The following is a 115,343-nucleotide window of genomic DNA, read 5'->3' as shown; positions in this document are numbered from 1 at the left end:
CGGGGTCCGCCACGCGGGCATCCATCCAGTCGACCACGCCGCGCACGCTGTCCCCGGCGACCATCACCTGGTGCTCACCCAGGTCCCCGTGCACCACGGTGGGCTCGAACCGCCACCAGGCGACGTTCTCGAGTTGCTGCTCCCAGCGGTCCGCGAGGCGCGGCGGAACCTTGCCGGTCTGCATGCCGGTGTCCAGCTCCGAGAGCCGGCGCTGGCGGTACTCGTCCGCGTCGTACGTGGGAAGGCCCTCGTCCTCGACGAGCGACGGGGGGAGCTCATGAATCTCGGCGATCGCGCGGCCCACCGCAGCCGTGAGTCCGGGGCCCGGCTCCAGGCGCGACAGCACCAAGGGCGCCCCGGCGACCTCCGAGTAGACGATCGCTCGCCCATCGGTCACGGGTTCCATCTGCACCGAGCCGCGCGGGCGGGGCACATCGAAGGACAGCAGTCCCGTGTCGTGCGCGCGGCCCAGGGCCTTGAGAAGCGAACTTTCGGCCTCGAGGGCGGCGCCCGCGGCGGCGCGGCGCGGCGCCCGCACAATCCAGCGCGTCCCGGTGGCGTCCTTCACCACGACCACGTCGAAGTCCGCGTCCGAGTGCGGGCTACGCAACACGTCGTAGACGTCGAGGCCGGGAACGGCGGCCGACGCGAGCGCGGCGAGCGCGAGCGGAGAACGAGGCACGCCCTCACGCTAGAGCCAAAACCTGGCCCTCGCCACGCTCCACGCCGCTCGGGTGGCACCGCGCGGTGCCGTAGCGTGGACCGAGTGAGCGCCCCGACCTACCTGATCGATCCCCTGGTCGTCGACCGTCAGGCGCATCGCCGCGACGAGGTGGACCTGTTGACGGCCGATGCCGTGGTCGCCTCTCGAGGGGCCGTCCTGGCTCGCGGTGGCCGGCTCGTGGCGGTGCCGGGCGCCGCCGTCGAGCAGCCCGCGTTGCGTGCATTCCTTGGGTCATACGAGGGGCGCGACGTGGGGCTCGCGGTGCCCGCGGACGTCGAGGACGCCCGCGCGGCGTTAGCCGCGATGAAGGACGGTGCCGAGTGGGTGCCGCTGCGTGCCTTCATCGCCCAGGTGGAGTCGGGCCCGGTGGGCCAGGCTCACCGCGAGCTCGCGACCACGGCTGTCGCACTGGCCGCGTGGCACGACTCGCACGGCTGCTGTGCGCGCTGCGGCGCGCCCACGGTTGCCGCTCAGGGTGGCTGGGTGCGCCACTGCGAGGTGGATGGCCGCGACCACTATCCGCGCACCGATCCGGCGATCATCGTCGCCGTCACCGACGCCGAGGACCGGCTGCTGCTGGGGCACGCCGCGCACTGGTCCGAAGGCCGTTACTCGCACCTGGCGGGATACGTCGAGCCCGGCGAGAGTTTCGAGCAGGCCGTCCATCGTGAGGTGGCGGAGGAGGTCGGCGTCGAGGTCGCCGACGTCACGTACGTGGCCTCCCAGCCGTGGCCGTTCCCCGCCTCCGTGATGGTGGGCTTCCGCGCTCGCGCGACGACGACGGAACTGTCTCCCGACGGCATCGAGATCACCGACGCCCGCTGGGTCTCGCGCGCCGAGTTCGACGAGGAGGTGCACGCGCAGCGGATCGTGCCGCCGCCCGTCGGCTCGATCGCGCGCAGCCTGCTGGAGGACTGGCTGGGTGGGTCCGCCGCAAGCGGCGCCGCCGACGATGTCACCGACAACTGACACCATGGCCTCGATGTCCGCAGACGAAATCCTCGAAGCCCTCGATCCCGAACAGCGCCAGGTCGCGACCGCGCTGCACGGTCCCGTGTGCGTGCTGGCCGGTGCCGGCACCGGCAAGACCCGTGCCATCACGCACCGCATCGCCTACGGCGTGCGGGTGAACGCCTACAACCCGCAGTCCGTCCTCGCGGTGACGTTCACCGCCCGGGCGGCGGGGGAGATGCGCCAGCGGCTGCGCGCGCTCGGAGCTCCCGGTGTCCAGGCGCGCACCTTTCACGCCGCCGCGCTGCGGCAACTGAGCTACTTCTGGCCACAGGTCATCGGAGGGCAGATCCCGCAACTGGTCGAGCACAAGGCTCCCCTCGTGGGCCGCGCCGCGCGGGTCGCGGGCCTGCAGCCCGACCGGCTCACGGTGCGCGACCTCGCGAGCGAGATCGAGTGGGCGAAGGTCTCCCTCGTCGCGCCGGACGACTACGTCCGAGTCACCAGTGACGCCGGCAGGCCCGCCCCCGCCGGGGTGGAACGCCGCCAGGTCGTCGACGTGATGCGCGCCTACGAAGAGGCGAAGACCGAGGCGGTCGTGCTCGACTTCGAGGACATCCTCCTGTTGCTCGCGGACATCATCGGTCGCCACGGCGAGGTGGGCGACCAGATTCGCCGGCAGTATCGCCACTTTGTGGTCGACGAGTACCAGGACGTGTCCCCGCTGCAGCAGTTCCTGCTGGAACAGTGGATGGGCGAGCGCAACGAGCTCTGCGTGGTGGGAGACCCCGCCCAGACCATCTATTCCTTCGCCGGCGCGAGCCCTCAGCACCTGCTCGGGTTCACCCGCACGCACCCTGGCGCGACCGTGGTCCGCCTGGTGCGTGACTACCGGTCCACGCCGCAGGTGGTGAACCTTGCGAACGGCCTGATGGCGCAGCGCGGCTCGGCCGGGATGGGGGTCGAGCTCGTGTCTCAACGACCCTCGGGACCGGATCCCCACTACACGGCGTATGAGGACGATGGCGCGGAGGCGGCGGGGGTGGCCGAACGCATCGGCCGGCTCGTCTCGGCAGGCGTCCCCGCCTCCCAGATCGCCGTGCTGTACCGCATGAACACCCAATCGGAGGCCTTGGAGGAGGCGCTCAGCGCTCGCGGCATCGGCTATCTGGTCCGCGGCGGGCAGCGCTTCTTCGACCGCGAGGAGGTGCGCAGGGCCATGGTGCTCCTGCGCGGCGCCGCCGTGGCGCCCTCGGACGAGCCCCTCGGGTCACAGGTGAGGTCGGCGCTCAGTGACGCCGGATGGAGCGAAGAGCCCCCTGCAGCTCGTGGAGCGGTGCGCGAGCGATGGGATTCGTTGCAGAGCCTGGTGCAGCTCGCCGACGACCTGGACGAGGACGCGGGCAGCGTCATGACCATGCGGGAGTTTGTCGAGCACATGGTCGAGCGGGCACAGGCTCAGCACGCGCCGGCCGTCGACGGCGTGACCCTCACCACCATGCACGCCGCCAAGGGCCTCGAATGGGACGCGGTGTTCGTGATCGGATGCTCCGAGGGGCTGCTGCCCATCAAGATGGCTGAGACCCCCGAGGCGATCGAGGAGGAACGCCGCCTCCTCTACGTCGCGATCACCCGCGCCCGCGAGCACCTGCACCTGAGCTTCGCGCGCGCCCGCAAGGAGGGCGGGCGGGCCACCCGCAAACGCACGCGCTTCCTCGACCGCTGGTGGCCGGATGCAGTCCGGCCTCAGCAGCGGCGAGCGTCGGCCAAGGAGTCCCTGGGCGCCCTCGATGCCGAGCAACTGCGGCTATACGAGTCCCTCAAGGCGTGGCGGCTCGCGGTCGCGCAGGCGGCCTCAAAGCCCGCGTTCACGGTCTTGGTGGATTCCACGCTGGTGGAGATCGCCAAGAAGCGGCCCGGGACGCGCGCGGCGCTCGCGGCCATCCACGGCATCGGCGCATCGAAGCTCGACGCGTATGGCCAGCAGGTGCTCGAGGTGGTCGCCGAGCACTGACTCGTAGGCGGGAGTTGACGGTTCGACGAGCACTGACCGCTCTGCGATCGTCCGGTGCTCACACCCGCGCCCTATCGCGAATGAAACCGCGCTCGCCTGGCCGCGAGGGCGTCGCCGGGTTCGCCGGCGGCCCCGCAGCGGCAGTCGGGGTGGGGCGACGCCGCGAGGATGGTGACGGCGCCGGCGTGGGAAATCCGCCAGCCGTGATGCGGCTGGTCGTCTGACTCGTCCTTGGGTTCCTGCGGCGCGCCCGCGCCGTGCAGGCATGCGTGCGCGGCGAGCGCCGCGGCCGTGATGACGGAGCGGCCAGGGGCGGACGGGGCGGTGGTGGCGAGCTGGGCGGCAAGCCACGGCAGCGCCGGATCGTCGGGCACGGCGGCGAGGGCCAGGCACGTCCCGCAGGCCGTGGTGCCTGGAATCACCACATGGCTGACCTCGATGCCGTGCTCGTCGGTCGTGACGATGAGGTGGCGCTGATCGCGGGCCATCAGCACGGCTGCGTGCGGTGGAGCGCAGCCCACGGCGACGAGCACATCGACGTCGCACGGCCCCTCTGCCGGCAGCACGCGGGCGGGGGCGTGGGCCGCGCGCAGGGCGCGCAGGGCCCACCACGAACGCGTGGTGCCGTCCGGCATCGGCGTGGTGTCTCCAGCGAAGCCGACGGTCATCCCCAGACGGGCGGCCGATGCGGCGATGGCCACCCCCAGCGTGCCCGTGTGATGAACGCGAACGCGGGGTAGGGGTGGGACCTCGTCGCGGGCCAGCAGCCCCGCGGTGCGAAGTCGCTCCACGATCCGGTGGTCCGCGTCGTTGGCGGCGCCGCCCGCGCCGCTCAGGCGGCCCAGGAGTGCGCGGTCGGCGCGGGAGACGTCATGGAACAGCACAGGTCGGCGCCACCCGACCTGGAGGGCCCCATCGGGGCGCTCCAGTACCGGCACACCGGGACGCAGTCGGGGGCCTTCCATGCGATCAGCATGGCGGCCGCTGTCACGGCGTGGGGGTTTTCCACAGGGGCGACCACGGTCGGTGGTGGGGACGGCACACCGACGCTGCAGGCCGTGAAGACGACGACGGCCCGCCCCCACAAGGGGCGGGCCGTCGTGAAACCTGTGCGGTGAGGCGAATTACGCCTTGCCGAGGATGCGGTTGAGCTTGGTGCCGCACTCGGGGCACACAGCCTTCGCCATGCGGCGGCCGTTCTCCGAAACAACAACGTCACCCTCGGTGGTGCGCTTGTCCTTGCACTTCACGCAGTAGAACTCGCCCTGGTACTTGTCGGCCATTCGGCTTCTCCTTCTCTTCTTCGCGCGCCATGAACTGAGCGCGCACGGTGGTGGCCACGGGGGCCGATCAGGACCCAGCGTAGACGGGGACGGGGCATTTGCCGCACAGGCGGCCCGTTCCGTGTCGCCGCTGGGCCACGTTCAGGGGCGGTCGGCGCCGCCTTCGCTGGGGCTGTCGCCATCGTCACGAGTGGGAGGCGCGGTGTCATCGCCGGAGGCGCCGCTCAGGAACGCTTCCAGTTCACGGTCCATGTCGTCGGTCTCCGTGCCGCCCGAGACCCACCGCTGCACCCACGCCGCCCGGTCGTCGAGGTCGGCGCCCGTGGGCAGCAGGTCGGGGTGCGACCAGATGCGATCGCGGGACTCGGGGCCGGCGGCTAGCGACACCTCGCGCCACAAGGCCGCCGCCTCGCGCATGCGGCGTGGGCGCAGTTCGAGGCCCAAGAGGGTCTTGAACGCGTCCTCGGCAGGGCCGCCCGCGGCGCGCCTACGCCGGAGCATCTCGCTCAGTTGTCCGATGGAGGACAGGTGCGGGGCTGCAGCGCGCATGGTGATGTCGTCGACCCAGCCCTCGATGAGCGCGAGGAGCGTCTCGATCGACGCGAGGGTCTCCTCCTGGAGCTCCGAGTGCCGCGGGCTGAAGATGCCCTGGGTGAGTGCGGCCTGCAGCTTGGCGGGGTCGGCCACGCCGATCTCCGAGACGGCCTGGTCGAGGGCCTCGAGGTCGATCGTGATCCCGGACGCGTAGCGCTCGATGAGGTTGTGAAGGTGGCCGGGCAGCCAAGCCGCCGCGGCGAACAGCCGCACGTGGGCGGCCTCCCGCAGCGCGAGAAAGGTCAGCACCTCGTCGTCGGGAATGTCGAGCCCCGCCGAGAATTCGGCGATCACGCTCGGCACGAGCGTCACGCGGGGCTCCGCGAGCAGCGGGAAACCGAGGTCGGTGACCCCGAACGTCTCCCGTGCGGCCTGGCCGGCGGCCTGACCCATGTGCATGCCACACACCGTGGGGCTGATCGACTGCACGAGCGCGCCGGCATCGGCCCCCTGCAGACCCATCGCCTCGATGGCAGAACCCGAGCCGTCCTCGCCGCGCAGGATCGCGCTCAGCGCGCGCGACACACTGACGGCCACCGGGCCGGCGATCACGCGCCACGTGGGCAGGGTTGCCTCGACCCATTCGGCGCGCGAGACCACCTGAGGCTCGCGGCCCGTCGGATCGAAGTCGGTGGCGGCGTCGAGCCAGAGCTGTGCCCGGGAGATCGCGGAGCGATGAGCCTGCGCCACCTGCGCGCTCACCGTCGGGTCGCCACCCTGCGCCGCCACTCCTCGGGCGACATCGTGCGCCAGGGTCCAGTTCACGTCCTGACCCTGTGACTGCGTCACGAGCGAGCGGATCTGCGACAGGACGTGATCCATCATCGCGGGGTTGCCGAGCATGCCGGAAGCCTGCGCGAGCGCACTGGGATCCATGCCCATGCGTTCAAGCTCGGCCAGCGCCGCCTCGGCGTCGTCTCCGAACAGTTCGCGCAGCAGGCGCATCCACGGGGTGTTGTCGTCGCTCACGCACGCTCCTGAGGTCGCGACGCTCGCGCGCATCGCGAGTGTCGGGTCCACGGTAACCCGCACGGGGGCGAGTTAGGCGAGGCGTTCGCTATGAGCAATGATGGGTCGCGTGACGACCGATCCGGACCCCCTCGCGCCCGCAGAGCCGGACCCCTTCACGCCCATCGAGACGGAGCCCGGTCCCGGAGCGCGCCGAGACTTCACCCTCGCCCTCACCGGCTTGGGGGCGGCCCTACTTCTCGCGGTGCTGTCGATCCTGCCCGCGCGTTTCGCGATCGGCATGCCAGGCCCCACGTTCGACACGCTCGGCACGGATGAAGACGGCGCCGCGCTCGTGGAGATCTCGGGCGCCCCGACGTATGACGCCTCGGGCGAGTTGAGGCTCACGACCGTGTCGGTGGCGCGAGGCTCGTCGACATGGTTCTCCCTGGGCCAGGTCCTGCGCGGCTGGGTGGCGGACGACCGCTACGTGCAGCCCGAGGAGGCGGTGCTCGGTGACCCCGAGGACAGCGAGCAGGTGGAGCAGGAAAGCCAGCAGCAGTGGGTGACGTCCCAGGAGTCCGCGACGGTTGCCGCGCTCACCGCGCTGGGTCAGGAGGTGCCCGCCACGATCGAGGTTGCGGCGCTCACCGACACCACGAACGCCGACGGGTTGCTCGAGCCCGGCGACGTCATCACCGCCGTCGACGGTGAGCCCATCGACTCCTACACGGACCTGTTCGACTATCTCGAGCGTGTCACTCCCGGCGATGACGTCATGGTGACCGTGGACCGCGAAGGCACGAGCACCGACGCGACCTTCGCGACTCTTGACGACGGTGCCGGCAACGCCGTCATGGGCATCTACGTGGAGCCCCACTTCGAGATGCCCATCGACGTCACGGTGCAGATCGACAAGGTGGGCGGACCGTCCGCGGGGCTCATGTTCTCGCTGGCGATCATGGACAAGTTGACCGAGAAGGACGAACTCGGCGGCGCGCTGGTGGCCGGCACCGGCGCGATCAGCGCCGACGGCGACGTGGAGCCCATTGGTGGCATCCGGATGAAGATGCACGGTGCCAGGGATGCCGGCGCCGACTGGTTTCTCGCGCCCGTAGAAAACTGTGACGAGGTGGTCGGGAACATCCCCGACGGCCTGAACGTCTTTGCGGTGGACGATCTCGACGATGGCTATGCCGCCATCGAGGCCATCGGCGCGGGGGATACCTCCGGGCTGGCCACCTGCACCGCTGCCTGATTACGCTGGACCCCACCCGCCGCTGCTGACGACCAAGGACACCATCCGTGACGTTCGACGACCGACCTGACCGCCCGCAACGCCCCGCGTCGCCGGTCCCACCCAGGCGCCGCTCGCCGCTGCTTGTCGCCGGCATCGCCGTCGCGATCCTCGTGGTGGCGACCGTGATCGCCGCCAACGTGTGGACCGAGATCGCCTGGTACCAGCAGTTGGGCTTCGAGGGCATCCTGTGGACCCAGTGGGTCGCGCGCATTGTGCTGTTCGTGATCTTCGCCGTGCTTGCCGGCGGCGCCGTGTTCCTGTCCCTGTGGGTGGCCAAGCGGGTCAGGCCCGCCGCGGGTACGCGCCGCGGCGCGCTCGACCAGTACCGCGAGCAGATCGAGCCCATCGAGCGCGGCATCATGATCGCGCTGCCCATCTTCGTCGGGCTGATCGCCGGCTTCGCGATGGCGGCCCGCTGGCAGGACGTCCTCGCGTGGTTCAACCACGTGCCCTTCGGCGAGGTCGACCCGGAGTTCGGGCTCGACCTGTCGTTCTACGTGTTCACGCTTCCCGTGCTGCAGGCCTTCGTCGGCTTCTGGCTCGTCATCACGATCCTGTGCACGCTGCTGGCAGCGTTCGTCCACCTCCTGTACGGAGGCATCTCCGGCGGCGGACGCGAGTTCGTGGCCTCGGGAGGCGCCCGCATTCAGCTCGCCGTGTCCGGCCTGCTCGTGATGATCGGCATCGCCGCGAACTACTGGCTCGACCGCTACGCGCTGCTGAACGACAATTCGGGGGAGTACTACGGCGCGCTCTACACCGACGTCAACGCGATCCTGCCGGCCAAGGGCATCCTGTTCGGCATCGCGCTGCTGGTCGGACTGCTGTTCCTCGTGGTCATCTGGCGCGGCGACTGGCGTATTCCCGCTGTGGGAGTGTCGCTCATGGTGCTGTCGGCGCTGGTGATCGGCGGGGTCTACCCGGCCATCGTCCAGAACTTCCAGGTCAACCCCAACGCGCAGGACCTCGAGGCCGAATACATTCAGCGCAACATCGACGCGACCCTCGCCGCCTATGGGCTCGAGGACGTCGAGACCACGCCTTACGACGCGACCACCGAGGCGGAGGCCGACGCGCTGCGTGCCGACGCCGAGACGACCGCGCAGATTCGCCTGCTCGACCCCAACATCGTCTCGCCGGCGTTCCAGCAGCTGCAGCAGAACAAGCAGTACTACAACTTCACCGAGGAGTTGGCGGTCGACCGCTACGACATCGACGGCACCATGAACGACACGGTGATCGCGGTGCGCGAACTCGACCTCGACGGCCTGGGAGCGGAGAACCGCAACTGGGTGAACGACCACACGGTCTACACGCACGGCTTCGGCGTGGTCGCCGCCTACGGCAACCGCACCACCTCCGACGGACAGCCCGCCTTCTTCCAGGGCGGCATCCCCTCGACCGGAGAGCTCGGCGAATACGAGCCGCGCATCTACTTCGGTCAGACGCTGCCCGACTACTCGATCGTGGGCGCCCCCGAGGGCACCAGCCCGTGGGAGCTCGACTACCCGGACGACGACTCGAACACCGGCCAGGTCAACACGACCTACGACGGCGAGGGTGGCCCGAGCATCGGCAACATCGCGGAGAAGATCCTCTACGCCATCAAGTTTGGCGAGGAGCAGATCCTGTTCTCCGACCGCGTCACCAGCGAGTCGCAGATCCTCTACCACCGCGACCCGCTCGACCGCGTCGCGCGCGTGGCGCCGTACCTCGAGCTCGACTCGACCACCTACCCGGCGGTCGTCGACGGCGAGGTCGTGTGGGTCGTCGACGGATACACCACGACCGACAGCTACCCGTACGCGTCGCCGCTGCAGTCGAGCACCCTGTTTGCGGGCTCGGACAGCTCGCCGCTTCCGAGTGTGCTGAACTACATGCGCAACTCCGTCAAGGCCACCGTCAACGCGTACGACGGTTCCGTGACGCTGTACGCGTGGGACGAGAACGATCCGCTGCTGCAGACCTGGCAGAACGTCTACCCGACGAACCTTCAGCCCATCTCGGAGATCTCCGGTGACCTCATGAGCCACCTGCGCTACCCCGAGGAGCTGTTCCAGGTGCAGCGCCACCAGCTGCAGCGCTACCACGTGACCGATGCTTCGGCCTTCTACTCCGGCCAGGACACGTGGACGCTGCCCAACGACCCGACGGTCGGCGAGACCACGCTGCAGCCGCCGTACTACCTGACGCTGCAGATGCCCGAGCAGGACGAGCCGACGTTCTCGCTGTACAGCTCGTACATCCCCGGTGGTGAGACCAACCGCAACATCCTCACGGGCTACCTCGCGGTGGACTCGGAGACCGGCAACGCCGAGGGCGAGGTCGCGGACGGCTACGGCACGCTGAGGCTGCTTGAGCTTCCGCGCGACACCACCATCCCCGGCCCCGGTCAGGTGCAGAACAACTTCAACGCGGACTCCGACGCGCAAACCACGCTGAACCTGCTGCGTCAGGGTGACTCGGACGTGGTCAACGGCAACCTGTTGACGCTGCCGGTCGGTGGCGGCCTGCTGTACGTGCAGCCCGTCTACGTCCAGTCCTCCGAGGGCACGCGTGTGCCGCTGCTGCGCAAGGTCTTCGTGTCCTTCGGTGAGGAGATCGGCTTCGCCGACACCCTCCAGGAGGCCCTCGACCAGGTGTTCGGCCCCGGCGCCGCCCCCGAGGTGGACGAGGCCGACACCATCACCGCCGAAGGTGAGGTGACCGACGAGGCCGATGTCGACACTGGCGTGACCCCCACGCCCGAGCCGTCCGCGACCGCCGAGCCGACCCCGACCGAGACCGCCACCTCGGAGCCCGAGCCCACCGCGACCAGCGGCACCGACGACCGCGACATCGCGACGGCACAGGCCGACCTCGAGGCCGCCCTCGCCGACGCCCAGCAGGCGCTGCAGGACGGCGAGGCGGCGCTGGCCGACGGCGACTTCGCGGCCTACGGCGAGGCGCAGGACGACCTCGCCGCCGCGCTCGAGGCGGCCATTGCCGCAGACGACCGCATCACGGAAATCCAGTCCGCCGAGTAGGCGATTTGGTGCATCACCCCGCGTCGGGTAGAGTAATCAAGCCGACGCGGGGTGGAGCAGTTCGGTAGCTCGCCGGGCTCATAACCCGGAGGTCGCAGGTTCAAATCCTGTCCCCGCTACGAGATACGAAGGCCCGGACCACATGGTCCGGGCCTTCGTCGTTCCCCGTGAGTCAGAACCCGCTAGGTTCGCTGCGTGAGTACTGAACGGCGCATCGGCCTGCTGTCCGCGACCGGCATCGGCGTCGGCTCGATGCTCGGCGCCGGAGTCTTCTCCGACATGTGGGTCGACGTCCTCGCGGCGGGATCGTGGGCGCTCGCGGCGGTACTTGCGGCCGCGGCGGTCGCGCTCATGAATGCGCTCTCGACCGCGCAGCTCGCGGCCAGGTATCCCGTGGCGGGCGGGGCCTACGCCTATGGCCGTGCCGAGTTGGGTGCCTTCGCCGGGCACGTGGCCGGCGCCGCGTTCGTGGTGGGCAAGACCGTGTCGGTCGCGGCGGGGGCGACCGTGCTGGGCGCCTATGTCTTGCCAGGGCATGCACAAGGCATCGCGACCGCTGCGGTCGTGGCGGCGTGGGCGCTCAACGCGCGGGGAATCACGCGCACCGCCCGCGGGGCGACCGTGATCGCCGTCGTCGTCGTGGTTGCCTTGGTCGCGATCGTGGCCCTGGCGTGGGCGGGGGAGCCGGCCGATGCCGGGCCTCCCGTCCCTGTTCTTGCGGCCGATGCCGGACCTGCCGTGACCTTCTTGGTCGCCGTGGCGGCGTGTTTCTTTGCGTTCGCGGGGTACGCGAGGATCGCGACCCTGGGCGAGGAGGTCCGCGACCCGTCGCGCACCATCGGGCGCGCCATCCTGCTGGCGCTCGCCGTGGTGGTGGCGTTGTACCTGGCGGTTGCGGCGGCGCTGGTACGCCTGGGTGCAGATCGCCTCACTGCCGCCGTTGTCCGCGACGGCGACGCGATCATGACGACCGGCGAGGTCGCCCCCATCGAGCAGCTGGCCCGCGTGGGCGGCGTCCCGGTGTGGGTCGTGACGCTGGTCGCCTCGCTGAGTGTAGGCGGAGCGATGCTCGCGGTGATGGCAGGAGCGGGGCGCACCGCGATGGCCATGGCTCGCGAAGGGGACCTGCCACGGGCGCTCGCGCACACCGGGGCGTCGGGTGCGCCGTGGCGGGCGGAGGGCGTGGTCGCGCTCGCGGCGGTCGCACTGGTGTGGACGCAGGGCGCGAGCCTGGTGCTCGTGTCGGCGTCGAGCGTGCTGCTGTATTACGCGGTGGCCAACCTCGCGGCGGCGCGCCAGCGCAGGGCCGGACGCACGGTGGGGCTCGCCATCCCCGCCGTCGTGTCACTGCTGGGGCTCGCCTGCTCATTGGTCCTCGCAGCCGTGGCGATCGTGGGTGCCGGGGAGGCCTCCTGGCCGGTTTTCGCCATCGGAGGCGCCGTCATCGGCTGGCCCGCGGTGGCGCTCGTGGTCCGGCGCCGGCCACGCGTAACCTTCTAGCCCGCTAGCGAGTGAGGCTCCACCCCGCCCACGCGGCCGCGACGCCGAGGACGCCGGTGACGGCCAGGTACAGCAGCGCACGCCGGCGCTCGCTGGCCTCCCACAGGTGGGCGGCATCGACGGCAAGCGTCGAGAACGTCGACAGGCCGCCACCCAGACCGGATCCGAGCACGAGCATCACGCCGGCAGGGGCGTCGGTGAGTCCAGCAAGCGCGCCCACGAGTGCAGAGGCGACCGTATTCGCGGTGATGGTGTGCCACGCGAGGGTGCCTGCGGTGACGCGCTGGGCCAGAAGGTAGCGCAGCACTGCACCGAGGCCGCAGCCGACCATCGCGCCGGCGTACAGGGCGACGCTCATGCGGGGGCCTTCGCACGGGCGACCGCCCACCGGCGGCCTGCGACGGCCGCGACGACCGCAACCGTCATGGTCGCGATCAGCAGCGCCAACGACGCCGTGGGGCCCGCATCGGACGTCCATTCGAGCGCGGCGATCGAGGAGAAGGTCGTGAAGCCGCCCAGCATGCCGGTGCCCACGAGCGGCCACCACCACCGCGCGCCGCGCACGGCGATGTAGCCGTCGATCGCGCCCAGCGCCGCAGAGCCCACCACGTTGATGACGACGAGGTCCCACGGCAGGGCGCCCAATGGCGGCACGGCGGCGTCGAGCGCGAGCCTCACCCCACCGCCCAGCATGCCTCCCACGAAGACGAGGAAGACGGGGTGGCGCAGGGTCACCGAGCGGCCAGCCAGGCGTCGGCGTCGGCGAGTTCCGCCTTGATGCCCTCCAGCACAGCGTTGTGGACGGCCTTCGCGATGATGGCGCCGAAGAGCGGCACCTTGACGGACACGGAGCCGTCGACGGCGAAGATCGATCCGTCGCCGTCCGGCGCGACGTCGAGGCGGCCCGAGGCGTGCCCCGGCGCACCCATGATCTCGACGGCGAACGTCGCGTGCCTGCTGTCTCCGCCGGGGGCCTGCCATGCCTCCGTGTATTTCACGGTGAGCGTCGAGCCCACGAACCCGCGAAACTCTTGCGGAATGGTCGTGGACGGGATGGTGCGCCTGATCGACACGGAAAAGGCCTCGTCCGGGCCTCCCGTGACAATCGCGCCACCGTCGTGAGCGCCGCCGGTGGCTCCGCGCAGGTGCGCGAATGACTCGTCCGCCAACATCGCGATGACCTCGTCGACGCTCGCGTCGAACCGGTGCCTGTGTGTGATGTCCATGCGTGCCCTTCGACGGTGTGACCCAGGCTACCGCGACCGTCGGCGCCGCCTAGGCTAGGGGAGTGGCGACGCTCAGAGAGACGGCAGAAAAGTACGGCCCCCTGTCCGAGGCCGAGGCGGAGTGGCTTGCGCTGCTCACCGCCGACTGGCAAATCATCGCGGACCTGTCGTTCGCGGATCTCGTGATGTGGCGCAAGGTCGAGGACGGCTTTGTCGCCGTCGCCCAGTGTCGACCGTCCACCGGCCCCACGGTGCACCAGGACGACGTGGTGGGCACCATGGCCGCCGCCGGGCGAGTCGCTCACTTGCAGCGCGCCCTCGACGAGGGTGGCATCACCGCCTCTCGCGAGCCGCGCTGGGACGAGACCTACGCCGTGCGCGAGGACGCCCTGCCGATCGTCATGGACGGCAAGCCCGTAGGCGTCCTCACCCGTGAGGTCTCGCAGGCGGTGTCGCGCTCCTCGAGCAGGCTCGAGCTGAACTACAAGGGGGCGGCGGACGACCTCCTTCACATGATTACCAGGGGAGAGTTCCCCAGGCAGATGTCGGTGACCGGCTCGCGACGCGGCGCTCCGCGTGTGGGCGACGGCGTGCTGCGGCTCGATGCCGCCGGCCACGTCACCTACGCGAGCCCCAATGCGCTGTCGTGCTTTCACCGGCTGGGTGTGACGGGTTCGCTGATGAACAGGTCGCTGCCGCGAGTGACGAGCGAACTGGTCACCGACAAGGGTCACATCGACGAGACCCTTGCGATGGTCGTGATGGGCCGCGCGCCCTGGCGCGCCGATGTCGAGGCCAACGGCGCAACGCTGTCGCTTCGCGCCATTCCGGTCACCGAATACGGCGAGCGCATCGGCGCCGTGCTGCTGTGCCGCGACGTGTCCGAACTTCGCCGGCGTGAGCGTGAGCTCATCACCAAGGACGCGACCATTCGCGAGATTCACCACCGCGTGAAGAACAACCTGCAGACCGTCGCCGCGTTGTTGAGGCTACAGTCGCGCCGCGTCCAGGCCCCCGAGGCCAAGGAGGCACTCGCGGAGGCCATGCGCCGCGTGTCCACCATCGCGCTAGTGCACGAGACGCTGTCGGGCACCCTCGACGAGCTCGTCAACTTCGACGACCTCGCCGGACGGTCCATGAGGATGGCGGCCGAGGTTGCCTCGCCCGGCGTGCAGGTGAAGCTCTTGCGCGAGGGTGACTTTGGGCTGATTCCGGCCCAGTACGCGTCGTCCCTGGCGCTCGTGATGACCGAACTTGTCACCAACGCGGTCGAGCACGGCTTCGAGGGGCGCGAGCACGGGATCATCACCGTGACGGCGGAGCGCACCGACGAGTCGCGGCTGAGGGTGGTCATCGCGGATGACGGCAAGGGCCTCAGCGCGGAACCATCGGGCCTGGGGTCCCAGATTGTGCGCACGCTCGTCGAGAACGAACTGGGAGGCGAGATCGTGTGGCGCCGTACCGAGACGGGATCCGCGGTCGACGTCCACGTCCAGGTGGGCGAGTAGTCGGCCGGACATACGACGAGGGCCCGCAGCGTCTGCTGCGGGCCCTCGTCGTAGAAGTGCTGGGTTACTTGGCTGCGCGGCGCGCGCGGGCGGCGCGGCGCTTGAGCGAGCGGCGCTCGTCCTCGGACAGACCGCCCCACACGCCGGAGTCCTGGTTGTGTTCCATGGCCCATTGCAGGCAGGTGTCACGGACCTCACACGTGGTGCAGACCGTCTTGGCCTTCTCGATCTGCACGAGTGCGGGTCCGGTGTTGCCGACCGGGAAGAACAGCTCCGGGTCGTCGACGTCAAGGCATGCTGCGCGGTCGCGCCAGTCCATCAGGACCTCCTAGGGTTGTGGAGGCGCGACAAAACCCCGGAAGGGTGAGGGGGTTCATGCCGCTGCCATCGCGAAATGTCACTGTTTCAAGTTTCCCATTGTTAACAACAGATGACAAGACCCCATTTTGTGTGATGGGTCACGTGTGTTGCGGTAGCTAGGGTAGGCGCCATGATCTCCCGCAGCACCGTTAACCGTGTCGCCCCGCGGGCCGTAGCGGCCGCCTTGGTGGCGCTCGAGGCGCTCGCGCTCGTCGTCGGTGCTCTCGCGTACGCGTGGCACGGTGTCGCTGGCTCGGACGATCCGGCGTTGACGTGGTCCCTCGTGGCGATGCTCGCGGTCCTCGCGGCACCCCTTGCTGCTGCGGCAGCCGCCGTCGCGCGAGGGCGCAGGTGGGGCCGAAGCTACGGGATCATGTGGCAGGTGCTGCAGGTGGCCGCCGGCTGGTACTTGCTTGAGGTGTCATCGGCCGGGGGCATCGCCACCGTGGCCGTGGCCCTTGCGGCGGGAGCCGCCCTGGTGATCGACACCAGGCGCGACCCCCAGCTCTAGGTTCAGTTGCACCGCTGCCGCATGGCGCGCGGCAATCACCACCACCCGGCCCGGCACGGGCGACGGGTCCACGGTCCCGGCGTGGTCGAGCGCGGCCAGCAGGCGCACCGCGCGCGGCGTGGGCTCGGTGAGCACCACCACGTCTGCCCCAGCCGCGAGTGTGGGGGAGTCGGCCTCGTGGGCATGTGCACCGATGGAGCTGGCGACGGCCCGGCGGACGGCGCCCGGTGGGCCCACCACGCACACCGTGCCGCCCGGCGCCGCCCAAGGACTCGCCGCGTCCCCTCCCACACCCCAAGCGTCACGCGGCGCCCTCGTGGGGAGCGGCTGCGCGAGCGCCTTCCCCTCGACCCGCCCCGGCGAGAACGCGAGTTGGGCCTCGCTCGCGATGTCGTCACGCATCACCCACGCGCGCCCGGGGGCGGCGCCGGACGGCTCGTCGCGCGGGACTGACCAGGCGGCCGCCTGGGCGGGCGAGCACTGCATCATGACCGCGATCAGCCGAGCGCCGCGCGCGAGGCGTGTGGGGGCATGCGGGGACAGCGCGAGCACCGTGGGCCGGCCGGCTGCGATGCGCTCCAGGAGTGCCTCAGCGGCCGCGCCGTCGTCGACCGTCGACAGGAGAGCGAGCGCCGGGCCGGCGTCCTCGACGATCAGCAGATGGCGAGGGTCGGTGGCCAGATGCAGCGTGCGGGCCGCTTCGCGAGGGTCTGCGGGTAGCGTCACCGGGCGAAAGCCGAGAGTGGTGGCGCCGATCGCGGCCGCCCGCATGGCTCCGGCGCGCGCGGCGCCAGGCGGACCCACCACGACGAAGGCACCCTCATGGGGGTGCCAGCGCACCGGCGCCACGCGGCGCTCGCGCGGGTGGTCGGCCAGAGCGATCACCACGCCCGCGCGAGGGTCGGCAGCATGGACGGCGGCGACATCCGGGGCAAACGATGATGGCAGCGGCGGCTGCCACAGGGCCATCGGAGGCGGGTGTCCCCTCCACCGGCGACTCGCGGCGTCGGCGAGTGAGGCTCCGGGATCGGGGGTGTGACCGACTGCGACGACCGCGGGAGATGGCGTGGCGAGCGCCCTGGCAGTCTGCAGCGGCGTCAGTGCCTGCCCGCGTGCCAGGATCGCCCGCCCAGGGCGATCCCGCGGCAAGGACGCCGCGTCCGCGCGGCCCAGGAGGTCGCGCGATTCGGCGTCCGACGCGACGCGCAGGGCGAGCGTGGCCCCGACGTTGGCTCGTACCGCAGGTGTGACGGCACCCGAGGGGCGCTGGGTCGCCATGACGAGGTGGAGACCCAGCGAGCGGCCCTGCGCGGCGAGCCGTGCCATGTCGGCGACGAAGTCGGGCGCCAGCGAGGCGATCTCCTGATACTCGTCGACGACCACGAGGAGGCGAGGGGGAGCGTCGCCGAGGGCCTCCCACTGCTGCCACGACGTGACGTCGCGTTCCGCCAGCGCGCGCTTGCGCGAGTGCAGTTCCTCCGCGAGCCCCGTCAGGGCCCGGTGCGCGAGTGCGCCGTCAAGGTCGGTCAGGGTCGCGCAGACGTGAGGCAAGCCCAGGCATCCGGCGAGGCCTGCTCCGCCCTTGAAGTCGATCAACGCGATCGCGAGGTCGGCGGGCGGATGCGCGACCGCGAGCCCCGTCACCAGAGTCTCGAGCGCGACCGACTTGCCCGAGCCCGTGGTGCCTGCGACGAGCACGTGAGGGCCGTCACGGTCCAGATCGAGCTCGACGGGGCCGTCCGCACCTGTGCCGAGCGTCACGGTGAGTGCGCGCGCAGCGCCGCGTGTGAGTGGCCGGTCGCCGTCCGGCAGTGCGTCGACGTCTCCCCAGCGCACCGCCGCAGGCAGGCCGTCCGTCGGGGCCGTCGCAGCGAGGCGCCGCGCGGCGGCCTCCGCGGCGTCCCGATGCACCGCCAGCGGAAGGCGGTGGCGCGACGAAGTCCCCACGCGTTCGGTAACGCCGCGGGATCCGACGTCCACGGTGGCATCGGCCCATGACGGCGGCTCCTCTCCTGGACCGAGCAGAGCCACACGATCGTCCGCGCTGCCCGGGGAAAGCCATCGCATCCACGGCTCCCGCGTGACGCCCGCGAGCACACGGCCGCGGTCGAGCGCGACGGCCCTCGCGTACGCGGCCGGCCACCCTCCCGTGCCCCGGATGGCGATCCGGCCGGCCGGGGTGCGGGCCGCATCCGCACCGGGCTCGCGTTCCGCACGGGCCCGCCCCTGCCGGGCGCTCGCGACAAGCGCGGGAACCGACGTGGCCACTGCCACGGCCAGGACGCACGCGGCGATCCACCATCGCCCCGTCACGGATCCCAGCACGATGGCACTCATCACTGCCCCCGCCGCCATCGTGAGCGGCACTCGGGGGCGTGTGGGCGAGGCGGGAGTGCGCGGTGGCGCCCCATGAATAGTCAGCTCGGAGCGGCCCAGCCTCAGCCGAGGAGGATCGGCTCTGAGCGCGCGGCGCGGGCCGGGGCCATTGGTGGAGCCTAGGTCGCTCACCCTGGCGCGTGACTCGTAGGTGAGCCGCGCGTGCGCGGCGGACAGCGCGGGGTCGGACACCACGAGGTCTGCGGGGTGCGCACGGCCCACCACCACGCCGTCGTCGGCCAGGCGCACGGTCGCCCCCGCGTCGGGGCCACGGGTGACCTCGACATAGACGTCCCCTGGACGCACGGTCGACCCCGCGGCGTCCCGGATGAGCTTCGCGCCGTGAAGGAGCGGCGCGATGCCTGCGGGGTGGTCGGGGGCGAGCCGCACGTCGCCGCACCACAGCGACTCGACGCCCCACGCCTCAGCGATGGAGCGTGCCGGGGTGCCCGGGCGCACCTCGAAGTCCGCGTCGTGGCTGTCGGAAATCCTCACCGGGCCAGGGTGGGTGCACGCCCGCTCGCGCGGGCTCACGAAGGCGCAGCCTGGGGAAAACCTCGCTATGGAGCAGTGGCTGTGGGAACTGCGGACATGGGCGCGACCTCGCCCGACTCCTCGCCCACTCCCGCGTACCAGGTGTAGGTCCGCACGGACACCGTGCGAGGAACCCCCTCGAGCGTGTACGTCGAGTGGCGCACCTGCGAGGACAGTACGGGCGTGGGGGTTTCGGTCCACGGGACGTCGTCGATCGCCCGGGTGAGCACGACCGGCTGCTCGCCCCACGCATCGGCCATCTCGGAGATCTGCGCCGCCGTGGGAGGCGCGAGCGCCAACACCACCGGGGTGTCACAGACGGTGCGGAGCCCCCCGAAGAGTTCTGAGGTGCCGACGAGGACCACGGGGCGGTCCTCCACCCGCGCGCACAGGTCGTCGATCATGTCGCGCGCGCCGATCATCTCGCGCGTGGTGACGTTGACGGCGGTCGACAGCGGGAACTCGGCGGTGGTCTGCACGGACACCCAGGTCGTCAGCGGCAGCCCGATCATCGCGACGGCCGCCACGCGGCGCGCGATCACCCGGGCCTGCCGAGCGCGCAGGAGCGACGCCAGCCACCAGGCGGCAGCGGCGGCGAGCAGCAGGAGCCCTGGAAGAGTGACGGGCTCGAAGCGTCGAATCGCCCAGATCTGGTCGGGCACGATGTTGGGCTTCCACAGGTACAGCACCGTGGGCGCGATGACGGATCCCACCATCACCGCCCACGGGGCATCGCGGCGCACCATGCGCATGGTCGCCCAGCCCAGCCCGACGATCCCGAGGATCACCAGGGGCCACGTGAGGTAGTACGACAGCCACGTGACGGTGGACTCCGCGTAGGTGCGGGTGCCGTCGACCGGTAGGCCCTGGGCCCGTTGAAAGCTCTCGACCACGCCGTTGACGAAGTCTTGGGACGACGTGGAGGTGCCGCGGCGCACCGTGGTCCACAGGGGACGCGAGGCGAATAGCGCCATGACGGCGATCACGGCGCCCCCGAGCACCCACGCCCCGCGTGCCCCCAGGCGATCCGAGAGTCCTACGAGCCACGCGTCGCCGCGGGCGCGCTCGGTCCACGACAGCGACCACAGCAGCACCGCGACGGTGAGGACGAGGTAGGCGGCGAGGAGGGCCACGGCCTCCTCGGCCAGGCGCATGAAGTAGGCGTTGCTCCAGATCGCGACGGAGGCGTAGCCGGCCATCAGTGCCACAGCCGCGGCGACAGTGAACACCCTGAGTGCCCGCCGGCGCCACAGCCGCGGCGCGTCGAGGACCGCGAGCGCGATCGCCACGCCCGCCACCGTTCCCATCGCCCCCGAGCCGCCGTCGATACGCACGAAGGTCGTGGCGCCCGCGGCGATGCCTCCCACTGCCATGAGCGCCGTGGAGCGTTCGGTGAGCCCCCGCCACGCGTAGAGGATGCCGGCGATCGCGAGCAGGAGTGCCAGGGGCTCGGTATAGGCCGGGCGCGACAGGCCGATGTGCGACACCGTGAGCGCGAGCGCGCCGGCGGGGGCGAGCGCGGCAACGGGCGACAGGAACCGCCTGGCGAGGGCGAAGGTCGCGAGGATGCCCGCCGCTCCGATCACCACGTTGGCGGCAAGCACCCCCGTGTCGCCCGCGAACCACCCGCCCACGGCGATGGTGGCCGGCAGCATCTTGGCGCCTTGCGGCTGGATCATGTCGCCGTTCAGGTTCCACGCCTCGGACGCATCCGCGAGGAAGCTGGAACTCACCGCGGCGGCCTCGGCCGCTCCGGCCACAGGAATGTCCGTCGAGGGGTGGTCCACGAGCCACAGCCCCGACAGGGTCAGGAAGCCGGGGTCGCGCACCACGAGCATGTACTCGGCGGCCATCGCGATGTTCCACACGGTCCACGCGGCCGTGCCCGCCACGGCCACCAGCCCGGCGAGGGCGTCGCGGGGGTGCTCCAGCCGGGGCGCGAGCGGCCGCCACGCCACCGCCGCAAGCGCCGCTGCCAGCGGCAGGACGGTCCACCATTCGTGCAGGCCCAGCGTGACCATCGTGCCCGCCGTGAGCGCGACGGCGACAACAATGAGAACGAGGCGTTCGGGGGCTGCGGCGAGGGCGGCGCCCAGGCGACCGTCGAGACGGCCCGGCGCGACGGTCGTGGTCACGATTGCCCAGCGTACCGGCGGCCCCGAGCCCCGCGGCAAGGCGCCGCCGAGGCAACGCCGAGGCCGTGGCGAGTTGCTGCCAAGCCCGCGACGCCGCCAACCCAGCCACGGCATCGGCCACCCGCCCGCGGGTGTCGTTGCGTCCACGCGCGCGCCGGGTATCGTGTCCTCATGACGCGAATTGTCTTGGTCGAAGATGACCCGACCATTTCAGAACCCTTGACCCGCGCTTTGGGTCGCGAGGGGTACGACGTGGAATGGCACGGGACGGGTATGGGAGGAGTAGGTGCGGCGGATGACGCGGACCTGGTGATCCTTGACCTGGGGCTGCCCGACATCGACGGTGTCGACGTCGCACGCCGCATCCGTGACAAGGGGCTGCAGGTGCCCATCCTCATGCTGACCGCGCGCGCGGACGAGGTGGACCTGGTGGTCGGGCTTGACGCGGGCGCGGACGACTACGTCACCAAGCCGTTCCGCCTGGCCGAGCTCCTCGCGCGCGTGCGCGCGCTGCTGCGCCGCCGCCTGGTGGGTGACGCCAACGGCGAGCTGGCCGTGGCCGGCGTCCGCGTGGACGTCGCGGGTCACCGTGCGTTCCTCGACGACAAGGAGCTGCAGCTGTCGGGCAAGGAATTCGACCTGCTGCACCTGCTGGTGGCGAATGCGGGCTCGGTGGTCTCGCGCGACACCCTCATGCGCGAGGTGTGGGACGCGGACTCCTCGGCCCCGTCGAAGACGCTCGACATGCACGTGTCGTGGCTGCGCCGCAAGCTGGGCGATGACGCCGCCTCGCCGCGCTTCATCACGACGGTGCGTGGCATGGGCTTCCGCTTCGAGAACGACGAGTAGTCCCGCATGCGCCGCCGCGTGCTGCGCGCCACCATCGCGGCCCTGACGGTCGCGGTCATCTTGCTGGGCATCCCCCTCGCGGTGGTCGCCGCGCAGATCGTGAAAGAGGACGCCCTGCGCGACCTCGACCTGCGCACCACCACGGCCGCGCGGGCACTCGAGGTGCGCTTCCGTGCGGGCGAGACCATCACCGAGGACGTGCTGGGCTCGTACGTGTCGGATGCGACGAACGCTCCCAGCTACATCTACGTCCAGCTGCCCGACGGCTCCGAGATGACCGCGGGCGTCGAGCCCACGCGGTCCTTCTCGGACAGCCATGTCACGGACGACGGCCTGGTGGTCGTCATGTACATGGACTGGTGGGACGTGTTCTGGATCACGGCGCAGTTCGTCGCGCTCGTGCTGGGTCTGGGCGTGATCGCCGTGGCGGCAGGGCTCGCGATGGCGCGATGGCAGGCCAACCGGCTCACGGCTCCGCTGGTGTACCTCGCGGCCTCGGCCGAGCAGCTGGGCACGGGTCAGGTGCGCCCCCGGCTCGAGAAGACCGGCATCGAGGAGATCGACCTCGTGGCCGAGGAACTCTCACGCAGCGCCGACCGCATGGCGGCTCGCCTGGCGACGGAACGACAGTTTGCGGCCGATGCGTCACATCAGCTCCGTACTCCGCTGACCGCCCTCACCATGCGGCTTGAGGAGATCGCGGCCCTGTCGACCCAGGACGAGGTGCGCGAGGAGGCCGAGAAGTCGCTCGAGCAGGTGGAGCGGCTGGTGGGCGTGGTGGACGAACTGCTGGGCCGCTCGCGCCGCGCGCTCGGATCGGGCACGGAGCTGGTGGTGTTGGAGCAGGTCTTCGAACAGCAGCGCGAGGAGTGGACCCAGGCGTTTCGCGCCGCGGGGCGCGGCCTGGAGATTCACGAGACGGGTGCGACCGTCTTCGCGACCCCCGGCGGCCTCGCGCAGGTGCTCGCGACGCTCATCGAGAACTCGTTGCATCACGGCGGCGGCACCACCACCGTGGCGGCCCGCGAATCGGGCGCGAACCACGCGATCGTCATCGAGGTGCGCGACGAGGGCGCCGGCGTTCCCGAGGAGTTGGCTCCTCGGATCTTCGAGCGCGAGGTGACCTCGGGCCGGGGCACGGGCCTGGGTCTCGCACTTGCGCGCGATCTGGTGACCGCCGATGGTGGCCGCCTGGAGCTCGCGCAGCGCGTGCCCGCGGCGTTTGCGGTCTTCCTGCAGGGCGTGCCGCCCATGGTCGATCTCGAGACCGTCATCCCGCACGGTCGTACGGGCGGGGCGCGGCGGCGCCGCTAGCGCCGGCCGTCCTTACTGTTCCGGCGGCCCGTCGAGGCCGGCCGCGGGGTCGAGTGCAGCATCGGCCGCCGACACCTCCGACGAGAACACGAAGAGCGAGAAGCCCGCGTAGCGGGCGATCGTGCCCAGGCCGATTCCCAGGATCGAGGCGATGTTGTCGGCGAGCGCGGAGGTGAAGCCGAGCCCGTGGTGGCTGACCGCGACCACACCGGCCTCGAGGAGGAGGGCGACGCCGTTGATCGCCGCGAACAGCGTCAGCTCGGCCCACGGGCGGTGACGGCTGGGTCCGCGGAACGTCCACCCGCGGTGCGCAACCCACGCGAACAGGATCGACACCAGGGTCGCGACGATCTTCGCGGTCACCACGCGGTCGTCGTCGCCGGCCACCTCGCTGTCGGGCGCGAGGGGACCCAGGCGCAGCAGGTTGAAGACGCCGAGGTTCACCACGATGCCCGCGATCCCGACCGCGCCAAAGCGCAGGATCTCGGCGCCCCTGGCGCGGATACGGGAGAGCAGCGTCACGAGCGTCGAGCCTAGCGCCGGGTAGGGTGCAGCCATGACTTCCCCCATCGTCGCCGTGATCGGCGGAGGCCAGCTCGCGCGCATGATGGCGCCTGCCGCGACGGCCCTCGGCGTGACCCTGAGGGTCCTCGTCGAATCGGACTCCGCCGCGGCCGCGGCGCCCGCCCACGAGACCGTCGTGGGCCTGCCCGCCGACCCCGATGCCATCGCGCGGCTGCTCGCCGCTCCGACCCCCGCAGTCGTGACGTTTGAGCACGAGCACATCCCCGCCGAGGTCTTCGAGGCCTGTGAGGCCGCGGGCGTGCCCGTGCGTCCTGGTCTCGACGCGCTGCACTTCGCGCAGGACAAGATCGCGATGCGCGAGCGCATGGACCAGTTGGGACTTCCCAACCCCGCGTGGGCCGAGGCGCGCAGTGACGAGGACGTCGCCGCCTTCCTCGATGCTCACGGCGGGGAAGCGATCCTCAAGACCGCTCGTGGCGGCTACGACGGCAAGGGCGTGATGGTGGTGCGCTCGGTAGCCGACGCTCACGCGTGGCTCGAGGCCGCCGCCGAGGGAGGGCCGCGCCTGCTGCTCGAGGCCAAGGTGCCGTTCACGCGCGAGCTCGCGATCCAGATCGCGCGGCGCCCCTCGGGCGAGGCCCGCACGTGGCCCGTGGTCGAGTCGATTCAGCGCGACGGCGTGTGCTCCGAGGTGACGGCGCCCGCGCCGGGCCTCGATCCCGCGCTTGCGGTCGAGGCCGAACGCATCGCCACGGTGATTGCGACCGAGCTGGACGTCACGGGCGCGCTCGCCGTCGAGCTGTTCGAGACCGCCGAGGGAATCCTCATCAACGAACTCGCCATGCGCCCGCACAACTCTGGCCACTGGAGCATGGACGGCGCGGTCACTGGACAGTTCGAGCAGCACCTGCGCGCGGTGCTCGACCTGCCCTTGGGCGACACGCGCCCCACCCAGCCGTGGACCGTGATGGCGAACGTGTTGGGTGGTCGCCGCGGCGACCTGGAGTCGGCGTTGGCCGAGGTGTCCGACCCCGCCGCCAAGATTCACCTGTATGGCAAGGACGTGCGCCCGGGCCGCAAGGTGGGACACGTGAATCTCTCGGGCGCCGAGCGCGCCGAGACCTATGAGCGGGCGGTGGCAGCGGCGGCCGTCGTGCGGGACGGAGCACCAGCATGAGTGACCCCATCGTCGGCATCGTCATGGGATCCGACTCGGACTGGCCCACCATGGTGGCCGCGGCCGAGGCTCTCGACGAGTTCGCGATTCCCTATGAGAAGGACGTGGTCTCCGCGCACCGCATGCCGGAGGAGATGATCGCGTACGGCCGTGACGCCGAGTCGCGCGGGCTGCGCGCCATCATCGCGGGCGCGGGAGGAGCGGCGCACCTGCCGGGCATGCTCGCATCGGTGACCACCCTGCCGGTCATCGGCGTGCCGGTGGCGCTCAAGCACCTGGACGGCATGGACTCGCTCCTCAGCATCGTCCAGATGCCCGCCGGCGTCCCCGTCGCGACCGTCTCGATCGGCGGCGCGCGCAACGCTGGTCTCTTGGCCGCGCGAATCCTTGGCGCCGCGCCCGGGCCCGAGGGGGAGGCCCTGCGTGCGCGCATGCGTGATTTCCAGGCGAACCTGCGCGACGTCGCCTATGCCAAGGGCGAGGCGCTGCGCCGCCAGTAGGACGGCGACAGACGAGGAGGGCCCCGGACGCTCGGCGGCGTGCGGGGCCCTCCTCATGTCCTGGACTGCCGGGACCTACTCCGGGATCACGCAGCCCTCGAGGATCTCCTCCTGCGTCTCGCGCAGGGGAGAGGGGCTCACGGACGGCGTGGGGGTGGTGGCGGTCTCGGACGGGGTCGCGCTGGGCTCGGCCGAGGCGGTGGCGTCCGGCGAGGCCGTGACGGACGGTTCGGCCGACGGCTCCGCGGTCGGGTTCTCGACCGTGGGGTCGGTCGACTCGATCGGGACGTCGTCGATGATGGCTTGCCACATCGCCGTCGCCTCCGGCTCTGTCCACACCACGTCGCCCTGACCGTCGCCGGGGTAGTGCCACGGCACGGTGTAGAAGTTCAGGTTGCTCGTCTCGAAGTTCCGCAGCGAGTACGCGAGGCCGATGATGTTGTTCAGCGAGCCCATCTCGGAGTCCATGGACAGCGACTCGGCGCCGGCACGCACAAACTGCGTGAGCTCGGACACGTCGGTGAGGTAGTTCATGCCGAGCACCTTGCGGGCGGTGTTGGTCAGCAGCTCCTGCTGGCGCTCGATGCGCGCAAGATCCGTACCGTCGCCGCCCAGGCCAGTGCCGGTGCGGGCGCGGGCGAACGCGAGGGCCGTCTCTCCGTCGAGGACCTGCGCGCCGGCCTCGAGGTCGAGTTTGGCCTTCTTGGACGTCATGTCTTGGGTGATGCACATGGGCACGCCCTTGATGGCGTCGACCATGTCCTCGAAGCCGGAGAAGTCGACCATGACGAAGTGGCCGCCCAGGTCGACGCCCGTGAGGTCCATGATGGTCTGCATCACGCATGCGGCGCCCTCGCCGCGGTCGCCGTTCTTGCCGCCGTTGGCCAGAGCGACATTGAACTTCGCGGTCCAGCCCTTCACGACGGAGCCGTCGTACATCTTGCAGTCGGAGATCTTCACGCGCGAGTCGCGGGGGATCGACACGACGTCTATACGTGAGCGGTCGGCGCTGATGTGCATGACCATGGTGGTGTCGCCGCGCATGCCGCCCGCAACGTCGCCGCCGATCTCGGCGTTCTCGCCGTTGCGCTCGTCGGTGCCGATCAGCACGATGTTGAGCGGCTCGCCCGCGGCGAAGTCGTTGGGGGAGTCGCCGACGACGGCGGTCTCTCCCTCGCCGCTGGCCAGCAGCGAGCTGGTGTCGTGCGTCTCGAAGGAGCCCTGCAGTAGGAGGGCGGAGGTGCCGCCGTAGACGAGGGCGAATCCCGCGAGGGCCGCGACGCCGCTCGCGAGGCCGACCAATACGCGCCGATGCGCGGTGCGGGCGCCGTGGCGCGCGCGTGACCTCGTGGGTGCTGGGCTCACGGGGTAGTCCTCCTCGGATGCTGGTGGCGCGGTGGCGGCACGCGACGCTAACGCGCGGGACCGGCCTCGGGTTCCGCGCACGCTTCGCATGCCGCAGCGCCGGTGCTACGCCACCATTATCGGCATAGACAACGACTCACATGAACATCCGGCTACTCGGGGATCACGCACGAGTCCAGAATGTCCTGCTCGCTCTCGCGCACGGGCGACGCACTGGGGTCGGGCTCGGCGGGCTCGGACGCCTCGGGCGAGGCCGTGGCGGAGGCCGACGGCGACGCGGATCCGGACGCCGTGGGGGACGGGGAAGCGGTGACGGCGGGCTCGTCGGCAAGCGACGAAATGGGCACGTCGTCGACGAGGGCCTGCCACATCTCGGACGCGTCCGGCTCGGTCCACAGGACGTCCGAGGTGCCATCCTCGGGATAGTGCCAGGGAACGGTGTAAAAGTTCAGATTCGCCGTGTCGAAGGAGCGCAGGCTATAGGCCAGCCCCACCGCATTGCGAGCGTTGGCCAGCTCCGTGTCGAGCGTGAGGGAGTCGAGCGCGGCGCGCAGGAACGCGTTGAGGTCGGTGGCGTTGGTGAGGAGGTTCATGCCGAGCACCTTGCGGGCCATGTTGGTGAGCAGCTCCTGTTGACGTTCGATGCGCGCGAGGTCGGTGCCGTCGCCGCCCAAGCCGGTGCCGGTGCGGGCGCGGGCGAAGGCGAGGGCCGTCTCGCCGTCGAGGACCTGGGCGCCCGCCTCGAGGTCGAGGTTGGCCTTGTCCGAGCTCATGTCCTGGGAGATGCACATGGGGATCCCGCCGATCGCGTCCACCATGTCCTCGAAGCCCACGAAGTCGACGAGCGCGAAGTGGCCGTTGAATTGCACCCCCGTGAGCTCCGTGATGGTCTTCATCACGCACGCCGCACCCTCACCCCGATCGCCGTAGCGGCCTCCCGAGCTCAGCGCCTCGTTGAACTTCCCCGTCCAGCCGGGCTTTGAGGTGCCGTCGTAGTACTCGCAGTCGGCGATGCGGACGCGAGAGTCGCGCGGGATGGAGACGACATCGATGAAGGACCGATCGGCGCTGATGTGCATGACCATGGTGGTGTCGCCGCGCATGCCCGAGACGTCGTCCGATGCCACGGAGGAGTTGTCGCCCTCGCGCGAGTCGATGCCGATGAGCGCGATGTTGATGGCCTGGCCACCGGCGAAGTCCGTGGGGATGTCGGCGGCATCGGGGTCGTCGCCGCCGCCGGCGATGTCGCGCACATCCGCGGTGTCGGTCGAGCTCAATGCGAGCGCCGTATACGACAGCGGGCCCACGATCGCGAGGGCCAGGACGACCGCGACCGCGGTGACGACCCACGTGGCCGTGCCGTACCGGGACGCCGAGGCGCCGTGCTGGGCCACGCCCTGTTGGTCGTGGGGCATCGGTGCCTCCGCTCGCGCTCGCTGTGATGAATTGCCAGGTGCTTCGCACCAGGTGCTTCGCACCAGGTGCTTCGCACTCTATCTCGCCGCGCCCTGCTCCGGCCGGTTGGCGTCGCCGATGGCGGGCTACGCTTCACGGTGTGATCGACCTGCCTCCCCTCACCGCCGCCCCTCCCGTCAGCGTGGTGATGCCGGTGCGCGACGAAGCCGCGCATCTGCGAGATAGCGTGCGAGCCATCCTCGCCAGTGGTTATCGGGGCGAGGTCGAGGTGGTGATTGCCGTGGCGCCCTCCACCGATGCGACGGCCCAGGTGGCGACCGCGCTCGCGGACGACCCGCGCATCACCGTCGTGGACAACCCGAGCGGGCGCACCCCTGATGGCCTCAACGCCGCGATCGCCGCCGCTCGTCATGACGTGATCGTCCGCATGGACGGCCACGCTCACATGCCACGCGGCTACATCGACCTCGCGGTCGACGCCCTGCGCACCACGCGAGCGGCGAACGTGGGCGGGCGCATGGTGCCGCAGGGCGAGGGGGCGTTCCAGCGGGCGGTCGCGGTCGCGATGTCCTCGGTCTGGGGTCTCGGCGGAGCGGGTCACCGCCAGGGCGGCACCTCGGGCCGTGCCGACTCTGTCTACCTGGGCTCGTTCAGGCGCGCGGCACTCGACGACGTGGGCGGATACGACTCCCACTACGTCCGCGCGCAGGACTGGGAACTGAATTACCGTCTGCGTGACGCGGGCTACACGGTGTGGTTTGTGCCGCAGATGCAGGTGCCGTACTTCCCGCGCGCGTCGTGGCGGGACCTCGCGCGCCAGTTCTGGCGCACCGGCCAGTGGCGCCGGGAAGTGGTGCGCCGTCACCCACAGACGCGCTCGGCCCGCTACCTCGCCGCACCGGCGGTCGTTGTGGCGGTCGGAGGTGGGCTCGTGGTGGGACTCGTGGGGTGGGCAGCCTCCCTTGCCGCACTGACCTGGTTCCTCGCGCTTCCCCTCGCCTACCTTGTCGGGGTGCTCGGGGCATCGGCCCTCCTCGCGCCGCGCGCCGGCACGGACGCCGCGCTCCGCATGCCGTTGGTGCTCGCTACCATGCATCTGGCCTGGGGCGGCGGATTCTTGCGCGGTGTTCGCTAAGTTCGACTTGACGCATGAGGATTACACGGGTGTAATTCCTACAACGCAGATTCACTTTCTGCGTTGAAATCGGAGGGAAGCCTATGTGGAATATCTACGAAGGCGCAGTGCCCTCGGACGCGGGCAAGCCGTCGCCGACCCTCGCGTCGGTGGTGGACATCTTCGACGGTGTCGAGGATGACGGCCCCCTGGCATGGCAAGAGCGCGCGCTGTGCGCCCAGACGGATCCCGAGGCTTTCTTCCCCGAAAAGGGCGGATCGACTCGCGAGGCCAAGAAGGTGTGTGCGTCGTGCGACGTGCGCTCCGAGTGCCTCGACTATGCGCTTGAGCACGACGAGCGCTTTGGAATCTGGGGCGGGCTGTCGGAGCGTGAGCGGCGCAAACTCAAGCGCCGCGCCGTCTAGCAGGCCGGTCCGCGTGGGAAGGGTATGAGCCTGGCGCGCCTCACGGTGCGTGCGGTGGTGGTGAGCGACGGCCAATCGGGCCGCCTCGCCGCGGTGCTCGACGCCCTAGCCGCCCAGGATCCCGCTCCCGACCACGTCGACGTGGTCCTTGCTCCCGACGCCCCCGACGTCGTCGCCCCAGCGTCGCTGCGCGCGACCCTCATCCGCGCGGACATCACGAACTTTTCCCACGGTGTCGACACCGCCGTCGCCGCCTCCCCTGGTCAGGCCGGAGAGATGTTGTGGCTGCTCCACGACGACTCCGCGCCCCTGCCGGGCGCGCTGGCCGCGCTCACCGCGACCGCACGCAAGCGCCACCGCGCCGAGGTCATCGGAGCGGCGCAGGTGCGCTGGGACGACCCCAGCCGCCTGGTGAGCCTGGGCACCACGACCACCCGCACGGGCGCTCGCCGCGTCACCTTGGTCGACGAGGATGACGTCAATCAGGGCCAGTACGACGCGCGTGACGACGTGCTCGCCGTCTCGATGGCGGGGGCGCTCGTCAGGCGCGAGACCTGGCACCGGCTCGAGGGGCTCGACCCCGCGTATCGCGGTTGGGGCGACAGCCTCGACTTCTGCCGCCGGGTGTGGCGCTCGGGCGGCGACGTGGTCGTGGTGCCGCGCGCCCGTATCCGTCATGCACAAGAGAGCCTCTACGCGATGAGGGGCGGGCGCGAGGGGTCGCGGCGCGACACCTACGTCGAGCGCCGCGGCGCCGAGTGGTTCCACGCGCTCGTCTACGCCCCGTGGTGGGCGGTGCCGTTCTTGGTGATCGCCGCGCTCGCGTCCTCGCTGTGGCGTGCCGTGACCCGTGTGGTCCGCAACGACGCGCGGATGACGGCGGCGGAGCTCGCCGTGCCCGCGCGTGTGGTGGCGTCGTTGGGGCGGTTGTTCGGAGCGCGGCGCAGGCTCACGTCGAGTGCCGGCAGGGGCCGGCGCGCCCGCGCCGCCGAGGCGGCGCTGCTGGCCACCCCGCGCCAGGTCCGCCATGACGTCAGAGTGCGCCAGTGGGGCGAGTACGACACGTGGCGGGCGGCATCGGCCCCCTCGGACGTGGTGCGCGGCGAACTCGAACTGTCGCGGCGCCGTATGCGTCGCGCGCTCGCGGCCACCGCGGTGCTGCTCGCGGCGGCCGCCGCCGTCCTCCATGGTGACTGGATCCTGGGGATTCTGCGTGGCCAGATGCTCGTGGGAGATGCCCTTGGAGTGACCGATGCCGCCCTGGGAGACCTCTGGGATCGCGGCGTGGGCGGCTGGAGTGAGCAGGGGCTGGGAGCGCCCGCGATCGACGGGGGCCTCACTGCGCTGCTCGTCCCGCTGGCTCTGGTGCCGGGCGGCCTCGCCGTGGGGCTCGGCCTGCTGCTGGCCCTCGCGCCGCTGTGGGCGGGCCTCGCCGCGTGGGCCACCGCGGGCGCCGTCACCCGATCGGTGACCTTCCGTGTGCTCGCGGCGCTCGTCTACGGCCTGCTGCCACCCTTCATCGTCGCCGTGGGAGACGGCCGGCTCGGCGGGGTCCTTGTCCACATCCTGCTCCCGCTTGCCCTGCTGGGGATTCTCCGCGCGGGCGGCTGGCACCGCGGCGAACGGGTGGGAGCGGGGGAGCACTTCCCCGCGCACCCTCCGCGCTCGTCGAGCGCCGGCATGGCCGGAGCGGTCGCCCTCGCACTGTGCGTGATCGCGTCGCCACTCCTCATGATTTCCGCCCTGGTCGGTCTCGCCGTCCTTGCCGGCGTCTCTCCCGGCCGCCGCGGGACCTTCGTGGCTATCGGCGTGCCGACCCTCGTCGTGGGTCTGCCCGGGGTGATCGCCGCGGTGTCGCAGGGCGTCGCCACCGCGGACGCGTGGTCCGTGATCGCCCGCGAGCCGGGCCCCTCGGCGCCGTCCGATCGCTCCGTGTTCGACCTCGTGCTGAGCCCATGGGACGGCATCGACGGGGTGCCCTCCCTCATCGCGACCGTGGCGGCAGCGCTGGTGCCGGTGGTGCTGGTGGCGGCCGCGCTCGCCGTGCTGGGCGGGCGTCGCTGGAAACTCTCGCTCGCCGGCATCGCGATGGTCGCCACCGGTGTGGCCGTGGCCGTGGCGCAGGCGGCCACGGTGCTATCGCCCGATGCAGGCGCTGGCACCGGCGCGGCCAACGGCTGGGCGGGACCCGGGCTGACAGTGGCCGCGTTGGGTGTACTTCTCGCGACCGGGGCAGGGCTTGACGGTGCCTGGCTCGTGGGGCGCGGTGCGACGCGCGTCGCGGTCCGCGTGGGAGCCGCATCCATGACCCTCGCCGTGGCGGTCGGCGTGGTCGGCTACGGCGCTGCGCTTGCCTGGCCCGGCCGCGAGGATGCCGCCACCGTCGCGCTGTCCTCCCGCGATGTCGTCCCCCTCGTCGCGGCGCTCGAGCAGGAGCCGCCCGCCAGGCAGCGCGTCCTGGTGCTCGAAGAAGGCGGCGAGCAGGACGGCGACGCCCCAGGCGAGGTGACCGCGGCGGTGCTCGCGTACGACGGCACCGACATCGTCTCGACTGCGGGAGAGCTGGTCTCGGGAGACCGCGCTGCCGCCCGCACGTCTGGCGACGCGGTCGTGGGCCTCGCCACGCTCGACGACGCCGTGGCCAGGCTCCTGGGCGGCGAGTCCGGAGCCGGACAGGAACTCGCCCAGTGGGGCATCGGCGTCGTGGTCGCGGTGCCCGGATCGGCCTCCCTCGAGGACTCCCTCGCGCAGGCCGGCGACCTCGCCCTCTTGGGCTCGTCGGACCGCGGCACCTCGTGGCGGATCCTGAGCGACACCGGAACCGTCGCGCGGGCATGGCTCGACACCGACGGCGGCGCCGAGCCTCTCGCGATGGGGCGCTCGGGCGGCGGCGTGGACGTGGGCTCGGGCGGGACCGCCATCGTCGCGGTCGCCGACGACGAGGCGTGGACGGCGACGCTCGACGGTGAGCCCTTGGTCAGTGTCGAGGACGAGCTCGGCCGGGTCGCCTTCGAGGTCCCCCGCGCCGGCTACCTGCACGTCGAGTACGACGACACCACGCACCGTGTGTGGTGGTGGCTCGGTGCCGCCACCCTCGTCTGGGCCGCGCTGGGCGCGGTGCCCCTACGAGCGCGCGGCTTCAAGGAGGCGCGCGCATGAGGCTGACCCGCCTGATTCCCGCCGCTGCCACCGCGGCCCTCGTCGCCGCCGTGAGCGTGGCCAGCCTCCCCGGCCCGGCCGCCGAGGTGCCGGCCGTGACCCGAGACATCTCGGTCGCCCCCACCCCGCTACCGCTGGCGTGCCCGGGCCCGCTCGAGGTGCCCGTGGGTGACATCGACACCGGCGACTCCGACCTGGACGCGGGATCCGACGACCGGACGTTCTGGTCCGCACCCGAGGGCGACGCGCTCGGTGAGGGCAACGCGGTCGCGGGCGCGTGGGGCACTCAGGTGGAGCGCGTGGGTGGCGGCGACATCGCGGGCCTCGCCGGCACAGCCTGTAGCGCGCCGTCCCAGGACCAGTGGCTGGTGGCCGGCGCCACGTCGCTGGGTGCGAGCGCGCGGCTCGTGCTGTCGAATACCTCCGACGCGTCGGTGCGAGCCCACGTGACCCTGCACGGCCCCGTCGGCGTGATCGACGAGGCGATCGTGGTGTCCGTCGCTCCCCACTCCCAGCAGTCGCTGCTGCTCGAGGGCATCGAGGCCGAGATCCCCGCGCTCGCCGTCCACGTCGTCGCCGGGGGAGTGGGAGTCGGCGCCGCGCTTCAAGATTCGCGCCTCAACGGCTTTGTCGCCGCAGGCACCGAGTGGGCCGCGCCCACGCATACCGGCACGGACCTCATCGTGCCCATTGCCGGTCCCGTGACGGCCGATGCGCCCGGCACCCTCCGTCTCGTGGCGCCTGACGGCGCCGACGTCACGCTGAGCCTGTGGGGCTCCGACGGCGAACGCGGATGGCTGGGCGAGGACGTCGTGACGGTGGAGGCCGGCGCCGTCACGGACCTCGCTCTACCCGCCGGCGACCTTCAGGCGGTCCGCATTGAGGCCGATGCGCCCGTTGCCGCCGCGGCGTCCGTCACCGTCGCGCGTGACGCCCCCGCCGACACGGGCGTCGCCTACGCGCTCGACCAGGCCTGGACCGAGGCGCAGGCGGCAACCTCGGACGAGCGCGCCGTCGTGGTCCCTGGCGGAGAGCTCAGCATCGTCGCGGCGGCGACCGAGTCCACCCGGCTGACACTGACCGACGCCGACGGAGCGGTGGTGGTCGACGAGCCGCTGAGCGCGGGCACCGTCCGGCGTGTCGAGGTGGAGGCGGAGCCCGGCTCGGTACTCATCGGAACGGGCCCCGCGGCGTGGGCCCTCACCGTGGCCGACGGCGAGGCGGGGTTCCTCACGACCCTGTCGCCGACCCCCACGTCCGTCCCGGACAGGCTCGTGACGATCGCGCCGGGAACCTACGTCGGCAGCCCGTAATCGGGGTCGATGTCGTCGGGGGAGCGTCCCACCAGGTGCGCCACGTGCTCTGCGATAAGGTCGCGCACCAGCGCCGCTCGCTCCGCACCGTCGGCCCTCAGCTCCACCGGCCGGCGATACAGCACGATGCGCGCCGGCTGGCCGAGGTCTGCGGGGAAGAGCCGGCCCAGCGGTACCCCCGTCTCCCACGGCGTGGGCTCCGATGCGGGGACATCCTCGGTGCCGAACTCGACGCGTCCCCACTCGCGCGCCCACCGGCCCTCGAGCCGCTCGACGGCATCGCGCACGAGGTCGTCGAACTGCTCGGCGCGCGTGGTCCACGCCGGGACGTCGTACGGCAGCAGCGGCGAACGCAAACCCCGATCATGACGGTCGCGACGTCCCATGGGGCCGAGGCTACCGGCAGCCACGGCGTGGCAGGAACCGGCGGGCCCGATGCGGGGGTAGCGTCCCGTCTGTGAAGTCCACTCGTCAGTGCACGCGTCCCTCGTGCGACCGCGCCGCGGCCGCGACCCTGACCTACGTGTACGCCGACTCGACGGTGGTGGTGGGACAGTTGTCCGCGCAGGCGGAGCCGCACAGCTACGACCTGTGCGCCCTTCACGCCGACCGCTTCACCGCGCCGCGCGGGTGGGACGTGGTGCACATCCACCAGGAGTTCACCGACGCCGGCCCCTCGCCCGATGACCTCGACGCGCTGGCCCGTGCGGTGCGAGAGGCGGGACGCCCCGCGCCCGCCCCCGTCGCGCCCGTGGCCGCCCCCGTGGCCTCCGAGCCGCGTCGCGGACACCTTCGCGTCGTGTCCTCCGACGCCTGAGGCACTAGCCTGGTGCGCGTGAGCGACGCACCCGACCTTTCCGGCCTCATCAAGTCCTACGACGTCCGCGGCGTCGTGGGCGACGACCTCACCGAGGACGTTGCCCGAGCGATCGGCGCGGCCTTTGCCGATGCCGTGGTGCTGCCCGAGGGCGGCTCCCGCGTGGTCATCGGCCACGACATGCGCGACTCCGGTCCCGCGCTCGTCCAGGCCGTCGGCGACGGCCTGCGCGAGCGCGGCCTCGACGTCACCGAGATCGGTCTGTGCTCGACCGACGGGCTCTACCACGCCTCGGGCGTCTTGGAGCTGCCGGGCATCATGGTGACGGCCTCGCACAACCCGGCCAAGTACAACGGCATGAAGATGTGCCGCCCGCTCGCCCGCGCGGTGGGGGAGACCACGGGACTGGGCCGCGTGCGTGAGCTCACGGCGCAGTACCTCGTCGACGGCATCCCCGCCGTCGAGCACCCCGGCACCCGCACCGACAAGGAGATGCTGGGCGACTACGGCGTGTTCCTGCGCGAGCTCGTCGACCTGTCCGGCATTCGCCCCCTCAAGGTGGTCGTGGACGCCGCCAACGCCATGGCCGGACTCACCGTCCCCGCGGTGCTTGGCACCGCCGCGGACCTCGCGGAACTGCCGCTCGAGATCATCCCGCTGTACTTCGAGCTCGACGGCACGTTCCCCAACCACGAGGCCAACCCCCTCGACCCCGCCAACCTGGTCGACCTCCAGGCCGCCGTCGTCGAGCATGGCGCCGACCTCGGCCTTGCCTTCGACGGCGACGCCGACCGCTGCTTCGTGGTGGACGAGCGCGGTCAGGTGGTCCCCGCATCGGCCATCACCACGCTCGTGGGCCTCGCGGAGGCGGCGCGGGAGCGCGCGAACGGTGGCGAGCCGACCGTGATCCACAACCTCATCTCCTCGCGTGCCGTGCCCGAACAGCTCGCGGCCGCGGGCGCGACGCCCATGCGTTCGAAGGTGGGGCACTCGAACATCAAGGCGCTGATGGCGGAACTCAATGCCGTTTTTGGCGGCGAGCACTCCGCACACTTCTACTTCCGCGACTTCTTCTATGCCGACACCGGCATGCTCGCCGCGATGCACGTGATGGCGGCTCTCGGGCGTCAGGACGGGCCGCTCAGCGAGATGATCGCGCCGTGCGACCCCTACATCGCGTCGGGTGAGATCAACTCGACCGTCGCGGATGCGGACGGCGCGCGCGCCCGCGTGCGCGAGGCCTTCGCCGCCGAGGGTGCCGTCGAGGACGACCTGGACGGCATGACGCTGTCGCATTGGGACGCCGAACCGCGCTGGTGGCTCAATGTGCGCGCCTCCAACACCGAGCCGCTGCTGCGCCTGAACGTCGAGGCGGCCGACCAGGAGACCATGGAGAGCGTGCGCGACCGCGCCCTCGCCCTCATCCGGCAGGCCTGACGTGTCCACGGAGGGTGGCACCAAGGCCATCGTGGCGGCGCTCGCCGCCAACCTCGGCATCGGCGTCACGAAGTTCGCCGCCTGGGCGCTGACGGGTGCCTCGTCGATGCTCGCCGAGGCGATCCACTCGGTGGCCGACTCGGGCAACCAGGTGCTCCTTCTCGTGGGCGGCAAGCGCGCCAAGAGGGTCGCGACCGCCGACCATCCGTTCGGCTATGCGCGCGCCCGGTATTACTACGCGTTCCTCGTCGCCGTCGTGCTGTTCACGCTCGGCGGCCTGTTCGCGCTGTATGAGGCATGGCACAAGTGGAGCCACCCCGAACCGATCGAGTCGTGGCAGTGGGTGCCCGTCACGGTCTTGGTGGTGGCGATTGCGCTCGAGAGCGCGTCGCTCAGGACCGCCGTGCGTGAGTCGCGACCAGCCAAGGGCGACCTCACGTGGCCGCAGTTCATCCGCCGCTCGCGCTCGCCCGAACTGCCCGTGGTGCTGCTCGAGGACACCGGCGCCCTCGCCGGCCTGGTCTTCGCGCTGTTCGGCGTCTCGATGACGCTCGTCACGGGCGACGGCCGCTGGGACGCCGCCGGCACCGCGATGATCGGCCTCCTGCTCGTCGTCATCGCCGTGGTGCTCGCCCGCGAGACCAGTTCGCTCATCATGGGAGAGTCCGCCACCTCCAAGGACCTCGCGGGCATCCGCGGGGCCTTCGAGGCATCGGGCCTCACCGACGTCATCCACCTGCGCACCATGCACCTGGGACCCGACGACGTGCTGGTGGCCGCCAAGGTTGCCGTGCGCGCCGGCGCGACCATGGGCGACGTCGCTGCCGATATCGACGACGCCGAGCGTCGCATCCGCGAGGCCGTCCCCGCCGCCCGCCTCATCTTCATCGAACCCGACCTGCGCCGCGCGCTCGCCGAGCCCGCCGCCTCCAAGGAGAACTCCCCGTGACCCACGAGTACGTCGTTGCCGACCTGGCCCTCGCCGAGGCCGGCCGTCACCAGATCCGCCTCGCCGAGCAGGAGATGCCCGGCCTCACGAGCCTGCGCGCCCAGTACGGCGACGCGCGTCCGCTCGCGGGCGCCCGCATCGCCGGCTCCCTGCACATGACCACCCAGACCGCGGTGCTCATCGAGACCCTCACGGCGCTCGGGGCCGAGGTGCGCTGGGCCTCGTGCAACATCTACTCGACTCAGGACGACGCAGCGGCGGCCGTGGTCGTCGGCACCGGCACCTACTCGGCCCCCGCCGGCCCGCCCGTGTTCGCCGTCAAGGGCGAGACCCTCGACGAGTACTGGGAGTACACCGACAAGATCCTCACGTGGGACGGCGTCGACGGCCCCACCATGATCTTGGACGACGGCGGCGACGCCACCCTGCTGGTCCACGAGGGCGTGCGCTTCGAGGCCGCCGGCGAGGTGCCCGCGCCGCTCGACGAGGAGGACCCCTCGTACAACGAGGAGGTCGAGTCGATGCGCAAGGTGCTGCGACGCTCCCTCGCGGCCGACCCCACGCGCTTCACCCGCATGGCCGCAGGCATCCTCGGCACGAGCGAGGAGACCACCACCGGCGTGCACCGCCTGGACCAGATGCATGCGCGTGGCGAGCTGCTGTTCCCCGCGATCAACGTCAATGACTCGGTGACGAAGTCCAAGTTCGATAACCGCTACGGCATCCGTCACTCGCTTCCCGACGGCCTCATGCGCGCCACCGACGTCCTCATCGGCGGCAAGCTCGTGTTCGTCGCGGGCTACGGCGACGTCGGCAAGGGCGCGGCGGAGGCGCTGCGCGGCCAGGGCGCGCGCGTCGTCGTCGCCGAGGTCGACCCCATCTGTGCGCTGCAGGCCGCGATGGACGGCTACGAGGTGGCTCGCATCGAGGACGTCGTCGAGCGCGCCGACTTCTTCATCACGACCACGGGCAACAAGGACATCATCCGCGTCGAGCACATGGCTGCGATGAAGGACAAGGCCATCGTCGGCAACGTGGGTCACTTCGATAACGAGATCGACATGGCGGGGCTCGCCCGCTCGGGCGCCAAGCACCAGCCCATCAAGCCCCAGGTCGACGAGTGGACGTTTGCCGACGGGCACAGCGTCATCATCCTGTCCGCCGGCCGCCTGCTCAACCTTGGTAACGCCACGGGCCACCCCAGCTTCGTGATGAGCACCTCGTTCGCCAACCAGGTGCTCGCGCAAATCGAGCTGTGGGTGAACCTCGACGAGTACCCGCTGGGTGTGCACCGCCTGCCCAAGGTCCTCGACGAGAAGGTCGCCCGTGACCACCTCGACGCGCTCGGTGTGCGCCTCACAGAACTGTCCGAGGAGCAGGCCGACTACCTAGGCGTGCCGCAGCACGGCCCGTTCAAGCCGGACCACTACCGCTACTGACGGCCGCGTACGAGGCCCCGCCGTCGCATCGGCCATTCCTCAGGGGCCGATGCCGCGGCTCAGTTATCGACGTCGATGACGCCGTACGGGAGCGCGCCCACGCGGCGCTCCTCGAGCGCGCCGCGACGCTGGCGATCCATCTCGATCGCGTACTCGCGGCGCCCGCGCTCGACGAGCACGGCGGCGATCGCGTACTCGGGGTGAGTGCCTTCGGGAGGCGGGGGCGAGACGTGGGCGAAGACGCGCTCGCCCAGGTCGTTGCCCAAACGCGCCCGTGAGTCCGGCCGCAGGGCGGCGGCGCGGGCGAGGAACATGCGGCTGGTCAGCGCGAGCCCGTCAGGAAGCCTGCGGATGTCGGCCGCACTCGCCCACGCCTCGAGGTGAGGCGGCATCGCGAGGGGAGGCAGCGCTTTCGCGCCGCCGCGCACGCGCATCGCGTACGTGCCGGCGAGCATGTCGCCCAGGCGCTTGCCGCGGGCCGAGAGCATCGACGTGGTGATGGCAATCATGCCGAACGAGAGATACACCTCGGCGAGGCCCACGAAGGCGCGGATAAACGCGTGGCGGAAGGCGATGGGGCCGCTGTCGTCGCGGACCACCCGCAGCCCCAGGGCGAGCCGGCCGGGGGAGAGCCCGCGCGTCAGCGTCTCGACGAGCGTGGGCAGCAGCACGAGGGTGACGACGATGGCGCCGATGACGACGGCGCGCCACAGGGCGCCGTTGAGGTAGGGCCCCAAGGTGTTGGCGATTGCCAGGAAGGACGCGAGGGCCGTGCCGCCGTAGACGAGGACGTCGATGGCGCCGGAGAGCATGCGCATGGTCACGGGCGCCGCGCCCGTGGACAGCGCGACACCCTCGCCGATCAGGATCTCGTCGTCCTGCATGGTGCCTCCGCGCGTGGTCGCCGTTGTGTGGCATCGTAGCGGCGTGGATGTCGACGCCCTGACCCGAGCGCGCGCGTCGCGCTGGGACCGCCTCAAGGAGCTCACGCGCCGGCGCAGGCTCACGGGCGCCGAGGCTGACGAGCTGGCGCGGCTGTACCGCTCAACCGCAGGGGACCTGTCGACGGTGCGTTCGGCGGCGCCCGAGCCGGCGCTCGTGACGCGGCTGTCGATCCTGCTCGCGAGCGCTCGCGTGTGGCTGACCGGCGCGCACGAGGCCTCGACCCATCCCGTGCGACGGTTCCTTCTGTATGGGCTCGCCGCCGCGCTGTACCGGGTGCGCTGGTGGGGCGTGACCGTGTCGCTCGCGGTGGTCGCGCTCGCGGCCCTGTCGGCATGGTGGACCGTCTCGCACCCCGAGTCGCTCGACCTCATCGGCGACCCCGAGACCCGCGCGGCGATCGCGAACTACGAGTTCGCCAACTACTACGTCGAGTACGACTCGAGCTCGTTCGCGGCCTCGGTGTGGTCCAACAACTGGTTCATCGCCGCACAGTGCATCGCGCTCGGGATCACCGGCATCTATCCGCTGTTCCTGCTGTACAACACGGTCGTGCAGTTGGGGGTGGCGGGCGCCGTCATGGCGGAGGCGGACTTGCTGGACGTGTACTTTCAGCTGCTCGCGCCCCACGGGCTGCTTGAGTTGTCCGCGGTGTTCGTGGCCGCGGCGGCGGGGCTCAGACTGTTCTGGACCATGCTGGTGCCCGGCCCGCGCACGCGCGGCCAGGCGCTCGCCGAGGAGGGGCGCACGGCCTTCGGCGTCGCGATCGGGCTGGCCGGCGTGTTGCTGATCTCAGGCCTCATTGAGGGCTTCATCACGGGCGCCGCGATCCCATGGGCCATCAAGGACGCGATCGGTATCGTCGCGTGCGCGGCGTTCTGGGTCTACGTCTTCGCCTTCGGGCGTGCCGCCGTCGCGGCGCAGGCCACCGGCGACGTCGAGGGTGACTTCGCGGTCGACACGGTGGCGGTCAGCGCGTAGGCGGCGCCACCGCGCGCGCCGCGCCCTGTGCGCCGGGTCGTCACCGACGCTCTCCCCCCCCCCGGCCTGCTTCCTGTGAGCCACTGGGGAGCGTCGAGCCGGGCGCCTACAGCCGTCCGGCGGCCTTCAGCGCAAGGTAGCGGTCCGCGACCGCAGGAGCGAGGTCGTCGGGGCCGGCCTGGACCACCTCGGCGCCCAGTTGACGCAGCCGCATCGCGACGGTGTCGCGCTCGAGGGCGGAGCGGGCCGCGGCCGCCGCACCGTACACGGCGGTCACGTCCTCGCGGCCGGCGAGCATGGCGGCCTCCTCGGGATCCTCGACCGAGGCGACGACAACCACGTGCTCGCGCGTCAGCGCCCTCACCGTGTCGAGCAGCCCCGAGTCGACCGCGGAGACGTCCACGGTGGTCAGGATCACCACGAGCGCGCGCTGGCTGAGCCGCCCCTGGACCAGGCGGGCGACCGCGGGCCAGTCGGGTTCGATGAGCGCGGGCTGGACGGTCGCGAGGGCGTCGGCGAGCGCGGGCATCATGGCGGGGCCCGTCATGCCCGCGACGCGTGCCCGCTCGGAGCGGTCAAAGGCCGTGACCTGCACCCGGTCACCGGCGCGGGCGGCGAGTGCGCTCAGCAGGAGCGTGGCCTCGATGCCCGCGTCGAGGCGGGGAGCGTCACCCACGCGCGCGGCGGACAGGCGCGAGGTGTCGAGCACGGTGAGCACCCGGCGGTCGCGTTCGGGCCTGTAGGTCCGCACCAGCACCTCGCCGCGGCGGGCCGAAGCCCGCCAGTCGAGCGAGCGCACGTCGTCGCCGATGACGTACTCGCGTAGCGAGTCGAACTCGGCGCCCGCGCCCTTCAGCTGGACGGCGCTTTGACCGTCGATCTCTCGTAGCCGGGCCAGACGCGACGGCAGGTGCCGGCGCGAGGCAAACTCGGGCAGGACCCGCACCACGCCCGGGGCCTCGATCGACCGCTGACGGCCCGCGAGCCTCATGGGCCCGGAGATTCTGACGGTGACGCGGTCCGCCACGCGGTCGCCGCGCCGGGTGGGCGTGAGCGTCGTGTGCAGCACGGCCGCCTCGCCGGCGGCAAGGCGCAAGCGATGCCTGGTGTCCCCGGCGCCGGCCGAGGGCTGCCACGCGTCGCGCAGGCTCAGGCGCATGCGCCGACGCGAGAGGTTGGCGATCTCGAGGCCCGCCGTGGTGGACTCGGTCAGGCGCACCGCGCGTGGAGCGTTGCGGCGCACCCCCACGTCCGTTGCTCGTGGTGCGATCCAGGCGTCGATGGCCGCGAGCGCGAGCACGCCGAGGACCCAGGCCCACGCGAACGAGCGGCCCGTGGACCACATCGCCGGGACGGCGCCGAGGGCCGCGAGGAGCGCCGTCCAGCCGGTGAGGTACATGGGTCAGCGGGGGACCGGCACGGACGCGAGGACAGATCCGAGCACGGCCCGCGCGGTGACGGCCTCGAGTTCGGCCTCGGCACGGAGTTGGATGCGGTGCGACAGTGTCCACTCCACGAGGGTCTTCACGTCGTCAGGGGTGACGAAGGTCGAGCCGCGCATCCATGCCCAGGCGCGAGCGGTCGACATGAGCGCGGCCGCGCCACGCGGCGACACGCCCACCGCGACCGACGCGGCCTCACGCGTCGCGCGGCAGATGTCGACGATGTAGCCGGCGACCTCGGTCGACAGCGACACCTGGGCGACCTCGCCGCGCGCGGCGGCGAGGTCCTCGATCGAGGCCACGGTGGCGACCCCGGCCTCGTCGAGGTCACGTGGGTCGAAGCCCGCGGCGTGACGGCGCACCACCTCGATCTCTGCCTCACGCGCGGGCAGGGGGACGGGCAGTTTCAGCAAGAAGCGGTCCAGCTGGGCCTCGGGCAGTGGGTAGGTGCCCTCGTACTCGATGGGGTTCTGCGTCGCGATCACGAGGAACGGGTCCGGCAACACGCGAGAGTCTCCGTCGACGGTGACCTGGCGCTCCTCCATGGCCTCCAGGAGCGACGCCTGAGTCTTCGGCGGCGTGCGGTTGATCTCGTCGGCGAGCATGAGGTTCGTGAACACGGGCCCCTCGCGGAAGGAGAACGCGGCGGTGCGCGCGTCGTAGACGAGCGACCCGGTCACGTCTCCCGGCATGAGGTCGGGGGTGAACTGCACGCGCGACGTGTCGACGCCGAGCGTGCGCGACAGCGTGCGCACCAGCAAGGTCTTGGCGGTACCGGGCACGCCCTCGAGCAGCACGTGGCCGCGGCACAGCAGCGCAATCACCAGTCCCGTGACGACCTGGTCCTGTCCCACGACGGCCTTCGACACCTCGGTGCGAATGCGTCCCAAGGCGTCCCGGGCGGCCGATGCCGTGGCAGGGTTCGCGGGCGCCCCACCCTGGCGCGCCTCCCCTTCGGGGGAGGCGGGCTGCGGGGCCTCGGGCTGCGGGGCGGGGGGCTGCTCCGCAGCGCGCTGCGCGGCGGACGCCTGCGCGTCAGCGGCGCCGTCGGTGGGGTACTCGGGGGTGTCGGTCACGGTCGGTGAACCTCGCTTTCCAGGCGGTCGAGCTCGGTGGTCAGTGTCATCAGGTCGGCGTCGCTCGCGGGGGGCGGGCCATACAGCAGGTCGGTCACGTCGGCACGGTTGCGGCCGGTGGCGCGGCAGATCGCGTCGACCAGAGCATCGGCCCCTGCCGTGCGCGGAACTCCCAGGCGCGGGCCGATGTTCCTCGCGGCGTGTGCTCGCATGGCCGCTCCCGCTCGGCCCGCGGCACGGGCGCGTCGGTACAGGCGTGCTCGGCCGCGCGTCGCCTCGGAGGCGCGCACCACCACGGGCAGCGGCTCGCGGACGAGCGGCCCGAAGCGGCGTGCGCGCCACATCGCGGTGACGAGGACGGCGAGCCCGAGCGCGAAGGCCGCGGGAAGCGTGCCAGGCGGGAGGAAGTCGGGGCTGACGGGCACGGCCTCAGGCGGCGCGATGCCGTCGCCACCCTCCCAGGTCGGCACCGAGGAATCGAACCCGTCGGCGACGTACCAGACCACGGACGGGTGGCGCCCGAGTGTGCGCAGCGTGAGGGCGGCGTTGCCCTCTTGGGCGAGACGATCGTTCGTCACGATCTCGGGCGAGGCGAGGATGGTGAGGCGCCCCGCGTCGCGCTCGAGGTCGACGTAGGTGGCCGCCCCCCTGTCGGTGGGGAAACACGTCGTCACCCCCTGGGCGGGTGTGCCGCTGACCCCCCAGGGGCCGGCCTCGACCTGCTGGGCCGCGAGGGCGTCTTCTGCGCGGCAGCTCGCGAGGGACACCGTGGTGGCGTCGGCATAGGTCGACACGAGCCCCGTGTTCGCCAGGCGCAACGTGGCGTCGTCCACCCCGAGGGTGACGAGGTCGCCGGGGTAGTCCAGGAGCGCCTCGACCTGGAACTCCTGCAGCAGGTGAGGCTCGGCGATGACCAGGGTCGTCGTGGCCGGGTCGCCGATGCGCGTCGAGCCCAGGGATTCGGCCTTGCGTACCTCGACGCCCTGGGTGCGAAGGATCTCGGCGGCCGCGCGGGCGCCGTCGCCCGCGGTGTTCTCGGGGGAAAAGGCGGTGTAATCCTGCGGCTTGGACGACCACACCAGCAGCACGATGACGACGACGAACAGCACGGCGACCACCACCAGGGCGGGGCGGCGGCGCGCGCGGCGCGCGAGCGAGGGGCGAGCCTCGGCCCGTGCGTAGTCGACGCTCATGCGACCACTCCAGCGTTCGTCACACCGGCACCGGCACCGGCACCGGCACCGGCATCCGAGCCCGCCGCGGTCCTGCGTGCACGCCCCAGCGCCGTATGCGTGTCACGGGCGCGCTGCCAGGACGACTCGGGTAGCCCGCCGCGTCCGTAGCGGGCGACGTCAAAATCGCGCGCCGTGGCGTCGATCGCGCGGCCCACGGACGGTACGCCGGCCGCGATCGCGCGGGCGGCCTCGTCGGCCGTCATGCCATCGCTGATGGCGACCACGCCGCGGTCGTCGAGCATCCGCACGCTCGCGCGGTAGATCTCGCACACCGCCGTGTCCCAGTCCCCACTCGCGGCGGCGCGCTCGGCCGCGCGTTCCATCTCCGAGACGGAGCGACGGTCGTCGTCGAGCACTCCGGTTCCGGTGCGGGCACGGCGTGAGCGGCGCACGGGTCCCACGGCGAGCCACACGACGAGGCCGATCAGCGCCGCCGCGACCACCATGATGAGAATGGTGCCCGCGGGGCCCAGCCCCGTGCCGAACCCGTCGAAGCCCTCGAACAGCCCGCGCAGCCAGTCACCCAGGCGTGCCATCCACGTCGCAGGCTCGGTGCGGTACTCGGACTTGGAGAGCTCCTCGACGGCCCAGCGCCGCGCCTCGTCGGCCTCCGGGTCGACGGGAATCGAGACCCTCACGCGTCAGGCCCGCCCCGCCGCGGCGGCCGCGCGCGCCTCGGCGGCCCGCGCGAGGTCGATGTCGAAACCCTCGTGGCGCATGCGCAGATCCACATACAGCAGCGCGAAGATCGCTCCGATGTACGCGTACACCAGCACCATCGACACCACGTAGGCGATGCCGTAGACCACGAAGAACGCCACGGCGAGGGCGACGACGGACTCCGGGGCGACGAACGACACCGCAAGCCCGCCAAACTGGCCCACGTACTGGAACACCGAGGCCGCGATATTGATCAGCACCATCGCGACGAACACGATGAGGAGCGACCACCAGAAACGCCCCTTGATGAGGCCGAGCGCGCGGCGCACACCCGCGGCCATCGACACGTCCTCGAGCACGATCAGGGCGCGGGTGACTCCCTGCACCACGGTGATCGCAAGGAACACAGGAATGGCCGAGAGGAACAGCAGCGCCGTGAGGACGATGCCCCCGGCAATCGCGGCGCCGTCGCCGAATGCCGCGAGTAGCAGCGGCGCGCACGCGATCGCTATCACCGCGATCATCGCGACGAACGACACCAGATACAGCAGCAAGAGCGAGCCCAAGCGGTGCTGGACCTGCTTCCAGGCTGTGGCGATGGTGATGCGCTCGCCGAGCACCGCACGCGCCACGCCGGGCGCGATGATCGAGCTGGAAAACACGTCGGCGAGCAGCGCGGCCGCGATGGCGATCACGATGAGGGCGACCGTCTCGCCAGAGATACCGGACAGTGTGGGTGCGGCAGACATGAGCCCCAGTTGGGGATCGTTGAAGACGATCCACAGCGTGGTGAGCGTCAGGATCGTCGACACGAGGGTGAACAGCAGGGGCGCACCGAGCATGACGGCGCGGTTGAACCTCAGCGCCTTGAACGGAACGGCGAGGAAGTCGCCGAAGCCCATCGGCTTGAGCGGGAGGATGCCCGGCTGCCACGACCTGTAGGTCGGTGCCGCGGCGGAGCCGTATGCGGAGCCGTACGCGCCGCCATACGCGGGTCCGGACGGTTGGCCGGGGGCGGCCGGCGAGGGCGGCGCCACCGGCGCAGGGGGTACGGCGGACGGCTGCGATGGCGGTGCGCCCGCGGGCGCGGTCCAGGCGGGCGGCGCGGATGCCTGGCCGGGCGCGGGCCACTGCGGCGCCCCGGTGGCACCCTGCTCGTCGGATCCAGTCACGTGCTTGCCTCCCTTGACCCGGACTATCCTGCCACGCAGGGGCGATGCGGCGCGGGGACCTGCCGGACGCGTCGCGGACCGTGGCAAGATGGCTCCATGACGGCACGCATCCTGGTGGTCGACGACGATCCTGCGGTGGCGGAGATGATCGGCATCGTCCTACGCGGCGACGGCTTCGATCCCCTCTTCTGCGACCACGGCGATCTCGCCGTCGGTGTGTTCCGCGCGGAACAACCCGACGTGATACTGCTCGACCTCATGCTGCCCGGACGCTCGGGCATCGACATCTGCCGCGAGATCCGCGCCGAGTCCGGGGTGCCCATCATCATGCTGACCGCAAAGTCCGACACCGTGGACGTGGTGCTCGGGCTCGAATCGGGCGCCGACGACTACATCCCCAAGCCCTTCAAGCCGCGCGAGCTGATCGCCCGCGTGCGGGCCCGCCTGCGCCGTAACGACGCCAGCAGCGCCCCCACCCTGCGCATCGGCGACCTGGAGATCGACGTGACGGGACACCGGGTGAGCCGCGACGGCGAGATGATCCCGCTGACGCCCCTGGAGTTCGACGTCCTCACCACGTTGGCGCGCTCGCCGGGCCAGGTCTTTACCCGTGAGGTGCTGCTCGAGGACGTCTGGGGCTACCGTCACGCCGCAGATACCCGACTGGTCAACGTCCACATTCAGCGACTGCGCGCCAAGATCGAGCGCGACCCGGAGAACCCCGAGATCATCCAGACGGTGCGCGGCGTCGGGTACAAGGCCGGCAGCCACTCATCGTGACTCTGACCGCGCGCGCCATCGGCGCCGCGCTGATCGCGCCGGTGCGCACGGCGGCGCGGCGCTGGTCCCGGTCCATGTCGCTGCGAGTGGTCTCCTCGACGCTCGTGGTCGGCATCGGCACCGTCATCGCGCTGGGTGCCTACGCGACGACGGAGACCCGCGACGGGCTCGTCGACAACCGTGTCGAGCGCATTCTCGCGGAGTCCGCGCGCGACGCCACCATCGCGCAGGAGCGCGCGAGCTCCACCACGGCCGCCAATCCCGGCGACATGCAGCAGCTGGTATTCGATCTGTTCGACGAGCTGCGCTCTCTCGGCGGCGACCAGCGCGGCATCGTGATCCAGCGCGCGCCCGACAACAACTCGCAGATCCCGCTGACCGTCGGCGAGCTTCCTACGGGCATCGGCGACCCCATCAGCGCCGAGATGCGCGCGGCGGTGGACGACGACAAGGACCAGCCGTGGCAGTTCGTCGAGCTCACCGACCCCCAGGTGCCGGGCGTGGTGGTGGGTTCCCCCCTGGACCTCGGCCCCGCCGGCCCCTATGAGCTCTACTTCGTGTACTCGCTCGGCGACGAGCAGGCGACGCTGGACCTCATCCAGCAGATCCTCACCATCGGCGCCGTCGTGCTCGTCGGCCTGGTCGTCGCGATGACCTGGTTCGTCACGAACCAGGCGGTGCGGCCGGTGCGTCAGGCGGCCCGCGTGGCATCGCGCCTCGCCGAGGGACGGCTCAGCGAACGCATGAGCGTGCGTGGTCACGACGAGATGGCCACGCTCGCGCAGACCTTCAACGACATGGCGGGATCGCTGCAGCGCCAGATCACCCGCATGGAGCACCTGTCGCGCCTACAGCGCCGTTTCGTCTCGGATGTCTCCCATGAACTGCGCACGCCGCTGACCACCATTCGTATGGCATCGGACGTTCTCTATGACGCCCGCGGCGACCTCGATCCTGCGGCGGCCCGCTCGGCGGAGCTGCTCAGCAACCAGCTGGACCGCTTCGAGGCGCTCCTTGCCGACCTGCTCGAGATCTCACGCATCGATGCCGGCGCCGCGCAGCTCGAGTTCGAATCCATGGACGTGGCCGATGTGGTGCGCGACGAGGTCGAGGCGATGGTCCCTGTCGCGGCCGGACTGGGGGTGGGGATCACCATGCGGATGGGTGAGGGGCCACACACCGCGTCGATCGACCGGCCCCGCGTGAGCCGCATCGTGCGCAACCTGTTGTCGAACGCCGTCGAGCATGCGTCCGGCGCGGGCGTCGAGGTGGCCGTCGCCTCCAACCGCCGTGGCGTCGCGGTCGTGGTGCGGGATCACGGTGTGGGTCTCACCACCCAGCAGGTCGACCGGGTCTTCGACCGCTTTTGGAGGGCCGATGCTGCCCGCGCCCGCACGATGGGCGGCACCGGGCTGGGGCTGTCGATCGCTCGCGAGGACGCCCACCTGCACGACGGCACGCTGGAGGTGTGGGGCGCTCCCGGCCAGGGGGCGAGCTTCCGGCTGCTGCTGCCGCGCACGGCCGAGGGCCTGGGAAAGAACGCTCCGCTGCCGCTGGTGCAGCGCCAGGGCGGCTTCGCGGCGGTCGGCCCGGTCGTCGAGTTCCCCGGCATCATGACGGACGTCGCCGACGCAGCGGCCTCGGCGACGTCGGGGAGGGACACCTGATGCGACCCATGCGACTGGCTGCACTCACCACCGCGGCGACCCTCGTGCTCGGCGCGTGCGCCTCGATCCCCGTCGAGGGCCCCGTCCAAGAAGGTGACGGCATCGTCGACCCCATCGAACCCTTCCAGCCCATCGCGCAGGGCCCGGGCGCCACCGATGACCCCGAGGCGATCGTGACGGGCTTCCTCACGGCCTCGGCAAGCGGTGTGGCCAGCGACTTCACGCTCGCGCGTGAGTTCCTCACCGACGAAGCTGCATCGACCTGGGACCCGGCCGCGCGCACGCTGGTCTACGACTCCGGCGCGGTAGCGCCGCAGTGGGATGAGCCCGGTGACACGGTCACCTACGAGGTCCCCGTCGCCGCGGAGGTGGACGAGTCCGGCAGGCTCACGGACACCGCCGACGAGACGGTGGAGCGTATCGAGTTCGAGATGGCGCGCAACGACGAGGGAGAGTGGCGCATCGCTGCGCTCGCGGACGGGGTGGTGCTTCCCGAGGCCAACTTCGTCAGCTTCTTCCGCGCCGTGCAGCTGGTTTTCGCGACGCCCGATCTCACCACGGCGGTGCCCGAGCAGCGCTGGCTCCCTCGCGTCAATGCCGCCACGGCCGCCGCGCGCGAGCTCGTCGAGGGCCCCTCCTCGTGGTTGGCCGATGCCGTGGTCACCGGTTTCCCCGCCGCGGCCGCGCTCGCGGTCGAGTCGGTGGTCGTGACCGGCGGCGTGGCGACGGTCGACCTCACGGCGCAGTCCGCGGGTTCTCCCGAGGAACGCGCGCTCGCGGACGAACAGCTCCGGCTGACGCTTGGCAGCCTTCCCGACGTGACCGATGTCGAGGTGCGCATTGGCGGCCTTCCCATCGCCGACGAGGAATCCGTCACGCTCGATAAGGCGCCGGTGCCCGATGCGGTCGCGGCGGTGATCGCCGACGATCGCCTGGGTCTGTGGGACGGCGATGGCGTCGCAGTGCCCGCCCAGTCCGGAGGAGTGGGCGTGGGCGCAGGCGGTGTCGCCCTGTCCTATGACGGCACGCGCGTGGCGTTCTCGGTCGAGGGTGTCGGGGTCCAGGTCACCGAGGATCTCGCTAGCGGGTTGGACTCGCTTGTGCCGCTGGAGACGGGCCAGGAGGGTGCCGGCGCTGGCGAGGGCGAAGAGATCGCCCCCGCTGTCGCGACCACCGTCATTGCGGGCGACGACATGGTGGCGCCGAGTTTCGACCGTTTCGGCAACGTCTGGAGTGTGGCGAGCGGTGGCGGCGCCCTGCAGGTGGCCGGGGTCGGGGGAGAGGCATTCGCCCTGGGCGACGAGTGGCTGGGCTCGCGCACCGTCGTCGCGATCGCGCTGTCGCGCGACGGTAGCCGCATCGCGGTGCTCTCGCGCGCGGGCGGGCAGGCCGCCCTCGAGGTGGCGGCCATCGTGCGTGAGGCCGACGGCAGCCCGACCGGCATCGGCGAGCCGCTGCCGGTGGGCGGCGCCGTGGGCGCGGGCGTCGACATCGCGTGGACGGACGCGCTCACGGTGGCGGTCCTCGGCGAACCCATCGAGGGCTCCTCGACCCCTCTCTGGGTGACCTCCGTAGGCGGTCGCACCACCACGCTCGGCGCGATGACCAACGCGGTGGCGATCACCGCCCGCTCGGGTGAGTCGTCGCTCGTGGTGGTGGGGGCCGAGGGCGCGGTCGAGGAGCGTGCGGGCACGTCGTGGACGCCCGTGGCAGAGGGGATCGAGGACCTTTCCTACGCGGGCTGATCCTGCCCGGACGACCGTCGTCCCCAGGCGCCCGCTGGCGTCGCGTTGTTCCCGGAGCGCCGCTGCGGCGCAGCTCTCATCCCGCCGTCGAGGCGAGTCTTGAGTCATGGACTCGTGGAGACGAGCCGCGGTCATGGCGGCGCGTGACCTCGCTCGGCTGGTGGTGCCCGTGGAATGCCCGGGGTGTGGGGCGCGCGACACCCTCTGGTGTGACGAGTGCGCGGCCGAGTGGTGGGACACGCCGCTGAGGGTCGAATCGCTCGCCCCTCGCCTCGATGTTGAGGACAGGCCCGCGCTCCCGGTGTGGGCGGTCACGTCCCTGAGCGGCCCCGCACACGGATTTGTGACCGCATGGAAGGACGGCGGGCGGCGGGACCTCGACCGATTCCTGAGCGAGGCGATGGAGCGGGCCGCCACCACCATCGGCCCCGCACTCACCCAACTACCAGGTCCTCTCATGATCGCGTGCGTGCCGTCGCGTCCTGGTGCCGCGAGGCGGCGCGGAAGGGACCTGCCGCGGCTTCTCACGGGCGCGGCTGCGGCTGGGCTCGCCGCCGTGGGACTCGAGGCGACGGACGGCTCTCGCGTCCTCGCGCTGTCGCGCGGCGAACAGCGGGGCAGCTCCGCGCGGCGCCGGTGGCAGGGCATGCGGCAGTCCCTGACGGTGCGCGCGCCGGTCGCGGGGCGCACCATCCTCATCGTCGACGATGTCATGACCACGGGAGCGTCCCTCGCGGGCGTTGCTGAGGCCCTCGAGCGGGCGGGAGCCGCCGTCCCCGCCGCGCTCGTGCTGGCTGTTGCGGAGCCTGCTCGCGCAAAGGCCGCAACAGGGCTAGGGTGAGATTCCACCGGTCCCGCAGACCGGCACCTTCGAGTCAGGGGAGGTGATGCCGCAGGCGCAGTCGGCGCCGCAGTCACCACAAGCCCCCAGGCCGCCTGGCCACTTTCATGAACTGCGAAGGAGCTTTCACCATGGACATCGCGATTATCGGACGCCACACCAAGGTCTCCGAGGACGTGCGGGACAAGATCTTCGAAAAGATGGACAAGATCGAATCCCTCGCCACCCGCGCGACGCGTGCAGAAGTGACCGTCGTCCATGAACGCAATCCGAAGCTCTCGGGGGATCGCGAACGCGTCGAGATCACCCTTCACGGCAAGGGCGGCGTGCTGCGCGCCGAGGCCTCCGCCGATGACCGTCTCGCCGCCCTCGAGCGAGCCTCGATGAGGATCACCGAGCAGCTGCGTCGCCTGCACGACCGTCGCGCCAAGCGCCACGTCGGTAAGCCTTCGCTCCACGAGGTCGTCACCGACCTGCAGGCCAAGGACGACCCCGCCGTCACCGCGGGAGAGTCTCCCATCGAGTCCGTCGAGGCCTGGGAGGGTGCTCCGACCAGCGCCACCCGCGAGGTCGCCATCGACGGCACCCCCATCGTCATCCGCTCCAAGACCCACGAGGCCGCGCCGATGACCGTTGCCGAGGCCATCGACCAGATGGAACTCGTCGGCCACGACTTCTTCCTCTTCCACGACGCCGATTCCGGACTCGCCTCCGCGGTGTACCGCCGGCGTGGCTGGACCTACGGGGTTCTCCACCTCGAGACAGCCCCCGCCGAGGCGGCGCTCGAAAGCGCCTAAGCTCCGCACCACGTCGAGGGGTGCTCCCGCCGGTAGTGTTCCGGCGTGCGCACCCCTCACTTTTTGCTCGTCGTCACCGCAGCGGCGCTGTGGGGCACCGGCGGGCTGCTCGGGTCGCTGTTGGCGGACCACTCGGGCACCTCGGCCTACGCCGTCGCGATGTGGCGCATGCTCATCGCGGGGGTCGTGCTCATCGGCTTCCTCGCCGTGACGCGCAGCCTGTCGCCCCGCGCGCTGACGGCGCGCATGTGGCGGCGCATCCTCGTGACAGCGGCCACGACGGCGCTCTTCGAGGTCCTGTATTTCACCGCCGTGAACCTTGCGGGGGTCTCGCTCGCCACGCTCGTCACGATCGGTTCCTCGCCGTTGTGGGTGGCGGCGGCCGATGCCGTGGTGACCCGGGCGGCACCTCCCCGGCGCACCGTGGTCGCCTTGGGGCTGGCCCTCGCTGGCCTCACAGCGTTGTTGGGCACGGGCCTCGAGGCCGGCGCCGATGCCGTGGCGGGCGTGGCCGTCGCGCTCGCGGCCGGCGCCGCGTTCGCCGCGCTCACCTTCGTCAATCGCCGTCCGGTGATGAGCCTGGGCGCGGTGCGCCTCACGGCGCTCTCGTTCACGGGTGGCGGGCTCATGCTGGTGCCGGTCGTCGTGCTGACCGGCTGGTCGGCGCCGTCCGACGGCGAGGGGTGGGGGTATGCGCTCGCGCTCGGCGTCGTGTCGACGGCGCTCGCGTACGTCGCGTACCTCCACGGGCTGGAGACGGTGCCGCCGTTCGTCGCCACCATCGTGTCCCTGCTGGAGCCGCTGGTCGCGGCCGTCCTGGGGGCGCTCATCCTCGGCGAGCGGCTGGGCCCGGTCGGAGTGCTGGGAGGCGCGGTGCTCGCGGGCTCCATCGTGTTGTTGCGCCCTCAGCGAGACGCGCAGGCCGCCGCCGCGTGAGCGCCTACGATGGTTCAGGATTCCCGAGACGTCAGGAGCATTGACTGTGTCCGTACTTGATCGCGTCATCCGCATGGGCGAGGGCCGCACGCTGCGCCGTTTGCAGAAGATGGTCACCCTGACGAATGCCATGGAGAGCGTCTACGAGGAGCTTTCCGACGCGGAGATCAAGGCGCTGACGGACGAGTTCAAGCAGCGCTACGCCGACGGCGAGAGCCTCGACTCCATGCTTCCCGAGGCCTTCGCCGCGGTGCGCGAGGCCTCGCGGCGCACGCTGGGCCTGCGCCACTTCGACGTCCAGATCATGGGCGGCGCCGCGCTGCACGGCGGGGATATCGCCGAGATGAAGACCGGTGAGGGCAAGACCCTCGTCGCGACGCTTCCCGCGTACCTCAACGCGCTCACGGGCGAGGGCGTCCACGTGGTCACCGTGAATGACTACCTCGCGCAGTACCAGTCGGACCTGATGGGCCGCGTGTTCCGCTTCCTCGGAATGGAGACGGGCTGCATCCTGTCCGGCATGACGCCGGACCAGCGTCGTGCTCAGTACGCCGCCGACGTCACGTACGGCACCAACAACGAGTTTGGCTTCGACCACCTGCGCGACAACATGGCGCTCGATGTGAAGGGCCTGGTGCACCGCGGCTATCACTACGCGATCGTCGACGAGGTCGACTCGATCCTCATCGACGAGGCGCGCACGCCGCTGATCATCTCCGGACCGGCCTCGGGCGACAACGGCCGCTGGTACACCGAGTTCGCGCGCATCGTGCGCGAGATGACGATCGACGAGGACTACGAGGTCGAGGAGAAGAAGCGTGCCGTCGGCATGCTCGAGGCGGGCATCGAGAAGGTCGAGCGCGCGCTCGGCATCGAGAACCTGTACGAGCCGCAGAACACGCCGCTCATCGGCTTCCTGAACAACGCAGTGAAGGCCAAGGAGCTCTTCAAGCGCGACCGCGACTACGTGGTCCAGGGCGGCGAGGTCGACATCGTCGACGAGCACACCGGCCGCCTGCTCAAGGGACGCCGCTACTCCGAGGGTCTCCACCAGGCCATCGAGGCCAAGGAGGGCGTGCCGATCAAGGCGGAGAACCAGACCTACGCCTCCATCACGCTCCAGAACTACTTCCGTCAGTACGACAAGCTCGCGGGCATGACCGGTACCGCCCAGACCGAGGCGGCCGAGCTCAACTCGACGTACGGGCTGGGCGTGGTGCCGATCCCCACGAACAAGCCCATGCAGCGCATGGACCAGGCGGACCTGCTGTACAAGACCGAGGCCGCCAAGTTCGACGCGGTCATCGAGGACATCCAGGAGCGCCACGACGCCGGCCAGCCGGTGCTCGTCGGCACGGTGTCCGTCGAGAAGTCCGAGAAGCTGTCGAAGGAACTGCGCAAGCGCGGCATCAAGCACTCCGTGCTGAACGCCAAGCAGCACGAGAAGGAGGCCACCGTCGTGGCCGAGGCGGGTCGCAAGGGCGCCGTCACCGTGGCCACCAACATGGCGGGCCGCGGTACCGACATCATGCTGGGCGGTAACCCCGAGTTCCGTGCCGTGCAGGAGATGGCCGAGCGCGGGCTCGACCCGCACGAGAATGCCGAAGAGTACGAGCGGGTGTGGGACGACGTCCTCGCTCAGGCTCAGGCGGATGTGGCCAGCGAGCACGACGAGGTCCTCGCCGCGGGTGGCCTGTACGTGCTCGGCACCGAGCGCCACGAGTCACGCCGTATCGACAACCAGCTGCGCGGACGTTCGGGGCGTCAGGGTGACCCCGGCGAGTCGCGGTTCTACCTGTCGCTCGAAGACGACCTTATGCGCATGTTCCAGTCGGGCATGGCGGCCACGATGATGAACTCGTCGGCGATCCCCGACGACATGCCCATCGAGTCGAAGGTGCTCACCCGCGGTGTGCGCAGCGCGCAGGCGCAGATCGAGGGACGCAACGCGGAGATTCGTCGCAACATCCTCAAGTACGACGACGTCATGAGCTCGCAGCGCACCGTCCTGTACGGTCGCCGCCGCGAGGTGCTGTCCGGCGAGGACTTCTCCGACGAGGTGCACGGCTTCATCGACGACGTGGTGCGCGCCTACGTGACGGCCACGACCGTCGTCGGCGCTCCCGAGGACTGGGACCTCGAGGCTTTGTGGAAGGACCTCCACACGATCTATCCGGTGTCCGTGACCATCGATGAGATCGTCGACGAGGCCGGCGGCGTCGAGAAGCTGTCCGCCGCCTTCCTCGAGCGCGAGCTCACCGCGGACGCCCGCGTCCAGTACGACGCGGTCGAGGAGCGCATCGGCTCCGACCTCATGCGCACCGTCGAGCGTCAGGTGGTGCTGCAGGTGCTGGACGCCAAGTGGCGCGAACACCTGTACGAGATGGACTACCTCAAGGAAGGCATCGGCCTGCGTGCCATGGGACAGCGCGACCCGCTGACCGAGTACCAGCGCGAAGGATTCCAGCTCTTCGAGGCGATGAGCGACGGCATCAAGGAGCAGTCGCTCAAGGTGCTGTACCGCGTCGAGAAGCGCGAAAAGCAGCCCGAGGGAGCTCCCGTGACCGCCGCATCGGCCGCTCAGACCGCGGCCCAGAATGCGGCACAGGCGCTGCCCGGCGTCCGTCCCCCGGGTGCCAGCGGCGCCACGGCGACCGGCCCCGCCGCCGGCTCGTCAGGTCCCGCGCGCCAGCGCTCGCAGTTCACGGCGTCGTCCACCACGCCTGGAGCCTTGATGCAGTCCTCGATGGGTGCGCTGACGTATTCGGGTCCGTCCGAGGACGGCTCCGCGACGGTCAAGCGTGGCGATGGTTCCGCGGTCGCCGGCTCGAGCGGCGCTGCCGCGAAGCCCGAGGCAGACGGCACCACCTTCCCCGGCACCGCGAAGAACTCGCCGTGCCCGTGTGGTTCGGGCAAGAAGTACAAGCTCTGCCACGGCAAGAACGAGGACTGACCTACAGCACGTCGATGACGGTCGCGAGCCAGCGCCCGTGACTGTCCTCGAAGCGCATCGCGACGGCGCGTGAGTGCTCGCCGTCGCTTACCACCAGCGAGACCTCTGCGCTCGTCGCCGATGTGCGGCAGACGCGCGCACGCAGGATGTGAGCCGGGCCGGGCGTGAGCCCGCGCCGCCGGGCGAGCGACTGCTGACGGTGGAGGCTTTCGCGCAGTTCCGGCGTGATCCAGCGTGCGAGGGCGAGGAGGTCCTCGCCGCCGGTGACGGCCTCCATCACGGCCTTGGCGAGCGTGCAGGCCAGCGGTGCAGGGTCTCCCAATGGTGTGTGGGTACGCGCGTACGGGCGAGGGGGAAGGGTACGTGGCGCTGCGTCCGTCGCCTGGCGGACCGGCAGCGCGCTCACCGCGACCACCCGCCGGGCAGCGTCAGGGTCTGGCCGGGATGGATCAGATGAGGGTTCGACCCGAGCGCTTCGCGGTTGGCCTCGTACAGCGCCGGCCATGCGGCGGCGATGGTGGGCGCGTCCCGGGTGTCCAGCACTGCGGCGGTGATGGTCCACAGGGACTCGCCGCGCGACACGGTGTGGGAGGCGCCGGTCCGGGTGCCTGGTGCGGCATCGGTGTCCGCGGTGGAGGTCAGCGCCGCTGACGCCGATTCACGTGGCGACCGCGGCGACGGCGGGGACGCGGCGCGCGTGGGTTCCGGCGTTGTCGTCGGGGTCTGGGGCGTATCCGATGATGCAGGCGCGTCGGTCGCCGTGACGTGCACGAGCCATCCAGCGGGGGAGGGCTCGACCTCGGGGGTAAGCGCCACCCACCCGGCGGCGGATGCGGGAAGGGCCGCTCCTGCAGCGACGGCTGTGCCGAGCGCCACCGCGATCACGCGCCTCCATACGGCCGGGCTCGCCGCGACCATGGCCGCGCGCCACCGACGGGGGGCCAGGACCGCCGCGATCGCGATGAGCGACAACCATCCGCAGACCGCCGCCCCGAGCGCCGCCATGGCCCCGACCACCAGGTCGTCGACCCCCGGGCGCGGCCCGAGCGTGGCGGCGACCTCGGCGGCGGTCACGAGGAACACGGCGCCCACGACGGGCACGCCCGCGACGGCAACCCGGGCGAGATTCCGGCGAGCTCGGCCGGTGTCAAGAGACCTCGATGGCATCATTCAAGTCCTTTCGATGCGTTTTGATGCTGTTTGATGACATTAGGTCTACGTCATTGCGCGGGCGGTGTCGACCGCAACGCGAGATTGTGGACAGCCGGGCTACCGTGTCCGCATGCGGTGGGAGGAGCTCTTCGCGGACCTGGAGGCGCAGGCCGACGCCGACGAGGCGGGCGCGTGGCGTGCCGAGGTGGCCGCGCGTGAACGCTCCGAGCGCGCGTCCGTGTCGTGGGGGTCCCGCATCGCCGCGGCGCACGGAGGTCGCATCCGAGCGGTCCTCGTTGACGGCGCCAGGCTCGAGGGCGAGGTGCGCGATGGCGCGGACGATTGGGTGCTCGTGTGCGATGACGAGGGCCGCGAGCACGTGATTGCGACGGCCGCTGTCGACGCGGTATGGGGGCTACCTGCCGCAGGCGCCACGCGCGGTGTCGTCGAGCGGCGCGTCAGCCTGGGCCACGTCCTGCGTGGACTCGCCCGTGACCGCGCACGCGTCGTGGTCGCGACCCGTTCGGGGCCACGGGTGGGCAGGATCGCATGGGTGGGAGCCGACCATCTCGAACTCGTCGAGCCGGGCGACGCGCAGGTGACGGTGCCGTGGGCCGCGATCCTGACGGTGAGACCCGCGTAACGGCTAGGACTCTGTGCGTTCCGCCTTCTCGCGGACCGCCGCGTACTGCCGGGCGATGTACGACTCGAGCTCGGTGGCCTCGACGCGCCAGATGCCGCGTCCGCCCACCTGAATGGCGGGCAGGTCGCCGCTGCGCACCAGCGAATACGCCTGCTGCGAGGAGATGTTCAGGATCTCCTGCACATCCTCCATCTTCAGGAACCGTGGGGCCATGGCGCCATTGTGGCACGGGGCGCGGGTGCCGCCGCTGTTGTCCACAGGTGTTGCCGACCCGGTCGCAAGCAGGCATTCTTAAGCGGCATCGACAGTCATCGGGGGCGAGTCATGAACGATGCCGGACCCATCGCGGGGCGTCTGAAGCGCCCCTCGTGGCGTGATCCACGCCTGCTCATCGGGATCGCCCTCGTGGCGGCGTCGGTGGTTGCCGTCGCGGGCATCGTCAGGGCGGCCGATGCCACGGAGCCGTTCTACGCGGCCAAGGGCACCCTCACGCCGGGCACCGTCCTCGCGGCCGACGACCTCATGGTGGCCCACGTGAACGTGGGGTCCGCCGCGTACCTCGACGCAACCCAGGAGCCTCCCGTGGGCAGCGTCGTGACGCGTGCGGTGGGTGCGGGCGAGTTGGTCCCCGCCGCCGCCCTCGTCTCCGCCGACGCGGTCGACGTGAGGCCCGTGCCGGTCGCGACATCGCTGCCCCTCGATGCGGGCATCGTGCCCGGCTCCGTCGTCGACGTGTGGCTGACCACCGTGGATGAAGCCGGCGCCGCCAGCACCGTGTTGCTGGGAGAGTCCTTGGTGGTCACCGAGGTGGCCGATGCGGAGGGCGCCTTCGCGGTCGACTCCGACCAGGTCGTCTACGTCGCGGTGCCCGAGGACGAGGTGGCCGCATTCCTGCAGGCCGTCGCGGGCGGCGGCGACCTCGCCGTCTTGGGCCTCGGGGGCACGCCATGACGCGCACCGCGGTGATCCTCGCGGTCGCGGGAGCGCGTGAGGCGGGGATCGTCGAGGCGTGCGCGGCCAGGGCGGAGCTCGAGGTGGTACGCCGCTGCGCCGACCTGGCCGAAGCCGTGGGGGCAGCCCAGGCGGGGGTCGGGTCCGTGGTCCTGGTCTCCGATCATCCGCGTCTCACCCGCGACGTAGTCGCCGACCTCCAGGCCCAGGCGGTCACCGTGGTGGGTCTGCCCACCACCCGCGAGGCGGGAGAACAGCTCGCCCGCCTGGGGGTGCGGTCAGTGCTGCCGCCCTCGGCGAGCGACGCCGATGTGGCGCAGGCACTCGTGGACGCCGCCGGCGTGCCGCAGCCTCGCGTGCCCGAGGTCGAGCCGGAGATGAGTCGCCACGGGCTCGTCGTCGCCGTGTGGGGTCCTACGGGAGCGCCCGGTCGCACCACGCTCGCGGTGAACCTCGCCGCCGAAGCCGCACACGCGGGTCACGAGACGGTCCTGATTGATGCCGACACCTACGGTGGCGCGGTCGCCCAGGCATGCGGCCTGCTCGACGAGTCCCCTGGTATTGCAGCTCTGGCGCGCATCGCCCAGCACGGGTCGGTGAGGGCTGCGGATGTCGAGACGTACGCACTCCCCGTCGCCGAGCGGTGGCGGGTGGTGACCGGACTGTCGCGCGCCCAACGGTGGCCCGAAGTCCCCGGCGTCGCCCTCGAGGCGCTGCTGGAGGGCGCACGCGAGGCGGCCGACGTGGTGGTGATCGACGCGGGATTCGGGCTCGAACGCGATGAGGAGCTGAGCTATGACACCCGCGCGCCCCAGCGCCATGGCGCCACCCTCGCCGCCGTCCAGGCGGCCGATGCCGTGGTCGCCGTGGGCACGGCCGAACCCCTCGGGATTCAGCGCCTCATCCAGGGGCTCGGCGACCTCGCTCAGATCGGCGTGCGCGAGCCCGTCGTGGCGGTCAACAGGGTGCGGGCGGATGTCGCGGGCACCCGTCCCGAGGAGGCGGTGGCGGACGCGCTCGTCCGCTACGCGGGCATCGATCAGGTGTGGACCCTGCCGTGGGACCCGCGGGCGGCCGATGCCGCGACGCTCGCCGGGCGCAGCCTGGTGGAACGCACCCCGCGGGCGCCACTCAGGCGTGCGATCGCGCGCCTCGCGCACGCACTGGTGGAGGACCGGATCGCGCCGATGGCGGCGCGCGTACCCGAGCCACGGCACTCGGCGCTGTCACACTGACATCATGCGTGTGTACCTGCCGGCCACCTTCGCGGACCTCGAGCGCATCGGCGCGGGGCTGTGGGAGCCCGAGCGTGGCTATGCCGTGACGCACCGCATGCTCGACATCTCGTCGCTCGACGACGAGGAGGAGATCGCGGAGCAGGTGAGGGACACCGCGGCGATGGCATCGGCCATCGACCTGGGCTCTCAGCTGCGCGTGGTCGTGGTCGCCGACTGTTCACGCGCCGACGTGACGGAGATCGCAGGGGATCACCCCGCGGCCGTGGCCGTCGCCGAGCGGATCGACACCGCCCAGATCGCGTGCGTGTTCATCGACGAGCCCGATGCTGCGGCCGACGTCGCCGCAGCCCGCGATGACGAGGACGCCCGTGACAGGCTCGAGGCGCGCGACCTGCTGTGGTGGGGGCCCGGCGAGCTCGCCGACGTGCCTGGTCCTGCCTGACGCCTACGGACGCAGGGCGTCGACGACCGCCTGGTGCAGGATGCCGTTGGACGCGATCGCATCGCCCCCGTGCGGGCCAGGGATGCCGTCCAGCGACGTGAACACCCCGCCCGCCTCGGTGACGATCGGGACGAGGGCCGCCATGTCGTGCAGCGCGAGCTCGGGCTCGAACGCGGCATCCACGGCCCCCTCAGCCACCAGCATGTACGACCAGAAGTCGCCAAACGCTCGCGTACGCCACACCGTCCGCGACAGTTGGAGGAATGACTCGAGGCGGCCACGTTCCTCCCAGCCCGTCAGCGACGAGTACGACACGCTGGCATCCCGCAGGGTGGCGGTCGTCGAGACCGACAGCGCCACGGCATCGGCCGGTCCCTGGCCTCGCCACGCGCCGCCGCCCACGGCGGCAAACCACCGGCGGCCCAATGCCGGCGCGCTCACCACGCCGACCACCGGCTCGCCGTCGACGAGGAGTGCGATCAGCGTGGCCCATGCGGGGACTGCGCGGATGAAGTTCTTGGTGCCGTCGATGGGGTCGACGACCCACTGACGGGGAGCGTCTCCACTCGCGCCGTATTCCTCGCCCAGGATCGCGTCGCCCGGGCGGGCGGCCTCGATGCGCTCGCGGACGATGCGCTCGGCGGCACGGTCGATGGCAGTCACCGGGGTCTCGTCGGCCTTGAGCTCCACCGTCAGGGCGGCGGGGTCATGGTGAGACATGGTGAGAGCGTCCACCTCGTCGGCGATGGCGAGGGCGAGCGTGAGGTCGTCGGCGTACGGGGAGGGCATGCGGCAAGGCTACCGGCGGCGATCGACGTGCCTGCGGTTGACAGCGCATGCGGAATGCGCTTACCGTGTGGGAAACCGGTTACCCGCGCTCCTCAATGACGAGGACGCGGGCGTGTCGACCATCGCAGTGAACGATCTCAATGGGGAGATTCATGACCACGACAGCCGCCCGTATCCGTCCTGTGCTTGCCGTCCTCGCGGCCGCCGCCCTCACCGCCATCGGCGTGGTGCCCGCGGCCGCGGCCGGCGCCGCGGGAGCGCTCAACGCGAATGACCTCGCTCCCGGCTCCTACACGGCGGACGTCGTGGTCGGGGATGTCACCATCCGGGCCACCGAGGCCAAGGCAGTGACCGTGGACGGCAGCGACCGGGTCTCGGATCGCGGCGACGTGTACACCCAGCGCCTGAAGCTCAACGGCTCGGGCGACGTGGCGCAGCGCTCCCTCGCATTCACGGCGGACGGGCCCACGCACGTCATCGTCCACGCACGCAGCGGATCCGGCTCGAGCGACCGCGCGCTCGCGCTGTTCGACGCCTCCGGTGAGGTCGACAGGGTCCCGGCGCTTGCGGACGACGGCGGGCTCCCGATCACCACGGAGACGCTCGAGGTGCCTGCGGCGGGCGACTACTGGATCGCCTCGCCCAGTTCGGGAGTGAACGTGTACTACGTGCAGATCGGGCTCGACGAGCCGGCCGCGCGCGCCCCTTGGGTGGATGTGGCCGCGCCAGTCATCGACGCGGTGGCCGTGGACCCGGCAGACCCGGGCGACCTGCTGGTCGACTACTCCGGCCTCATCGGAACAGACGGAGCCGACCTTGCTCGCGCAGCCCTCACCGACGTCAGCGGCGCCGTGGTGGACCGCGCGCTCAGCGCGGATGAGGGCACCGGCGGCACGCTGCGCCTGACCCCACCCGGCTCCGGCACCTACACCGTTCAGGTCTCGCTGACCAGGGCCGGTGAGGACACCGCGCACCAGTCGGCGGCGGTCGAGACCGCGCCGTTCTCCCTGCCGCTGGGCGCCCCGGAGATCAGCGGCGCGCTGACCAGCGCCGTCAGCGCCGGCGCCGCGACAGTGACCGTCGAGTGGGGTGCCGTGGCCGAGGCCGAGACCTACACCGTCGAGGTCGACGAGGGCCCGGGCTTTGCGGCCGCCGTCGACGGCATCACTGGCACCTCGGCCGATGTCCCCGGACTCACGCCCGGGGCGACCGTGCAGATGCGAGTGGTGGCGCACCGTGGTGACGGCGCCCAGGAGGGCCCGGCGACCGAGGTGAGTGTCGCATCGGCCGTCGAAAGGTGGCAGGCCGCCGATATCGGGTCCAACGCGGGCTCCGGGGGCGCCATCACCGAGAACGAGGACGGCTCGATTCTGTTCGACGCGAAGGCGAGCTCGACCAAGCTCGCCACGTCCGAGGACGGCTTCCAGTACTTCTACACCGAGGTGGACCCCGCCTCCGAGAACTTCGCGCTCACGGCGACGTTCCGCGTGGACGACGCCTCGACGAAGGACAGCCAGTCGGGCTTCGGCGTGATCGCCGTCGACTCGCTGGTGGCGGGCTCGTCCCCCGACCGCTACTTCAACTCCGCGGGCGCCGTCGTGACCCGCTACGGCGAGGGCACCGCCACGGTGGTCAACGGCATGCCGGGAGCTCGCTTCGTGACGGGCTACACGGGGGCGACCGACGACAACACGGCGGGCACGCGAGACCAGAGCGGTTCCGAGGTCTTCGACCCCGCCTTCAGGGAGGAGGCCGGCACGGCGCCGCGCTTCGACACCGGTGACACGTACACCTTCACGCTGCGCCGCTCCAACACCGGATTCCACGCGATCTGGGACCGCAGCGGCGAGGGCGGCGCGGTACACGAGGTCATCGAGTACGACCCCGACATGCTGCTGGCGCAGGACGCGGAGCGCTTCTACGTGGGGCTCGCGGTGGCCCGCAAGATCGTGGTCACCGTGACGGATTGGGAGTTCACCACGATCAACCCGGCCGACGACGACCCCGCCCAGGAGCGTCCCATCGAGCAGGTACCGACCTCCCTCAGCGTGGACGTGACCGCCACCACCCCAGAGCGCTCCCTGGAGATCCCGCTGGTCGCGGACTTCTACGGCACCGGACAGATTCTGGATGCCTCCGGAGCCGTCGTGGTGGATGGGCTGGTGCTCGAGCCCGGCCAACAGTCGCTTGGAGCAGTCTCGCTCGAGCCGGGGGTCAACCGCTTCACGGCGCGTGCGATCCCGGGTCCGGACCAGCCGCAGTTGGGCGAGTACGAGGCTCTCGAGTCGATGGACCCGGTGGATGTGCCGGTGACCGTGACCGTGGACTCGTACGGCGAGCCCGGCCAGTCGCTATGGGTGTCGCCGGATGGCTCGTCCGACGGGGACGGCACGAGAGCGAACCCCCTCGACGTGCACACCGCGGTGGCGTTCGCGCAGGCCGGCCAGCAGATTGTGCTGATGGACGGCACCTACACGCCGGACCGTGCGATCGTGGCCGACCGCGGACACGACGGCACCGAGGAGGCTCCCATCGTGCTGATGTCGGAGCCGGGCTCGCGCGCCGTGCTCGACCTCAGCGGCTCGGCGACGGGTGGCATCAACCTGCGGGCCGACTGGTGGCACGTGTACAACGTCGAGATCACCGGGTCCGGTGACAAGGCCAAGCCCATGCTCGTGCAGGGCCACCACAACATCGTGGAGAGGGTGGAGTCGCACCACAACCAGGACACGGGCATCCAGATCTCGGGGCTGTCCGCCGAGCCGCCGGCCATGTGGCCCTCGTACAACCTCGTGGTGTCCTCCCAGGCGCACCACAACGCGGACCCGGGCGGTAACGACGCCGACGGCTTTGCCGCGAAGCTGACGGTGGGCGAGGGCAACGTGTTCCGCTCCAACATCGCCCACCACAACATCGACGACGGCTGGGACCTCTACGCCAAGTCGACGACGGGCCCCATCGGCACCGTGGTCGTCGAGGACTCCGTCGCCTACAACAACGGCTGGCTCAGCGAAGACCCGAGCCGCACGGGCGAGGGCAACGGCTTCAAGCTCGGTGGCGAGTCCATGCCAGGCGACCACCTGCTGCGCAACTCGATCAGCTACGGCAACCTCGCCACCGGCGTGACGTCGAACTCGGGACCGGACGTCCGCCTCGAGAACGTGACGTCCGTCGATAACGACCGCGGCATCCGCCTTGAGACGAACGCGGCCGCCACCGACTATCGCGCGTCGGGAGTGATCTCGTGGTCGAATCCCGCGGCGGACGTGCTCGCGCTAGAACAGGCAGACACGTCGCTCCTGGCCGACCCGTCCAACCACTTCGATGGCGACGGCGTCACCGCCGACTGGTTCGTCACGACCGATGCGTCGAGCATCACTCCTCAGATCGCGGCGGATGGTTCCGTCGAGATGCACGGGTTGTATGAGCTCGCGGAGATTGCCCCCGCCGACACGGGTGCGCGCCTGGTCCCCAATGCGGATCCGACCGTGATCGACCTGCTCCCCGAGGTCACCGCGCCCGAGCCCGGCCCGGCCGCGTGGTACGCGTCGACCGTGTACACCCGGGGCGACCTCGTGCAGCACGAGGGCACGGTCTACGAGGCACGCTGGTGGAACCGCGGCAGCGAGCCCGGGGCCTCCGCGTGGGGCCCGTGGGTGGAGGTCGGCCCCGCCGACGCCGCGCCGGAGGTTGCCGAGTGCGCGGCCCCTTGGGAGGAGCGCACCGTGTACCACCGCGGCGCGACCGTGTCCTACGACGGCCTCAACTACGAGGCGCAGTGGTGGTCGCGCTCGCAGACTCCCGGCGCGAGCCAATGGGGTCCGTGGGCGGCCGTGGGGGCGTGCGCCTAGGCAGCACGGCCCGTGCGGGGGAGGGCGTCACCAGAGAAAGGTGTCGCCCTCCCAGCGCGCGGGGCGCACCTCGCTGACCCAGGCGGGCCGCACCGCTCCATAGATGTGCGGGAAGAGTTCGCTCGTTCCCTCGTCGAGGACCTCGACCCCGTCCGCCCGGACCTGGTCCTCGTCGATGACCAGCACCACGAGGTCGTCGGGACGGTCCGGCCAGATGCGCGCGGCCGTCGCCGCGCACTGGTGCGGGTAGGAGCAGTGGACGAACCCCTCGTCCGCGAGCGAGAGGTCCCGGCCGGAGATCTCGTAGGTCCCGGCGGCGAGGCCCGCCTCCCAGTCGGAGGCGCGCGTGACATGCAGGATCGTCATGGCGCCAGTGTGCCAGGGCCGCAGGGCCAGCGCGGCGGACAAGGGTGAGCCCCGGCGGCCCGTGGAATCCACTCGAGGCCGGGCCGCCGGGGACGTGTTAGCCGATGCGGCGGCGAGTCTCGGCGTGCTGGTCCGCCACCGCGGCGGGCACCTTGGCGCCGAAGCGGGAGAGGAACCCGTCCGTGTCGTCGGCCTCGGCGGAAAGCGCCGCGGGATCGGCCGCGAAGAGCTTCTCCCACTGCTCGCGCGTGACCCCCGCCGCGGCGAAGTTGATCGCTCCGTCGACGGGGACCAGGCCCTGGACGGCGTCGAGGGCGTGCGCGCGACCCTCGACGCGGTCGATGATCCATGCGAGCACGCGTGCGTTCTCCGAGAAGCCCGGCCACAGGAACGAGCCATCGGCGTCCTTGCGGAACCAGTTCACCTGGAAGATCGCGGGGGCATCGTCACCGAGCTTCGCGCCCACGTCGAGCCAATGCTGCCAGTGGTCCGCCATGTCGGTACCGCAGAACGGCAGCATCGCGAAGGGGTCGCGGCGCAGCTCGCCGACCGCCCCCTCCGCGGCCGCGGTGCGCTCCGACGCCAACGTCGCTCCGAGGTAGACGCCGTGCTCCCACGAGCGCGCCTGGGCGACGAGCGGCACGTTGGTGGCGCGGCGTCCGCCGAAGACGATCGCGTCGACAGGGACGCCCGCGGGGTCGTCCCACGTGTCGGCGATGATGGGGCACTGGGCCGCCGACACGGTGAAGCGTGAATTCGGGTGAGCCGCGGGCGTGGGGGAGTCGGGCGTCCAGTCGTTGCCGCGCCAGTCGATCAGATGCTCGGGAACGTCGGGAGTGAGGCCCTCCCACCACACGTCACCGTCGTCGGTGAGCGCGACGTTGGTGAAGATGGTGTCCTCGCCCAGCATGTCGATGGCGACGGGGTTGGTCTCCACGCCCGTGCCCGGCGCGACGCCGAAGAATCCTGCCTCGGGGTTGATGGCGCGCAGGCGGCCGTCGGGGCCGGGGGCGAGCCAGGCGATGTCGTCGCCGATCGTCTCGACCGTCCAGCCGGGGATGGAGGGCTGCAGCATCGCGAAGTTGGTCTTGCCGCAGGCGCTGGGGAAGGCCGCCGCGACGTGGAACGCCTTGCCGCGGGGATTGGTGACCTTCAGCAGCAGCATGTGGGCCGCGATCCAGCCCTCGTCGCGGCCGATGACCGAGGCGATGCGCAGGGCAAACGCCTTCTTGGCGAGGATGGCGTTGCCGCCGTAGGCGGAACCGTAGGACCAGATCTCGCGCGTCTCGGGGTAGTGGACGATGTACTTGGTGTCGTTGCACGGCCACGCGACGTCGGCCTCGCCCGGGGCGAGGGGGGCGCCCACGCTGTGCACGGCGGGCACCCATGCGGTGTCGGGGCCGATCTGCGCGAGCGAGTCAGCGCCCATCCGCGTCATCGTCCCCATCGAGGCCACCACGTACGGCGAGTCGGTGACCTGGACGCCCAGGCGGGCGAGCGGGCTGCCCACGGGCCCCATCGAGAACGGCACCACGTACATGGTCCGTCCGCGCATCGCGCCCTCAAACAGCGGCTCGAGGGTGGCGCGCATCTCGGCGGGCTCCACCCAGTTGTTGGTAGGTCCCGCATCGGCCTCGGACTTCGAGCAGATGAAGGTGCGTGACTCGACGCGCGCAACGTCGTCGGGGTGCGAGCGCGCCAGGTACGAGCCGGGGCGCTTGGCGGGGTTGAGCTCAAGGAGCGTGCCCGCGTCCAGCATCGTGTCGATCAGCTCCCGACGCTCCGCGGGGGAGCCGTCGCACCACACCACGTTGTCGGGTTCGAGGTGGCGGGCGATCGACTCGACCCACTTGACGACCGAGGTATCGGCCGATGCGGGGGCTGTGCTGGCGACGTCGGTGGCGGTCACGGTCATGGTCTTCCTCCTGAGAAGTGATCCAGTGATTTCACCGTAGGCCGAGCTCGCTGGCATCTCACGGGTAATTCGTGGATGAAGTTTTGCGTTTCTTCTTCTATTGTCAAGTCATGGCTGACCTCTCGACCCTCGGACGCCGCATCCGTCACTTCCGCGTCAGCGCGGGCCTCACCCTCGATCAACTGAGCGAGGCCACGGGAACTGCGCCCAGCCACCTGTCGCTCATCGAGAACGGCCGGCGCGAGCCGCGGCTGTCCTTACTCGAGTCCATCGCCGCGGCCCTGGGCGTCACCTCGGCCGCCCTTCTCGACCCCGCTCCGCCCACGGCGCGCGCGGCCCTCGAGATTGAGCTGGAGCGCGCGCAGGCGACCCCCACCTACCTCGAGCTGGGTCTGCCACAGGTGCGCCCGGGCAAGACCATGAGTGACGAGACCCTGCGCACGCTCGTGGGGCTCCATCGCGAGCTGGAGCGCCGCGCACGCCAGTCGATCGCGACGCCGGAGGAGGCGCGCCGCGCCAACACGCAGCAACGCCTCGAGATGCGCCGCATCAATAACTATCTGCCGGAACTCGAGCTACTCGCGCAGGCCGCGACCGACCAGGTGGGACACACCGCCGGAGCGCTCACGCACCGGACCGTCACTGAGATGGCCGACCACGTGGGGCTCGCCATCGTGCACACCGACGACCTTCCCCACTCAGCCCGCTGCGTCGTGGACATGGAGCGTGGGCGCATCTATATCCCGCCCGCCTCTATCCCCGGCGGCCATGGATTGCGCTCGCTGGCTCTGCAGGCCATCGCGCACAAGGTGCTCGAGCATCGACCGCCCGCCGACTACGCCGACTTCCTGCGCCAGCGCCTTGAGGCGAGCTACTTCGCCGCCGCGTGCCTCATGCCGCGCGAGGCGTCCGTGGAGTTCCTCAGCGCCGCTAAGCGCGAGCGCAGCATCGCGATCGAGGACCTGCGAGACGCCTTCGGCGTGACCCACGAGGCGGCCGCGCTGCGCTTCACCAACCTCGCCACCGAGCACCTGGGGCTGACCCTGCACTACCTGCGTGTCAACGGCGACGGCACCGTGACGGGAGCCTACGAGAACGACGGGCTGCCCCTCCCGCTCGACGCGACGGGGTCGACCGAGGGTGAGGTGGTGTGCCGGTCCTGGAGCGCGCGCCGCGCCTTCGCGCGCCGCACCCGCACCACCGAGCACCACCAATACACCGACACCCCAGCGGGCACCTTCTTCGAGTCCACGCAGACAGGCACGGGCACGCCCGAGGACTTCTCCATCACCCTTGGTGTTCCTTATAACGAGTCCAAGTGGTTCCGTGGCCGCGAGACGCAACTGCGTGAGGCATCGACCTGTCCTGATGTCACGTGCTGCCGGCGCCCGCAGGATGGCCTCGCCGAGCGCTGGGAGGGCAAGGGTTGGGCGAGCCCGCGGGTGCGCACGCACCTGTTTGCTCCGCTCCCGCACGGCACGTACCCCGGCGTCGACGACCGCGAGCTCCACGAATTCCTCGAGGCTCACGCCGACATCGAGGCGTGAGTCCCTCTTCCTTTGGCGCAGCCCCTCTCGCTACTGTCAGCACAGGGGCAAGGGGGCGGTCGCATGGGCGAGCCGAGTGGGTACGGCAGCTTCGACCATGCAGCCGCGCAATGTCTCGAGTGGCGGCCCAAGGAACTCCGCACGTGGCTGCGCACGGAACTCGCGGACCAGCCCGACCTTTGCGTGTCCTTCGAGAAGGCACTGACAGAACTCAGGGCGACACCCGACGAGTGGGACCGCTCCAGTGAAGTGCGGTTCGGTGCCGCCCTAGGTCCGGTGATGCGGGCGGCTGTACAGCGCCCCCACGGGCTCGCTGCGGTCGTCTTGCTCGTCCACCACGCGTGCGAACAGGTGTGGGAACTCACGTGGGAGCACGCCACGATGAGCGGCGCCGTGGACGCGGTCGAGGCGGCGTGGCCGGACCTTCCCGAGGAGCCAGCGGACGACGCCAAAGCCTGTCTCGAACTGCTGGCACTACTGCGCTCCCAGTTCGCGGTGGAGACCGCACTGGTCACGGGCGCGCTCGACGTCGCGGCTCCCTTAGCGGCAGGGGTTGCCGACCACGCCAACAAACTCGCTCAAAGAGTCACTGGTTTCCAACTGGGCACCACGCTTCCGCGCTTCGCCGAGGCCGTCGTTCAGGAGGTGACGGCGGAACACGAGTACTTCTTGCAGGTGGCGCGTTCGGCGCAGGCCGCGACGGAATTCTGGGAAGGCGATCGGCATGCCTGCGCTCGGGCGGTCGCTGCGCTCGATGCAGCGCTCGGCGCCGGCGCCGTCAGCGACGAGGACGCATCGGAGATCCGTGCGCATCGTGCAGCGCTCGCGGAACTCGACCGTGGCGCCGACGGGCCTTGGTTGAGGGTCGACCGCGGCACGGTGGTGCTGCAGTTCCCGTTCAGCCTGAGTACGAGCCTGTCGGACGGCTATTCGCGGATGGTCGCCAGTGCTCGGCAGTCGGGGACGGCGTGGCGACTCGCGGGTGCGCGGCTCACCGAGCCGCCTGCGCATGCGCTCGAGATCGCGGACGCGTGGCACGGCGATGACGCACTGGGTCGCGAATTTCGCGGAACGGAGCTGGTGCTGCCGCGCCTGCACCTGCGGCGTGAGGGCGACGACCCGCCCCATGAAGACGACGGCATCGACGTGCGGGTGCAACTGTCGGAACTGGGAAACCACGTGGTGCGGCTCGCGGTGCCGCTCGACGGCGCGGGACCCACGCAGGTCGTGGAGGCCATCTCGCTCGCGTCCAATGCCTACGGGAGCCTCGAGGAGCTGGGTGGAAAGCTCACCCTGGGATGGTTTGCCGACGGCGCCGATCAGGAGTGGGTCCCATGCGATCGACTAGGTGACCTCGTGGAAAGGATCGTGGACGACGTGGGCCGGCTGGTCCAAGAGTCGCTAGCTTGCCCCGGCGATTCCGGTTCCACCGTCGCCACCTGGCGGCGCGGCATGGTGAGCATCGTCACGGTGATCGACGAGGCCACAGTGCTCGACGGGATCGGTGACAAAGTCGGTCGACCCTGCCGTGACGCGCGCGAACTGTTGACGCTCCAGGGCATCCAGCCGCTCGTGCACCCCCTCATGGACGGTGCGAACTCCGTCGCTGACTGGGCGTCCTTCGACCTCGGTGGCGTGTCGCGGGTCCCGCTGCTCACCCTCAATCGGGAGTTGCTGGCGGTCAACGCAAACATGGCGTTGATTGCGAGCTTTTCGTCTCCTTCCTTCGCGACGGACAGCGTGCGCGGCTACGTCGAGTTCGCGCGTTCGCTGCATGGCATGTACGCGGGTTGGAGCGACGAGGTCGCCGCAAGGGCGCGCGAGATCGCGCGCACGGTCGACGAGATCGACGACGAACTCTCGCGCGGCGCCGACCCCGCGCCCCACGTCGCGCGGTGGTGGTTCAGGCTGATCGACCACGGCTCTTACGAACCTTCGAAGGCTCGCCCGCATGCCGGCCCTGCATGGTGGAGACGCCTGAGAGACGACGGTGGCCGACGCGAGTGGGAGGACCGGGCACGCAGCGACGTGTCGCGCCTGCGCGAAGCCGTCGCGCGCATCGAACGCCTCGAGCTGTCGCTGCAGCAATTCGTGCAGTCGATCCAGGCCACCATGCTCTTCATTACGTCGCCCACGCTCGTGAGCGCGCCCGCGATGCGTCTCGACCTGGATCGCATTCTCGAGGCGGCCGGCCACCAGCACCTGCGCGAGACGTTCACGCGCGCGCGACGAGGTTCTCGGCACCCGTCTGCACCAATTGGTCGCCATGGTGGCGCGCCGCAGCGAGGAGATTGCCGACGAACGGCGCGACCGTCGCGCACGGCGCACCGCGGGGTTGCTCGAGGCGGCCGGCGTCGCCATCGCCGTGATCGGCGTCTCTGGTCTGATCTCTGTCCTGCAGTCTGGATCGGACCACTGGCTGCGCGGCTGGCAGGCGGTCGCCGTGGTGGGCGTGCTGGTGGTCATCGCGACGGTCGCCTTCGTCGCGAGTTGGTGGGAGGCGCGCCACTCTGACAGGCACGGCGACCCGCCCTAGACTTGGGTGATGTCGATGACGCCGCGGGTCGTGACCGACCCGCTCGCGATAGCGGACGTCCATGGCGCGCTGTTGACGCCGTCCTTCCCCCCGAACGAGCTTGTCGCGGTGCATTCGTTGGTCGAGGGTGTGGCTGGGGGCGCTGTCGAAGTCGCGGTGATCGACGACCAAGGCGAGCCCGTGGCCGTCGCCGTGGGGGAGGTGGAGGGCCCCGTCGCCCTGCTGGCGTATCTCGCTGTCGATGGCGCCGCGCGGGGCCGTGGCAATGGCTCAGCCCTGCTCGAGTGGGCGGTGGCACGGTGGATGACGCGCTCGCGCGGTATCCGCTTGCTGCTCGCCGAGGTCGAGGACCCGCAACGTCACGCCCCGCATGCGTCGTACGGCGACCCGGTTCGTCGCGCCCAGTTCTATGCGGCGCAGGGGGCGACGAGGCTTGCAGTTCCGTATTTCCAGCCGCGCCTCGACCCTCAGTCGGACCGCGTGCGGGGCATGATGCTGGTGGTGCTCGCTGCTGCCCCTGGCGTCATCGTCGGCGGCGTTCTTCGCGAGCCTCGCCTGGTGACGACGTGGCTTGAGGACTATTTCGCTGACACCGAGGGCAATCCGCGCCCTGCCGACGCCGAGGCGCAGGCTCTGTTCGAGGCCTTCGAAGGTGGCGAACCAGTCACGGCGGGGCCGCTCATGAGCCCCACCGGCTCTTAGGCCAGGAACGCGAGCGCCAGCCCCGCGACGGCCGCGATGACGCACCCGATGCCGACCCAGTCGGGGGAGCGGGTGAAGGCGGGGGAGGCGGCCGATGCCGTGACCGGCTGAGCCGTCGCGCCCGCCTTCGCGCGATACGCGTCCCAGGCGGCCGTCACGAGGCCGGCGACCTCGGCGGACTTGCCCTCCTCGGCGGGCTTCACGCGGTTGCTGCCGGTGCGCGAGGGTGCCGCGAAGGCGCCCGCCTTCTTCCCGTCGTCGCCGACCAACTCGAGAGACCAGTGGGCCTCGAGCCCGGCCAAGCGGGAGAAGGGGGCCACGACGGTCTGGGTGACGTTGCGCAGTTCGACGCGGTCCTCGGCGACCGCGACTGAGGGCCGCAGGAAGGCCGCGTAGCCGGTCGCGGCGAGCGCCACGGCGATGCCGAACGCCACGTGGATCTGCTCGAGTCCCGACCCGATGAGTTGGATCAGGAGCACCACGGCGCCGAGTCCCACGCACAGCCATCCCCACACCTGCGACGACCGGCTGCGATAGAGCTCCATGGCGACCATGCTCCCACGCGGGCCGGGTACGTCAGCCCGCCACCGCATCGGCCGTAGGAGCGCCCTATACAATAGGTGGGTCTGTCCCCGTCGGGACCGAAGCCCCCACCCTTTCTCTCAACGAATCGAGCCCTGCCTTGAGCCTTACGCGCTCCGACCTGCGCAACGTCGCAATCGTCGCCCACGTCGACCACGGAAAGACCACGCTCGTGGACGGCATGCTCGTCCAGGGCGGCGCCTACGGCGACCACGCCCACGTCGAGGAGCGCGCCATGGACTCGGGCGACCTCGAGCGCGAGAAGGGCATCACGATCCTCGCGAAGAACACCGCCATCCGTTACACGGGTGAGGCGGCGACCGAGGGTGGCGTCACCATCAACGTGATCGACACCCCGGGCCACGCCGACTTCGGCGGCGAGGTCGAGCGCGGCCTGTCGATGGTCGACGGCGTGGTGCTGCTGGTGGACGCGTCTGAGGGCCCGCTGCCCCAGACCCGCTTTGTGCTGCGCAAGGCGCTCGCGGCCAAGCTGCCCGTCATCATCGTCGTCAACAAGGTCGACCGCCCCGACGCCCGCATCGACGAGGTCGTCGAGGAGACCCACGACCTCCTGCTGGGCCTCGCCTCCGACCTCTCGGACGAGGTCCCCGACCTCGACGTCGACTCGCTGCTCGAGGTGCCCGTGGTCTACGCGTCCGCGAAGGCCGGACGCGCGTCGCTCACCCAGCCCGCCGACGGTGAGCTGCCCGACTCGGAGAACCTCGAGCCGCTGTTCCAGACCATCATGCAGCGCATCCCCGGTCCCTCGTACGAGGAGGGCCACCCGCTGCAGGCGCACGTCACCAACCTCGACGCCTCGCCGTTCCTGGGCCGCCTCGCGCTGCTGCGCATCTTCAACGGCGAGCTGCGCAAGGGTCAGCAGGTCGCGTGGGCCCGCGCCGACGGCTCGATCTCCTCGGTGAAGATCACCGAGCTGCTCGAGACCAAGGGCCTCGAGCGTGTGCCCGCGGAGGTCGCCCGCCCCGGCGACATCGTCGCCGTCGCCGGTATCGAGGAGATCACCATCGGTGAGACGCTTACCGACATCAACGACCCGCGCCCCCTGCCGCGCATCACGGTCGACGACCCCGCCATCTCGATGACCATCGGTATCAACACCTCGCCGCTGGCCGGTCGCGTCAAGGGCGCGAAGGTCACCGCGCGTCAGGTCAAGGACCGCCTCGACAAGGAGCTCATCGGCAACGTGTCGCTGCGCGTCCTTCCCACCGAGCGCCCCGACGCGTGGGAGGTGCAGGGCCGCGGCGAGCTGGCGCTGGCCATCCTCGTCGAGCAGATGCGCCGCGAGGGCTTCGAGCTCACCGTTGGCAAGCCGGTCGTGGTGACCAAGGAGATCGACGGCAAGAAGCACGAGCCGATGGAGCACATGACCATCGACGTGCCCGAGGAGCACCTGGGCGCCGTCACGCAGCTCATGGCGAGCCGCAAGGGCCGCATGGAGTCGATGTCGAACCACGGCACCGGCTGGGTGCGCATGGAGTTCATCGTCCCCGCGCGTGGCCTCATCGGCTTCCGCTCGACCTTCCTCACGGACACGCGCGGCACCGGCATCGCCTCGTCGATCTCGCACGGCTACGCCCCGTGGGCCGGCCTCATCGAGTACCGCACCAACGGCTCGCTCGTCGCGGACCGGCAGGGTGCGGTGACGACCAACGCCCTCCTCACGCTCCAGGACCGCGGCACGTTCTTCGTCAAGCCCACCGAGGAGACCTACGAGGGCATGGTCGTCGGCGAGAACTCCCGCAACGAGGACATGGACATCAACATCACCAAGGAGAAGAAGCTCAACAACATCCGTTCCGCGACGGGTGACGAGCTCGAGCGCCTCACGCCTCCGCGCCAGCTGACCCTCGAGGAGTCCCTCGAGTTCGCCAGCGACGACGAGTGCGTCGAGGTGACGCCGGAGAACATCCGCATCCGCAAGGTGATCCTCGACGCGACCGAGCGCGGCCGCGCCGCTTCGCGCGCGAAGCGCCAGGGCTAAGTCTCTTCGCCTTCGAGGGCCCCGTCCGGTTCGCCGGGCGGGGCCCTTCTTTTCGTTCGGACGGCCGATGCGGTGGTTCCGCGGGATGACTAGCGTCCCTGGTATGTGGGGGTTACGAACAGTAGTTTCAGCGGTGCTGGCGGTGACGATGCTGGCGGCATGCAGCGGTGGCAGCGCAGAGCCGGAGGACGACGCCGAGGCGGCGTGGCCCGCGTGGGCGCCGCTTCCCGAGGGTGAGGCGCTCGGCTGGTATCACTCGGACTCGGGCGGCGCGGAGACGTGGGGCGTCGCCCTCGCGGGCGGCGACCTCGGGGACGACGTGGTGTATGAGTCGGGTGCCGAGGACTGGGAGCGCGTAGCCTCCGGCACGGGCATCATCGTCGAGGGCATGTACGCGGGCGGTGGCGGGCGCGACTGGATCCTGTGCCGGGACGGGGCGATGATGCAGATCTACGACTTTCCCCAGGAGTCCACGTTCCTCGACGGCACCGCGTTTACGCAGGGAACGACGCAGGTCTACGTGTATGAGCCCGGTCCCGGGTGCGAGTGAGCCGGGTGGCGTCACGGCGGTGGGGGTCGCACGACCTATCCTGGTCCGCATGAAGGACTCCGTGGGCTACCTGGTACTGCTGGTCAGCGGAGCCATCGTGGCGACCGTGGGGTCCGTGGCGTATCGGTCGATCCCGCCGTTCGGCGTGGCACTCGCGATCGTGATGGTCGCGTTCGCTGCCGTCTTTGCGCGGGCGTGGCTGTCCTGGACCGGCCTGGGTCTGTTCGCCGCCGTGTGGATGTCGGTCACGTTCGTGTGGACACTCGCGGGTCCTGGCGGCTCGGTCCTCATCGCGGCGGATACCCTGGGCTACGCGTGGCTCGCCGGTGGCGTGATCGCGATCGTCGTGGCGGCGTTGCTGCCCAAGAAGCTGCTGGTGGGGGAGCATGTCGAAGGCTAGGAACCAGGCGCGTCTGGCCGCTGAGGCCGAGCGCGAGCGTCGCCGCCACTCTGCCGCACACCGGTCGCTGAGGGCCCGCGCGGCTCGCGGCCAGGGCGCGCATTCGGACGCCACGGCCGCCCCGGCCTCAGAGCCCGTCGTCGAGTACACGCCGACCTCCGAGTTGGCGGCGCCCACGTGGCTGGCCGCCGCGTCCGACGCGCCGCCCCTGGGCGCGGGGTCCGAGGACTCGACCTCCGATGCTCCCGACGAGGACCTGTCGACCCGGCCTATCGCGCGTGTCAGTGCGGTGGGGGCGGGCGCGGCCGCCGTGGCGCCGGAGCCCGCGACGCCACCCGAGCCCGAGGCTGAGTCTGAGCCGTCGGGCGAGTCCGCACCAGAGCCCGACCCCGCGCTCGCCGCCACCGCCGTGTTCCCGGCCGCTGCGGCGCAGTCCACCCACGAGCCGTCGGCATGGCCGGCGAGTGTCGACGACGTCCGTACGGAGGCGATCCTGAGCCCGCATCAGTCCACCGGCGAGCGCGGATCGCACTCGAAGAAGCGCAACCGTGGATGGCTGTCGATCCCGATCCTCATCCTGGTGCTCGCGGGCCTGTACGTGGGCGCACAGGCGCTGCTGTCCGGCACGGTGCCGCGCGAGACCGAGACCCTCGGCGTGTCGATCGGCGGGCAGTCCACGGGAGCGGCGATCGCCTCGATCACGGATGCCGCCGACGCGTTGGCTGCCGAGGACATGACGCTGACCGTCGAGGAGGAGACGACCTCGTTCCCCGCGGCCGACGCCGGCCTGGGGATCGATGCGGAGGCGACGATCTCGGACCTCACCGGCTTCACGCTGCGCCCCGAGCGGTTGTGGCAGCACCTCACCGGTGGCGGGCACATCGACCCCGTCGCGACCGTGGACGAGGACGCGCTCCACAGCGCCGTCAGTGCCGCAGCCGCCAACCTCGACCGCGACGCCGTCGACGCCTCGGTGGAGATCGTCGGCACTGCCGGGGTCGCACACACCGGCGTGGACTCGATCACGGTCGACGTCGACGAGACCGAAGACCTTGTCGCCGCAGCGTGGCCCACCTCGACCGAGGTCACGGCCGTTGCCGAGGTCGGCGAGCCCACCATCACGGATGCCGCCGCGGAGGAGTTCGCGACGGAGCTGTCCGCTGAGCTGCTCGCGGGGGACGTCACGTTGAGCGCCGATTCTGGCGAGGCCGTCATCACGGCCGACCAAGTCGCCGCGAACTCCATCGTCGACTCCAGCGGCGGAGAACTGTCGCTCGTGATCGATGGCGAGGCCATCGCGGCCGAGGTGATCGAGGCCAACCCCGATCTCGAAACCGAGCCCGAGGACGCCTCGTTCGAGTTCGTGTCGAACTCCGAGCTGACGGTCGACGAGGGCGCCACGGGGCTCACCGTCGACGGCGCGGCCCTCGGTGACGCGATCCTCGCCGCCGCCGCGACGCCGACCCGCGCAGGCCAGCTGCCGGTGACCGAGCTGGAGCCGGAGGATTCCGCCGAGGACCTGGGCGTTGCGGACTTCAAGGAGATTGTCTCCTCATTCGATACGCCGCTGACTGCCGAGCCGATCCGCACCCAGAACCTTCGCACCGCCGCGGCCGATGTGAAGAACACCGTGGTGCTGCCAGGAGAGCAGTTCAACCTGCACGACATCCTGTCGCCCATCACCGAGGCGGAGGGTTACGCGAACGCACACGTGATCGTGAACGGCATCCTCACCGACGGCATCGGTGGCGGCCTGTCGCAGATGGCCACCACGAGCTACAACGCGGCCTATTTCGCCGGCTACGACCTCATCCAGCACCGGCCCCACTCGGTGTGGTTCCAGCGCTACCCCGCGGGCCGCGAGTCCACGCTGTGGGGCACCACCATCAACGTGATCTTCGAGAACAACACGCCCTACGCGGCGCTGTTCAACTCGTATGTGTCCGGCGGTCGCCTGCACGTCGATGTCTGGTCCACGCCGTACTTCGAGGTCGAGACCTGGGCGTCCGACAAGACGAACATCGTGCAGCCGGGGGTCGACGAGGTGACGGCCGCCAACTGCCAGGCCAAGAGCGCGGGGCAGCCGGGATTCACCATCACCAATACGCGCGTGGTGACGCTCGATGGCGAGGAGGTTGACCGCAACGTCGACACGTGGACCTACGAACCCGACGACGCGATCCGCTGCGTGTCGGAAGACGACGACGAGGACTGACACCGCCCGCGCAGTGTGCTCTGATCAGGGACGCGGCGCTATGATGAAGCGATCCGTATCGCCCCGGTTGGAGGAGACAAAGTGACTTACGTCATTGCATTGCCTTGTGTCGACGTCAAGGACAAGGCCTGCATCGACGAGTGTCCGGTCGACTGCATCTACGAGGGCGAGCGCTCGCTCTACATCCACCCCGACGAGTGCGTGGACTGCGGTGCCTGCGAGCCGGTCTGCCCGGTCGAGGCGATCTACTACGAGGACGACGTCCCCGACAAGTGGGCCGACTACTACAACGCGAACGTGGAGTTCTTCTCCGAGATCGGCTCGCCCGGTGGCGCCGCGAAGATGGGTCTGATCGAGCACGATCACGACCTCATCAAGTCGCTTCCCCCGCAGAACTGACGCGGGCCGGCGCGCATGGGTCTCAGCCCACGCTCCCTGCCCGACTTCCCGTGGGATTCGCTCACCCCGTTCCGTGAGCGGGCCGCGGCGCACCCCGATGGGGTCGTCGACTTGTCGGTGGGGACGCCGGTGGATCCCACGCCCGAGGTGATCCGCGCGGCGCTGATCGGAGCCGCCGACGCCCCCGGGTACCCCACGACGCACGGCACGCTCGCCCTGCGCGAAGCCGTCGTGGACTGGTTCGCGCGCACCCGCGGCGTGACCGGACTGAGGGCCGACGCCGTCCTGCCCACCGTAGGGTCCAAGGAATTGGTGGCGCTCCTGCCCGGTCTCCTGGGGCTCGGTGAGGGCGACGTGGTGGTGCACCCCGCATCGGCCTACCCCACCTATGACGTGGGCGCGCGGCTCGCCGGTGCGACCGCGCTGGCGACCGACGACGTCGCCGATTGGGCCGGCCGCAGCGACGTCAGGCTCGTGTGGCTGAACTCCCCGTCGAACCCGACCGGGCGCGTGCTCAGCCGAGCCGAGTTGCGCGAGGTGGTCGAGGCGGCACGCGCTATCGGGGCGGTGGTGGCGTCCGACGAATGCTACGCGGCCCTCGCATGGGACGAGCCCTGGGCCAGTGAGGGCGTGCCGTCAATCCTGGACCCGCGGGTGTGCGGCGGCTCGCACGAGGGCCTCCTCGCGGTGTACTCGCTGTCCAAGCAGTCCAACCTCGCGGGCTACCGCGCGGCGTTCGTCGCCGGCGACCCCGCGCTCATCGGCGACCTTCTCGAGGTGCGCAAGCACGCCGGGATGATCGTGCCCGCGCCGGTGCAGGCGGCCATGGCCGTCGCGCTCGGCGACGACGCCCACACCGCGGCCCAGAAGGAGCGTTATCGTGCGCGGCGCGAGGCGCTGCTGCCCGCCGTGCGGGCCGCCGGATTCTCGGTGCCTGGCTCCGAGGCCGGACTGTACTTGTGGGCCACGCGCGACGAGGACTGCTGGGATACGCTGGGCTTTCTCGCGGATCGGGGCATCATCGCGGCCCCGGGCGCGTTCTATGGCCCAGGGGCGCACAGGTTTGTGCGCATCGCCCTCACGGCGACCGACGAGCGCATCGGACAGGCGGTTCTTCGTTTGTCCAAAGATGGGTAAACTCGCCCTCAAGCGAACGCACACAATGGCGCTGCGGTGCCCTGGAGGGTTTTCGGAATGACACGAGTGGTCGACGCACGTCTCACAGTCGATGGGACGACTCGAGAGCTGCCCATCGAGCGGTCAACGATCGGCAATGACGGTGTGGCCGTCTCCACCCTGCTCAAGGACACCGGGCTGGTCACCGTCGACCCGGGCTTCATGAACACCGCGTCATGCGAGAGCGCGATCACCTACATCGATGGTGACGCCGGCATCCTGAAGTACCGCGGGTACCCCATCGAGCAGCTCGCCGAGAACTCCACGTTCCTCGAGGTCGCCTATCTGCTGATTCATGGTGAGCTGCCCACCGAAGACCTGCTCCAGGCCTTCAACAACCGCGTGTCGCGTCACATGCACGTGCACGAGGGCATCAAGACCTTCCTCGGAGCCTTCCCCCGCAACGCGCACCCCATGGCGGTGCTGTCCGGGGCCATTTCCGCGCTGTCGACGTTCTACCCCGAGTCCGTGGGCACCTCCGAGGAGGAGTTGGAGCTCGCGACGGTCCTGCTGCTCGCCAAGTCCGCGACGGTCATTGCCTACATGCAGCGCCGTGCCTCCGGCGGTGAGCTGATCGAGCCCCGCCAGGGCGGCAAGTATGTCGACGAGTTCATGCGCATCTGCTTCTCGGGTGCCGACGGGGAACTCGACATCGACCCCGTGATGCGCAAGGCGCTCGACCTGCTGCTGATCCTCCACGCCGACCACGAGCAGAACTGCTCCACGTCGACCGTCCGCATCGTGGGCTCGTCGCAGGCCAATATCTACGCGTCCGTTGCCGCAGGCGTGGGTGCGTTGTCCGGCCCGCTGCACGGTGGTGCCAACGAGGCCGCGCTGCGCATGTTCGACCAGATCAAGGAGTCCGGCGACTCCGTCGAGACCTTCGTCGCCAAGGTCAAGGACCGCGTCGAGGGCGCACGCCTGATGGGCTTCGGCCACCGCGTCTACAAGTCGTACGACCCGCGCGGAGCGCAGGTCAAGAAGGTCGCGAACCAGGTGCTGCAGGAGCTGGGCGGCAACAACGAGACCTTCGAGATGGCGCAGCGACTCGAGGAGATCGCGCTGTCCGACGAGTACTTCATCGAGCGCAAGCTCTACCCGAACGTCGATTTCTACACCGGCCTGCTGTACTCGGCCATGGGCTTCGACACCCCCATGTTCACCCCGCTGTTCGCGCTGGGGCGCATGCCCGGCTGGATCGCGCACTATCGCGAGATGCTCGCCGACCCGCGCACCAAGATTGGCCGCCCGCGCCAGATCTACACGGGGGAGACCGACCGCGCCTACGCCCCGATCTCGGAGCGTTAACCAGCCCGCCACCGCCCCTCTCGTGCGGCCTGACCTTCCAGGTGGACGGAGATCCGCCACGCCGAGGTGGCGCGAACGAGGACATTTGCGCCACCGGGGGGCGGGGGTTAGTCGGCGGGCGCGGCCGTGCGCAGCCACACCTCCGTGCCCTCGCCGCCGGTCACGGCGCCGGGAGAGGGGGAGACGGTCACGGTCGCCTCGGCGCGGATCCAGGTGCCGGCCGAGCCCGACACGACCGTCACCCCTTCGACGGCTGCCGCGGCGACGGCCCATTCCTGGACGGCGCGGTCCCACGTGGAGTCCGCGCCGGCCACCCGCAGTGCGGCATCCGACCCGGCGCCGTCGCTGCCGGCCACGCCCACGGCCGTGACCTCGAACGCGCCGGTGCCGAAGTCAGCGGCGATGCGATCGGTGAACGCGGCCGCCGTGGAGGGGTCGCTCGCGGGGTCGAGGTCGCAGACCACTGTGCCGCCGTTGCCGGTGAGCGCGGAGGCCCACAGGCGGCCCTCCTCCTCGTGGTCGGCATAGGCCTCGGGGAAGCCTGAGCGCTGGACGGCCTGCGCGGCATCGGTGATCTCCGCGTCCTGCCAGTTCGAGACCTTGATGAGGGCCTCGTAGAACCGGTCGGTCGCGTAATACGGATCCATGATCTCGTCGACCGATCCCCAGCCCTGCGAGGGGCGTTGTTGGAACAGGCCGATGCTGTCGCGGTCGCCGTAGTCGATGTTGCGCAGCGTACTTTCCTGGATCGCCGTGGCGACGGCGATCGTGGCCGCGCGGGCGGGCAGGCCCCAGCGCATCGATCCCGCGACGATGATGGCGATGTTGTTCGCCTGCTCCGCGGTCTTGGAGTCGGTGCGATCGCCGACGGTGACGGTGCAGCGCGACGACGCGAAGTACTCGTCGCCGTAGCGTTCCCACAGGCGCGGCACGTACACCACCGCCGCGACGGTGACGGCGACGATCAGGACGAGCGCGAGCCAGCCAGCGCCGCGCCCGCGACGCCGGGAGGCGCTCATCGGGTCAGGCTCATCAGGGCGCGCTCAGCTCAGTTGGCGTGGAGCGCGGCATTGAGCTCGATGCCCGAGCCCTTGCGCGCAACGGCCTCGATGGCTCCGGTGACCGAGTTGCGCCAGAACTGGATCCCGTCCTGGCCTGACAGTTCACGGGCCTTCACGATGACGGGGTTGCCGTCCTCGTCGGTGCGGCCCTTGAGCGTGACCTTAGTGCCGGCGGTGATGTACGTGCCCGCCTCGACGACGCAGTCCTCGCCGAGGGCGATGCCGACTCCCGCGTTCGCGCCCAGCAGCGAGCGCGCGCCGATCGAGACGACCTCCTTGCCGCCGCCCGAGAGCGTGCCCATGATGGAGGCGCCGCCGCCGATGTCGGCGCCGTCGTGGACCACCACGCCGGCCGAGATGCGGCCCTCGACCATCGAGTGGCCTAGGGTGCCGGCGTTGAAGTTCACGAAGCCCTCGTGCATGACAGTGGTGCCCTCGGCGAGGTGGGCGCCCAGGCGCACGCGGTCCGCGTCGGCGATGCGCACGCCCGACGGCACCACGTAGTCCACCAGGCGCGGGAACTTGTCGATCCCATAGACCGTGAGCTCCTGGCCGGCGGCGCGGAAGCGCAGGCGAACACCCTCGATGCCCGCGATCGCGCAGGGCCCCGCGGAGGTCCAGACCACGTTGGTGAGCGCGCCGAACACGCCGTCAAGGTTCAGGCCGTGCGGCTGCACGAGGCGGTGCGACAGCAGGTGCAGGCGCAGGTAGGCGTCCTCGACGGAGGCGGGAGCGGCGTCGAGGTCGATGACCGTGCGCACCGCGCGGATCGTGACGCCGCGCAAGGCGTCAGAGCGCTCGGCCTCCACCAGCGCATCGGGGATCTGCTGGCCCGCGGGTGCCTCACCGAGCGCGGGGGAGGGGTACCAGGTGTCGAGGGCAATGCCCTCGGCGTCGTAGGTGGCCAGGCCGAATCCGTAGGCAGGTCGCGTCATGGCGCCCATCCTACGTGCGGCCCCCACCACGGCCGGGCGGGCGGGCATCGCGCAGATTGACAGCGTGGACGCCCGGCAGGGTGCGCGGCTGTGCACGGCCGCCTGGTTAGGCTGACCGCATGGCCGCACTCGACCTCACCGTTCCCGTCGACCAGCTCGCGGCGGCGCTCATCGACATCCCCTCCGTCAGCGGCGGCGAGCACGCCATCGCCGATGCCGTCGAGACGGCGCTTGCGGCCCACGCCCCGCACCTGAGCGTCACCCGCGACGGCGACGCGCTCATCGCCCGCACCGAACTGGGACGCCCCGAGCGCGTGCTGGTCGCCGGCCACCTCGACACCGTGCCCATCAAGGACAACGTCCCGCACACGTGGCAGGACGACGGCACGACCCTCGTGGGCCGCGGCAGCGTCGACATGAAGGCCGGGGTGGCCGTCATGCTGAGCCTCGCCGCGCAGCTCACCGAGCCCGCGCGCGACGTCACCTGGGTGCTGTACGACCACGAGGAGGTCGAGGAGTCCAAGAACGGACTGGGCCGCCTGTCGCGCCACCACCCCCACCTGCTCGAGGCGGACTTCGCGGTTCTCGGGGAGCCCACCAGTGCCACGATCGAGGGCGGCTGCAACGGCACCCTCCGCGCCGACATCACGGTGCGTGGCCGCGCCGCGCACAGCGCCCGCGCATGGAAGGGCGTGAACGCGATCCACGGACTCGCGCCGCTCCTGACCGCCCTCGCCGCCTACGAGCCCGCGACGGTCACCGTGGACGGCCTCGAGTACCGCGAGGGTCTCAACGCGGTGGGCGTGCGCGGCGGCATCGCCGGCAACGTCATCCCCGACGCCGCGACGGTCACCGTCAACTACCGCTTCGCGCCCGACAAGTCGGTGGCCGAGGCCCAGGCACACGTCGAGGCCGTCGTCGCCGGCTCCGGCATCGCCGATTACAGCCTCGAGTGGACCGACCTCGCCGCGGGCTGTCGCCCGGGACTCGACGCTGAACTCGCGCGGTCCTTCGCCGCCTCCGTCGCCGCGGCGGGCGGCGGCGCACCGCGCGCGAAGGTGGGCTGGACCGACGTGGCCCGCTTCGGCGCGCTCGGCATCCCCGCCGTGAACTACGGCCCGGGCGACCCCGAGCTTGCCCACGCCGACGACGAACGCTGCCCGGCGTCCGACATCCACGCGTGCCGCGCGGGACTGGAGGCATGGCTCACGGCCTGACCCCCACCCACGGCGAAGCAGGCACGCGAGCGAGCCACGGCATCGGCCCTATCCGAGGAGGAACCCATGAGTGAGTACCGCAAGGGACCCGTGCTGCTGCGCGGGCGCAACATTCCCCAGAGCTCGACCTCCGGGCGGCTGCTGGGCCACCAGGAGGCCCCGGACTGGCTGCACGAGGACCCGTGGCGCGTGCTGCGCATTCAGAGCGAGTTCGTCGAGGGCTTCGGCGCCCTCGCCGAGATCGGGCCTGCTATTTCGGTGTTCGGTTCGGCTCGCACCAAGGAGGGCGCGACCGACTACGCGCAAGGGGAGACCATCGGCAGGCGGCTGGTGGAGGAGGGCTTCGCGGTCATCACCGGCGGCGGCCCGGGCGTCATGGAGGCGGCGAACAAGGGCGCGCAGGAGGCCGGCGGCGTGTCGATCGGCTTGGGCATCGAGTTGCCATTCGAGCAGGGCGTCAATCGGTACGTGAACCTCGGTATCAACTTCCGCTACTTCTTCGCGCGCAAGACGATGTTCGTCAAGTATGCGCAGGGCTTCATCGCGTTGCCCGGTGGGTTCGGCACCATGGACGAGCTGTTCGAGGCCCTGACCTTGGTGCAGACGCGCACCATCACGCGGTTCCCGATCGTGCTCGTGGGCCACGCGTACTGGGATGGCCTGGTCGAGTGGCTGCGAGGCAGCATGATCGCCGACGGCAAGGCCGCCGAGACCGACCTGGACCTCTTCCATGTGACCGACGACATCGAGGAGGCCATCGCGATCGTCAGCGACTACGCGCGCGGCGAGGGCACGGGGCCGGTCGAGCCCGAGCCGGGCCCGGTCACAGGAAGCATGTGACGCACCTCACCGCGGTGCGGGGACCATGGTCCTGAGGCCGTAGAATAGGACGCGGTGCCGCGCGGCCTGCGCGGCTCATGCAGGAGAGCTTTCGAGGAGAAACGCATATGGCTGCGATGAAGCCCCGTACCGGTGACGGCCCCATGGAGGTCGTGAAGGAGGGTCGCGGCTATGTGATGCGCGTGCCGCTCGAGGGCGGTGGCCGTCTGGTCGTCGAGATCAACGCCGACGAGGTCGCGGCCCTGCGCGACGCTCTCGCGGGCGCCCTTCAGTAGGCGCCTCACCCTTCACTCTTCACACCTGAAGTCCGGACGGCCGATGCCATGGCCGCCCGGACTTTGGCATGTCCCCGTGGGGGTGGGGCCGGTGGGTTAGGGCGCGTTCTTGACGGCGATCAGCAGACCGTCGCCTGACGGGGTCAAGACCGCCGTGAGGCGTTCGTCGTCGCGCACCAGCTTGAGTGTCGAGCGCACGGCGGTCGTCGATTCGTCCCGCTGGGCGGGGTCGGGGACCCGTCCGTGCCACAGCGAGTTGTCGATGACGACCATGCCGCCCACCCTCAGCAGGCGCAGCGCCTGCTCGAGGTACTGGGGGTACTCCGCCTTGCGGGCGTCGATCAGGACCATGTCGTAGCCGCCATCGGTGAGGCGGGGCAGCACGTCGAGTGCGCGGCCGGTGATCATGCGGGCGCGCTCGGGGCGGAAGCCGCCGGCCGTCAACGTCCGCTTGGCGGCCTTGTGGTGCTCGGGCTCCACGTCGATCGTGGTGATGACGCCCTCGTCGCCCATGCCCCGCAGAAGATAGGTGGTGGAAACCCCCGCGCCGGTGCCGATCTCGACGATCGAGCGGGCCCCGCTGACCTGCGCGAGCACCTGCAACAGCTGCCCCGCGCCGGGATGCACGGGGGTGCAGCCCAACTGGTCGGCCGTGTCACGCGCCTCGAGGAGGACGCGGTCCTCGGGCCGGAAGTCCTCGCTATAGGCCCAGTTCGCCGCTTCGATGCTCATCGTTAGCCTCCTCGTGCGCATCGTATCCGGCTTCAAAGGACTTGGGTCTCAGCAAACTCCCAGCAATGAATGGGAACATGGTCCTAGTGACATCCGTTGAGCCGAATGTGGAGGAGGGAACACGCATGACCCAGACGCAGGAGATCTCGACCGCGTCCTCCGCGACCCCAACAACCGCTTCGCACGACCTGACGTGGGAGCGCATCGTCGAGGAGCACTCCGGCCGGGTGTACCGGCTGGCCTATCACCTGACGGGCAATCAGCACGACGCCGAGGACCTCACGCAGGACGTGTTCATCCGCGTGTTCAACTCGCTGTCGCAGTACAAGCCCGGCACTTTCGAAGGCTGGCTGCACCGCATCACGACCAACCTGTTCCTCGACCGTGTGCGCCGTAAGAAGCGCATCCGGTTCGACTTCATGGCCGACGACGATGCCTCTGTCGCCACGTCCGACAGTTTCGACCGCCACGAGCGGTCGGGACAGCCCGAGGACGCCTTCGACATGTCCCATCTGGGCGATGACATCATCGCCGCCCTCGCCGACCTTCAGCCGGAATACCGCGCCGCCGTGGTGCTATCCGACATCGAGGGCCTCAGCTACGAGGAGATCGCCGCCACGCTCGGCATCAAGATGGGCACCGTCCGTTCCCGACTGTCTCGCGCCCGTGCGAAGCTTCGTGAGTCCCTGGCTCACCGCGCACCGACGCGAGGTGACGGGTGAGCGACGCACATCTCGGAGATCGCATCCACGATCTGCTAGACAATCGCCTGAGTACGGAGCAGACGGCCGATGCGATGGCGCACCTTGACGCGTGCGCAGACTGCCGCGTGAGGTGGGATGACCTGCGCGCCGCGCGCGAGGCGCTGCGCACCTCGTCGGCCGGCATCGACATGACCTTCGCCCGTCAACTGCTGGACCGCGAGCACATGGCCGCGGTCGCGCGGGGCGAGTCCAAGCATGTGGCGCGGGCCGCCTCGGGGCGCGGGCACAACCCGGTCCTGATGCTCGCGCTCGTCATGGCCGTGCTGGGCGCCTCCGTGGGCGTCCTGTACTCGCTCGGAGCGCCCGAGGAGGTGACGCTCGCATCCGCGGAGGGCTCCGCCGACCAGGCAGCCGCGGTTCCCGTCACGTTCTACGAGCCGTCGAGCATGCGCAGCGGTGAAGCGCTGCGCGACTGGGCGAGCCCCGCATGGGACTCCGCCGACCTGGTGCCGGTCGAGGCCAAGATGGTGACGGACAGCGATGGGGAAATCGTGTTGGTCCAGTCGCTGCTTGCCGGGCTCGACGCCATTGTGGTGACCGAGCAACGCGGCACCCTTGTCGACGACCTGGCCGAGCGGTTCGACTCGGCCGAGGTCAACGGCTTCACGGTGTTCCTCGTGGGCGACAATCCGCGCCAGATTGTGTGGCAGTGCGGTGAGATCGTGATCTCGGCCACCTGTGACTGCGCGGCGGACACTCTCGAGGCCGTCGCCGCCGCCTTCCCCTCCCATGACCCTGCCGGGGTCCTCGATCGCGTCGTTGACGGCGTGGAGAGGATTGCCGAGGCGGTCACCGGGAACTGACAGATGTAAGGAGCCCCCTCATGACTGACAACCCCTTTGCCTCGCCCCGCGATGACGGTCAGCGCTCGACCCCCGCGGGAGCCGGCCATGACACCGAAGTGATCCCCACGCACCAGGCGCCGCAGGTGGCGCCCACCGCGCAGCAGCCGGTCGCGCCGAGCACGCCTGCTGCGCCCGCTGGGCCCGCGCAGCCCGCTTCGTCGCACCCGGCCCCTCCGGTCGACGAGACTGCCCCGTACACGCCCCCGCTCACCCCGGGACCCGACGGCACCGTCACTACCGCTCAGCCCGCCTACGACGGCTCCGGCTACGGCGCGCCGGCGCCCGTCGCACCTGTCAAGGAGAAGAAGGGCCGCGTGGGCGCGGGTGCCGTCGCGGGTATCGCCGCCGGCGCGCTGCTGCTGGGCCTCGGCGGCGGCGTCGCGGGAGCATGGGCGTTCGACGAGTTCTCCTCGCCCAACGCATCCCTGTCGATGACGACCGGGGAGAGCGTGGACCGGCCCGAGGGCTCGGTCGCCTCCGTCGCCGCGGCCGTGATGCCCTCGGTGGTCTCGATCGAATCCTCCATGCAGGGCGGCGAGGCCACAGGGTCCGGCTTCGTGATTCAGGACGACGGCTACATCCTTACCAACAACCACGTGGTCGACGGCGCGACCGACATCACCGTGGTGTTCTCCGACGGCTCCGAGCACTCGGCCGAGCTCATCGGCGCGACCGCCGACTACGACCTCGCCGTCATCAAGGTCGACGTCACCGGTCTCACGCCACTGACGTTTGCCGACTCCGACGAGGTCGTGGTGGGCGACGCCACCATCGCCGTGGGCTCCCCGCTGGGGCTCGAGGGCACCGTCACCACGGGCATCGTGTCCTCGATGCACCGGCCCGTGACCGCGGGCGACACCCAGTCCCAGGCGTACATCGACGCGCTCCAGACCGACGCGGCGATCAACCCCGGCAACTCGGGCGGCCCGCTGCTGAACGCCAACGGCGAGGTCATCGGCGTGAACTCCGCCATCGCGACCCTGTCGGGCGCGACGTCCGAGACGGGCTCCATCGGCCTGGGCTTCGCGATCCCGTCGAACCAGGCGCAGCGCACCGCCGAGCAGCTCATCGAGAACGGCGTCGCCACCTACCCCGTGATCGGCGTCCAGTTGGACGGCCGCTACACCGGCGAGGGCGTCCAGGTGGTCGACAGCGACGCCGGCGTGGTCGCCGACGGGCCCGCCGATCAGGCCGGGATCGAGCCCGGCGACGTCATCACCGCGATCGACGGTCGACCCATCACGCAATCCGATGAGCTCATCGTCGCGATCCGCGCGAAGGACGCCGGCGACGACGTGGTGCTCACCGTCCAGGACGGCGACAGCGAGCGCGACGTGACCGTCACCCTCGGCTCGAGCAACGAGGTCACGTACGAAGAGACCCCGTAAGCGGGCACAATAGTCGCGTGTTTGGCATCAACGGCGGCGAGCTCCTCGTCATCATCCTGGTCGCGATCCTGGTGGTCGGGCCCGAACGGATGCCCGCCTACGCCAAACAGCTACGCGACTGGGTGGTGCGCGGACGCGACTACGTCAATCAGGGCAAGGACCAGCTCAAGAGCGATGTCGGCGGCGACGTGGACTGGTCCCAGTATGACCCGCGCCAGTACGACCCGCGCCGCATTGTCCGCGAGGCGCTCGCGGAGCCGGCACCGGCTCCGCGAGCGGCCGCGTCCGGCGCAGCGGGGGCGACCGGCGCAGCGGGAGCGACCGGCGCGGCCGGGGCGAGTGCTGCCAGCGGCCCCGCCACGCCATCGGACCGCGCCACGTCACGCGCGCCCAGCGCGGCCGCGCCCTACGACCCCGAGGCCACGTAGCCCCCTGAGCCCTCCTGGCCAACCCAGCCACGGCATCGGCTGATGTCCATGCGGACCCGCACGTGCGCCAGCGCCCGCCGCCCCCACGCCCGCGCCTGCACCGGCACCCGCGCCCGCGCCCGCGCCCGCGCCGGCACCCGCACCGGTGACAAAGTGACGGTGATTGCGACGGGGTACCGCGTGTCGCGGCCCCTGGCACGGCGTGTCGGCCTGAGCACCGTCACTTCGTGACGAGGGCGCGGGACGAGGGCGCGGGACGAGGGCGCGGGACGAGGGCGGGTGGGGAGGCGAGCGGGAGCGGTCCCCGGGGGCCCGTGGAGTTTGGAATGATGGGGTGCATGAAGCCCCGCGTGTTTTCCGCCATGCAGCCCACCTCCGATTCCCTGCACCTGGGGAACTACCTGGGCGCGCTGGTGAACTGGGTGGCGCTGCAGGAGGATTACAACGCGATTTACTCGGTGGTCGACCTCCACGCCCTGACCGTGGCGCCCGAGCCCGAGCAGCTGCGTTCACGCACCCGCCGCACCGCCGCGCAGTTCCTGGCAGCCGGCGTGGACCCCGAGCGCTCGCTGGTCTTCGTCCAGTCGCACGTGCCCGAGCACGCCGAGCTCGCGTGGTTGCTGTCGACCTTCACCGGCTTTGGCGAGGCGTCGCGCATGACGCAGTTCAAGGACAAGTCGGCGAAGGTGGGGGAGGCCGGCACCAACGTGGGCCTGTTCACCTATCCCGTGCTGATGGCGGCCGACATTCTGCTGTACGACACGGACTTGGTGCCCGTGGGCGAGGACCAGCGCCAGCACCTCGAGCTCTCGCGCGACCTCGCCGAGCGTCTCAACACGCGACTGGGCGAGGGTTCGGCGACGGTACCGGAGCCGTACATCGTCAAGGAGACGGCGAAGATCTACGACCTGCAGGAACCGACCAAGAAGATGTCGAAGTCGGCGTCCAACGGCAAGGGCCTCATCGAGATTCTCGAGGACCCCAAGAAGGTCGCCAAGTCCATCAAGTCGGCCGTCACCGACACCGGCAGTGAGATCCGCTTTGACCGCGAGGACAAGCCCGGTGTGTCGAGCCTCCTGTCGATCTACTCGGCCATCGACGGCCGGTCCATCGAGCAACTGGTCGAGGACTACCAGGGCAAGATGTACGGCCACCTGAAGGTGGATTTGGCCGATGCCGTGGTCGCCTATCTCACTCCCATTCGCGACAATGCGATGGAATGGATTGAGTCCCCTGACAAGTTGGACTCAGTACTGGACGAGGGCGCAGCCAAGGCCTCCGCGATTGCCCGTGGAACGCTCGAGCGTCTGTATGACCGCGTAGGACTGTTGAAGCCACAGCGCTGGAGGTGAGCCGATGAGCGGCCGTGACGACCCTCACGCCCACGCCGCGCAGGCAGCACACGAGACGCAGGTCTCGGTGCAGCGGCGTGCGCGCGAGGAAGACATGGGAGCCATCGACCGCACCAAGGAGGCGATCGGCCAGGCCAAGGAGAAGAAGGCCTGGTTCGAGAGGACGCGCGCGGGCCGCACCCTGCAGGTGATGAAGGAACGCAACGCGATGATCCTGTCCGGGGGCATCGCGTATTACTCCTTGACGTCCCTCGCCGCAGGCGTGGTGATCGCCATCACCCTGTCGAGCTTCCTGCTTGCCGGCAACGACGAGTGGCAAGACCGCTTCTACTCGTTCCTCAACGAGGCCGTTCCCGGCGTGGTCGCCACGGGCGGCGAGGACGGGCTCATCACCCCCGATTCGATCCAGCCCGAGACCATCAACGGGGTTGTCGGTCTCGTGTCCTTCTTGGTGCTGTTCAACACCGCGACGCGATACCTCCGCGGCGTGCGGCTGGGAGTGCGCGCGATGCTGGGGCTCACCGAGGCGTCCCCGGCGCAGGGCAAGATTCGCGACTTCATCGCGCTGTTCGCGATCATCATCCTGGTGGTGGCCGGCATCGTGCTGCAGGTGCTGGCGTCCCGGTTCGCCACCTTGTTGGCGTCCTTCCTGTCCGACGGGCTCGCCTCCGACTGGATCATTCGCGGCCCCGCGATCGCGGTCGGTGTGCTCCTCGACGCCGCCTTTGTCGCGCTCGCGATCGTGGTCCTCGGCGGCTACCGCGGCCCCGTGGGGCCGCTGCTGTGGACGCTGCTGCTGTCCGCGCTCGCGATCGGCGTGCTGCGCCAGGGCGTCAACATCATGGTCGAGTCGGTGTCGTCGAACCCCGTCCTGGGCTCCGTGACCGCGGTGTTCACCATCATGATCTTCGTGGACTTCACGGCACGGATCATGATGGGCGCCGCCGCCTGGCTGGGCACCCACCCTGACGTCGCGGAAAGCATCGACGACGAGCCGATCGCCGAGATGCCGACGCCCGCACGCCGCGCGAAGGGCTCGGTCACGACACGTCGGGCGACGGGACGTTAGCCGACCTAGCCTGCCCTGAGGGGTGGCGCGATCGCGCGCTTACCAGTACATTCGCTCGCGTCACCCACGAAGGAGAGCCCGTGACCGAGTACGACCCGTTCCGCCAGCCGTCCTCAGGCGCGCGCAAGGATTCCGACGTCCCCGTCACGGAGCCGATGCCCACCACGCCCGCGTCGTTCGAGCCGCAGTCGTTCGAGCCGCAGGCGACGCCCTCGTGGGCGCCCGAGGGTTCCGCCGCGGCGACTCCTGCCGCTCCCGCCTACGCCGCCGCCCCGGCCCCGACAGCGGCTTCCTCGCGGGCTCCCGGTGCCGCGTCGACGTATGGCCAGCCGTCGACGGCCGCGCCTACCGGCGCGCCGCTCGCGTACGGCGCGGGAACACCCACGTACTCGTATAGCCAGACCACGTCACCCAAGCCTCAGTACGACGGCATCTCGATCGCCGCCTTCGTCACGGGCTTGTTGGGCTTCGCGGTCGTGTCGATCGCGCTCGGCGCCGTCGGCCTGCGCCGCACGGCCGAGGGTGTGCGCCGCGGGACGTGGATGGCGGTCACGGGTCTGATCCTGGGCGTCATCGCCACGATCGCCTGGAGCGCCGCCGCGACCGCGATGATCATGGGCGCCGCGTTCGTCAGCGGATTGGAAACCTCGGACGGCGAGAGTTTCACGGAACAGCTCGAGGATTCGTGGGACACCTACGGAGCCCAGAACTACGGGGACGACCCGGAGCTGGACGCGCTGTACGACCAGTGCGCCGCGGGCGACAACGTCGCGTGCGACGACCTCTACTGGAGCAGTGGTGCGGGCTCGGAGTACGAGTCGTTCGCGCAGGACTGCGGCGGTCGCGGCATGCCCGCGGGGCAGTTCTATTGCGACCCCGACTCGCAGTGGTGAAGCCGGGGCGTTAAGCCGGCCACGGCATCGGCCGGGCGCAACCGGCCCCACACGCACGAGCGGGTGGCATCTCGAAGCCGAGATGCCACCCGCTCGTGCGTTGCCGCGACTGACTACACGGTGCCGGTGGTCAGCGCCCTCTTCACCTCGGAGATGGCCTTCGTGACCTCGATGCCGCGAGGGCAGGCCTCGGTGCAGTTGAAGGCCGTGCGGCACTTCCACACGCCGGCCTTGTCGTTGAGGATCTCGAGGCGGTCCCACTCGCCCTCGTCGCGCGAGTCGAAGATGAAGCGGTGCGCGCCCACGATGGCCTGCGGCCCGAAGTACTGGCCATCGGTCCAGAACACCGGGCAACTGGTGGTGCACGCGGCGCACAGGATGCACTTGGTGGTGTCGTCGAACTTGGCGCGGTCCTCGGGGGACTGCAGGCGCTCGCGCTCGGGCGTGGGCCCGCTCGTCATGAGGAACGGCATGATCTCGCGGTAGGACGCGAAGAACGGCTCCATGTCGACGATGAGGTCCTTCTCGACCGGCAGGCCCTTGATGGGCTCGACAGTGATGGGACGCGCGGGGTTGAGATCCTTCAGGAGCGTCTTGCAGGCCAGGCGGTTGCGGGCATTGATGCGCATCGCATCCGAGCCGCACACGCCGTGCGCGCACGAGCGACGGAAGGCGAGGGTGCCGTCGATGTCCCACTTGATCTTGTGCAGGGCGTCGAGCACGCGGTCGGTGGCGTGCGCCTCGACCGTGAACTCCTCCCAGTACTCCGAGCCGGGCTCGCGGCCGTCCAGGCCGTCGGGATCGAAGCGCAGGATCTTCAGCGTCACCGTCATCGACGGGACGGCGCCGGCCTTCGCGGGTGCCTCAGCGGTTGCGGTCATATCCGTGCCCTCCCTTAGTACTTACGCTCCATCGGCTGGTACCGGGTCACCACGACGGGCTTCCAGTCCAGCTCGACGGTGCCGTCGGCGCGCTTGTAGGCCATGGTGTGCTGCATGAAGTTCTCGTCGTCGCGCGTGGGGAAATCCTCGCGGTAGTGACCGCCGCGGGACTCCTTGCGAGCCTCGGCGCCGGCGACGACGACCTCGGACAGCTCGAGCAGGAAGCCCAGCTCGATGGCCTCCAGCAGGTCCGTGTTGAAGCGCGTGCCGCGGTCGTGGATCGCGATGTTCTTGTAGCGCTCCTGGAGGTCCTTGACGACCGCGTGCGCCTCGGCCAGCGACTCGGCGGTGCGGAACACCTGGACGTTCATGTCCATGGTCTCCTGAAGTTCGCGTCGCAGCTGCGCCACACGCTCGGTGCCGTCGCCGCGCACGGTCGCCCTGAGTGAGGCGACCGTCTGTTCCAAGCCGGCCGATGCATCGGCCGGAAGGGTAGGGATGGCGTCCGTCGCGTTGGCGTACTCCGCGGCGGCGATGCCGGCGCGGCGGCCGAACACGTTGATGTCGAGCAGCGAGTTGGTGCCCAGGCGGTTGGCGCCGTGGACGGACACGCACGCGCACTCGCCGGCGGCGTACAGGCCCTTGACGACGTGGGTGTTGTCGCGCAGCACCTCGCCCTGAACCGTGGTGGGGATGCCACCCATCGCGTAGTGAGCGGTGGGGAACACCGGCACGGGCTCGGTGTACGGCTCGACGCCCAGGTACGTGCGGGCGAACTCGGTGATGTCGGGCAGCTTCGCGTCGATGTGCGCGGGCTCGAGGTGCGTGAGGTCCAGCAGGACGTAGTCCTTGTTGGGGCCGCAGCCGCGTCCCTCGCGCACCTCGTTGGCCATCGCGCGGGCGACCATGTCGCGTGGCGCAAGGTCCTTAATGGTGGGCGCGTAGCGCTCCATGAAGCGCTCGCCCTCGGAGTTGCGCAGGATGCCGCCCTCGCCGCGCGCGGCCTCGGACAGCAGGATGCCCAGGCCCGCAAGGCCTGTGGGGTGGAACTGGAAGAACTCCATATCCTCGAGCGGGATGCCGGCGCGTAGCGCGATGCCCATGCCGTCGCCGGTGAGCGTGTGGGCGTTCGAGGTGGTCTTGAAGACCTTGCCCGCGCCGCCCGTCGCGAAGATCACCGACTTCGCGCGGAACGTGTGGATCTCGCCGCTGGCCAGCGAGTATGCGACCACGCCCGAGACGGACACCTCACCGTCCTCGCCGGCGGCCTGCGGGTCGCCGTCCAGGATGAGGTCGAGCGCGTAGAACTCGTTGAAGAATTCCACCTCCTGCTTGATGCACTGTTGGTAGAGCGTCTGCAGGATCATGTGGCCGGTGCGGTCCGCCGCGTAGCAGGCACGACGCACGGCGGCCTCGCCGTGGTTGCGGGTGTGACCGCCAAAGCGGCGCTGGTCCACCTTGCCCTCGGGCGTGCGGTTGAACGGCAGGCCCATCTTCTCGAGGTCGAGGACCGCGTCGATGGCCTCGTTGCACAGGATCTCCGCCGCGTCCTGGTCGACCAGGTAGTCGCCGCCCTTGATCGTGTCGAAGGTGTGCCACTCGGCATTGTCGTCCTCGACGTTGGACAGCGCGGCCGCCATGCCGCCCTGCGCCGCACCGGTGTGGGAGCGGGTGGGGTACAGCTTGGTGATGACGGCCGTCTTGGCGCGCTGCGAGCTCTCCAGCGCGGCGCGCATGCCGGCGCCGCCGGCGCCCACGATGACGACGTCGAATTCGTGCTCGGTGGCCATTTAGATGTCCTCACAGATGCTGGGAAGAAGGGACGGGTCGGCGTCCGCGGGGCACGGGTCGAAGGTGAACAACACCAGCGTGCCGAGCACGACGATCACGACGGTTGCGATGCGCAGCGCCCACTGCAGCGTGGCGCGCCACGCGGGCTTGCGGGCATAGTCGTCGATCACCATGCGCATGCCGTTGGCGCCGTGGATCATCGCGAGCGTCAGCATGAGGAAGTCGAACCACTGCCAGAACGGGCTCGCGAGCTTGCCCGCGACAAAGGCGAAGTCGATCTGGTTGATGCCGTCGCCCGACCACAGGTTGATGAACAGGTGCGTGAAGATCAGCACGATGAGGACCACGCCGGAGACGCGCTGGAAGATCCAGGACCATCGCTGGGCACGGCCCAGGGTCGAGTGGCTGACGGGGCGCTTGGGCGCCGTGAGGTCGGGAGCCTGAGCCATCATGCACCCCCGAAGGCGTGCATCAGGTGGCGCGGCAGGAAGCCGAGCATGAGGATCGCGAAGCCGATCCACACCGCCCAGACCAGCTGGCGCTGGTGACGCAGGGCCCAGGTGGAGCGGTCCACGGCGATGACGCGCAGGCCGTTGAAGGCATGCAGCGCGATCGCGGCGACGAGCCCGGCCTCGATGATCGCGTAGAGCGGGGTCTTGTACGACCCGATCACCTCGTTATAGGCCTCTGGCGACACGCGCACGAGCGCGGTATCGAGCACGTGAACGAGCAAGAAAAAGAAGATGGCGATGCCCGTCGTGCGATGCACGACCCACATCCACATCCCCTCATGGCCCCTGTACAGCGTCGTCGCTGGCGACACGGAGACTCCTTCGATGGTTCCGGGATTCCGCGACCCATCCTAATGTGGTCGCATGACAGCTGAGGCCACCCCCAAGGATTTCGTACACGATTTTGTCGCGGTGGTGCCGGCGGGGGGAGTGGGGTCGCGCCTGTGGCCCCTGTCGCAGCCCTCGCGGCCCAAGTTCCTGATCGACCTGCTCGACACCGGCGCGACGCTGATCCAGGACACGGTCGCGCGGCTCTCGCCGCTGGCCGAGGAGACGGTGATCGTCACCGGGGCCCGGCATGCCGATGCCGTGGCCGGGCAGTTGCCGGACGTCCCGGCGGGCGACATCATCGCCGAGCCCAGCCCGCGCGACTCCATGGCGGCGATCGCCCTGGCCGCCGCGGTGATCGAGGAGCGCCACGGCGAGCGGATCATGGGTTCATTTGCCGCCGACCACGTGATTCCCGACGCGACCGGCTTCCACGCCGCAGTGCGCCTGGCGGTCGAGGCCGCACGCACCGGCAAGGTCGTGACCATCGGCATCACGCCGGACGCCCCGTCGAGCGCGTTCGGATACATCAAGGCCGGGGCATCCTTGGCAGGGGTCGACGGCGCCTTCGCCGTCGAGGCCTTCACCGAGAAACCCGATGAGGAGACCGCGGCCGCGATGCTCGCGTCGGGTGGCTACTCGTGGAACGCCGGCATGTTCGTGGTGTCGACATCGGTGCTGCTCGCGCACCTGGCGCGCCTGCAGCCCACGCTCGAGGCGGGGGTACGTGAGATCGCGGCGGCCTGGGACGGTGCCGAGCGCGACGAGGTGCTCGCCCGCGTGTGGCCCACGCTGACCAAGATCGCGATCGACCACGCGATCGCCGAGCCGGTGGCCGCCGAGGGCGGCGTCGCCATGGTCCCCGGCGACTTCCCCTGGCACGACGTGGGCGACTTCGACTCGCTCGCGTCGCTGCTGACGGCCGATGCGGATGGCGCCATCCGTGTGAGTCGTTCGGGTCCCGTATCGCTCGTCGGCGCCCCTGGCGCCGTGGTGGTCGGCGGCTCGAAGCCGCTGGCCATCGTGGGTCTGGCCGATGCCGTGGTGGTCGACACGGACGAGGCCCTCCTGGTGCTAGGCCGGGAGGCCGCACAGCGCGTCAAGGATGTGCAATTCCCCGGTTAAGACTTGTTCAGGAGCGCCCTTACCAGGCCAGATTGATACCGAACCGTAGCCTGCGCGCAACAAACCTGGTGCCCGCGGAAACACGCCGCTGCGTAGCATGTCTCACAACGCAAGAGCCTGGCGTACCCCTACAGGCACGACAAGTGAGGAATCACATGAAGACCATGATTCGTATTGGTGCGGTGGCCGCTGCCTCCGCCCTCGCGCTCGCCGCGTGTGCGTCGGCTCCCGAGGACGAACCCACCGAGGAGACCACGACCGGAACCGAGACTTCCGAGACCGCCGCCCCCGCTGAGGACGTCGACTTCATGGCTTGCATGGTCTCCGACGCCGGCGGCTTCGACGACAAGTCGTTCAACCAGTCCGCGTACGAGGGCCTCGAGCGCGCCGTTGCGGAGCTGGGCGTCACCAAGGCCGAGGCCGAGTCCACCTCGGACTCCGACTACGGCCCCAACCTCGAGGCGCAGGTCGCCGCGGGTTGCGACCTCATCATCACTGTGGGCTTCCTGCTGAGCCAGGCCACCGTCGACTCGGCGCTTGCCAACCCCGACGTGTCCTACGCGATCATCGACGACCTCGCTGACAACGACTTCGACGGCACCACGGACGCCCCGAACATCAAGCCCATCACCTTCGAGACGGACGAGGCCGCGTTCCTCGCCGGCTACGCGGCGGCCTCGGCCTCCACGACCGGCACCGTCGGCACCTTCGGTGGTATCGAGATCCCCTCGGTCACCATCTTCATGACCGGCTACCAGGCCGGTGTCGAGTACTACAACGAGCAGAACGACGCCGACGTGCAGGTGCTCGGTATGGACTCGTTCTCCGGTGACTTCGACGACCAGTCGCAGGGCACCAACATCACCAATGGCTTCCTCGACCAGGGCGCGGACATCGTCATGCCCGTCGCCGGCCCCGTGGGCCTCGGCGCCGCCTCGGCGATTCAGTCGGCGGGCGACGCCTGGCTGATCGGTGTGGACTCCGACTGGACCCAGACCGCTCCCGAGTACGCGGACATCGTCTTCACGTCGGTGCTCAAGAACATCGGTAACTCGGTCTTCGACACCATCGAGTCGACCGTCAACGACGGCTTCGTGGCGGACCCCTACGTGGGCACGCTCGAGAACGAGGGCGTCGGCGTGGCCGACTTCGCCGAGGGCACCGTCTCCGACGACGTCATCGCCGCACTCGACGAGATCTCGGCCGGCATCATCGCCGGTGACATCGAGGCCTCCGGCGCCGCCGAGTAACCAGCAGTACCAGGGGAGCAACCCCCCCCACCAGCGAGGGGCGTGCCGCGTGGACGCGGCACGCCCCTCGTGCTTGACTTGAACGAACAGCCGCGCATCCGCGGCGCTGGAAGGGACGATGGCGTGAAACTCGAGTTGCGGGGCATCACCAAGAAGTTCGGGGACTTCACGGCGAACGACAGCATTGACTTGGTGGTGGAGCCCGGCACGGTGCACGCCCTGCTCGGCGAGAACGGCGCGGGCAAGTCCACCCTCATGAATGTCCTCTTCGGGCTCTACGACGCCGACGGCGGCGAGATCCTGCTCGACGACGAGCCCACCGTCTTCGCCGGGCCCGGCGACGCCATGGCCGCGGGCATCGGCATGGTCCACCAGCACTTCATGCTGGTCCCGGTCTTCACGGTGGCGGAATCCGTCATGCTCGGTCACGAAGAAGTGACCGGTCCCGCGAAGCTTCTCGACCTCGGGGCCGCGCGCGCCAAGGTCAAGGAGATCTCCGACCGCTTTGGTTTCCACATCGACCCCGACGCCGTGATCGAGGATCTGTCCGTGGGCGCCCAGCAGCGCGTCGAGATCATCAAGGCGCTGTCGCGCGACGCCGAGGTGCTCATCCTCGATGAGCCCACCGCCGTGCTCACCCCGCAGGAGACCGACGAGTTGCTCGACATCATCGGCCAGTTGCGCGACAACGGCACCGCCGTGGTCCTCATCACTCACAAGCTGCGCGAGGTCAAGGCCATCGCCGACCAGATCACCGTCATTCGCCGCGGCAAGGTGGTGGGCACCGCCGAGCCCACGGCCTCGCAGGAGGAGCTCGCCTCGCTCATGGTGGGCCGCGACGTGTCGATGACCGTCTCCAAGGAACCCGCCCAGCCGGGCGAGCCGATGCTCGTCGTCGAGGGACTCTCGGTCGTCGACCCCGCCACGTCGCTCAAGCACCTCGATCGCGTCAGCTTTGAGGTGCGCGCGGGCGAGATCCTTGCGGTCGCCGGAGTCCAGGGCAACGGCCAGACCGAGCTCGCGGAGGCGATCCTCGGCATTGTCCCGACCGCCGAGGGCGCCGTCACCCTCGATGGGAGCAGGCTCACCGGGAGCTCGATCCGCGAGGCACTCGACGCCGGCATCGGCTTCGTTCCCGAGGACCGCACCGAGGACGGCGTGGTCGCCGACTTCACCATCACCAACAACCTCATCCTCGACCTGTACGACAAGGCGCCGTACTCCAAGGCGGGCGCCATCGACACGGCCTTCGCCGCGAAGAACGCCAAGGAGCAGGTCGAGCGCTTCGACGTGCGCACCACCTCGTCCGAGGCCCTCGCCGGGTCGCTGTCGGGCGGAAACCAGCAGAAGGTGGTCCTCGCCCGCGAGCTCGCCCGCGACCTCAAATTGCTGATTGCCTCGCAGCCCACCCGCGGCCTCGACGTCGGTTCGATCGAGTTCGTGCACAAGCGCATCATCGAGGAGCGCGACAACGGCGCCGCCGTCCTCATCGTGAGCTCGGAGCTGGAGGAGGTCTACGCCCTCGCCGACCGCATCGCGGTGATGTATCACGGCAAGATCGTCGACATCGTGCCCCCGGACACCGACCGCGACACCCTCGGCCTCATGATGGCCGGAGCCCACGAGGAGGAGGCGGCGTGAGCGCCACGACAGCAACCGAGGCGCCCCAGCAGCCCCAGTCCCCGAGCCGCGCCAAGCAGGTCCTGCGCGAGATCCTCGAGAGCTCCACCCTCGTGGTCATCATGGCGGTGGTGGCTTCGCTCATCATCGGCGCCATCCTGATCGTCATCGCGGACGAGGACGTGCGGACGGCATCGGCCTACTTCTTCTCGCGCCCGGGCGACACCCTGTCGGCGATGTGGGAGGCCATCTGGAGCGCGTACACGGCGATGTTCCAGGGCGCGATCTACAACACCAGGGCGGACACCTTCGCGGCGGCCATCAAGCCCTTCACGCAAACCCTCACCATGGCCACGCCGCTGATCTTCGCGGGTCTGGGGCTCGGCATCGGCTTCCGTGCCGGCCTGTTCAACATCGGCGCCCAGGGCCAGATCATCATCGGCGCAACCCTCGGCGGCTGGGTGGGCTTCGCGTGGGATCTCCCCGGCTTCACCCACCTGCTGGTCGCGGTCATCGGCTGCGCACTCGGCGGCGCGATCTGGGGCTTCATCCCCGGATTCCTCAAGGCCCGCACCGGCGCGCACGAGGTGATCGTGACGATCATGCTCAACTACGTCGCGCTGAACCTCCTGAGCTACCTCTTGTCGCTCGAGGCCTTCCAGCGCGAGGGACAGAACAACCCCATCTCGCCCACGGTGGCCGAGAACGCCCAGTACCCCCTCTTGTTGGGCAGCCAGTTCCCGCTGCACTGGGGCTTCGTGCTCGCGATCGCCTGCGCCTTTGGCGTGTGGTGGTTGATGGAGCGCTCGACGCTCGGCTTCGAGTTCCGTGCGGTGGGCGCCAACCCCCGTGCCGCACGCACGGCCGGCATGTCGGTCGCCAAGGGCACGGTCCTTGTCATGGTGATCGCCGGTGCGCTCGCCGGTCTCGCCGGCTCCGCGCAGGTGCTCGGCACTGAGAAGAACCTCACGCTCGACATCGCCGGGTCCATCGGCTTCGACGCGATCACGGTCGCGCTGCTGGGCCGCTCGCGACCGCTCGGCACGGTCTTGGCGGCGATCCTCTTCGGCGGCCTCAAGGCCTCCGGGCCGTCGCTGCAGGTGCTTGCCGGACTGCCCGTCGACATCGTGTTCGTCATCCAGGCGACCATCGTGCTGTTCATCGCCGCGCCGCCCCTGGTGAGGTCGATCTTCCGCTTGCCTGCCCCCGCCCACGAGAAGGAGGTGGCGGCATGAGCGCCACGACGGTTGACACCGCCACCCCGGACGCCGCCGCGTCCGGCGATGTCCTGAGGACCAAGAGCTGGAAGGGACCCATCGGCCTCGGCGCCGTGGCCCTGATCTCGCTGCTGGTCTTCGGAATCGGCACCCCGTCCGGTGCGGACACCACGTTCTCGGTCGCGACGAGCTCCGACTTCGTCCACCTGCCCACCCTCACCATCGCGTCCAAGCTCGCCGCGATCGTGCTGTCAGTCATCGCGCTCGCGCTGGCCGGCTACTCGGCCTACCTCGCCAACCAGTACCGCAAGCCCGGCCTGTGGCTGCCGATCGTGTACGGCATGGCCGTCATGGGCGCGCTGCTGTCGTGGGCCGGCGCCGGCCGCGACAACACCAGCATCCAGGTCACAGGCCTGCTGACGTCGTCGCTCTTCCTCGCGGTGCCGCTGATCTTCGGCGCGCTCGCCGGAACCCTGTGCGAGCGTTCGGGCATCGTCAACATCGCGATCGAGGGCCAGCTCCTCGCGGGCGCGTTCTTCGCGGCGCTCATGGCCTCCATGGTGGGCAACGCGTACGTGGGCCTCATCGCCGCGCCCCTCGCGGGTGCGCTGGTGGGCGCCGTGCTCGCCATCTTCGCCACCAAGTACTGGGTGAACCAGATCGTCGTGGGCGTGGTCCTCAATATGCTCGTCATCGGCCTGACGAGCTTCTTCTTCTCCACCGTGATGTCGGACAACCCCGACCTCAACCGCTCGCTGGGCCTCGCGGCACTGCCGATCCCGCTGCTGTCATCGATCCCGGTGCTCGGCCCGGTGTTGTTCGACCAGAATCTGCTCGTCTACACGATGTACGTCGTCGTGATCGTCTTCCAGATCATGCTGTTCAAGTCCCGCTGGGGCCTGCGCGTGCGCGCCGTGGGAGAGCACCCCAAGGCCGCGGACACGGTGGGCATCAAGGTCAATCGCACCCGCGTGCGCAACACCATCCTGGGCGGCGCGATCGCCGGTCTCGGTGGCGCGTTCTTCACCGTGGCCTCCGGCCTCGCCTTCGGCAAGGAGATGACGGCTGGCAAGGGCTATATCGCGCTGGCCGCGATGATCCTGGGTCGCTGGAGCCCGCGCGGTGCTCTCGCCGCGGCGCTGCTGTTCGGCTTTGCCGACGCCCTGCGCGTGCAGCTGGGCATCATCGGCTCCGACATCCCGTCGCAGTTCCTCGCGATGTTCCCGTACCTCGCGACCATCTTCGCCGTCGCCGGCCTGGTGGGCCACTCGCGCCCGCCGGCCGCCGAGGGCATCCCGTACAAGAAGTAGAGAGGCACCCGTGCCCGACATTGACTGGGACGGCCTGCGCGCCGCGGCCCGCGAGGCCTCGACCCGCGCCTACGTCCCGTATTCGAAGTTCCCCGTGGGCGTGGCCGCACTCACCGACACCGGTGAGGTGGTGATCGGCGCCAACGTCGAGAACGCCTCTTACGGCCTCACGCTCTGCGCCGAGTGCGCGCTCGTGTCCAAGCTGCACACCGACGGAGCCGGATCGCGCTTGGTTGCCTTCACGTGCGTGGACGGCAACGGCGAGATCCTCGCTCCGTGCGGCCGATGCCGTCAGCTGCTTTTCGAGCACGGTGGCCGCTCGCTGTTGGTCGAGACGGCCGCCGGCATCATGACCATGGACGAATTTCTGCCCGGCGCCTTCGGGCCCGAGGACCTGGAGAAGGCGCAGTGAGTACCGAACGCCACGATGCAGTCGACGTCATCCGCGTCAAGCGCGACGGCGGCACCCTCAGCGACGACCAGATCGACTGGGTGGTCGACGCCTACACGCGCGGCGTGGTGGCCGACGAGCAGATGAGCTCGCTCGCGATGGCGATCCTGCAGCGCGGCATGTCGCGAGCCGAGATTGCCCGCTGGACCGCCGCCATGATCGCGACGGGGGAGCGGCTCGACTTCTCGGGCCTGGGCAAGCCCACCGCTGACAAGCACTCGACAGGCGGCGTGGGCGACAAGATCACCCTGCCGCTCGCGCCCCTCGTGGCCGTGTACGGCGTAGCGGTGCCGCAGTTGTCGGGCCGCGGCCTGGGCCACACGGGAGGCACGCTCGACAAGCTCGAGTCGATCCCCGGCTGGCGCGCGGCGCTGAGCAACGAGGAGATGCACGCGCAGCTGCGCGAGGTGGGCCCCGTCATCTGCGCGGCCGGCTCCGGCCTCGCTCCCGCGGACAAGAAGCTCTACGCGCTGCGCGACGTCACGGGCACGGTCGAGTCGATCCCCATGATCGCCGCGTCGATCATGTCGAAGAAGATCGCCGAGGGCACGGGCGTGCTGGTGCTCGACGTCAAGGTGGGCTCCGGCGCCTTCATGAAGGACATCGACAACGCACGCGAGCTCGCCGAGACGATGGTGAACCTGGGCACCGACGCAGGGGTGAAGACGACGGCGCTGCTGACCGACATGTCCACGCCTTTGGGTCTCACCATCGGTAATGGACTCGAGGTCACCGAGTCGGTCGAGGTGCTCGCCGGCGGCGGCCCGGCGGACGTGGTCGAGCTCACCGTGGCCCTCGCCCGGGAGATGCTCGCCGGCGCGGGCGTCACCGACGTGGATCCGGCCGAGGCGCTGAAGGACGGCCGCGCCATGGACGTGTGGCGCCGCATGATCGCGGCCCAGGGCGGAGACGCCGACGCCACCATGCCGACCGCCCCGCACACCGAAGAGGTGCGGGCGGAGCGCGACGGCGTCATCACTCGGCTCGACGCCCTCGGCGCGGGCATCGCCGCCTGGCGCCTGGGCGCGGGCCGTGCACGCAAGGAGGACCCCGTCGAGGTGTCCTCGGGCATCACCCTGCACAAGACCCTGGGTGACACGGTGAAAGCGGGCGACGTCATCGCGACGCTGCACACCGAGACCGAATCCCGCATGCCTCGCGGGCTCGCGGCCCTCGCCGAGGCGTGCGACGGTGCGGGCGCCATCGAGATCGGCGACGCACCCGTTCAGCGCCGCATCCTGCTCGACCGCATCGGCGCGGACAACTGATGGGGTGGACCCTCACGTCGCTCGCCGCTCGGGCGGGCAGGCTCGTGGGGGCCACGCCAGGGTGGCGAGGCTCGGCTGAGGTCGCCCACGTGCGTGCGGTGGCCGAGCACGGCGTGCGTGCCGACGGCGCCACGGTGACGGCCCGCGTCTATGCGCGCCGACTCGAGGCCGCCGCGCCCGCCGACCGCAAGGCGCTCGAGGCCGCGCACTCCGAGCTGGGCGACGACTCCGCCGTCATCGAACGCGCGACGGCGTCGGGAGCGCCGCTCACGGCCGTGGCCGCGCTCGCGGCCGCCTGGCACCGGCTGCCCGACACCGCCAAGGAAACGATCCGCCGCCCGGCCGGCCGCGGCATCGGCCCCGTGCGATTCGGGTCGATACGGGCGGTGCAAGTCGACCAGACCACATGCGGCGCGGCGGTGATGGCGATGATGCTCATGCAGGGCGACCCGTTTGTGGCGGCGTGGGTCGCGACCGGGCGATCGCTGGGCGACCACCTCCCCTCCGAGGCCGCCGCGGCGCTCGAGCACGGGCCGCGCACCATCGAGGAGCGGTGGCAGGCGCTGCAACGAGTGCTGCACGGCGCCACCACCTCGCGTGGACTGGGTGTGGCGCCGTGGCCGAAGGCGTTCGGGACGCCGCCGTGGCGCGTGGACGACGTCACGCGCTATTCGGGACTGCGCTTTCGCGGCGCGATCCTCGACGACAGGGACCCTGGGGTGATGGAGGCCGCGCTCGCTCACGCCTCGGCCGCGCTGCGCGACGGAATGCCGGTGCCGCTGTACGCCGGCGGCGACTCGGGCGGCGGGCTCGACCAGGTGATGCCCCGCCACGTCGTCTTGCTGACCGCGCGGACGGAGACCGGCCTCGAGGTCTACGAGCCGTCGTCGGGCCGGGTGCTTCCGCTTGGCGTTGACCGGTTCGTTGACGGCGGTGGCAAGGAGCCCGCGCTGGGGCACTGGTCGCGGCTGTCGTGGATGGTGCTGCCGCGGCCCGCGAAGCACTGATGTGGGCGGGCGCCGCTAGCCTGGTGCCATGACCCTCACCCACGACGAGATCGTCGCCCTGCCCAAGGTCCTGCTGCACGACCACCTCGACGGCGGACTGCGCCCGTCGACCCTCATCGAGCTCGCCGCCGCCATCGGCCACGAGCTGCCCTCGACCGACCCGGGCGAGCTCGCCCGCATCTTCGCCGCGAACGCTAACTCGGGCGACCTGGTGCGCTACCTCGAGGCCTTCGCCCACACCACCGCCGTCATGCAGACGGAGGAGAACCTTCGCCGTATCGCCCGCGAGGCCGTGGTCGACCTCGCCGCCGACGGCGTGATCTATGCCGAACTGCGCTATGCCCCCGAGCAGCACCTCGAGGGCGGCCTGGACCTCCAGCAGGTCGTCGAGGCCGTGCAGGCCGGCATCGAGGAGGGCATCGCCGAGGCCGCCGAGGCCGGCAACGCCATCCGCGTGGGCGCCATTCTCGACGCCATGCGCCACCTTGACCGCTCGCCCGAGATCGCCGCGCTCGCCATCGTCAACCGCGACCGGTGCTGCGTGGGCTTCGATATCGCCGGGCCGGAGTTCGGCTTCTCCGCGGGCAATCACGCGCCCGCGTTCGCCGCGCTGCGCGCCGCCCACTTCCCCGTGACGATTCACGCGGGCGAGGCCGACGGCGCCGACTCGGTGGGCGAGGCCCTGTTCCAGGGTGCCCGCCGCATCGGCCACGGTGTGCGCATTCATGAGGACATCGAGGACTTCGAGGGCGAGGAGCCCACGCTGGGGCTCATCGCCCGTCACGCGCTCGACCAGCAGATCCCGCTCGAGTGCTGCCCCACGTCCAACGTGCAGACCGCCGCGGCTCCGTCGATCGAGAACCACCCCATGCACACGCTGCGTGATCTGGGCTTCGCCGTGACCATCAACACGGACAACCGCCTGGTGTCGGGCGTGTCGATGACGGGGGAGTTCGAGGTGCTTGTGGAGGCGGGTTGGACCAAGGAGGACCTGCTCGAGGCCACCCTCACCGCCGCATGGGGCGCCTTCCTGCCCTACGAGGAGCGCGGCGACCTCGCCGAGACCATCCTTGAGGCCTACGGCTTCGAGGACTAACGCTCGCTAGCGCCCTGCGCCCGCGCGATGTGCCGCATGGGACGCTCACCGTCGCTTTCAGGAGATCTGTGTCTCCTGCGGGACGGTGAGCGTCCTTTCGCGTTAGTGCAGCACCTTGAGGCCCACCACGCACCCCACGATGCCGAGGATGAGCAGCACCTTCGTGAGCGACGCCGCCTCCGCCCCCGTCGCCATCGCGTAGCCCACGGTGAGCGCCGCGCCGATGCCCACCCACACGGCATAGGCCGTGCCGGTCGGCAGGGTGCGCATCGCATACGCGAGCCCGCCCATCGAGGCGATGAGTGCAACGCCGAACACGAGGCTGGGGCCGATCCGCGAGAACCCCTCGGAGCGTCCCAGTGCCGTCGCCCAGACAGCCTCCAGGACACCCGAAACAATCAAAATCATCCACGACATGTGTCTCTCCACTGAGACGTCTTGTCGCGTGGCCGGGTACGTCACTTCGTCCGGTGGTGCCGGGGCGGCGCCGCGGTCAGGCTCTCACACCGGGTGCGCGACGGCAAGGCGCGCCCGTAGGCTGGTGACATGACTCTCACGCGCGCCGAGCTGGCACAGTACGTCGACCACACCCTCCTCAAGCCCGAGGCGACGCCCTCCGACGTCGAGGCACTCGCAGCCGAGGCCGCCCGCCTGGGCGTGTTCTCGATCTGCGTCTCGCCGTCGATGCTCCCGGTCGAGGTCCCCGAGTCCGTCGCGGTCGCGACGGTGTGCGGCTTCCCGTCGGGCAAGCACCACTCGTCGGTGAAGGCCGCCGAGGCCGCGCTGTCCATCGCGCAGGGTGCCGACGAGATCGACATGGTGATCGACGTGGCCGCCGCCATCGAGGGCCGCTTCAAGGAGGTCGAGGCGGACATCGCCGCCGTGCGCGCCGCCGTGCCGGAGGGCAAGATCCTCAAGGTCATCATCGAGTCCGCGGCGCTCAGCGACGAGGCGATCGTGGGCGCCTGCGAAGCCGCCGTGCGTGCCAAGGCCGACTTCGTGAAGACCTCGACCGGATTTCACCCCGCGGGTGGCGCGTCCGTCGAGGCGGTCGCGCTCATGCGCAAGACCGTCGGCGACAAGCTCGGCGTGAAGGCCTCCGGAGGCGTCCGTACGGCCGATGCCGCACTCGCCATGATCGAGGCCGGCGCCTCGCGCCTGGGGCTGTCGGGCACGCAGGCCGTGCTCGACGGGCTCGACGGCGTGGTGGCCGACGACGCGGGTGACGGCGGGTACTGAACCTCGCTCAACGCTGAACGCCCCATAGGACGCACCGATCTGCTGAGAGCAACGGTGAGTGTCCCATGGGGCGCTCGGGCGGGGGTTTGCCTGGGCTAGACGCCCAGGAGCGAGCGGATGTCCGCCTCGAGGGCGTCCATCGCGTCCTCGGCACTGAGGCGTGCGTCCTCGACCGCGCCGGACGGCTGCTCGATGACTTCGAGGTAGGCCTTGACCTTGGGCTCCGTGCCGGACGGGCGGATGATCACGCGCGCGCCGGACTCGGTGGCCAGGTGCAGGCCGTTCGTGGCCGGCAGGCCGTGGAAGCCCTCGTTCATGTCGTCGGTCGAGGTCACGGCCGAGCCGGCGAGCGCCCCCGGGGGAGAGGCCAGCAGCTGTGACATCAGCGCCGGGATCTCGGCGATGTCCGTGAACCGCGCCGAGACCTGACGGGTCAGGTGCACGCCGTATGCCCGCGACAGGTCGTCGATTGCGTCCGCGAGGGTGCGGCCCGAGGCCTTCAGCTCCGCGACGTAGTCGGCGATCATCACGGCGGCCGAGATGCCGTCCTTGTCGCGCACCAGGTCGGGTGCGACGCAGTAGCCCAGCGCCTCCTCGTAGCCGAACACCAGCCCCGGTTCGCGCGCGATCCACTTAAACCCCGTGAGCGTGTGCGCGTGCGCCAGGCCGTGAGCGGCGGCGATACGGCCCAGCATCTGCGAGGACACGATCGAGTTGGCGAGCACGGAGCCCTCGGGGAAGCCGCCACGCGAGGCGATGCGCTCGCCCAGCAGGGCGCCCACCACGTCGCCATGGAGCATCTGCCAGCGGCCGTCGATCTCGGTGGCGACGGCGCAGCGGTCGGCGTCGGGGTCGTTCGCGATGACCACATCGGCGCCCACCTCCTCGGCGAGCGCGAGCGACAGGTCGATCGCGCCGGGCTCCTCGGGGTTGGGGAAGGCGACGGTGGGGAAGTCGGGGTCGGGGGCGGCCTGCTGGCGCACGGTGTGCAGGTCGGTGAAGCCCGCGGTCGACAGGGTTGCCTCGACGGTGCCGCCCCCCACGCCATGCAGGGGCGTGAGCACGATCCGCACGTCGTCGCGTGACCCGTCCGCCGGGGGCATGCCCACCAGCCCGGCGACCTCGGACACGTAGCGCGCAAGGACGGTCATGTCGAGGCTCTCCCAGCCGGACTCGGCGCGCGGCACCGATGCGACGGACTCGACCTCGGCGATGCGCGCCGCGATCCCCGCGTCGTGCGGGGGCACGATTTGCGCGCCCTGACCCTCGTCCGCGACCACCCGTCCGCCCAGGTAGACCTTGTAGCCGTTGTCCTGGGGCGGGTTGTGGGAGGCGGTGACCATGACGCCGGCATCCGCGTCCAGCGCGCGCGTGATGTACGCGAGCACCGGGGTGGGAAGGGCGCTGGGCAGCACCATGGCGTGGTGGCCGGCGGCAGTCATCACCGCCGCGGTGTCGGTGGCGAACTCGTGCGAGCCGTGGCGGGCGTCGTAGCCGATGGCCACGCGTGCGGGGCCATCGATCCCGAGTTCCACCAGCGAGTCCGTGAGGTAGCGCGCGAGTCCTGCGGCGGCACGGATCACGACCGCGCGGTTCATGCGGTTGGGCCCAGCTCCCAGCTTGCCGCGCAGACCCGCGGTGCCGAACTGCAGCATGCCGCGGAAGGCGTCGCCCAGTTCCGCGACCGCATCCTCGTAGCCCGCCTCGGCGCCGGCGATCAGCGCCTCGAGCGCCTCACGCGTGGCGGCATCGGGATCGTCGGCTGCCCACGCGCGGGCCTCGGTCAGCAGCCCCTCGGTGCCGGTCATCGCATGGCCTCCACGATGTCTGCCAGCAGTCGCGAGATGCGCGGGCCCGCGGCGGCGCCCGCATCGAGCACCTCCTGATGGTTCAGCGTCTCGCCGCCGATGCCCGCGCCCAGGTTGGTGACGAGCGACAGCCCCAGCACCTCGAGGCCGGCCTCGCGCGCGGCGATGACCTCGAGCGTGGTCGACATGCCCACGAGATCCGCGCCCAGCGTCTTCGCCATGCGCACCTCGGCGGGGGTCTCATACTGCGGCCCCGTGAACTGGGCATACACGCCGCCGGGCAGCGATGCGTCGATCGAGAGAGCCAGGTCGCGCAGGCGCGGCGAGTAGGCCTGCGTCATGTCGACGAACGTGGCCCCCTCGAGCGGCGTGGCGCCGGTGAGGTTCAGGTGATCCTCGATCAGGACCACGGAGCCGGGACCCACCTCGGGGCGGGTGGAGCCGCAGCCGTTGGTGACGACCAGGGTCGAGCACCCGGTGGCGGCCGCGGTGCGCACCGCGTGAGCGACCTTGCCGGCGTCTCGCACCTGGTAGAAGTGCTGGCGGGCGCCCAGGACCAGCACGTGACGGCCGTCCTCGGTGCGCAGCGAGCGCAGGGTGGCGTGGTGGCCGGCCACCACGTGTCCGGAGAAGCCGGGAATCTCCGCGGCGGGGACGGAGGCGACCTCCTCGCCGATGAGCTCGGCGGCGCCGCCCCATCCCGAACCCAGGATGAGGGCGATGTCGTGGTGCTCGACGCCGGTAGCAGCGGCGATGGACTGGGCGGCCTCGGAGGCGAGGGTGGTGGCTTCACTCATACGCCGAGCCTAATGGGCCTACCCGGCCGATGCATCGGCCAGTATCTTTACGAAACTCGCCACGGCATCGGCCGTCCGTGAGGAGGTTGTGCCTGGCAGTCTCAGCATGCGGGACAATGGTCCTATGTCCCCACGCATTGTCATCGTTGGTGGCGGCCCGGGCGGGTATGAGGCCGCTCTTGTCGCCGTGAAGCAGGGGGCGGATGTCACCCTCATCGAGCGTCAGGGCCTGGGCGGCAACGCCGTGCTCACCGACGTGGTTCCGTCCAAGACCGTGATCGCGACCGCCGAGTGGCGCACCATCGCGGACCGCGCCCCGCAGCTGGGGATCCGCGACCGCGACGGCTCCGACACCTCCGAGGTGTCCGAGCATAAGGTCGACCTCGCCGCCGTCAACGAGCGCGTGCGCAAGCTGGTGCTGAAGCAGTCCTACGACATCGCGACGCGCATGGCGAAGAACGACATCCAGGTGGTCGAGGGGGAGGGCCGGCTGGTCAGCCCCACCCGCGTGGAGACGGATGACGACGCGTTCGACGCCGATGCCGTGCTGCTCGCCCTGGGCGCGCGCCCGCGTGTGCTGCCCGACGCGCAGCCCGACGGCGAGCGGATCCTCACGTGGACGCAGCTGTACGACCTGAAGGCGCTGCCCGAGCACCTCATCGTGGTCGGCTCGGGCGTGACGGGCGCCGAGTTCGCGGGTGCCTACAACCTGCTGGGGTGCGAGGTGACCCTGGTCGCCTCGGGCGATCGGGTGCTCTCGACGCAGGACCCCGAGGCCTCCGACCTCATCACCGAGATCTTCCACCAGCGCGGGATGCACGTGGTGGGTGGGCGCGCCCAGTCCGCGGAGAACACGGGGGATGGCGTGCGCGTCACCCTCGCCGATGGGACGGTGCTCGAGGGCAGCCACTGTCTGATGGCGGTCGGCTCAGTGCCCAACACGACCGGCGTGGGCCTCGAGGAGGCCGGCGTGGCGCTCGACGCTCGCGGCTACATCCAGGTGGACAAGGTCTCGCGTACCTCGGCGCGCGGCGTCTATGCGGCCGGAGACTGCACGGGCATCTTCCCGCTCGCGTCCGTCGCCGCGACGCAGGGGCGCATCGCGATGGCGCACGCGCTGGGCGACGCGGTCACGCCGATCGACCTGCGTCAGGTGGCGTCCAACGTCTTCACCGCACCCGAGATCGCCTCGGTGGGCGCCACGGAGGCCGAGCTTAAGGAGCGCGGCATCTTCTACGAGGTCTCCAAGCTCGATCTCGCGCGCAATCCGCGCGCCAAGATGCTCGGCATCGACCAGGGCTTCGTGAAGATCTTCGGCCACACCGTCACGGGCCAGGTGCTCGGCGCCGTCATCGTGGGCTCGCGTGCCGGCGAGCACATCTTCCCGCTCACGCTTGCGCTCGCGCACCACCTCACGGTGGACCAGATCGCGTCCGCGTTCACGGTCTATCCGTCCCTGTCGGGCACCGTGTCCGAGGTGGCGCGCCGTCTGCACCACATGGGCGACGCCTCGCGCCGCTGATTCAGGCGCGGCGTTGGTAGCGCGGCAGTTCCCACGCCCTACTCGGCGCTGACGCTGACGGAGGGCGACGGGGTCGGGCTGGCGTTCTGGTCCGGCTCCTCGCCGGTGCCGTCGCCAAGGTCCTCGTCCTCGACCGGCTCCACGGCATCGGCCACGGCGACCGTCGCGACGAGAGGGGCGTGGTCGGAGCCAGCGGTCGCCAGGACGGCCGTATCCGCGAACGTCGCCTCGCGGCCCACGAGCACGCCGACCTCGGCGATGGCCTCGCCATCGACCGTGGCCGTGCCGGTCGCGACGGCGTCGAAGCCGCCGTCCGCAAAAGTGGCGAGCGCGGGGCCCGAGGTCTGCGTCTCGGGATCGCCGGGGAGGTCGGCGCCCACGACGACGGGCCCGGTGGGTGCCAGGGTGTCGACGATGAAGGCGGCCTCGGTGCCCGCCTCGTCGATGTCCTCGGCGAAGGTCGCTGTCACGTACGTCGCGCCCATGAAGGACACCGACAGCGAGGTACGGGCGGCTCCGTCGCCGTCGGGCAGGTCGTCGGCCTCCACGTCAGAGTGAGGGCGGGAGGTGAGGATCGCGTGACCCACCTGGGGGCTGAGGCCCGGGGCGGAGGAGGCGACCATGCCGGTCTCGCCCGCGAGGAACTCGACCATGTCGGTGCCTCCGCCCAGGAGTGAGCCGCGGCTGACCTCTTGGAGCATGGCGACGTCGACGCCGTCGAGGGCCGCGGCGATGGCTCCGGCGTCGAGCCCGGGCCCGCCCTGCGCCGAGGGCGTGATGCCCTGGTGAAGGTTCCAGGTCGCCACCACCGGCGTGGCGATCGCGTCCGCGGTGAAGTCTTGCTCGCGCTCGTAGGCGGTCCACGTCCACGTGACGACGGCGGCCGCGCCCAGGGCGCCGACGCCGAGCCGGATCCATATGCCCCTCAAGGCGCGCTCCACGGGGACGGTGCCGGCGCGCATGGCGGCCCGGATCATCACCGCTGAGACGGCAACGAAGGGCACGATGGCGGCGGGGACGGGAAGGTCGACCGTGCGGTCGATGGTGACGAGCACGAGCGGGCCCACGATGGCCGCGATGAAGACGAGCGAGGCGCCCAGGCGGCCAAGGGAGGAGACCTCGCCGGGGCGAATGACGAGTGCGGCGCCCAGCGCGCCCACGGCCGTCGCGACGGGCAGGGCGATGGCTGCCTCGGTGCCCGTGGTGAGGAAGGCAAGCGCCGCGGCGACGACCCCGATGCACAGCAAGATCACGCGCACGCCCTCGGTCATCGCGCGCGACTGAGAAGCGAGATGGGCGCCCAGGAGGGTTCCGGCGAGCGCGAGGGCAAGGCCGCCCGACATCCGCACGTCCGCCTGGGCATTGACCCATGCGACGTTGGCAAAGGCGTAGATGAGGGCTGACCAATACAGGCCCAGGGCCCACCAGCCCCGCGAGCTGGGGGCGGGCTCGAGGTGGCGGCCGCGCACCGCGTTGACGACCGCGAGCGCGGCGAGAAGCGCGAGGGCGTTCCATCCCCACTCATCGCCGCGCCATGGCGCGTCCCAGGTGCGCAGCACGCCCTGCTCGGCGAGGGCCGCGGCGGCACCCAGTGACGTGCCGGCCACCGCGGCGGCGCCGCCGCCGTTGCCGAGCGCCACGCGGCTCGCGAGCACCACGCCGGCGAGCGCGAGGGCCGCCAGGTACAGGCCGACCCCGATGAGCCAGGTCCCCGACAACACGGGTAGTGCCAGGCGAAACACGGCCACGACGACGAGCACGAACCCGACAGTGGGGCCATGGCCCAGGTGCTTGCCTGCCTCGGCGGCGATCCATGCGAGGACCGCTCCTGCCGCGGCGGTGGCCCCGACCGCGATGAGGGCCGGCGTCATGCCGGGGGAAGCCATGTCGAGCAGCAGCGGTCCCGCCGTGCGGACCGCGTCGATCAGCAGCCAGGCTGCGACGGCGACGACTCCGAGGGCGCGGCGCTGTGCGGTGTCCATGCTGGTCACGCTACCTGCGTCGGCGCGCGGCGGCGAAACGGACGGCGCTACCTACGACGCGTCGGCGATCTCGCAGATGACCGTGCCCGAGGACACCGAGGCGCCCACGGCGTGCGACAGCCCGCTGACGGTACCGGCCTTATGTGCCACGAGCGGCTGCTCCATCTTCATCGCCTCGAGCACCACGATGAGGTCGCCGGCCTCGACTGCCGCGCCGTCCTCGACGGCTACCTTAACGATGGTGCCCTGCATCGGGGAAGAGAGAGAGTCTCCGGTGGCCGCGCGGGCGCCGCCACCGTTCGCACGGCGCGGAGCGCGGCGAGCCGCGCCCCCAGCGCTGCGCGCGTTGGCGCGCCCGGCACGGGCGAGCGACGCGGGCAGTACCACTTCGAGGCGCTTGCCTCCCACCTCGACAACGACACGCTCGGTGGCCGCGGCATCGGCCGCCTCCTCGACACCGGCTCCCGCGGAGCCGAGCGAAGCGACGATCTCCGCGAACTCCGACTCGATCCAGGTGGTGTAGACGCCGAAGGTGCCCGCCGCAGCGGTGAATTCGGGCGCATCGAGCACCGCGCGGTGGAAGGGGACCACCGTCGGCATGCCCTCGACGACCATCTCGGCCAGGGCGCGGCGGGCGCGCTGGAGCGCCTCGTCGCGGGTCGCTCCGGTGACGATGACCTTGGCGATCATCGAGTCGAAGTTGCCCGAGACGGTGTCGCCCTGGCGCACGCCTGCGTCGACGCGCACGCCGGGGCCGGACGGGAACACCAGCGTGGACAGCGTGCCGGGCGCGGGCATGAAGTTGCGCCCGGGGTCTTCGCCGTTGATGCGGAACTCGATCGAGTGGCCGCGCGTGACGGGCTCGAGGACGGAGATGGGTTCGCCGGCGGCGATGCGGAACTGCTCGCGCACCAGGTCCACGCCTGTGACCTCCTCGGTCACGGGGTGCTCGACCTGCAGGCGGGTGTTGACCTCGAGAAAGCTGATGGTGCCGTCGGCGCCCACCAGGAACTCGCACGTGCCGGCGCCCACATAGCCGGCCTCCGTGAGGATCGCCTTCGACGACTCCACCAGGCGCTGATTCTGCTCGTCGGTGAGGAATGGCGCGGGGGCCTCCTCGACCAGCTTCTGGTGGCGGCGCTGCAGCGAGCAGTCGCGTGTGGACACGACTACGACGTTGCCGTGCTCGTCGGCCAGGCACTGGGTCTCGACGTGGCGCGGCTTGTCGAGGAAGCGCTCCACGAAGCACTCGCCGCGGCCAAAGGCGGCGACGGCCTCGCGGGTCGCGGAGTCGAACAGCTCGGGAATCTCCTCGCGCGTGCGGGCGACCTTGAGGCCGCGGCCGCCGCCGCCGAACGCCGCCTTGATGGCGACGGGGAGGCCGTGCTCGTCGGCGAAGGCGAGGACCTCGTCGGCGTTCGCGACGGGGTCCTTGGTGCCGGGCACCAGCGGGGCGCCCGCGCGCTGCGCGATGTGACGCGCGCTGACCTTGTCGCCCAGTCCGTCGATGGCGGCGGGCGGCGGCCCGATCCAGACCAGCCCCGCGTCGATAACGGCCTGC

Annotated in this window: 102 protein-coding genes, 1 tRNA gene, 1 pseudogene and 1 riboswitch (2 of these 105 running past the window's edge); of the genes and pseudogenes, 65 read left to right on the top strand and 39 right to left on the bottom strand. The window is 70.6% G+C overall.

What is annotated here, in order from left to right:
* Positions 1–682: the 5' portion of a phosphotransferase gene (locus B7K20_RS04555; RefSeq protein WP_084100987.1), read on the bottom strand. Its footprint begins 254 nt before the window's first position; 682 of the gene's 936 nt are visible here — the first part of the coding sequence; the start codon lies at positions 680–682; the stop codon falls past the left edge of the window.
* Between the two features lie 84 nt (positions 683–766).
* On the opposite strand from B7K20_RS04555, the gene nudC reads away from it, so the two are divergent.
* Complete coding sequence (gene nudC, locus B7K20_RS04550; RefSeq protein WP_234985714.1) at positions 767–1,693, top strand: NAD(+) diphosphatase; 927 nt, start codon at positions 767–769, stop codon at positions 1,691–1,693.
* A gap of 13 nt (positions 1,694–1,706) precedes the next feature.
* Entirely contained in the window at positions 1,707–3,689 is a 1,983-nt protein-coding gene (locus B7K20_RS04545) for an ATP-dependent helicase (RefSeq protein WP_084101086.1), read from the top strand.
* Positions 3,690–3,760: 71 nt separating this feature from the next.
* Here the strand turns inward: B7K20_RS04545 and B7K20_RS04540 are convergent, their stop codons facing one another.
* From B7K20_RS04540 to B7K20_RS04530, 3 genes are all read right to left on the bottom strand, one after another.
* Complete coding sequence (locus B7K20_RS04540; protein WP_144018532.1) at positions 3,761–4,654, bottom strand: hypothetical protein; 894 nt, start codon at positions 4,652–4,654, stop codon at positions 3,761–3,763.
* A gap of 159 nt (positions 4,655–4,813) precedes the next feature.
* Positions 4,814–4,972 carry a DUF5679 domain-containing protein gene (locus B7K20_RS13130; RefSeq protein ID WP_143340430.1) on the bottom strand — a complete coding sequence of 53 codons (159 nt, stop codon included), beginning with the start codon at positions 4,970–4,972 and terminating at the stop codon, positions 4,814–4,816.
* A gap of 141 nt (positions 4,973–5,113) precedes the next feature.
* Positions 5,114–6,535 (bottom strand): zinc-dependent metalloprotease, encoded by a 1,422-nt coding sequence (locus B7K20_RS04530; protein ID WP_159449321.1) that lies wholly within the window; start codon positions 6,533–6,535, stop codon positions 5,114–5,116.
* A gap of 109 nt (positions 6,536–6,644) precedes the next feature.
* Between B7K20_RS04530 and B7K20_RS04525 the strand changes: the two genes are divergently transcribed.
* The 4 genes from B7K20_RS04525 to B7K20_RS04510 all read left to right on the top strand — a co-directional run bounded on the left by B7K20_RS04525 (position 6,645) and on the right by B7K20_RS04510 (position 12,340).
* A complete protein-coding gene (locus tag B7K20_RS04525) occupies positions 6,645–7,772 on the top strand; it encodes a PDZ domain-containing protein (protein WP_084101085.1) in 1,128 nt (375 codons plus the stop codon).
* 47 nt (positions 7,773–7,819) lie between these two features.
* Positions 7,820–10,840, top strand: a complete 3,021-nt coding sequence (locus B7K20_RS04520) for a UPF0182 family protein (RefSeq protein WP_084100978.1) — start codon at positions 7,820–7,822, stop codon at positions 10,838–10,840.
* A gap of 45 nt (positions 10,841–10,885) precedes the next feature.
* Positions 10,886–10,959: transfer RNA gene (locus B7K20_RS04515), tRNA-Met, on the top strand.
* 76 nt (positions 10,960–11,035) lie between these two features.
* Positions 11,036–12,340, top strand: a complete 1,305-nt coding sequence (locus tag B7K20_RS04510) for an APC family permease (RefSeq protein ID WP_200809022.1) — start codon at positions 11,036–11,038, stop codon at positions 12,338–12,340.
* Between the two features lie 4 nt (positions 12,341–12,344).
* Here B7K20_RS04510 and B7K20_RS04505 read toward each other — a convergent pair whose 3' ends face one another.
* Genes B7K20_RS04505 through B7K20_RS04495 form a run of 3 tightly spaced genes read right to left on the bottom strand, consistent with a single transcriptional unit; the run spans position 12,345 to position 13,566 of the window.
* Entirely contained in the window at positions 12,345–12,698 is a 354-nt protein-coding gene (locus tag B7K20_RS04505) for a CrcB family protein (RefSeq protein ID WP_159449320.1), read from the bottom strand.
* Positions 12,695–13,075 carry a CrcB family protein gene (locus B7K20_RS04500; protein ID WP_084100974.1) on the bottom strand — a complete coding sequence of 127 codons (381 nt, stop codon included), beginning with the start codon at positions 13,073–13,075 and terminating at the stop codon, positions 12,695–12,697. The genes B7K20_RS04505 and B7K20_RS04500 overlap by 4 nt, the downstream gene beginning before the upstream one ends.
* Positions 13,072–13,566, bottom strand: a complete 495-nt coding sequence (locus tag B7K20_RS04495; protein ID WP_084100972.1) for a DUF2505 domain-containing protein — start codon at positions 13,564–13,566, stop codon at positions 13,072–13,074. Before B7K20_RS04495 ends, B7K20_RS04500 begins: the two co-directional genes overlap by 4 nt.
* A gap of 62 nt (positions 13,567–13,628) precedes the next feature.
* Here B7K20_RS04495 and B7K20_RS04490 point away from each other — a divergent pair, with 62 nt between their 5' ends.
* Positions 13,629–15,074 carry a sensor histidine kinase gene (locus B7K20_RS04490; RefSeq protein ID WP_084100970.1) on the top strand — a complete coding sequence of 482 codons (1,446 nt, stop codon included), beginning with the start codon at positions 13,629–13,631 and terminating at the stop codon, positions 15,072–15,074.
* Between the two features lie 64 nt (positions 15,075–15,138).
* Here B7K20_RS04490 and B7K20_RS04485 read toward each other — a convergent pair whose 3' ends face one another.
* Entirely contained in the window at positions 15,139–15,393 is a 255-nt protein-coding gene (locus B7K20_RS04485; RefSeq protein WP_084077148.1) for a WhiB family transcriptional regulator, read from the bottom strand.
* A gap of 171 nt (positions 15,394–15,564) precedes the next feature.
* Between B7K20_RS04485 and B7K20_RS12845 the strand changes: the two genes are divergently transcribed.
* Positions 15,565–15,945, top strand: coding sequence for a hypothetical protein (locus tag B7K20_RS12845; protein WP_144018530.1), 381 nt, complete (start codon positions 15,565–15,567; stop codon positions 15,943–15,945).
* Here B7K20_RS12845 and B7K20_RS04480 read toward each other — a convergent pair.
* Together B7K20_RS04480 and B7K20_RS13045 are read right to left on the bottom strand one after the other, a co-directional pair.
* The gene (locus B7K20_RS04480) at positions 15,856–18,816 is read right to left on the bottom strand and encodes an FHA domain-containing protein (protein WP_159449319.1); all 2,961 of its coding nucleotides are present in this window, start codon (positions 18,814–18,816) and stop codon (positions 15,856–15,858) included. The two genes, B7K20_RS12845 and B7K20_RS04480, sit on opposite strands and share 90 nt — an antisense overlap.
* A gap of 65 nt (positions 18,817–18,881) precedes the next feature.
* On the bottom strand, positions 18,882–20,990 hold the full coding sequence (locus B7K20_RS13045; RefSeq protein ID WP_159449318.1) for a hypothetical protein: 2,109 nt from the start codon (positions 20,988–20,990) through the stop codon (positions 18,882–18,884).
* A 171-nt stretch (positions 20,991–21,161) separates the two neighbouring features.
* Here B7K20_RS13045 and B7K20_RS04475 point away from each other — a divergent pair, with 171 nt between their 5' ends.
* Together B7K20_RS04475 and B7K20_RS04470 are read left to right on the top strand one after the other, a co-directional pair.
* On the top strand, positions 21,162–21,839 hold the full coding sequence (locus B7K20_RS04475; protein ID WP_084100966.1) for a response regulator transcription factor: 678 nt from the start codon (positions 21,162–21,164) through the stop codon (positions 21,837–21,839).
* Between the two features lie 6 nt (positions 21,840–21,845).
* Entirely contained in the window at positions 21,846–23,153 is a 1,308-nt protein-coding gene (locus B7K20_RS04470) for a HAMP domain-containing sensor histidine kinase (protein WP_084100964.1), read from the top strand.
* Between the two features lie 12 nt (positions 23,154–23,165).
* On the opposite strand, the gene B7K20_RS04465 is transcribed toward B7K20_RS04470, so the two are convergent.
* On the bottom strand, positions 23,166–23,711 hold the full coding sequence (locus B7K20_RS04465) for a GtrA family protein (RefSeq protein WP_159449317.1): 546 nt from the start codon (positions 23,709–23,711) through the stop codon (positions 23,166–23,168).
* On the opposite strand from B7K20_RS04465, the gene B7K20_RS04460 reads away from it, so the two are divergent.
* Both B7K20_RS04460 and purE read left to right on the top strand, forming a co-directional pair.
* The gene (locus B7K20_RS04460; protein WP_084100960.1) at positions 23,710–24,855 is read left to right on the top strand and encodes a 5-(carboxyamino)imidazole ribonucleotide synthase; all 1,146 of its coding nucleotides are present in this window, start codon (positions 23,710–23,712) and stop codon (positions 24,853–24,855) included. The two genes, B7K20_RS04465 and B7K20_RS04460, sit on opposite strands and share 2 nt — an antisense overlap.
* Positions 24,852–25,355, top strand: a complete 504-nt coding sequence (gene purE, locus B7K20_RS04455; RefSeq protein ID WP_084100958.1) for a 5-(carboxyamino)imidazole ribonucleotide mutase — start codon at positions 24,852–24,854, stop codon at positions 25,353–25,355. Before B7K20_RS04460 ends, purE begins: the two co-directional genes overlap by 4 nt.
* Positions 25,356–25,430: 75 nt before the next feature.
* Here the strand turns inward: purE and B7K20_RS04450 are convergent, their stop codons facing one another.
* Complete coding sequence (locus B7K20_RS04450; RefSeq protein WP_144018529.1) at positions 25,431–26,720, bottom strand: LCP family protein; 1,290 nt, start codon at positions 26,718–26,720, stop codon at positions 25,431–25,433.
* Between the two features lie 152 nt (positions 26,721–26,872).
* Positions 26,873–28,135, bottom strand: coding sequence for an LCP family protein (locus tag B7K20_RS04445; RefSeq protein WP_084100955.1), 1,263 nt, complete (start codon positions 28,133–28,135; stop codon positions 26,873–26,875).
* Between the two features lie 140 nt (positions 28,136–28,275).
* Between B7K20_RS04445 and B7K20_RS04440 the strand changes: the two genes are divergently transcribed.
* The 4 genes from B7K20_RS04440 (at position 28,276) to B7K20_RS04425 (ending at position 34,147) form a co-directional block, all read left to right on the top strand.
* The gene (locus B7K20_RS04440; protein ID WP_234985713.1) at positions 28,276–29,271 is read left to right on the top strand and encodes a glycosyltransferase family 2 protein; all 996 of its coding nucleotides are present in this window, start codon (positions 28,276–28,278) and stop codon (positions 29,269–29,271) included.
* Positions 29,272–29,354: 83 nt separating this feature from the next.
* A complete protein-coding gene (locus B7K20_RS04435) occupies positions 29,355–29,675 on the top strand; it encodes a WhiB family transcriptional regulator (RefSeq protein WP_084100954.1) in 321 nt (106 codons plus the stop codon).
* Between the two features lie 24 nt (positions 29,676–29,699).
* Complete coding sequence (locus tag B7K20_RS04430) at positions 29,700–32,834, top strand: glycosyltransferase (protein WP_084100952.1); 3,135 nt, start codon at positions 29,700–29,702, stop codon at positions 32,832–32,834.
* Complete coding sequence (locus B7K20_RS04425) at positions 32,831–34,147, top strand: DUF5719 family protein (protein WP_084100950.1); 1,317 nt, start codon at positions 32,831–32,833, stop codon at positions 34,145–34,147. Before B7K20_RS04430 ends, B7K20_RS04425 begins: the two co-directional genes overlap by 4 nt.
* On the opposite strand, the gene B7K20_RS04420 is transcribed toward B7K20_RS04425, so the two are convergent.
* Positions 34,129–34,533 carry a metallopeptidase family protein gene (locus B7K20_RS04420; RefSeq protein WP_084100948.1) on the bottom strand — a complete coding sequence of 135 codons (405 nt, stop codon included), beginning with the start codon at positions 34,531–34,533 and terminating at the stop codon, positions 34,129–34,131. The genes B7K20_RS04425 and B7K20_RS04420 overlap by 19 nt on opposite strands.
* 71 nt (positions 34,534–34,604) lie before the next feature.
* Here B7K20_RS04420 and B7K20_RS04415 point away from each other — a divergent pair, with 71 nt between their 5' ends.
* Genes B7K20_RS04415 through ahcY form a run of 4 tightly spaced genes read left to right on the top strand, consistent with a single transcriptional unit; the run spans position 34,605 to position 38,789 of the window.
* Positions 34,605–34,964 (top strand): DUF3499 domain-containing protein, encoded by a 360-nt coding sequence (locus B7K20_RS04415; RefSeq protein WP_084100946.1) that lies wholly within the window; start codon positions 34,605–34,607, stop codon positions 34,962–34,964.
* Between the two features lie 18 nt (positions 34,965–34,982).
* A complete protein-coding gene (locus tag B7K20_RS04410) occupies positions 34,983–36,401 on the top strand; it encodes a phosphomannomutase/phosphoglucomutase (RefSeq protein ID WP_084101079.1) in 1,419 nt (472 codons plus the stop codon).
* Between the two features lies 1 nt (position 36,402).
* A complete protein-coding gene (locus B7K20_RS04405) occupies positions 36,403–37,350 on the top strand; it encodes a cation diffusion facilitator family transporter (protein WP_084100944.1) in 948 nt (315 codons plus the stop codon).
* A complete protein-coding gene (ahcY, locus tag B7K20_RS04400; RefSeq protein ID WP_084100942.1) occupies positions 37,347–38,789 on the top strand; it encodes an adenosylhomocysteinase in 1,443 nt (480 codons plus the stop codon). Before B7K20_RS04405 ends, ahcY begins: the two co-directional genes overlap by 4 nt.
* Before the next feature lie 59 nt (positions 38,790–38,848).
* On the opposite strand, the gene B7K20_RS04395 is transcribed toward ahcY, so the two are convergent.
* Positions 38,849–39,673 (bottom strand): RDD family protein, encoded by an 825-nt coding sequence (locus B7K20_RS04395; RefSeq protein ID WP_084100940.1) that lies wholly within the window; start codon positions 39,671–39,673, stop codon positions 38,849–38,851.
* Positions 39,674–39,716: 43 nt separating this feature from the next.
* On the opposite strand from B7K20_RS04395, the gene B7K20_RS04390 reads away from it, so the two are divergent.
* Positions 39,717–40,712 (top strand): stage II sporulation protein M, encoded by a 996-nt coding sequence (locus tag B7K20_RS04390; protein ID WP_084101077.1) that lies wholly within the window; start codon positions 39,717–39,719, stop codon positions 40,710–40,712.
* Between the two features lie 106 nt (positions 40,713–40,818).
* On the opposite strand, the gene B7K20_RS04385 is transcribed toward B7K20_RS04390, so the two are convergent.
* Genes B7K20_RS04385 through B7K20_RS13390 form a run of 5 tightly spaced genes read right to left on the bottom strand, consistent with a single transcriptional unit; the run spans position 40,819 to position 46,297 of the window.
* A complete protein-coding gene (locus tag B7K20_RS04385) occupies positions 40,819–42,111 on the bottom strand; it encodes a DUF58 domain-containing protein (protein WP_084100938.1) in 1,293 nt (430 codons plus the stop codon).
* Positions 42,112–42,114: 3 nt separating this feature from the next.
* Positions 42,115–43,230: a MoxR family ATPase gene (locus B7K20_RS04380; protein ID WP_084100936.1), complete on the bottom strand. Its 1,116-nt coding sequence runs from the start codon at positions 43,228–43,230 to the stop codon at positions 42,115–42,117.
* Positions 43,227–44,423 (bottom strand): DUF4350 domain-containing protein, encoded by a 1,197-nt coding sequence (locus B7K20_RS04375; RefSeq protein ID WP_084100933.1) that lies wholly within the window; start codon positions 44,421–44,423, stop codon positions 43,227–43,229. The genes B7K20_RS04380 and B7K20_RS04375 overlap by 4 nt, the downstream gene beginning before the upstream one ends.
* Positions 44,420–45,103, bottom strand: coding sequence for a DUF4129 domain-containing protein (locus B7K20_RS04370; RefSeq protein ID WP_084100929.1), 684 nt, complete (start codon positions 45,101–45,103; stop codon positions 44,420–44,422). The genes B7K20_RS04375 and B7K20_RS04370 overlap by 4 nt, the downstream gene beginning before the upstream one ends.
* 3 nt (positions 45,104–45,106) lie before the next feature.
* Positions 45,107–46,297: a hypothetical protein gene (locus B7K20_RS13390; RefSeq protein ID WP_084100926.1), complete on the bottom strand. Its 1,191-nt coding sequence runs from the start codon at positions 46,295–46,297 to the stop codon at positions 45,107–45,109.
* A gap of 96 nt (positions 46,298–46,393) precedes the next feature.
* Here B7K20_RS13390 and mtrA point away from each other — a divergent pair, with 96 nt between their 5' ends.
* From mtrA to secA, 7 genes are all read left to right on the top strand, one after another.
* Complete coding sequence (mtrA, locus tag B7K20_RS04360; RefSeq protein ID WP_084100923.1) at positions 46,394–47,077, top strand: MtrAB system response regulator MtrA; 684 nt, start codon at positions 46,394–46,396, stop codon at positions 47,075–47,077.
* Positions 47,074–48,744, top strand: a complete 1,671-nt coding sequence (mtrB, locus tag B7K20_RS04355) for an MtrAB system histidine kinase MtrB (protein ID WP_084100920.1) — start codon at positions 47,074–47,076, stop codon at positions 48,742–48,744. The genes mtrA and mtrB overlap by 4 nt, the downstream gene beginning before the upstream one ends.
* Entirely contained in the window at positions 48,744–50,489 is a 1,746-nt protein-coding gene (locus B7K20_RS04350) for an LpqB family beta-propeller domain-containing protein (protein ID WP_084100917.1), read from the top strand. Before mtrB ends, B7K20_RS04350 begins: the two co-directional genes overlap by 1 nt.
* Positions 50,490–50,832: 343 nt before the next feature.
* Positions 50,833–51,330: a ComF family protein gene (locus tag B7K20_RS04345; protein ID WP_159449316.1), complete on the top strand. Its 498-nt coding sequence runs from the start codon at positions 50,833–50,835 to the stop codon at positions 51,328–51,330.
* Between the two features lie 131 nt (positions 51,331–51,461).
* Positions 51,462–52,127 (top strand): ribosome hibernation-promoting factor, HPF/YfiA family, encoded by a 666-nt coding sequence (gene hpf / locus B7K20_RS04340; RefSeq protein WP_159449315.1) that lies wholly within the window; start codon positions 51,462–51,464, stop codon positions 52,125–52,127.
* A gap of 45 nt (positions 52,128–52,172) precedes the next feature.
* On the top strand, positions 52,173–53,063 hold the full coding sequence (locus B7K20_RS04335) for a DMT family transporter (protein WP_084100908.1): 891 nt from the start codon (positions 52,173–52,175) through the stop codon (positions 53,061–53,063).
* Positions 53,064–53,136: 73 nt separating this feature from the next.
* Positions 53,137–56,016 carry a preprotein translocase subunit SecA gene (gene secA, locus B7K20_RS04330; protein WP_234985719.1) on the top strand — a complete coding sequence of 960 codons (2,880 nt, stop codon included), beginning with the start codon at positions 53,137–53,139 and terminating at the stop codon, positions 56,014–56,016.
* A gap of 1 nt (position 56,017) precedes the next feature.
* Here the strand turns inward: secA and B7K20_RS13435 are convergent, their stop codons facing one another.
* Together B7K20_RS13435 and B7K20_RS04320 are read right to left on the bottom strand one after the other, a co-directional pair.
* Positions 56,018–56,338 carry an Rv3235 family protein gene (locus B7K20_RS13435; RefSeq protein ID WP_144018528.1) on the bottom strand — a complete coding sequence of 107 codons (321 nt, stop codon included), beginning with the start codon at positions 56,336–56,338 and terminating at the stop codon, positions 56,018–56,020.
* Between the two features lie 80 nt (positions 56,339–56,418).
* On the bottom strand, positions 56,419–57,117 hold the full coding sequence (locus B7K20_RS04320) for a LysM peptidoglycan-binding domain-containing protein (protein ID WP_084100899.1): 699 nt from the start codon (positions 57,115–57,117) through the stop codon (positions 56,419–56,421).
* Positions 57,118–57,298: 181 nt separating this feature from the next.
* Between B7K20_RS04320 and B7K20_RS04315 the strand changes: the two genes are divergently transcribed.
* Positions 57,299–57,811, top strand: coding sequence for a hypothetical protein (locus B7K20_RS04315; protein WP_084100895.1), 513 nt, complete (start codon positions 57,299–57,301; stop codon positions 57,809–57,811).
* A gap of 3 nt (positions 57,812–57,814) precedes the next feature.
* Here the strand turns inward: B7K20_RS04315 and B7K20_RS04310 are convergent, their stop codons facing one another.
* A complete protein-coding gene (locus B7K20_RS04310) occupies positions 57,815–58,024 on the bottom strand; it encodes a helix-turn-helix domain-containing protein (RefSeq protein ID WP_084101074.1) in 210 nt (69 codons plus the stop codon).
* 111 nt (positions 58,025–58,135) lie between these two features.
* Here B7K20_RS04310 and B7K20_RS04305 point away from each other — a divergent pair, with 111 nt between their 5' ends.
* From B7K20_RS04305 to B7K20_RS04295, 3 genes are read left to right on the top strand one after another with little or no spacing between them, the layout of a single operon-like run.
* Positions 58,136–58,762, top strand: a complete 627-nt coding sequence (locus B7K20_RS04305) for an SAF domain-containing protein (RefSeq protein ID WP_084100892.1) — start codon at positions 58,136–58,138, stop codon at positions 58,760–58,762.
* Positions 58,759–59,997, top strand: a complete 1,239-nt coding sequence (locus B7K20_RS04300) for a hypothetical protein (protein ID WP_084100890.1) — start codon at positions 58,759–58,761, stop codon at positions 59,995–59,997. Before B7K20_RS04305 ends, B7K20_RS04300 begins: the two co-directional genes overlap by 4 nt.
* Before the next feature lie 4 nt (positions 59,998–60,001).
* On the top strand, positions 60,002–60,442 hold the full coding sequence (locus B7K20_RS04295) for a hypothetical protein (RefSeq protein WP_084100887.1): 441 nt from the start codon (positions 60,002–60,004) through the stop codon (positions 60,440–60,442).
* Between the two features lie 3 nt (positions 60,443–60,445).
* Here the strand turns inward: B7K20_RS04295 and B7K20_RS04290 are convergent, their stop codons facing one another.
* Positions 60,446–61,231, bottom strand: a complete 786-nt coding sequence (locus B7K20_RS04290) for an inositol monophosphatase family protein (RefSeq protein ID WP_084100884.1) — start codon at positions 61,229–61,231, stop codon at positions 60,446–60,448.
* Between the two features lie 152 nt (positions 61,232–61,383).
* Between B7K20_RS04290 and B7K20_RS04285 the strand changes: the two genes are divergently transcribed.
* A complete protein-coding gene (locus B7K20_RS04285; protein WP_084100881.1) occupies positions 61,384–65,082 on the top strand; it encodes a carbohydrate-binding protein in 3,699 nt (1,232 codons plus the stop codon).
* A gap of 27 nt (positions 65,083–65,109) precedes the next feature.
* Here B7K20_RS04285 and B7K20_RS04280 read toward each other — a convergent pair whose 3' ends face one another.
* Together B7K20_RS04280 and B7K20_RS04275 are read right to left on the bottom strand one after the other, a co-directional pair.
* Complete coding sequence (locus B7K20_RS04280) at positions 65,110–65,448, bottom strand: DUF952 domain-containing protein (RefSeq protein WP_084100878.1); 339 nt, start codon at positions 65,446–65,448, stop codon at positions 65,110–65,112.
* Between the two features lie 97 nt (positions 65,449–65,545).
* Complete coding sequence (locus tag B7K20_RS04275; RefSeq protein ID WP_084100876.1) at positions 65,546–67,363, bottom strand: phosphoenolpyruvate carboxykinase (GTP); 1,818 nt, start codon at positions 67,361–67,363, stop codon at positions 65,546–65,548.
* Positions 67,364–67,473: 110 nt separating this feature from the next.
* On the opposite strand from B7K20_RS04275, the gene B7K20_RS04270 reads away from it, so the two are divergent.
* The 3 genes from B7K20_RS04270 (at position 67,474) to B7K20_RS04260 (ending at position 72,148) form a co-directional block, all read left to right on the top strand.
* Positions 67,474–68,910 carry an XRE family transcriptional regulator gene (locus tag B7K20_RS04270; RefSeq protein WP_084100873.1) on the top strand — a complete coding sequence of 479 codons (1,437 nt, stop codon included), beginning with the start codon at positions 67,474–67,476 and terminating at the stop codon, positions 68,908–68,910.
* A gap of 63 nt (positions 68,911–68,973) precedes the next feature.
* Positions 68,974–71,424, top strand: coding sequence for a hypothetical protein (locus tag B7K20_RS04265; RefSeq protein WP_084100870.1), 2,451 nt, complete (start codon positions 68,974–68,976; stop codon positions 71,422–71,424).
* Positions 71,425–71,455: 31 nt separating this feature from the next.
* Positions 71,456–72,148 carry a GNAT family N-acetyltransferase gene (locus B7K20_RS04260; protein ID WP_084100868.1) on the top strand — a complete coding sequence of 231 codons (693 nt, stop codon included), beginning with the start codon at positions 71,456–71,458 and terminating at the stop codon, positions 72,146–72,148.
* Here the strand turns inward: B7K20_RS04260 and B7K20_RS04255 are convergent.
* Positions 72,145–72,693, bottom strand: coding sequence for a hypothetical protein (locus B7K20_RS04255; protein WP_144018527.1), 549 nt, complete (start codon positions 72,691–72,693; stop codon positions 72,145–72,147). The two genes, B7K20_RS04260 and B7K20_RS04255, sit on opposite strands and share 4 nt — an antisense overlap.
* A gap of 137 nt (positions 72,694–72,830) precedes the next feature.
* Here B7K20_RS04255 and typA point away from each other — a divergent pair, with 137 nt between their 5' ends.
* The 7 genes from typA (at position 72,831) to B7K20_RS04220 (ending at position 80,780) form a co-directional block, all read left to right on the top strand.
* Positions 72,831–74,732, top strand: a complete 1,902-nt coding sequence (gene typA / locus B7K20_RS04250) for a translational GTPase TypA (protein ID WP_084100861.1) — start codon at positions 72,831–72,833, stop codon at positions 74,730–74,732.
* 142 nt (positions 74,733–74,874) lie between these two features.
* Entirely contained in the window at positions 74,875–75,282 is a 408-nt protein-coding gene (locus tag B7K20_RS04245; RefSeq protein WP_144018526.1) for a hypothetical protein, read from the top strand.
* A gap of 49 nt (positions 75,283–75,331) precedes the next feature.
* Positions 75,332–75,682: a hypothetical protein gene (locus tag B7K20_RS04240; RefSeq protein ID WP_084100855.1), complete on the top strand. Its 351-nt coding sequence runs from the start codon at positions 75,332–75,334 to the stop codon at positions 75,680–75,682.
* Positions 75,669–77,897 (top strand): VanW family protein, encoded by a 2,229-nt coding sequence (locus B7K20_RS04235; RefSeq protein ID WP_084100852.1) that lies wholly within the window; start codon positions 75,669–75,671, stop codon positions 77,895–77,897. Before B7K20_RS04240 ends, B7K20_RS04235 begins: the two co-directional genes overlap by 14 nt.
* Before the next feature lie 81 nt (positions 77,898–77,978).
* The gene (gene fdxA / locus B7K20_RS04230; protein WP_084078924.1) at positions 77,979–78,296 is read left to right on the top strand and encodes a ferredoxin; all 318 of its coding nucleotides are present in this window, start codon (positions 77,979–77,981) and stop codon (positions 78,294–78,296) included.
* A gap of 15 nt (positions 78,297–78,311) precedes the next feature.
* Positions 78,312–79,433 carry a succinyldiaminopimelate transaminase gene (gene dapC / locus B7K20_RS04225; protein ID WP_084100850.1) on the top strand — a complete coding sequence of 374 codons (1,122 nt, stop codon included), beginning with the start codon at positions 78,312–78,314 and terminating at the stop codon, positions 79,431–79,433.
* A 57-nt stretch (positions 79,434–79,490) separates the two neighbouring features.
* Complete coding sequence (locus B7K20_RS04220) at positions 79,491–80,780, top strand: citrate synthase (protein WP_084100847.1); 1,290 nt, start codon at positions 79,491–79,493, stop codon at positions 80,778–80,780.
* Between the two features lie 107 nt (positions 80,781–80,887).
* Here B7K20_RS04220 and B7K20_RS04215 read toward each other — a convergent pair whose 3' ends face one another.
* Both B7K20_RS04215 and dapD read right to left on the bottom strand, forming a co-directional pair.
* The gene (locus B7K20_RS04215; protein ID WP_084100844.1) at positions 80,888–81,799 is read right to left on the bottom strand and encodes a hypothetical protein; all 912 of its coding nucleotides are present in this window, start codon (positions 81,797–81,799) and stop codon (positions 80,888–80,890) included.
* A 29-nt stretch (positions 81,800–81,828) separates the two neighbouring features.
* Positions 81,829–82,776, bottom strand: coding sequence for a 2,3,4,5-tetrahydropyridine-2,6-dicarboxylate N-succinyltransferase (dapD, locus tag B7K20_RS04210; RefSeq protein WP_084100841.1), 948 nt, complete (start codon positions 82,774–82,776; stop codon positions 81,829–81,831).
* A 119-nt stretch (positions 82,777–82,895) separates the two neighbouring features.
* Here dapD and dapE point away from each other — a divergent pair, with 119 nt between their 5' ends.
* The 3 genes from dapE to B7K20_RS04195 all read left to right on the top strand — a co-directional run bounded on the left by dapE (position 82,896) and on the right by B7K20_RS04195 (position 85,108).
* Positions 82,896–83,993 (top strand): succinyl-diaminopimelate desuccinylase, encoded by a 1,098-nt coding sequence (gene dapE / locus B7K20_RS04205; protein WP_084100838.1) that lies wholly within the window; start codon positions 82,896–82,898, stop codon positions 83,991–83,993.
* Between the two features lie 66 nt (positions 83,994–84,059).
* A complete protein-coding gene (locus B7K20_RS04200) occupies positions 84,060–84,833 on the top strand; it encodes a TIGR00730 family Rossman fold protein (protein ID WP_084100835.1) in 774 nt (257 codons plus the stop codon).
* A 107-nt stretch (positions 84,834–84,940) separates the two neighbouring features.
* A complete protein-coding gene (locus B7K20_RS04195; protein ID WP_084078917.1) occupies positions 84,941–85,108 on the top strand; it encodes a DUF3117 domain-containing protein in 168 nt (55 codons plus the stop codon).
* A 96-nt stretch (positions 85,109–85,204) separates the two neighbouring features.
* Here B7K20_RS04195 and B7K20_RS04190 read toward each other — a convergent pair whose 3' ends face one another.
* Positions 85,205–85,840 carry an O-methyltransferase gene (locus B7K20_RS04190; RefSeq protein WP_084100832.1) on the bottom strand — a complete coding sequence of 212 codons (636 nt, stop codon included), beginning with the start codon at positions 85,838–85,840 and terminating at the stop codon, positions 85,205–85,207.
* Positions 85,841–85,965: 125 nt separating this feature from the next.
* Here B7K20_RS04190 and sigE point away from each other — a divergent pair, with 125 nt between their 5' ends.
* The 8 genes and pseudogenes from sigE (at position 85,966) to B7K20_RS04155 (ending at position 92,579) form a co-directional block, all read left to right on the top strand.
* Positions 85,966–86,562, top strand: coding sequence for an RNA polymerase sigma factor SigE (sigE, locus tag B7K20_RS04185; protein WP_084100829.1), 597 nt, complete (start codon positions 85,966–85,968; stop codon positions 86,560–86,562).
* Positions 86,559–86,657: pseudogene (locus tag B7K20_RS13430) on the top strand (hypothetical protein); the annotation flags it as partial. The gene sigE and the pseudogene B7K20_RS13430, both read left to right, overlap by 4 nt.
* Positions 86,658–86,669: 12 nt before the next feature.
* Positions 86,670–87,407 carry a hypothetical protein gene (locus B7K20_RS04180; RefSeq protein ID WP_234985711.1) on the top strand — a complete coding sequence of 246 codons (738 nt, stop codon included), beginning with the start codon at positions 86,670–86,672 and terminating at the stop codon, positions 87,405–87,407.
* Positions 87,408–87,427: 20 nt separating this feature from the next.
* Entirely contained in the window at positions 87,428–88,837 is a 1,410-nt protein-coding gene (locus B7K20_RS04175) for a S1C family serine protease (RefSeq protein ID WP_084100823.1), read from the top strand.
* A gap of 17 nt (positions 88,838–88,854) precedes the next feature.
* A complete protein-coding gene (locus tag B7K20_RS04170) occupies positions 88,855–89,265 on the top strand; it encodes a twin-arginine translocase TatA/TatE family subunit (RefSeq protein WP_084100821.1) in 411 nt (136 codons plus the stop codon).
* A 338-nt stretch (positions 89,266–89,603) separates the two neighbouring features.
* Positions 89,604–90,617: a tryptophan--tRNA ligase gene (gene trpS / locus B7K20_RS04165; protein WP_371327862.1), complete on the top strand. Its 1,014-nt coding sequence runs from the start codon at positions 89,604–89,606 to the stop codon at positions 90,615–90,617.
* Between the two features lie 4 nt (positions 90,618–90,621).
* A complete protein-coding gene (locus tag B7K20_RS04160; RefSeq protein WP_084100818.1) occupies positions 90,622–91,686 on the top strand; it encodes a YihY/virulence factor BrkB family protein in 1,065 nt (354 codons plus the stop codon).
* An 80-nt stretch (positions 91,687–91,766) separates the two neighbouring features.
* The gene (locus B7K20_RS04155) at positions 91,767–92,579 is read left to right on the top strand and encodes a DUF4190 domain-containing protein (RefSeq protein ID WP_084100815.1); all 813 of its coding nucleotides are present in this window, start codon (positions 91,767–91,769) and stop codon (positions 92,577–92,579) included.
* 113 nt (positions 92,580–92,692) lie between these two features.
* Here B7K20_RS04155 and B7K20_RS04150 read toward each other — a convergent pair whose 3' ends face one another.
* From B7K20_RS04150 to sdhC, 4 genes are read right to left on the bottom strand one after another with little or no spacing between them, the layout of a single operon-like run.
* On the bottom strand, positions 92,693–93,460 hold the full coding sequence (locus B7K20_RS04150) for a succinate dehydrogenase iron-sulfur subunit (RefSeq protein WP_084100812.1): 768 nt from the start codon (positions 93,458–93,460) through the stop codon (positions 92,693–92,695).
* Between the two features lie 14 nt (positions 93,461–93,474).
* Positions 93,475–95,250, bottom strand: coding sequence for a succinate dehydrogenase flavoprotein subunit (sdhA, locus tag B7K20_RS04145; RefSeq protein ID WP_084100809.1), 1,776 nt, complete (start codon positions 95,248–95,250; stop codon positions 93,475–93,477).
* Positions 95,251–95,700, bottom strand: a complete 450-nt coding sequence (gene sdhD, locus B7K20_RS04140) for a succinate dehydrogenase, hydrophobic membrane anchor protein (RefSeq protein WP_084101071.1) — start codon at positions 95,698–95,700, stop codon at positions 95,251–95,253. It abuts the gene before it with no gap.
* Positions 95,700–96,035, bottom strand: a complete 336-nt coding sequence (gene sdhC, locus B7K20_RS04135; protein ID WP_084101069.1) for a succinate dehydrogenase, cytochrome b556 subunit — start codon at positions 96,033–96,035, stop codon at positions 95,700–95,702. The genes sdhD and sdhC overlap by 1 nt, the downstream gene beginning before the upstream one ends.
* Before the next feature lie 91 nt (positions 96,036–96,126).
* On the opposite strand from sdhC, the gene B7K20_RS04130 reads away from it, so the two are divergent.
* The 9 genes from B7K20_RS04130 (at position 96,127) to B7K20_RS04090 (ending at position 106,434) form a co-directional block, all read left to right on the top strand.
* Positions 96,127–97,215, top strand: coding sequence for a mannose-1-phosphate guanylyltransferase (locus B7K20_RS04130; RefSeq protein ID WP_084100806.1), 1,089 nt, complete (start codon positions 96,127–96,129; stop codon positions 97,213–97,215).
* Between the two features lie 155 nt (positions 97,216–97,370).
* A complete protein-coding gene (locus B7K20_RS04125; RefSeq protein ID WP_084100804.1) occupies positions 97,371–98,465 on the top strand; it encodes a BMP family protein in 1,095 nt (364 codons plus the stop codon).
* A gap of 123 nt (positions 98,466–98,588) precedes the next feature.
* Positions 98,589–100,106 carry an ABC transporter ATP-binding protein gene (locus tag B7K20_RS04120; protein ID WP_084100801.1) on the top strand — a complete coding sequence of 506 codons (1,518 nt, stop codon included), beginning with the start codon at positions 98,589–98,591 and terminating at the stop codon, positions 100,104–100,106.
* A complete protein-coding gene (locus B7K20_RS04115) occupies positions 100,103–101,320 on the top strand; it encodes an ABC transporter permease (protein WP_234985710.1) in 1,218 nt (405 codons plus the stop codon). Before B7K20_RS04120 ends, B7K20_RS04115 begins: the two co-directional genes overlap by 4 nt.
* Positions 101,317–102,612, top strand: coding sequence for an ABC transporter permease (locus B7K20_RS04110; RefSeq protein WP_084100799.1), 1,296 nt, complete (start codon positions 101,317–101,319; stop codon positions 102,610–102,612). Before B7K20_RS04115 ends, B7K20_RS04110 begins: the two co-directional genes overlap by 4 nt.
* 10 nt (positions 102,613–102,622) lie before the next feature.
* Positions 102,623–103,024 carry a cytidine deaminase gene (locus B7K20_RS04105; RefSeq protein ID WP_084100796.1) on the top strand — a complete coding sequence of 134 codons (402 nt, stop codon included), beginning with the start codon at positions 102,623–102,625 and terminating at the stop codon, positions 103,022–103,024.
* Positions 103,021–104,331: a thymidine phosphorylase gene (locus tag B7K20_RS04100; RefSeq protein ID WP_084100793.1), complete on the top strand. Its 1,311-nt coding sequence runs from the start codon at positions 103,021–103,023 to the stop codon at positions 104,329–104,331. Before B7K20_RS04105 ends, B7K20_RS04100 begins: the two co-directional genes overlap by 4 nt.
* Positions 104,331–105,338 carry a hypothetical protein gene (locus B7K20_RS04095; RefSeq protein ID WP_084100790.1) on the top strand — a complete coding sequence of 336 codons (1,008 nt, stop codon included), beginning with the start codon at positions 104,331–104,333 and terminating at the stop codon, positions 105,336–105,338. The genes B7K20_RS04100 and B7K20_RS04095 overlap by 1 nt, the downstream gene beginning before the upstream one ends.
* A gap of 28 nt (positions 105,339–105,366) precedes the next feature.
* The gene (locus B7K20_RS04090) at positions 105,367–106,434 is read left to right on the top strand and encodes an adenosine deaminase (RefSeq protein ID WP_084100787.1); all 1,068 of its coding nucleotides are present in this window, start codon (positions 105,367–105,369) and stop codon (positions 106,432–106,434) included.
* A gap of 102 nt (positions 106,435–106,536) precedes the next feature.
* Here B7K20_RS04090 and B7K20_RS04085 read toward each other — a convergent pair whose 3' ends face one another.
* Entirely contained in the window at positions 106,537–106,851 is a 315-nt protein-coding gene (locus tag B7K20_RS04085) for a multidrug efflux SMR transporter (RefSeq protein ID WP_084100784.1), read from the bottom strand.
* Between the two features lie 10 nt (positions 106,852–106,861).
* Positions 106,862–106,927: riboswitch (guanidine-III (ykkC-III) riboswitch) on the bottom strand.
* 53 nt (positions 106,928–106,980) lie between these two features.
* Between B7K20_RS04085 and deoC the strand changes: the two genes are divergently transcribed.
* Positions 106,981–107,673 (top strand): deoxyribose-phosphate aldolase, encoded by a 693-nt coding sequence (gene deoC, locus B7K20_RS04080; protein ID WP_084100782.1) that lies wholly within the window; start codon positions 106,981–106,983, stop codon positions 107,671–107,673.
* 95 nt (positions 107,674–107,768) lie between these two features.
* Here the strand turns inward: deoC and B7K20_RS04075 are convergent, their stop codons facing one another.
* Both B7K20_RS04075 and B7K20_RS04070 read right to left on the bottom strand, forming a co-directional pair.
* Positions 107,769–109,481 (bottom strand): phospho-sugar mutase, encoded by a 1,713-nt coding sequence (locus B7K20_RS04075; protein WP_084100779.1) that lies wholly within the window; start codon positions 109,479–109,481, stop codon positions 107,769–107,771.
* The gene (locus tag B7K20_RS04070) at positions 109,478–110,278 is read right to left on the bottom strand and encodes a purine-nucleoside phosphorylase (protein ID WP_084100776.1); all 801 of its coding nucleotides are present in this window, start codon (positions 110,276–110,278) and stop codon (positions 109,478–109,480) included. Before B7K20_RS04070 ends, B7K20_RS04075 begins: the two co-directional genes overlap by 4 nt.
* Before the next feature lie 124 nt (positions 110,279–110,402).
* On the opposite strand from B7K20_RS04070, the gene B7K20_RS04065 reads away from it, so the two are divergent.
* Positions 110,403–111,800, top strand: a complete 1,398-nt coding sequence (locus B7K20_RS04065) for an NAD(P)H-quinone dehydrogenase (protein WP_234985709.1) — start codon at positions 110,403–110,405, stop codon at positions 111,798–111,800.
* A 38-nt stretch (positions 111,801–111,838) separates the two neighbouring features.
* Here B7K20_RS04065 and B7K20_RS04060 read toward each other — a convergent pair whose 3' ends face one another.
* Together B7K20_RS04060 and B7K20_RS04055 are read right to left on the bottom strand one after the other, a co-directional pair.
* Positions 111,839–113,782, bottom strand: coding sequence for a hypothetical protein (locus B7K20_RS04060; RefSeq protein WP_084100770.1), 1,944 nt, complete (start codon positions 113,780–113,782; stop codon positions 111,839–111,841).
* A gap of 51 nt (positions 113,783–113,833) precedes the next feature.
* On the bottom strand, positions 113,834–115,343 hold the 3' portion of the coding sequence (locus B7K20_RS04055) for a biotin carboxylase N-terminal domain-containing protein (protein ID WP_084101065.1). Its footprint extends 281 nt past the window's final position; 1,510 of the gene's 1,791 nt are visible here — the last part of the coding sequence; its start codon lies beyond the right edge, outside the window; its stop codon occupies positions 113,834–113,836.

The sequence above is a fragment of the Demequina sp. NBRC 110051 genome (assembly GCF_002090055.1).
In the GTDB taxonomy this organism is placed as follows: domain Bacteria; phylum Actinomycetota; class Actinomycetes; order Actinomycetales; family Demequinaceae; genus Demequina.
The sequence above is the reverse complement of the archived record's forward strand: the minus strand, read 5'-3'. Positions and strand labels throughout refer to the sequence as shown.

Bases quoted from the DNA above. Each gene is read 5' to 3' on its own strand.
- B7K20_RS04545 (WP_084101086.1), top strand. From the start codon at position 1,707: ATGTCCGCAGACGAAATCCTCGAAGCCCTCGATCCCGAACAGCGCCAG.
- B7K20_RS04540 (WP_144018532.1), bottom strand. From the start codon at position 4,654: ATGGAAGGCCCCCGACTGCGTCCCGGTGTGCCGGTACTGGAGCGCCCC.
- B7K20_RS13130 (WP_143340430.1), bottom strand. From the start codon at position 4,972: ATGGCCGACAAGTACCAGGGCGAGTTCTACTGCGTGAAGTGCAAGGAC.
- B7K20_RS04505 (WP_159449320.1), bottom strand. From the start codon at position 12,698: ATGAGCGTCGCCCTGTACGCCGGCGCGATGGTCGGCTGCGGCCTCGGT.
- B7K20_RS04495 (WP_084100972.1), bottom strand. From the start codon at position 13,566: ATGGACATCACACACAGGCACCGGTTCGACGCGAGCGTCGACGAGGTC.
- B7K20_RS04485 (WP_084077148.1), bottom strand. From the start codon at position 15,393: ATGGACTGGCGCGACCGCGCAGCATGCCTTGACGTCGACGACCCGGAG.
- B7K20_RS12845 (WP_144018530.1), top strand. From the start codon at position 15,565: ATGATCTCCCGCAGCACCGTTAACCGTGTCGCCCCGCGGGCCGTAGCG.
- B7K20_RS04475 (WP_084100966.1), top strand. From the start codon at position 21,162: ATGACGCGAATTGTCTTGGTCGAAGATGACCCGACCATTTCAGAACCC.
- B7K20_RS04470 (WP_084100964.1), top strand. From the start codon at position 21,846: ATGCGCCGCCGCGTGCTGCGCGCCACCATCGCGGCCCTGACGGTCGCG.
- B7K20_RS04460 (WP_084100960.1), top strand. From the start codon at position 23,710: ATGACTTCCCCCATCGTCGCCGTGATCGGCGGAGGCCAGCTCGCGCGC.
- B7K20_RS04465 (WP_159449317.1), bottom strand. From the start codon at position 23,711: ATGGCTGCACCCTACCCGGCGCTAGGCTCGACGCTCGTGACGCTGCTC.
- purE (WP_084100958.1), top strand. From the start codon at position 24,852: ATGAGTGACCCCATCGTCGGCATCGTCATGGGATCCGACTCGGACTGG.
- B7K20_RS04445 (WP_084100955.1), bottom strand. From the start codon at position 28,135: ATGCCCCACGACCAACAGGGCGTGGCCCAGCACGGCGCCTCGGCGTCC.
- B7K20_RS04435 (WP_084100954.1), top strand. From the start codon at position 29,355: ATGTGGAATATCTACGAAGGCGCAGTGCCCTCGGACGCGGGCAAGCCG.
- B7K20_RS04430 (WP_084100952.1), top strand. From the start codon at position 29,700: ATGAGCCTGGCGCGCCTCACGGTGCGTGCGGTGGTGGTGAGCGACGGC.
- B7K20_RS04425 (WP_084100950.1), top strand. From the start codon at position 32,831: ATGAGGCTGACCCGCCTGATTCCCGCCGCTGCCACCGCGGCCCTCGTC.
- B7K20_RS04420 (WP_084100948.1), bottom strand. From the start codon at position 34,533: ATGGGACGTCGCGACCGTCATGATCGGGGTTTGCGTTCGCCGCTGCTG.
- B7K20_RS04395 (WP_084100940.1), bottom strand. From the start codon at position 39,673: ATGCAGGACGACGAGATCCTGATCGGCGAGGGTGTCGCGCTGTCCACG.
- B7K20_RS04385 (WP_084100938.1), bottom strand. From the start codon at position 42,111: ATGTACCTCACCGGCTGGACGGCGCTCCTCGCGGCCCTCGGCGCCGTC.
- B7K20_RS04375 (WP_084100933.1), bottom strand. From the start codon at position 44,423: ATGAGCGTCGACTACGCACGGGCCGAGGCTCGCCCCTCGCTCGCGCGC.
- mtrA (WP_084100923.1), top strand. From the start codon at position 46,394: ATGACGGCACGCATCCTGGTGGTCGACGACGATCCTGCGGTGGCGGAG.
- B7K20_RS04350 (WP_084100917.1), top strand. From the start codon at position 48,744: ATGCGACCCATGCGACTGGCTGCACTCACCACCGCGGCGACCCTCGTG.
- hpf (WP_159449315.1), top strand. From the start codon at position 51,462: ATGGACATCGCGATTATCGGACGCCACACCAAGGTCTCCGAGGACGTG.
- secA (WP_234985719.1), top strand. From the start codon at position 53,137: ATGGGCGAGGGCCGCACGCTGCGCCGTTTGCAGAAGATGGTCACCCTG.
- B7K20_RS04315 (WP_084100895.1), top strand. From the start codon at position 57,299: ATGCGGTGGGAGGAGCTCTTCGCGGACCTGGAGGCGCAGGCCGACGCC.
- B7K20_RS04310 (WP_084101074.1), bottom strand. From the start codon at position 58,024: ATGGCCCCACGGTTCCTGAAGATGGAGGATGTGCAGGAGATCCTGAAC.
- B7K20_RS04305 (WP_084100892.1), top strand. From the start codon at position 58,136: ATGAACGATGCCGGACCCATCGCGGGGCGTCTGAAGCGCCCCTCGTGG.
- B7K20_RS04300 (WP_084100890.1), top strand. From the start codon at position 58,759: ATGACGCGCACCGCGGTGATCCTCGCGGTCGCGGGAGCGCGTGAGGCG.
- B7K20_RS04295 (WP_084100887.1), top strand. From the start codon at position 60,002: ATGCGTGTGTACCTGCCGGCCACCTTCGCGGACCTCGAGCGCATCGGC.
- B7K20_RS04290 (WP_084100884.1), bottom strand. From the start codon at position 61,231: ATGCCCTCCCCGTACGCCGACGACCTCACGCTCGCCCTCGCCATCGCC.
- B7K20_RS04285 (WP_084100881.1), top strand. From the start codon at position 61,384: ATGACCACGACAGCCGCCCGTATCCGTCCTGTGCTTGCCGTCCTCGCG.
- B7K20_RS04280 (WP_084100878.1), bottom strand. From the start codon at position 65,448: ATGACGATCCTGCATGTCACGCGCGCCTCCGACTGGGAGGCGGGCCTC.
- B7K20_RS04275 (WP_084100876.1), bottom strand. From the start codon at position 67,363: ATGACCGTGACCGCCACCGACGTCGCCAGCACAGCCCCCGCATCGGCC.
- B7K20_RS04270 (WP_084100873.1), top strand. From the start codon at position 67,474: ATGGCTGACCTCTCGACCCTCGGACGCCGCATCCGTCACTTCCGCGTC.
- B7K20_RS04265 (WP_084100870.1), top strand. From the start codon at position 68,974: ATGGGCGAGCCGAGTGGGTACGGCAGCTTCGACCATGCAGCCGCGCAA.
- B7K20_RS04260 (WP_084100868.1), top strand. From the start codon at position 71,456: ATGTCGATGACGCCGCGGGTCGTGACCGACCCGCTCGCGATAGCGGAC.
- B7K20_RS04255 (WP_144018527.1), bottom strand. From the start codon at position 72,693: ATGGAGCTCTATCGCAGCCGGTCGTCGCAGGTGTGGGGATGGCTGTGC.
- B7K20_RS04240 (WP_084100855.1), top strand. From the start codon at position 75,332: ATGAAGGACTCCGTGGGCTACCTGGTACTGCTGGTCAGCGGAGCCATC.
- B7K20_RS04235 (WP_084100852.1), top strand. From the start codon at position 75,669: ATGTCGAAGGCTAGGAACCAGGCGCGTCTGGCCGCTGAGGCCGAGCGC.
- dapC (WP_084100850.1), top strand. From the start codon at position 78,312: ATGGGTCTCAGCCCACGCTCCCTGCCCGACTTCCCGTGGGATTCGCTC.
- B7K20_RS04220 (WP_084100847.1), top strand. From the start codon at position 79,491: ATGACACGAGTGGTCGACGCACGTCTCACAGTCGATGGGACGACTCGA.
- B7K20_RS04215 (WP_084100844.1), bottom strand. From the start codon at position 81,799: ATGAGCGCCTCCCGGCGTCGCGGGCGCGGCGCTGGCTGGCTCGCGCTC.
- dapD (WP_084100841.1), bottom strand. From the start codon at position 82,776: ATGACGCGACCTGCCTACGGATTCGGCCTGGCCACCTACGACGCCGAG.
- dapE (WP_084100838.1), top strand. From the start codon at position 82,896: ATGGCCGCACTCGACCTCACCGTTCCCGTCGACCAGCTCGCGGCGGCG.
- B7K20_RS04200 (WP_084100835.1), top strand. From the start codon at position 84,060: ATGAGTGAGTACCGCAAGGGACCCGTGCTGCTGCGCGGGCGCAACATT.
- B7K20_RS04195 (WP_084078917.1), top strand. From the start codon at position 84,941: ATGGCTGCGATGAAGCCCCGTACCGGTGACGGCCCCATGGAGGTCGTG.
- B7K20_RS04190 (WP_084100832.1), bottom strand. From the start codon at position 85,840: ATGAGCATCGAAGCGGCGAACTGGGCCTATAGCGAGGACTTCCGGCCC.
- sigE (WP_084100829.1), top strand. From the start codon at position 85,966: ATGACCCAGACGCAGGAGATCTCGACCGCGTCCTCCGCGACCCCAACA.
- B7K20_RS04175 (WP_084100823.1), top strand. From the start codon at position 87,428: ATGACTGACAACCCCTTTGCCTCGCCCCGCGATGACGGTCAGCGCTCG.
- trpS (WP_371327862.1), top strand. From the start codon at position 89,604: ATGAAGCCCCGCGTGTTTTCCGCCATGCAGCCCACCTCCGATTCCCTG.
- B7K20_RS04160 (WP_084100818.1), top strand. From the start codon at position 90,622: ATGAGCGGCCGTGACGACCCTCACGCCCACGCCGCGCAGGCAGCACAC.
- B7K20_RS04150 (WP_084100812.1), bottom strand. From the start codon at position 93,460: ATGACCGCAACCGCTGAGGCACCCGCGAAGGCCGGCGCCGTCCCGTCG.
- sdhA (WP_084100809.1), bottom strand. From the start codon at position 95,250: ATGGCCACCGAGCACGAATTCGACGTCGTCATCGTGGGCGCCGGCGGC.
- sdhD (WP_084101071.1), bottom strand. From the start codon at position 95,700: ATGGCTCAGGCTCCCGACCTCACGGCGCCCAAGCGCCCCGTCAGCCAC.
- sdhC (WP_084101069.1), bottom strand. From the start codon at position 96,035: ATGTGGATGTGGGTCGTGCATCGCACGACGGGCATCGCCATCTTCTTT.
- B7K20_RS04130 (WP_084100806.1), top strand. From the start codon at position 96,127: ATGACAGCTGAGGCCACCCCCAAGGATTTCGTACACGATTTTGTCGCG.
- B7K20_RS04125 (WP_084100804.1), top strand. From the start codon at position 97,371: ATGAAGACCATGATTCGTATTGGTGCGGTGGCCGCTGCCTCCGCCCTC.
- B7K20_RS04110 (WP_084100799.1), top strand. From the start codon at position 101,317: ATGAGCGCCACGACGGTTGACACCGCCACCCCGGACGCCGCCGCGTCC.
- B7K20_RS04095 (WP_084100790.1), top strand. From the start codon at position 104,331: ATGGGGTGGACCCTCACGTCGCTCGCCGCTCGGGCGGGCAGGCTCGTG.
- B7K20_RS04090 (WP_084100787.1), top strand. From the start codon at position 105,367: ATGACCCTCACCCACGACGAGATCGTCGCCCTGCCCAAGGTCCTGCTG.
- B7K20_RS04085 (WP_084100784.1), bottom strand. From the start codon at position 106,851: ATGTCGTGGATGATTTTGATTGTTTCGGGTGTCCTGGAGGCTGTCTGG.
- deoC (WP_084100782.1), top strand. From the start codon at position 106,981: ATGACTCTCACGCGCGCCGAGCTGGCACAGTACGTCGACCACACCCTC.
- B7K20_RS04075 (WP_084100779.1), bottom strand. From the start codon at position 109,481: ATGACCGGCACCGAGGGGCTGCTGACCGAGGCCCGCGCGTGGGCAGCC.
- B7K20_RS04070 (WP_084100776.1), bottom strand. From the start codon at position 110,278: ATGAGTGAAGCCACCACCCTCGCCTCCGAGGCCGCCCAGTCCATCGCC.
- B7K20_RS04065 (WP_234985709.1), top strand. From the start codon at position 110,403: ATGTCCCCACGCATTGTCATCGTTGGTGGCGGCCCGGGCGGGTATGAG.
- B7K20_RS04060 (WP_084100770.1), bottom strand. From the start codon at position 113,782: ATGGACACCGCACAGCGCCGCGCCCTCGGAGTCGTCGCCGTCGCAGCC.